Source organism: Sphingomonas sp. LM7 (assembly GCF_002002925.1).
Taxonomy (GTDB): Bacteria; Pseudomonadota; Alphaproteobacteria; order Sphingomonadales; family Sphingomonadaceae; genus Sphingomonas.
In genome coordinates this window covers 2,559,056-2,670,234 of sequence record NZ_CP019511.1, presented here as the reverse complement: position 1 = coordinate 2,670,234, position 111,179 = coordinate 2,559,056, and the positions used below count along the sequence as shown (strand labels likewise).

General features: G+C 67.0%; 107 protein-coding genes (2 of these 107 running past the window's edge). 54 read left to right on the top strand and 53 right to left on the bottom strand.

Translation table 11 applies throughout. The annotated features are described in order from the left end of the window. The 5 genes from BXU08_RS12145 to BXU08_RS12125 form a co-directional block, all read left to right on the top strand. Window positions 1-1,147: the 3' portion of a multidrug effflux MFS transporter gene (locus BXU08_RS12145; RefSeq protein ID WP_077510293.1), read on the top strand. The gene continues 89 nt to the left of window position 1, outside the view; 1,147 of the gene's 1,236 nt are visible here — the last part of the coding sequence; its start codon lies beyond the left edge, outside the window; the stop codon is at window positions 1,145-1,147. Window positions 1,148-1,224: 77 nt separating this feature from the next. Beyond that, the gene (locus BXU08_RS20065) at window positions 1,225-1,575 is read left to right on the top strand and encodes a DNA primase (protein WP_077510292.1); all 351 of its coding nucleotides are present in this window, start codon (window positions 1,225-1,227) and stop codon (window positions 1,573-1,575) included. Between the two features lie 505 nt (window positions 1,576-2,080). After that, window positions 2,081-2,185, top strand: coding sequence for a hypothetical protein (locus BXU08_RS20545; RefSeq protein ID WP_077512344.1), 105 nt, complete (start codon window positions 2,081-2,083; stop codon window positions 2,183-2,185). Window positions 2,186-2,392: 207 nt separating this feature from the next. After that, window positions 2,393-2,800 carry a biopolymer transporter ExbD gene (locus tag BXU08_RS12130; RefSeq protein ID WP_077510291.1) on the top strand — a complete coding sequence of 136 codons (408 nt, stop codon included), beginning with the start codon at window positions 2,393-2,395 and terminating at the stop codon, window positions 2,798-2,800. A gap of 53 nt (window positions 2,801-2,853) precedes the next feature. Next, window positions 2,854-3,702, top strand: coding sequence for an MliC family protein (locus BXU08_RS12125; protein ID WP_077510290.1), 849 nt, complete (start codon window positions 2,854-2,856; stop codon window positions 3,700-3,702). Here the strand turns inward: BXU08_RS12125 and BXU08_RS19600 are convergent. Beyond that, window positions 3,692-3,895 carry a hypothetical protein gene (locus tag BXU08_RS19600; RefSeq protein ID WP_150125522.1) on the bottom strand — a complete coding sequence of 68 codons (204 nt, stop codon included), beginning with the start codon at window positions 3,893-3,895 and terminating at the stop codon, window positions 3,692-3,694. The two genes, BXU08_RS12125 and BXU08_RS19600, sit on opposite strands and share 11 nt — an antisense overlap. A gap of 65 nt (window positions 3,896-3,960) precedes the next feature. On the opposite strand from BXU08_RS19600, the gene BXU08_RS12120 reads away from it, so the two are divergent. Continuing rightward, on the top strand, window positions 3,961-4,353 hold the full coding sequence (locus BXU08_RS12120; RefSeq protein ID WP_077510289.1) for a thioesterase family protein: 393 nt from the start codon (window positions 3,961-3,963) through the stop codon (window positions 4,351-4,353). 129 nt (window positions 4,354-4,482) lie between these two features. On the opposite strand, the gene ppc is transcribed toward BXU08_RS12120, so the two are convergent. Then, a complete protein-coding gene (gene ppc / locus BXU08_RS12115; protein WP_077510288.1) occupies window positions 4,483-7,155 on the bottom strand; it encodes a phosphoenolpyruvate carboxylase in 2,673 nt (890 codons plus the stop codon). Between the two features lie 167 nt (window positions 7,156-7,322). On the opposite strand from ppc, the gene BXU08_RS12110 reads away from it, so the two are divergent. Continuing rightward, window positions 7,323-8,174 carry an oxygenase MpaB family protein gene (locus tag BXU08_RS12110; RefSeq protein ID WP_077510287.1) on the top strand — a complete coding sequence of 284 codons (852 nt, stop codon included), beginning with the start codon at window positions 7,323-7,325 and terminating at the stop codon, window positions 8,172-8,174. 37 nt (window positions 8,175-8,211) lie between these two features. Here BXU08_RS12110 and BXU08_RS12105 read toward each other — a convergent pair whose 3' ends face one another. The 3 genes from BXU08_RS12105 to BXU08_RS12090 form a co-directional block, all read right to left on the bottom strand. Next, complete coding sequence (locus BXU08_RS12105; protein WP_077510286.1) at window positions 8,212-8,532, bottom strand: hypothetical protein; 321 nt, start codon at window positions 8,530-8,532, stop codon at window positions 8,212-8,214. A 289-nt stretch (window positions 8,533-8,821) separates the two neighbouring features. Beyond that, window positions 8,822-11,353, bottom strand: a complete 2,532-nt coding sequence (gyrB, locus tag BXU08_RS12095; RefSeq protein WP_077510285.1) for a DNA topoisomerase (ATP-hydrolyzing) subunit B — start codon at window positions 11,351-11,353, stop codon at window positions 8,822-8,824. 74 nt (window positions 11,354-11,427) lie between these two features. Further along, window positions 11,428-11,757, bottom strand: coding sequence for a helix-turn-helix transcriptional regulator (locus tag BXU08_RS12090; RefSeq protein WP_077512342.1), 330 nt, complete (start codon window positions 11,755-11,757; stop codon window positions 11,428-11,430). A 346-nt stretch (window positions 11,758-12,103) separates the two neighbouring features. Here BXU08_RS12090 and BXU08_RS12085 point away from each other — a divergent pair, with 346 nt between their 5' ends. Further along, the gene (locus tag BXU08_RS12085; protein WP_077510284.1) at window positions 12,104-12,391 is read left to right on the top strand and encodes a hypothetical protein; all 288 of its coding nucleotides are present in this window, start codon (window positions 12,104-12,106) and stop codon (window positions 12,389-12,391) included. 82 nt (window positions 12,392-12,473) lie between these two features. Here BXU08_RS12085 and BXU08_RS12080 read toward each other — a convergent pair whose 3' ends face one another. Both BXU08_RS12080 and recF read right to left on the bottom strand, forming a co-directional pair. Next, window positions 12,474-12,833 (bottom strand): hypothetical protein, encoded by a 360-nt coding sequence (locus BXU08_RS12080; protein WP_077512340.1) that lies wholly within the window; start codon window positions 12,831-12,833, stop codon window positions 12,474-12,476. Then, window positions 12,833-13,912 carry a DNA replication/repair protein RecF gene (gene recF / locus BXU08_RS12075; protein ID WP_077510283.1) on the bottom strand — a complete coding sequence of 360 codons (1,080 nt, stop codon included), beginning with the start codon at window positions 13,910-13,912 and terminating at the stop codon, window positions 12,833-12,835. Before recF ends, BXU08_RS12080 begins: the two co-directional genes overlap by 1 nt. Before the next feature lie 74 nt (window positions 13,913-13,986). Here recF and BXU08_RS12070 point away from each other — a divergent pair, with 74 nt between their 5' ends. Beyond that, a complete protein-coding gene (locus BXU08_RS12070) occupies window positions 13,987-14,787 on the top strand; it encodes a hypothetical protein (protein ID WP_150125521.1) in 801 nt (266 codons plus the stop codon). Further along, window positions 14,787-15,491 (top strand): hypothetical protein, encoded by a 705-nt coding sequence (locus BXU08_RS12065; RefSeq protein WP_077510281.1) that lies wholly within the window; start codon window positions 14,787-14,789, stop codon window positions 15,489-15,491. Before BXU08_RS12070 ends, BXU08_RS12065 begins: the two co-directional genes overlap by 1 nt. A 3-nt stretch (window positions 15,492-15,494) precedes the next feature. Here the strand turns inward: BXU08_RS12065 and BXU08_RS12060 are convergent, their stop codons facing one another. Beyond that, window positions 15,495-16,256, bottom strand: coding sequence for a Coq4 family protein (locus tag BXU08_RS12060; protein WP_077510280.1), 762 nt, complete (start codon window positions 16,254-16,256; stop codon window positions 15,495-15,497). Window positions 16,257-16,378: 122 nt separating this feature from the next. Here BXU08_RS12060 and BXU08_RS12055 point away from each other — a divergent pair, with 122 nt between their 5' ends. Next, window positions 16,379-16,723, top strand: coding sequence for a hypothetical protein (locus BXU08_RS12055; RefSeq protein WP_077510279.1), 345 nt, complete (start codon window positions 16,379-16,381; stop codon window positions 16,721-16,723). Between the two features lie 6 nt (window positions 16,724-16,729). Here BXU08_RS12055 and BXU08_RS20060 read toward each other — a convergent pair whose 3' ends face one another. The 4 genes from BXU08_RS20060 to BXU08_RS12040 form a co-directional block, all read right to left on the bottom strand. After that, a complete protein-coding gene (locus BXU08_RS20060; RefSeq protein ID WP_171982505.1) occupies window positions 16,730-16,891 on the bottom strand; it encodes a hypothetical protein in 162 nt (53 codons plus the stop codon). A gap of 96 nt (window positions 16,892-16,987) precedes the next feature. Then, window positions 16,988-18,100: a DNA polymerase III subunit beta gene (dnaN, locus tag BXU08_RS12050; protein ID WP_077510278.1), complete on the bottom strand. Its 1,113-nt coding sequence runs from the start codon at window positions 18,098-18,100 to the stop codon at window positions 16,988-16,990. Between the two features lie 131 nt (window positions 18,101-18,231). After that, window positions 18,232-18,843 carry an outer membrane protein gene (locus tag BXU08_RS12045; RefSeq protein WP_077510277.1) on the bottom strand — a complete coding sequence of 204 codons (612 nt, stop codon included), beginning with the start codon at window positions 18,841-18,843 and terminating at the stop codon, window positions 18,232-18,234. A gap of 161 nt (window positions 18,844-19,004) precedes the next feature. Then, window positions 19,005-19,658 (bottom strand): outer membrane protein, encoded by a 654-nt coding sequence (locus BXU08_RS12040; protein ID WP_077510276.1) that lies wholly within the window; start codon window positions 19,656-19,658, stop codon window positions 19,005-19,007. A gap of 305 nt (window positions 19,659-19,963) precedes the next feature. Between BXU08_RS12040 and BXU08_RS12035 the strand changes: the two genes are divergently transcribed. Continuing rightward, entirely contained in the window at window positions 19,964-20,614 is a 651-nt protein-coding gene (locus BXU08_RS12035; RefSeq protein ID WP_077510275.1) for a histidine phosphatase family protein, read from the top strand. Beyond that, window positions 20,611-21,072, top strand: a complete 462-nt coding sequence (locus tag BXU08_RS12030; RefSeq protein WP_077510274.1) for a hypothetical protein — start codon at window positions 20,611-20,613, stop codon at window positions 21,070-21,072. Before BXU08_RS12035 ends, BXU08_RS12030 begins: the two co-directional genes overlap by 4 nt. A gap of 146 nt (window positions 21,073-21,218) precedes the next feature. Here BXU08_RS12030 and BXU08_RS12025 read toward each other — a convergent pair whose 3' ends face one another. Next, a complete protein-coding gene (locus BXU08_RS12025; protein WP_077510273.1) occupies window positions 21,219-21,626 on the bottom strand; it encodes a DUF4168 domain-containing protein in 408 nt (135 codons plus the stop codon). Window positions 21,627-21,825: 199 nt separating this feature from the next. On the opposite strand from BXU08_RS12025, the gene rlmN reads away from it, so the two are divergent. After that, window positions 21,826-23,010, top strand: coding sequence for a 23S rRNA (adenine(2503)-C(2))-methyltransferase RlmN (gene rlmN / locus BXU08_RS12020; RefSeq protein ID WP_077512338.1), 1,185 nt, complete (start codon window positions 21,826-21,828; stop codon window positions 23,008-23,010). 31 nt (window positions 23,011-23,041) lie between these two features. Here rlmN and BXU08_RS12015 read toward each other — a convergent pair whose 3' ends face one another. Further along, on the bottom strand, window positions 23,042-23,653 hold the full coding sequence (locus BXU08_RS12015; protein WP_077512336.1) for a bifunctional 2-polyprenyl-6-hydroxyphenol methylase/3-demethylubiquinol 3-O-methyltransferase UbiG: 612 nt from the start codon (window positions 23,651-23,653) through the stop codon (window positions 23,042-23,044). Between the two features lie 100 nt (window positions 23,654-23,753). Between BXU08_RS12015 and BXU08_RS12010 the strand changes: the two genes are divergently transcribed. From BXU08_RS12010 to BXU08_RS11995, 4 genes are all read left to right on the top strand, one after another. After that, on the top strand, window positions 23,754-24,512 hold the full coding sequence (locus BXU08_RS12010; protein ID WP_150125520.1) for a sulfite exporter TauE/SafE family protein: 759 nt from the start codon (window positions 23,754-23,756) through the stop codon (window positions 24,510-24,512). A 14-nt stretch (window positions 24,513-24,526) separates the two neighbouring features. Further along, the gene (locus tag BXU08_RS12005) at window positions 24,527-25,231 is read left to right on the top strand and encodes a cytochrome b/b6 domain-containing protein (protein WP_077510272.1); all 705 of its coding nucleotides are present in this window, start codon (window positions 24,527-24,529) and stop codon (window positions 25,229-25,231) included. Next, entirely contained in the window at window positions 25,228-25,959 is a 732-nt protein-coding gene (locus BXU08_RS12000) for a molybdopterin-dependent oxidoreductase (RefSeq protein ID WP_077510271.1), read from the top strand. Before BXU08_RS12005 ends, BXU08_RS12000 begins: the two co-directional genes overlap by 4 nt. A gap of 81 nt (window positions 25,960-26,040) precedes the next feature. Then, entirely contained in the window at window positions 26,041-27,291 is a 1,251-nt protein-coding gene (locus BXU08_RS11995; RefSeq protein WP_077510270.1) for a cyclopropane-fatty-acyl-phospholipid synthase family protein, read from the top strand. A gap of 27 nt (window positions 27,292-27,318) precedes the next feature. Here BXU08_RS11995 and BXU08_RS11990 read toward each other — a convergent pair whose 3' ends face one another. Next, window positions 27,319-27,738 (bottom strand): DUF1801 domain-containing protein, encoded by a 420-nt coding sequence (locus BXU08_RS11990; RefSeq protein WP_077510269.1) that lies wholly within the window; start codon window positions 27,736-27,738, stop codon window positions 27,319-27,321. Between the two features lie 101 nt (window positions 27,739-27,839). Here BXU08_RS11990 and BXU08_RS11985 point away from each other — a divergent pair, with 101 nt between their 5' ends. Genes BXU08_RS11985 through BXU08_RS11970 form a run of 4 tightly spaced genes read left to right on the top strand, consistent with a single transcriptional unit; the run spans window position 27,840 to window position 34,070 of the window. Then, on the top strand, window positions 27,840-29,057 hold the full coding sequence (locus BXU08_RS11985) for an argininosuccinate synthase (RefSeq protein WP_077510268.1): 1,218 nt from the start codon (window positions 27,840-27,842) through the stop codon (window positions 29,055-29,057). 34 nt (window positions 29,058-29,091) lie between these two features. Then, a complete protein-coding gene (locus BXU08_RS11980; RefSeq protein ID WP_077510267.1) occupies window positions 29,092-30,825 on the top strand; it encodes a hypothetical protein in 1,734 nt (577 codons plus the stop codon). Further along, window positions 30,822-32,375 (top strand): hypothetical protein, encoded by a 1,554-nt coding sequence (locus tag BXU08_RS11975; RefSeq protein ID WP_077510266.1) that lies wholly within the window; start codon window positions 30,822-30,824, stop codon window positions 32,373-32,375. Before BXU08_RS11980 ends, BXU08_RS11975 begins: the two co-directional genes overlap by 4 nt. Window positions 32,376-32,384: 9 nt before the next feature. Continuing rightward, on the top strand, window positions 32,385-34,070 hold the full coding sequence (locus tag BXU08_RS11970) for a hypothetical protein (protein ID WP_253190356.1): 1,686 nt from the start codon (window positions 32,385-32,387) through the stop codon (window positions 34,068-34,070). Between the two features lie 164 nt (window positions 34,071-34,234). On the opposite strand, the gene BXU08_RS11965 is transcribed toward BXU08_RS11970, so the two are convergent. The 4 genes from BXU08_RS11965 to BXU08_RS11950 all read right to left on the bottom strand — a co-directional run bounded on the left by BXU08_RS11965 (window position 34,235) and on the right by BXU08_RS11950 (window position 38,883). Continuing rightward, on the bottom strand, window positions 34,235-35,374 hold the full coding sequence (locus tag BXU08_RS11965) for a GNAT family N-acetyltransferase (RefSeq protein ID WP_077510265.1): 1,140 nt from the start codon (window positions 35,372-35,374) through the stop codon (window positions 34,235-34,237). Window positions 35,375-35,594: 220 nt separating this feature from the next. Then, a complete protein-coding gene (locus BXU08_RS11960) occupies window positions 35,595-36,869 on the bottom strand; it encodes a mechanosensitive ion channel family protein (RefSeq protein WP_077510264.1) in 1,275 nt (424 codons plus the stop codon). Then, window positions 36,869-38,053: a cystathionine beta-lyase gene (metC, locus tag BXU08_RS11955; protein ID WP_077510263.1), complete on the bottom strand. Its 1,185-nt coding sequence runs from the start codon at window positions 38,051-38,053 to the stop codon at window positions 36,869-36,871. Before metC ends, BXU08_RS11960 begins: the two co-directional genes overlap by 1 nt. After that, entirely contained in the window at window positions 38,050-38,883 is an 834-nt protein-coding gene (locus BXU08_RS11950; RefSeq protein ID WP_077510262.1) for a sulfurtransferase, read from the bottom strand. Before BXU08_RS11950 ends, metC begins: the two co-directional genes overlap by 4 nt. A 75-nt stretch (window positions 38,884-38,958) precedes the next feature. Between BXU08_RS11950 and queF the strand changes: the two genes are divergently transcribed. From queF to BXU08_RS11935, 3 genes are all read left to right on the top strand, one after another. Continuing rightward, window positions 38,959-39,414 carry a preQ(1) synthase gene (gene queF / locus BXU08_RS11945; RefSeq protein ID WP_077510261.1) on the top strand — a complete coding sequence of 152 codons (456 nt, stop codon included), beginning with the start codon at window positions 38,959-38,961 and terminating at the stop codon, window positions 39,412-39,414. 140 nt (window positions 39,415-39,554) lie between these two features. After that, window positions 39,555-41,828 (top strand): glycosyltransferase family 4 protein, encoded by a 2,274-nt coding sequence (locus tag BXU08_RS11940; RefSeq protein WP_077510260.1) that lies wholly within the window; start codon window positions 39,555-39,557, stop codon window positions 41,826-41,828. A 38-nt stretch (window positions 41,829-41,866) separates the two neighbouring features. Further along, window positions 41,867-43,153, top strand: coding sequence for a glycoside hydrolase family 130 protein (locus BXU08_RS11935; protein ID WP_077510259.1), 1,287 nt, complete (start codon window positions 41,867-41,869; stop codon window positions 43,151-43,153). Here the strand turns inward: BXU08_RS11935 and BXU08_RS11930 are convergent, their stop codons facing one another. From BXU08_RS11930 to hflK, 6 genes are all read right to left on the bottom strand, one after another. Further along, the gene (locus BXU08_RS11930) at window positions 43,154-43,771 is read right to left on the bottom strand and encodes a hypothetical protein (RefSeq protein WP_077510258.1); all 618 of its coding nucleotides are present in this window, start codon (window positions 43,769-43,771) and stop codon (window positions 43,154-43,156) included. A 4-nt stretch (window positions 43,772-43,775) separates the two neighbouring features. Further along, window positions 43,776-45,803 carry an OPT family oligopeptide transporter gene (locus tag BXU08_RS11925; RefSeq protein ID WP_077510257.1) on the bottom strand — a complete coding sequence of 676 codons (2,028 nt, stop codon included), beginning with the start codon at window positions 45,801-45,803 and terminating at the stop codon, window positions 43,776-43,778. A 56-nt stretch (window positions 45,804-45,859) separates the two neighbouring features. After that, the gene (locus BXU08_RS11920; RefSeq protein ID WP_077510256.1) at window positions 45,860-47,470 is read right to left on the bottom strand and encodes a helicase HerA-like domain-containing protein; all 1,611 of its coding nucleotides are present in this window, start codon (window positions 47,468-47,470) and stop codon (window positions 45,860-45,862) included. Window positions 47,471-47,541: 71 nt separating this feature from the next. Beyond that, window positions 47,542-49,050 (bottom strand): Do family serine endopeptidase, encoded by a 1,509-nt coding sequence (locus tag BXU08_RS11915; RefSeq protein WP_077510255.1) that lies wholly within the window; start codon window positions 49,048-49,050, stop codon window positions 47,542-47,544. Window positions 49,051-49,144: 94 nt separating this feature from the next. Continuing rightward, the gene (gene hflC, locus BXU08_RS11910) at window positions 49,145-50,002 is read right to left on the bottom strand and encodes a protease modulator HflC (RefSeq protein WP_077510254.1); all 858 of its coding nucleotides are present in this window, start codon (window positions 50,000-50,002) and stop codon (window positions 49,145-49,147) included. After that, entirely contained in the window at window positions 49,999-51,138 is a 1,140-nt protein-coding gene (hflK, locus tag BXU08_RS11905) for a protease modulator HflK (RefSeq protein ID WP_077510253.1), read from the bottom strand. The genes hflC and hflK overlap by 4 nt, the downstream gene beginning before the upstream one ends. Before the next feature lie 71 nt (window positions 51,139-51,209). Between hflK and BXU08_RS11900 the strand changes: the two genes are divergently transcribed. Beyond that, window positions 51,210-52,175, top strand: coding sequence for an Mrp/NBP35 family ATP-binding protein (locus tag BXU08_RS11900; protein WP_077510252.1), 966 nt, complete (start codon window positions 51,210-51,212; stop codon window positions 52,173-52,175). A gap of 2 nt (window positions 52,176-52,177) precedes the next feature. Further along, complete coding sequence (locus BXU08_RS11895; RefSeq protein ID WP_077510251.1) at window positions 52,178-52,615, top strand: CoA-binding protein; 438 nt, start codon at window positions 52,178-52,180, stop codon at window positions 52,613-52,615. Window positions 52,616-52,655: 40 nt separating this feature from the next. On the opposite strand, the gene BXU08_RS11890 is transcribed toward BXU08_RS11895, so the two are convergent. The 4 genes from BXU08_RS11890 to BXU08_RS11875 all read right to left on the bottom strand — a co-directional run bounded on the left by BXU08_RS11890 (window position 52,656) and on the right by BXU08_RS11875 (window position 56,245). After that, window positions 52,656-53,777: an aminotransferase class V-fold PLP-dependent enzyme gene (locus BXU08_RS11890; protein ID WP_150125519.1), complete on the bottom strand. Its 1,122-nt coding sequence runs from the start codon at window positions 53,775-53,777 to the stop codon at window positions 52,656-52,658. After that, a complete protein-coding gene (locus BXU08_RS11885) occupies window positions 53,774-54,538 on the bottom strand; it encodes a tryptophan 2,3-dioxygenase (RefSeq protein ID WP_077510249.1) in 765 nt (254 codons plus the stop codon). The genes BXU08_RS11890 and BXU08_RS11885 overlap by 4 nt, the downstream gene beginning before the upstream one ends. A gap of 221 nt (window positions 54,539-54,759) precedes the next feature. Next, window positions 54,760-55,581, bottom strand: a complete 822-nt coding sequence (gene dapD, locus BXU08_RS11880; protein ID WP_077510248.1) for a 2,3,4,5-tetrahydropyridine-2,6-dicarboxylate N-succinyltransferase — start codon at window positions 55,579-55,581, stop codon at window positions 54,760-54,762. A 1-nt stretch (window position 55,582) separates the two neighbouring features. Then, window positions 55,583-56,245, bottom strand: a complete 663-nt coding sequence (locus BXU08_RS11875) for a pyrimidine 5'-nucleotidase (RefSeq protein WP_077510247.1) — start codon at window positions 56,243-56,245, stop codon at window positions 55,583-55,585. Between the two features lie 125 nt (window positions 56,246-56,370). Here BXU08_RS11875 and BXU08_RS11870 point away from each other — a divergent pair, with 125 nt between their 5' ends. Both BXU08_RS11870 and BXU08_RS11865 read left to right on the top strand, forming a co-directional pair. After that, entirely contained in the window at window positions 56,371-58,740 is a 2,370-nt protein-coding gene (locus BXU08_RS11870; protein ID WP_077510246.1) for a S8 family peptidase, read from the top strand. A 71-nt stretch (window positions 58,741-58,811) separates the two neighbouring features. Next, window positions 58,812-59,798, top strand: coding sequence for an LLM class flavin-dependent oxidoreductase (locus tag BXU08_RS11865; RefSeq protein ID WP_077510245.1), 987 nt, complete (start codon window positions 58,812-58,814; stop codon window positions 59,796-59,798). Window positions 59,799-59,916: 118 nt separating this feature from the next. On the opposite strand, the gene BXU08_RS11860 is transcribed toward BXU08_RS11865, so the two are convergent. From BXU08_RS11860 to BXU08_RS11845, 4 genes are all read right to left on the bottom strand, one after another. After that, on the bottom strand, window positions 59,917-60,465 hold the full coding sequence (locus BXU08_RS11860; RefSeq protein WP_077510244.1) for a hypothetical protein: 549 nt from the start codon (window positions 60,463-60,465) through the stop codon (window positions 59,917-59,919). Window positions 60,466-60,647: 182 nt separating this feature from the next. Beyond that, window positions 60,648-61,997, bottom strand: a complete 1,350-nt coding sequence (locus BXU08_RS11855) for a HAMP domain-containing sensor histidine kinase (RefSeq protein ID WP_077512332.1) — start codon at window positions 61,995-61,997, stop codon at window positions 60,648-60,650. Between the two features lie 106 nt (window positions 61,998-62,103). After that, window positions 62,104-62,772 carry a response regulator transcription factor gene (locus BXU08_RS11850; RefSeq protein ID WP_029937243.1) on the bottom strand — a complete coding sequence of 223 codons (669 nt, stop codon included), beginning with the start codon at window positions 62,770-62,772 and terminating at the stop codon, window positions 62,104-62,106. A gap of 36 nt (window positions 62,773-62,808) precedes the next feature. Further along, a complete protein-coding gene (locus BXU08_RS11845; RefSeq protein WP_077510243.1) occupies window positions 62,809-63,153 on the bottom strand; it encodes a hypothetical protein in 345 nt (114 codons plus the stop codon). Between the two features lie 73 nt (window positions 63,154-63,226). On the opposite strand from BXU08_RS11845, the gene BXU08_RS11840 reads away from it, so the two are divergent. Further along, window positions 63,227-65,005 carry an ABC-F family ATP-binding cassette domain-containing protein gene (locus BXU08_RS11840; RefSeq protein ID WP_077510242.1) on the top strand — a complete coding sequence of 593 codons (1,779 nt, stop codon included), beginning with the start codon at window positions 63,227-63,229 and terminating at the stop codon, window positions 65,003-65,005. A 352-nt stretch (window positions 65,006-65,357) separates the two neighbouring features. Here BXU08_RS11840 and BXU08_RS11835 read toward each other — a convergent pair whose 3' ends face one another. The 3 genes from BXU08_RS11835 to mutS all read right to left on the bottom strand — a co-directional run bounded on the left by BXU08_RS11835 (window position 65,358) and on the right by mutS (window position 69,964). Next, window positions 65,358-66,371, bottom strand: coding sequence for a sensor histidine kinase (locus BXU08_RS11835; protein ID WP_077510241.1), 1,014 nt, complete (start codon window positions 66,369-66,371; stop codon window positions 65,358-65,360). Between the two features lie 75 nt (window positions 66,372-66,446). Continuing rightward, on the bottom strand, window positions 66,447-67,256 hold the full coding sequence (locus tag BXU08_RS11830) for an ATP-binding protein (RefSeq protein WP_077510240.1): 810 nt from the start codon (window positions 67,254-67,256) through the stop codon (window positions 66,447-66,449). 125 nt (window positions 67,257-67,381) lie between these two features. Further along, window positions 67,382-69,964, bottom strand: a complete 2,583-nt coding sequence (gene mutS, locus BXU08_RS11825) for a DNA mismatch repair protein MutS (protein ID WP_077510239.1) — start codon at window positions 69,962-69,964, stop codon at window positions 67,382-67,384. 205 nt (window positions 69,965-70,169) lie between these two features. On the opposite strand from mutS, the gene BXU08_RS11820 reads away from it, so the two are divergent. Then, window positions 70,170-72,428, top strand: coding sequence for an NADP-dependent malic enzyme (locus tag BXU08_RS11820; RefSeq protein WP_077510238.1), 2,259 nt, complete (start codon window positions 70,170-70,172; stop codon window positions 72,426-72,428). Here the strand turns inward: BXU08_RS11820 and BXU08_RS11815 are convergent. The 3 genes from BXU08_RS11815 to BXU08_RS11805 all read right to left on the bottom strand — a co-directional run bounded on the left by BXU08_RS11815 (window position 72,425) and on the right by BXU08_RS11805 (window position 74,840). Beyond that, complete coding sequence (locus BXU08_RS11815; RefSeq protein WP_077510237.1) at window positions 72,425-72,787, bottom strand: hypothetical protein; 363 nt, start codon at window positions 72,785-72,787, stop codon at window positions 72,425-72,427. The two genes, BXU08_RS11820 and BXU08_RS11815, sit on opposite strands and share 4 nt — an antisense overlap. Further along, entirely contained in the window at window positions 72,784-73,572 is a 789-nt protein-coding gene (locus BXU08_RS11810) for an SDR family oxidoreductase (RefSeq protein WP_077510236.1), read from the bottom strand. Before BXU08_RS11810 ends, BXU08_RS11815 begins: the two co-directional genes overlap by 4 nt. 122 nt (window positions 73,573-73,694) lie before the next feature. Then, the gene (locus tag BXU08_RS11805; protein WP_077510235.1) at window positions 73,695-74,840 is read right to left on the bottom strand and encodes an acyl-CoA dehydrogenase family protein; all 1,146 of its coding nucleotides are present in this window, start codon (window positions 74,838-74,840) and stop codon (window positions 73,695-73,697) included. Between the two features lie 145 nt (window positions 74,841-74,985). On the opposite strand from BXU08_RS11805, the gene BXU08_RS11800 reads away from it, so the two are divergent. Beyond that, entirely contained in the window at window positions 74,986-76,443 is a 1,458-nt protein-coding gene (locus tag BXU08_RS11800) for an MFS transporter (RefSeq protein ID WP_253190355.1), read from the top strand. A 103-nt stretch (window positions 76,444-76,546) separates the two neighbouring features. Here BXU08_RS11800 and BXU08_RS20055 read toward each other — a convergent pair whose 3' ends face one another. Beyond that, window positions 76,547-76,702 (bottom strand): hypothetical protein, encoded by a 156-nt coding sequence (locus tag BXU08_RS20055; RefSeq protein WP_171982504.1) that lies wholly within the window; start codon window positions 76,700-76,702, stop codon window positions 76,547-76,549. A gap of 11 nt (window positions 76,703-76,713) precedes the next feature. Next, window positions 76,714-77,997 carry an isocitrate lyase gene (gene aceA, locus BXU08_RS11795; RefSeq protein WP_077510234.1) on the bottom strand — a complete coding sequence of 428 codons (1,284 nt, stop codon included), beginning with the start codon at window positions 77,995-77,997 and terminating at the stop codon, window positions 76,714-76,716. 193 nt (window positions 77,998-78,190) lie between these two features. Here aceA and BXU08_RS11790 point away from each other — a divergent pair, with 193 nt between their 5' ends. The 4 genes from BXU08_RS11790 to BXU08_RS11775 all read left to right on the top strand — a co-directional run bounded on the left by BXU08_RS11790 (window position 78,191) and on the right by BXU08_RS11775 (window position 82,123). Next, window positions 78,191-79,570, top strand: coding sequence for a short-chain fatty acyl-CoA regulator family protein (locus tag BXU08_RS11790; RefSeq protein ID WP_077510233.1), 1,380 nt, complete (start codon window positions 78,191-78,193; stop codon window positions 79,568-79,570). A gap of 160 nt (window positions 79,571-79,730) precedes the next feature. Continuing rightward, window positions 79,731-80,141: a DUF2147 domain-containing protein gene (locus tag BXU08_RS11785; RefSeq protein WP_077510232.1), complete on the top strand. Its 411-nt coding sequence runs from the start codon at window positions 79,731-79,733 to the stop codon at window positions 80,139-80,141. Between the two features lie 47 nt (window positions 80,142-80,188). Further along, window positions 80,189-81,490 (top strand): OmpP1/FadL family transporter, encoded by a 1,302-nt coding sequence (locus BXU08_RS11780; protein WP_077510231.1) that lies wholly within the window; start codon window positions 80,189-80,191, stop codon window positions 81,488-81,490. A gap of 138 nt (window positions 81,491-81,628) precedes the next feature. Then, window positions 81,629-82,123, top strand: coding sequence for a GAF domain-containing protein (locus tag BXU08_RS11775; RefSeq protein ID WP_171982503.1), 495 nt, complete (start codon window positions 81,629-81,631; stop codon window positions 82,121-82,123). Here BXU08_RS11775 and BXU08_RS11770 read toward each other — a convergent pair. Beyond that, the gene (locus BXU08_RS11770) at window positions 82,120-82,623 is read right to left on the bottom strand and encodes a rhodanese-like domain-containing protein (RefSeq protein WP_077512328.1); all 504 of its coding nucleotides are present in this window, start codon (window positions 82,621-82,623) and stop codon (window positions 82,120-82,122) included. The genes BXU08_RS11775 and BXU08_RS11770 overlap by 4 nt on opposite strands. A gap of 178 nt (window positions 82,624-82,801) precedes the next feature. On the opposite strand from BXU08_RS11770, the gene mtnP reads away from it, so the two are divergent. Beyond that, a complete protein-coding gene (gene mtnP, locus BXU08_RS11765) occupies window positions 82,802-83,668 on the top strand; it encodes an S-methyl-5'-thioadenosine phosphorylase (RefSeq protein ID WP_077510229.1) in 867 nt (288 codons plus the stop codon). Between the two features lie 71 nt (window positions 83,669-83,739). Then, a complete protein-coding gene (locus BXU08_RS11760; protein WP_253190354.1) occupies window positions 83,740-84,243 on the top strand; it encodes an FKBP-type peptidyl-prolyl cis-trans isomerase in 504 nt (167 codons plus the stop codon). 176 nt (window positions 84,244-84,419) lie between these two features. Here the strand turns inward: BXU08_RS11760 and acnA are convergent, their stop codons facing one another. Beyond that, window positions 84,420-87,089, bottom strand: a complete 2,670-nt coding sequence (acnA, locus tag BXU08_RS11755) for an aconitate hydratase AcnA (RefSeq protein WP_077510228.1) — start codon at window positions 87,087-87,089, stop codon at window positions 84,420-84,422. Between the two features lie 372 nt (window positions 87,090-87,461). Here acnA and BXU08_RS11750 point away from each other — a divergent pair, with 372 nt between their 5' ends. Then, entirely contained in the window at window positions 87,462-88,604 is a 1,143-nt protein-coding gene (locus BXU08_RS11750; RefSeq protein ID WP_077510227.1) for a VWA domain-containing protein, read from the top strand. Between the two features lie 83 nt (window positions 88,605-88,687). Here the strand turns inward: BXU08_RS11750 and BXU08_RS11745 are convergent, their stop codons facing one another. Beyond that, window positions 88,688-88,930 carry a DUF6894 family protein gene (locus tag BXU08_RS11745; RefSeq protein ID WP_077510226.1) on the bottom strand — a complete coding sequence of 81 codons (243 nt, stop codon included), beginning with the start codon at window positions 88,928-88,930 and terminating at the stop codon, window positions 88,688-88,690. 186 nt (window positions 88,931-89,116) lie between these two features. Here BXU08_RS11745 and BXU08_RS11740 point away from each other — a divergent pair, with 186 nt between their 5' ends. The 3 genes from BXU08_RS11740 (at window position 89,117) to BXU08_RS11730 (ending at window position 91,610) form a co-directional block, all read left to right on the top strand. Further along, complete coding sequence (locus BXU08_RS11740; protein ID WP_077510225.1) at window positions 89,117-89,947, top strand: hypothetical protein; 831 nt, start codon at window positions 89,117-89,119, stop codon at window positions 89,945-89,947. A gap of 29 nt (window positions 89,948-89,976) precedes the next feature. After that, window positions 89,977-91,014 carry a hypothetical protein gene (locus BXU08_RS11735; protein ID WP_077510224.1) on the top strand — a complete coding sequence of 346 codons (1,038 nt, stop codon included), beginning with the start codon at window positions 89,977-89,979 and terminating at the stop codon, window positions 91,012-91,014. Between the two features lie 65 nt (window positions 91,015-91,079). Then, complete coding sequence (locus BXU08_RS11730; protein WP_077510223.1) at window positions 91,080-91,610, top strand: superoxide dismutase family protein; 531 nt, start codon at window positions 91,080-91,082, stop codon at window positions 91,608-91,610. A gap of 201 nt (window positions 91,611-91,811) precedes the next feature. Here BXU08_RS11730 and BXU08_RS11725 read toward each other — a convergent pair whose 3' ends face one another. Together BXU08_RS11725 and BXU08_RS20540 are read right to left on the bottom strand one after the other, a co-directional pair. Beyond that, entirely contained in the window at window positions 91,812-92,864 is a 1,053-nt protein-coding gene (locus BXU08_RS11725) for a hypothetical protein (protein ID WP_077510222.1), read from the bottom strand. Window positions 92,865-93,046: 182 nt separating this feature from the next. Next, a complete protein-coding gene (locus tag BXU08_RS20540; protein ID WP_077512325.1) occupies window positions 93,047-93,181 on the bottom strand; it encodes a DUF559 domain-containing protein in 135 nt (44 codons plus the stop codon). Between the two features lie 77 nt (window positions 93,182-93,258). Between BXU08_RS20540 and BXU08_RS20050 the strand changes: the two genes are divergently transcribed. The 4 genes from BXU08_RS20050 to BXU08_RS11705 all read left to right on the top strand — a co-directional run bounded on the left by BXU08_RS20050 (window position 93,259) and on the right by BXU08_RS11705 (window position 97,446). After that, window positions 93,259-93,417 (top strand): hypothetical protein, encoded by a 159-nt coding sequence (locus BXU08_RS20050; protein ID WP_171982502.1) that lies wholly within the window; start codon window positions 93,259-93,261, stop codon window positions 93,415-93,417. Window positions 93,418-93,518: 101 nt separating this feature from the next. Beyond that, window positions 93,519-94,451, top strand: a complete 933-nt coding sequence (locus BXU08_RS11715; protein ID WP_216352871.1) for an ABC transporter ATP-binding protein — start codon at window positions 93,519-93,521, stop codon at window positions 94,449-94,451. Further along, window positions 94,444-95,292: an ABC transporter permease gene (locus BXU08_RS11710; protein ID WP_077510221.1), complete on the top strand. Its 849-nt coding sequence runs from the start codon at window positions 94,444-94,446 to the stop codon at window positions 95,290-95,292. Before BXU08_RS11715 ends, BXU08_RS11710 begins: the two co-directional genes overlap by 8 nt. A 93-nt stretch (window positions 95,293-95,385) precedes the next feature. Continuing rightward, a complete protein-coding gene (locus BXU08_RS11705) occupies window positions 95,386-97,446 on the top strand; it encodes a glycoside hydrolase 43 family protein (protein WP_077510220.1) in 2,061 nt (686 codons plus the stop codon). Here BXU08_RS11705 and BXU08_RS11700 read toward each other — a convergent pair whose 3' ends face one another. Continuing rightward, window positions 97,447-97,878 carry a hypothetical protein gene (locus tag BXU08_RS11700; RefSeq protein ID WP_077510219.1) on the bottom strand — a complete coding sequence of 144 codons (432 nt, stop codon included), beginning with the start codon at window positions 97,876-97,878 and terminating at the stop codon, window positions 97,447-97,449. A gap of 1 nt (window position 97,879) precedes the next feature. Beyond that, window positions 97,880-99,439 carry an MFS transporter gene (locus BXU08_RS11695; protein WP_077510218.1) on the bottom strand — a complete coding sequence of 520 codons (1,560 nt, stop codon included), beginning with the start codon at window positions 99,437-99,439 and terminating at the stop codon, window positions 97,880-97,882. Between the two features lie 111 nt (window positions 99,440-99,550). Here BXU08_RS11695 and BXU08_RS11690 point away from each other — a divergent pair, with 111 nt between their 5' ends. From BXU08_RS11690 to BXU08_RS11670, 5 genes are all read left to right on the top strand, one after another. Beyond that, window positions 99,551-100,015 carry a low molecular weight protein-tyrosine-phosphatase gene (locus BXU08_RS11690; RefSeq protein ID WP_077510217.1) on the top strand — a complete coding sequence of 155 codons (465 nt, stop codon included), beginning with the start codon at window positions 99,551-99,553 and terminating at the stop codon, window positions 100,013-100,015. Between the two features lie 79 nt (window positions 100,016-100,094). Next, window positions 100,095-100,334 (top strand): hypothetical protein, encoded by a 240-nt coding sequence (locus BXU08_RS11685; protein ID WP_077510216.1) that lies wholly within the window; start codon window positions 100,095-100,097, stop codon window positions 100,332-100,334. 630 nt (window positions 100,335-100,964) lie between these two features. Next, window positions 100,965-103,475: a TonB-dependent receptor domain-containing protein gene (locus tag BXU08_RS11680; protein ID WP_077510215.1), complete on the top strand. Its 2,511-nt coding sequence runs from the start codon at window positions 100,965-100,967 to the stop codon at window positions 103,473-103,475. A 129-nt stretch (window positions 103,476-103,604) separates the two neighbouring features. After that, window positions 103,605-105,449 (top strand): methyl-accepting chemotaxis protein, encoded by a 1,845-nt coding sequence (locus BXU08_RS11675; RefSeq protein WP_077510214.1) that lies wholly within the window; start codon window positions 103,605-103,607, stop codon window positions 105,447-105,449. A 97-nt stretch (window positions 105,450-105,546) separates the two neighbouring features. Then, on the top strand, window positions 105,547-106,581 hold the full coding sequence (locus BXU08_RS11670; RefSeq protein WP_077510213.1) for a DUF2332 domain-containing protein: 1,035 nt from the start codon (window positions 105,547-105,549) through the stop codon (window positions 106,579-106,581). A 76-nt stretch (window positions 106,582-106,657) separates the two neighbouring features. On the opposite strand, the gene BXU08_RS11665 is transcribed toward BXU08_RS11670, so the two are convergent. Both BXU08_RS11665 and thpR read right to left on the bottom strand, forming a co-directional pair. Next, window positions 106,658-107,008, bottom strand: a complete 351-nt coding sequence (locus tag BXU08_RS11665) for a DUF3060 domain-containing protein (protein ID WP_171982501.1) — start codon at window positions 107,006-107,008, stop codon at window positions 106,658-106,660. A 74-nt stretch (window positions 107,009-107,082) separates the two neighbouring features. Beyond that, window positions 107,083-107,619, bottom strand: a complete 537-nt coding sequence (gene thpR / locus BXU08_RS11660; protein ID WP_077510211.1) for an RNA 2',3'-cyclic phosphodiesterase — start codon at window positions 107,617-107,619, stop codon at window positions 107,083-107,085. 113 nt (window positions 107,620-107,732) lie between these two features. Between thpR and BXU08_RS11655 the strand changes: the two genes are divergently transcribed. From BXU08_RS11655 to BXU08_RS11645, 3 genes are all read left to right on the top strand, one after another. Then, window positions 107,733-108,485 (top strand): Bax inhibitor-1/YccA family protein, encoded by a 753-nt coding sequence (locus tag BXU08_RS11655; protein ID WP_077510210.1) that lies wholly within the window; start codon window positions 107,733-107,735, stop codon window positions 108,483-108,485. A gap of 137 nt (window positions 108,486-108,622) precedes the next feature. After that, window positions 108,623-108,991, top strand: coding sequence for a hypothetical protein (locus BXU08_RS11650; protein WP_077510209.1), 369 nt, complete (start codon window positions 108,623-108,625; stop codon window positions 108,989-108,991). 145 nt (window positions 108,992-109,136) lie between these two features. Continuing rightward, a complete protein-coding gene (locus BXU08_RS11645; RefSeq protein ID WP_077510208.1) occupies window positions 109,137-110,087 on the top strand; it encodes a cation diffusion facilitator family transporter in 951 nt (316 codons plus the stop codon). Window positions 110,088-110,100: 13 nt separating this feature from the next. Here BXU08_RS11645 and BXU08_RS20045 read toward each other — a convergent pair whose 3' ends face one another. The 3 genes from BXU08_RS20045 to BXU08_RS11635 form a co-directional block, all read right to left on the bottom strand. Then, window positions 110,101-110,247: a hypothetical protein gene (locus BXU08_RS20045; RefSeq protein WP_171982500.1), complete on the bottom strand. Its 147-nt coding sequence runs from the start codon at window positions 110,245-110,247 to the stop codon at window positions 110,101-110,103. Window positions 110,248-110,329: 82 nt separating this feature from the next. Beyond that, entirely contained in the window at window positions 110,330-110,527 is a 198-nt protein-coding gene (locus tag BXU08_RS11640; RefSeq protein WP_253190353.1) for a hypothetical protein, read from the bottom strand. A gap of 70 nt (window positions 110,528-110,597) precedes the next feature. Beyond that, window positions 110,598-111,179, bottom strand: partial view of an amidohydrolase gene (locus BXU08_RS11635; protein WP_077510207.1) — the end only. The gene runs 729 nt beyond the window's last position; only the last 582 of its 1,311 coding nucleotides appear in the window; the start codon falls outside the window, past its right edge — the gene reads right to left on this strand; it ends in the stop codon at window positions 110,598-110,600.

Sequence of the window (111,179 nt, the reverse complement as noted above, 5' to 3'; positions counted from 1 at the left end):
GCTGACTGCGCTGGGCATCGATTCGATGTTGCCGGCACTGCCCGCGATGGGCGACAGCCTGGGCGTTACCGAACCCAATCATCGCCAGTTCGTCATCACCGCGTTCCTGCTCGGGTTCGCATTCGCCCAGCTGATCTACGGGCCGTTGTCGGACCGGTTCGGGCGGCGGCCGGTGCTGATCGTCGCGCTCGTTTCCTATGTGCTCACCAGTGCCCTCGCGGCGATCTCGGGCAGCTTCGAGCTGCTGCTGGTCGCCCGTGCGGCGATGGGCGCCTCGGCCGCCGGCGCCCGGGTGGTGACGGTGGCGCTGGTGCGCGATTGCTTCGCCGGGCGGGCAATGGCGCGTGTGATGAGTTTAGCTTTCATCGTCTTCATGGCCGCGCCGATTTTCGCGCCTGCCTTCGGGCAAGGCGTGCTCGCTGTCGGCGGATCGTGGCGGATGATCTTCTGGGGCGTCGCGGCGGTTTCTGCGCTGGTGGTGGCGTGGTTCTGGCTGCGTATGCCCGAGACACTCGACATGGAGTCGCGCCAGAGCCTCCAGCCCAGCCGGATCATCGCCGATTACGGGCTGGTGCTCCGCGACCGTTGCGCCGTCGGCTACACCCTCGCGGCTGCCTTGCTCTCGGGCGGATTGTTCGGCTTCATCGGATCGGTGCAGCAGATCATGGAAGTCGTGTTCGGACGGCCCGAACTGCTCACCTTGGTGTTCGCCGCGGTGGCCAGCACGATGGCGATCGGCTCGTTCCTCAATTCGCGGATCGTGATGAAGATCGGCACGCGGCGGATCTCGCATACTGCGCTGTCGGCGCTGATCCTGTTCGCCGCGATCCATCTCGGCGTCGCCTTTGCCGGCTTCGAGAATCTGTGGACCTTCGCGATCCTCCAGGCGCTGATGATGGCGAGCTTCGGCCTGGCCACCTCGAACTTCTCGGCAATGGCGATGGAGCGGATGGGGGAGATCGCCGGCACCGCCTCGAGCCTGCAGGGCTTTGTCGCCACGTTGGGCGGGGCGCTGATCGGCGCGCAGATCGGCCAGTCGTTCGACGGCACCACTGTGCCGCTCTATGCGGGCTTCCTGCTGATGGGCGTACTGGCCATGGTCGCGGTCGCAGTCGCGGAGCGGGGCCGGCTTTTCCGCCCGAGCTGACGGAACGGAGTGGCCACGCTCTCCGTTCGCACATCGGACGGGGGATCTTTCGGCCCCCAGAGCGAAAAGGACAGGCGATGGGTGGTCATCAGGTTCCGGTACAGGGTCCCAACGACGACGGTTTCGATGACGAAGGCTATGACGAGAGCCAGCGCGCCGAAATCATCGAGGCGACCAACGATGCGCCCAGCGACGGCAACATCCTGACCGACATCCCCGTCGATCTGGGCGATGACGGCGACGACGATGATACCGACGAGCTCAACATGGTCGACGGCGAGATCGGCGAGGAAGACGACGACGCCGAGCAGGACGACGACGACCAGCGCGAGGACGAGATCCAGGCCGATCTCGATGACGAGGATGTCGACGACGAAGAGCTGGACGAGGAACTCGACGATGGCGACGAGGCCGCGCTCGAACCCTGACGCTTGACCGGGCCGCGGCCCGGACCCAGCATGGCGCTCTTCATTCGGGGAGGGCGCCATGTCGCGTGATGCGCGTTTCGATAGCTAGATCGCAGGCGGGGCGGCGTTCGCGCAGCCGATCCTCGCCTGGCTGCGCGAACGCGTCCACGCGGCCTGACCCGAGGTGGAATCGATCAATGGTCGATGCCGGCCTTCACCTACAAGAGGAAGCCGCTGGCCAACATGGCCGCATTCAAGGCGAATGCGACCTTCGGCTTCTGGGACCGCGTGGCGCTGGCGACCGGCAAGGAAGGCGCCGCGACGGGCCAATATGGCCGGGTCGGGAACCTCGACGATCTGCCCAACGCAGCGACGTTCGAGGCGCAGATCCGCGAGGCCGTGGCGCGGATCGACGCGGAAGTTAAGCCGGCGCGCGCCGCGGAGCCGCCCAAGCCCGAAGCCGACGTGCCGCCGAGGCGCTCGCCACTGATGCAAAGGCGGCTGCCGCCGCGAATATTGCGAATGGATCGCCGAGGCCAAGCGGCTGGAGACCAGGGCCAAGCGCGCCGCCGAAGCGGTGGAATGGATGCGCGACGGCAAGCGGCGCAATTGGAGATACGAGAGCTGCTGAGTTCCCGAAATCCTCCCTCGCGTGACGGGGTCGAGATCGCGAATTGATGAGGCGGTGCCACCATAAGCGGAGAGCGCGGCTAAACCTCCTCTGTCATGTTGCGCGTGACATCTCCCCCGCTGCGCGAGAGAGGATATGGCGAAGAATCTCTATTGCGCCTTTGATGGCGAGTGATACGTTGCATCATAACAATAGAGGAGAGGTGCCATGGTCAAGGCCGCGCGTGTCCCCGAGCCCGTTCCATTCAGCGCAATCAACGTCACGCCGTTCATCGACGTTATGCTGGTGCTACTGATCGTGATGATCCTCGGCATGCCGATGGCGACGCACAAGATTCCAATCGACTTGCCCTCGGGGCCGGGCCCCGTGACCGAAACGCGCCCACACCAGCTCGGCATCGATCGCGCCGGCACCTTGTTCTGGGACGGCCGCCGTATCGCCGATGCCGAGCTGCCGGGCCTGCTCGCCATGATGCAGGCCGACGCGGCGGCGGTGCTCCACATGAACACCGATCCCGATGCGCGCTACGATCGCTTCGACGGGGTGCTCGCCGTGGTCAAGCGCGCGGGCGTCAATCGGCTGGGCTTTGTCGGCAACCGTCCCCTCCCGGACTGAGGAACGGCGCGAAGGCGGGCGCGTTCGTCGCCCGCCTCCTGACAGGAAATCGCATGCGCCTGTATCTGCCGTTGCTTCTCACGCTGGCCGGCTGCTCGCCCCAGCCCAGTGAAAATGTCGCTGCCCCGACAAACGATGCCCCGACAAACGATCTTGCCGCGCTGCCATCCAAAAGAGCTGCGTCCGGCAAGGTGCCTGCGGCAACGCCCGCGCCCAACGGAATCGAAGACGGCCGGACCCCGGTCAGCGAAGCGCCGTTCGCCGAGGACAGCGCGCAGGGCGCAGCCGATGTCGTCCAGACCTATTATGCGCTGCTCGGCGAGCAGAAATACGGTCAGGCATATCGGCTGTGGGACGCGGGTGCGGCCGGGATGGACGCCCCAGCCTTTGCGGCGAGCTTCGATCGCTATTCGGAATACCACGCCACTATCGGTGTGCCCGGCCGAATCGATTCGGGCGCGGGCCAGCGCTATGTGAATGTGCCGGTGCGAGTTCAGGGCCGGCTCAAGCGGGGCGCACAGCCATTCGAGATGCGCGGTTCGGTGACGCTGCACCGCACTGCCGACATCGACGGCGCCACCGCCGAACAGCGCCGCTGGCGCATCCGCAGCACCGATATCAAGCCGCGCCCCGGCGAGGCTGCGCCCGCACCCCAGCCCAGCGAAGAAAATCGATCGATGGCGCGTTATCGCTGCATGGACGGTTCGCGGCTCGTCGCGCGCTTCGATCGAGACCGCGTCACCGTGTCGCGCGGCGGCAAGCAGATCGCGAGCTTGCGCGAGGAGCGTGTCGCATCGGGCATCCGTTACACGACCAAGGGCTATGAGTTGCGCGGCAAGGGCGACGACATGACCTTCACTGCGCCCGGCCTGCCACCTATCGCGTGCAGGATTATTCGCTGAGGAAGTTCTGGAGCATCGCCAGATCGGCGTCGCTGACGTTGGCGCCGGTGGCATCGACGAGAGTCGATTCCACTGCCTTGCCTTCCGAGTCGCCGAAGCCGATCGTCGTCACCGCAGTGAAGATCACGCCCGCGGCCCAGAACATGGCTGCCCAGCGGCTGCGGAAAAGGCGTGCCGGACGTAGCGGAACCATCGCATCCCTATAGAGGCCGCAAATGAAGGCTGCGCTTCCAGAGCTGGTTAAGTAAGATCGTGGGCATGACGCCCTATACCGCTACGATAACCGCCGGCCCCGAGGACATCGACATCCTCGGCCACGTCAACAATGCGGTGTGGGTGAAATGGATTCAGGATGTCGCAGTGGCGCACTGGCACGCGATCGCCGCGCCCGAGCATCACGAAGCCTATATCTGGGTGATAACGCGCCACGAGATCGACTATCGCTCCAGCGTCCTCGAAGGCGAGACGGTGACCGCTGAGACCTGGGTGGACGAGCCGCCCAAGGGTGCGCGGTTCAATCGCTACATGAAGTTCACCGGGGCCGATGGGAAGGTGCGAGTCGAGGCGAAGACGACCTGGGCGATATTGGATCGTGCGACTGGGCGGCTGGTGCGGGTGCCGGAGGACGTTGCGGCGCCGTTTCTGGCCTGACTTTAAGTCCTCCTAGCGAAGCGGCGGAGGGACCTGGTGGAGGGGCTCTCCGCGAGCGATGCCTTTGCGGAGATGCCCCCTCCGTCAGGCTTCGCCTGCCACCTCCCCCGCTTCGCAAGGATTTCGAGGTCAGCCGCTGTTGCGCAGAGCCGTTGCGATGGCGTTGATCGAGAGCAGGATGCCTTCGCCGATCCTGGCATCCTCTTCGCCGGCGCGGTGGCGTTTGAGCAGCTCGATCTGGAGCAGGTTGAGCGGCTCGATATAAGGAGTGCGCAGCCGGATCGAGGTTTCGAGCCCCGGATGCTTTTCGAGCAAACGGGTCTGGCGAGTCACCTGCAGCAATCCATCATGCGTCTGCTCCCAGCCATCGCGGATACGGCCGAAGATGCTGTCGCGCAGCGCCTTGTCCTCGACCAGTGCGGCATAATGTTGTGCAACGTCCATGTCGGACTTGGCGAGGACCATCTCCATATTGGCCAGCGTCGAGGCGAATAGCGGCCAGCCCGACGCCATTTCGCGCAGCAGGCCCTTGTCGGCGAAGGCGTCGATCGCCGCGCCCACGCCATACCAGCCTGGCAGCATCACGCGCGCCTGCGCCCAGCTGAACACCCAGGGGATCGCGCGCAGATCCTCGATCGCGTCCGATTTCTTGCGGCTGGCCGGGCGTGATCCGATCTTGAGCCCGGCGATCTCTGCGATCGGCGTCGCCTGGCGGAAGAAGGTGGTGAAGCCGTCGGTGCTGTAAACGAGCCCTCGATAGGCCTTGAACGCCGTATCCGAGAGCTCGTCCATCGCCGCGGCGAAGCGTTCGGCATCGGCGGGGGCGAGCTGCTCGGGCTCGAGGCTGGCGAGGAGCGTGGCCGAGGCCATCGCCTCGAGATTGGTCATCGCGCTGGCGCGGGTGCCGTATTTTGCCGCGATCACTTCGCCTTGTTCTGTGATGCGGATACGGCCCTGCACCGTGCCCGTCGGCTGGGCGAGGATCGCCGAGAAGCTCGACCCGCCGCCGCGCCCGACAGCGCCGCCGCGGCCGTGGAATAGCTGCATCGCAATATCGGCCTTTTCGAACACCGGCTTGAGCGCCGTCGAGCCGCGGCTGAGCTGCCAGGTCGAAGTCAGGTAGCCCCCGTCCTTGTTCGAGTCCGAATAGCCGATCATGACTTCCTGATGCCCGCGCTTCGCCGCGATCGCCGCGACTTCGGGCAGGCCGAGCCAGGCCTCCATGATCGCCGGCGCGCCTTCGAGATCGGCAATCGTCTCGAACAGCGGGATCGCCATGATGTGCGCCTGGGGATCCGCGCCGGGGATATAGAGCCCTGCTTCCTTGAGCAGCAGATGGACTTCGAGCAGGTCCGAGACCGACTGGGCCATCGAGACGATGTAATGGGTGATGCACTGGCGGCCGTATTTGCCGTGCGCATCGGCGGCGGCGCGGACAATCGCGAGCTCGGAGGCAGTTTCCTCCGAATAGTCGGCATAGGGGCTGGTGATCAGCCGCGGGCTTTCCAGCTCGATGCGGAGCAGCGCCACGCGCGCATCTTCATCGAGCGCGAGATAGTCGTCGCAGATCCCGGCGGCCTTGAGCAATTCGGCGACGACGCGCTCGTGGATCGCACTGTTCTGACGCATGTCGAGCGTGGCGAGGTGAAAACCGAAGGTCTCGACTGCGCGGATCAGCCGGCCGAGCGCGCCGCCGCTGGCGAGTGGGCCATCGCCTTCAGCTGCAAGCCCGCGGGCGATCGCGACGAGTTCCTCACGTAGCTCGCCCGGCTCGGCATAGGATTCGGCCTGGAGCGGCGCGGGCCGGGGTGCGCGCTTGCCGGTGAGCTTCTCATGGGTAGCGGACAGGCGCGCGTAGATGCCGGTGAGCGCGCGGCGATAGGGCTCGTCCTCGCGGCTCTTGCCGGTGTCGTGGCTGGCTTCGGCGAGCTTGATTACATCGTCGCTGACGGCGGTATGTTCGGTCGAGATCGACAGCTCGGCGCCGAGCGCGTGGACCGACTCCATATAGTAAGCGAGCACCGTTTCGGCCGAGCGGGCGAGCGCCAGCTTCATCGAGTCCGCGGTGACGAAGGGATTGCCGTCGCGGTCGCCGCCGATCCAGCTGCCGGCGCGCAGGAAGCTCGGCGCGCGTTCGCCCAGCGCGCGGTCCCAGCGGGCATAGAGCGCAGGCAGGACGGGGAGGAACACGTCGCGCAGATAGGAAAGCGCGGTCTCGACTTCGTCGGCGACGCCGAGCTTTTCGCGGCGCAGCACGCGGGTCTGCCATAGCAAGGCGATCTGGCGCAGAATCGCTTCCTCGACCTTGTCGCCGTCCTCGGTCTCCTCGACCCCGAGATCCTTCTGCGCCATCAATTCGGCGATCCGGTTCTTGTGGTCGATCATCGACTTGCGCCGCACTTCGGTCGGGTGCGCGGTCAGCACCGGCGCGACGAGGGCGTGATCGAGCAGCGCCATCACGGCATCATGGCCGATGCCATGTTCCTTGAGCCGCGCGAGCGCCGATGCCATGTCGGCATCCTGTTCGGTCTCGACGCCCTGCCGGTCCTCGGCGAGATTGGCGAGCATCGAGAACAGCATGAAGCCGCGGACGAAATCGAGCGTCTCGTCCAGGCTCAGCCGGTCGAGCCCCGAATCGATCGCGGCCGCGCCGGCGACACCGCGGTGCCGGTCGACCGACGTCGCGCGAATATATTCGATCCGCTTGAACAGCTCCTCGCCGCCATAGGCCCGGATCACGTCGCCGAGCAGGCGTCCCAAGAAGCGGATGTCGGGGTTGTTTGCGATCGCCAGGCTAGCCATGGCCGCGTTTGCTGCACTGCAAGAGGACGCGGGTCAATCCACGCGTTGTTGCATCGTCCCAACATCGACTTTTCGACGCGCAATTGGCGTTGATTTGTCTGCGTACGTGCCCGCGTCGCGATTGCTGGTGACTTGCAGTGCTGACGCGCGACCTTAGCTTGGTGCGCATGAACCCCACCACCCAGGCTGCCCGCGCGCTCAAGTCCGCCCTGATCGGGCAGGTTCGCGCGGTATTCAACGATCAGGCGCGGGGCGAAAAGCCGGTGGTGCGCAACCCGGACGGGCTGTTCGGACCGCATTCGGTGACGTGGCGCGTCCATGGCGACGTGACGACGATGATGGTCGGCGGCGTCGCGGCGTTGCTGCTCCAGATGCTCCACCCCGCGGTGCTGGCGGGGGTATGGGACCATTCGAGCTTTCGCGGCGACATGCTTGGCCGGCTGCGGCGCACTGCGCGGTTCATCGCCGTGACCGGCTATGCCTCGCGCGCCGAGGCCGAAGCGGCGATCGAGAAGGTGCGCGAGGTCCATAGGCGGGTGAAGGGTACGCTGCCCGACGGCACGCCCTATGTCGCCGACGATCCCAGGCTGCTTTCGTGGGTGCACGTGACGGAGGCGGTCAGCTTTCTCGACGCGTGGATGCGCTATGCCGAACCGGGCATGACGCTTGCCGACCAGGACCGCTATTTCGCCGAGTTCGCGATCATCGCCGAAGCGCTGGGCGCCGACCGCATCCCGCGCAGCCGCGCCGAGGCCGATGCGCTGATCGCCGAAATGCTCCCCGAGTTGCGCGTCGATGCCCGCACCCGCGAAGTCGCGCAGATCCTGCTGACCCAGCCCGCGCCGAGCCTGGCGGTGAAACCGTTCCAGGCTCTCACCTTCCAGGCCGCGATCGACTTGCTTCCCGAATGGGCGCGGCGGATGCATGGCCTGCGCAGCCCCGGCCTTGCAGCGCCCGCGGTGCGCGCGGGTACGCGCAGTATCGCGAGTACACTGCGTTGGGCGTTTCGATCAGGCTGAGGCGACGGCCTGCCGCCTCAGGGCGAACGGGTGCCGATTAGTGCGCCTTGTGGTGCGCCGCGTCGGCGGCGGTGATGACGCCATCCTTGTCGGTATCGAGCACGCCGAAGCGGACATGGGTCTGGCGGATCTGACGGGTGCGCTCCTCGCGCCGGGCCTCTTCGGTGCGGCTCGACGCGGCGAGCTGCTTGTCTAGGCGAGCGGCATATTCGCCGACATATTCATCCTTGGAAATCCCGCCGTCGCAATTGCCGTCCCAGGCGGCGATGAAGGCGTCGGCGGCATGCTGGGCACAAGCGGGCACCGCGGCGAAGCCGGCGACGAGGAGAGCGGCGGCGAGCAGGGCAGGATGGCGCATGGGATGTCCTTCCGGACTCAGGCGGCGTCGAAGGCGAGGGTGTAGGTATAGCTGCGATAGGGGGTCGCGGAACCGGTCGGTGCAGCGGTGCGGTGGCGCACCAGAACCAGATAAATGCCGGCATCCAGCGGGCGCAGCTTGAAGCCGCCCCGGGAATCCGAGCGGGTCTGTGCCGCGACTTTCTTGCCGTCGCAAGCGGTGCGCGATGACAGGGTTCGCGCGACCTAACTTGCTTGTCTCGATCGCCTTCTAGTTCGGCGCCGACCCCCTTTGCCAGAATCCCAAAGGATCAGACGTCGAGATTGGCGACGCTCAGCGCATTCTCCTGAATGAACTCCCGGCGCGGCTCGACCACGTCGCCCATCAGCTGGGTGAAGATCGCGTCGGCGACGTCGGCCTGGTCGACCTGCACCACCAGCATCGAGCGTGCCTGCGGATCGAGCGTGGTCTCCCAGAGCTGCTCGGCGTTCATTTCGCCGAGACCCTTGTAGCGCTGGATCGACAGGCCCTTGCGTCCCGCGGCGAGGATCGCGTCGAGCAGCTGGCTCGGGCGCGAGACCAGAGCCTGGCCCTTGCCGACGGTCACCGGCTCCTCGGTCTCTTCGCCTTCGAGCGCGGCCGCAGCCTCGATCTCGGTGGCGGGGATCGCCTTGGACGGCACCAGCTTGGACGGCGTCAGGTAGCTTGGCGCCTGCTCGCTCGCCAGCGTGTGGAGCTTGCGCGCCTCGGCGGAGATGAGGAACGCCGCCTCGACGATGTGGTGATCGGTCACCCCGCGCCAGCGTCGCTCGAAATGATAGCCGCCATCGTCGGTGACGCGCGCCGACCAGCGCGCTTCGACATCGGCGGCGTCGAGGCGGGTTACGCTCGACTTGAGGCTCTCCTCGCGCTGCTCGCGCGATGCTGCGGGATCGAGCCCGTTGCCGAGCGCCAGCGCCTCGATGATCATCGGATCGTAGCGGCGCGGCACATAGCGCATGAGGGTGCGCATGCGGCGGGCATGCTCGACCAGATCGCGCAGATCCTCGCCGCTGCGGCTGCCGCCCGTGGTCTCGAGCACGTTGCCGCCGACGCCGGCATCGACCAGATACTGATCGAGCGCGCTGTCATCCTTGAGATAGACTTCGCTGCGGCCCTTGCTCGCTTTGTAGAGCGGCGGCTGGGCGATGTAGAGGTGCCCCTTCTCGATGATCTCGGGCATCTGGCGATAGAAGAAGGTCAGCAGCAGCGTGCGGATATGCGCGCCATCGACGTCTGCGTCGGTCATGATGACGATCTTGTGGTAGCGCAGCTTCTCGACGTTGAAGTCGTCGCGGCCGATGCCGGTGCCCATCGCCTGGATCAGCGTGCCGATCTCGCGGCTGCCGAGCATGCGATCGAAGCGTGCGCGCTCGACGTTGAGGATCTTGCCGCGCAAGGGGAGGATCGCCTGGAAGTGGCGGTCGCGGCCCTGCTTGGCCGATCCGCCGGCCGAGTCACCCTCGACGAGGAACAGTTCGGACTTGGCGGGATCGCGCTCCTGGCAGTCGGCGAGCTTGCCGGGCAGCGACGCGATGTCCATCACGCCCTTGCGCCGGGTGAGCTCGCGCGCCTTCTTGGCGGCCTCGCGGGCGGCGGCGGCATCGATCACCTTCTGGATGATCGCGCGGGCCATTGCCGGGTTTTCTTCCAGCCACTCGGCCATCTTGTCCGCCATCAGGCTTTCGAGCGGCTGGCGGACTTCGCTGCTGACCAGCTTGTCCTTGGTCTGCGAGCTGAACTTGGGATCGGGCAGCTTGACCGAGACGATCGCGGTGAGGCCCTCGCGCATGTCGTCGCCGGTGAGGCTGACCTTCTCCTTCTTCAGCGCGCCGGACTTGTCGGCATAGCTGTTGATCGTGCGCGTCAGCGCGGCGCGGAACGCGGCGAGATGGGTGCCGCCGTCACGCTGCGGGATGTTGTTGGTGAAGCAGAGGACGTTTTCGTAATAGCTGTCGTTCCACTCGAGCGCGACGTCGATCGTCACGTCGTCGCGGGTGCCGGCGATCGCCACCGGATCGGGCATCAGCGGCGTCTTGTTGCGATCGAGATACTTCACGAACGCGGCGATGCCGCCTTCGTAATAAAGCTCGACTTCCTTGACTTCCTCATGCCGCGCATCGCGCAGGAACAGGCGGACGCCCGAGTTCAGGAATGCCAGCTCGCGATAGCGGTGCTCGAGCTTCTCGAAGTCATATTCGGTGATCTTGAACGTCGCCGGGCTGGCGAGGAAGGTGACGCGGGTGCCCTTCTTGCCTTCAGGCGCAGGCCCGAGGACCTTGAGCGGGGCGACGGCGTCGCCGAACGCGAAGCGCATGTAATGCTCCTCGCCATCGCGCCAGATGTTGAGATCGAGCCACTCGGAGAGCGCGTTGACCACCGAGACGCCGACCCCGTGCAGGCCGCCCGAGACCTTGTAGGCGTTGTCGTCCGACGTGTTCTCGAACTTACCGCCGGCATGGAGCTGGGTCATGATGACCTCGGCTGCCGAGACGCCTTCCTCGGAGTGGATGCCGGTGGGGATGCCGCGGCCGTTATCCTCGACGCTGACCGAACCGTCGGCGTTCAGCTGGATGATGATCTTGTCGCAATGGCCGGCCAGTGCCTCGTCGATCGCGTTGTCCGAAACCTCGAACACCATGTGGTGGAGGCCCGAACCGTCGTCGGTGTCGCCGATATACATGCCGGGGCGCTTGCGCACTGCGTCGAGGCCCTTGAGGACCTTGATCGAGTCGGCGCCATAGGCATTTGCGTTGGGGAGGTTTTCGGGGGTCTGATCGTCGGTATTTGCCATGCCCAGCATATAGGGTCGGCGCTCACGAAACGGAAGCAAAATGGCGTGGTGCGGGACAGGCCACGCAGGAGGCTCCATCGCGGTCACCCGATGCGCTCCGCGGTATCGAGCAGTGCGCGGAGACGCGCGGCCCTGGGGCTTTCGAACCGATGCCAGCGGCGCAGCCACAGCGCCGCTTCGGCGAGCGGATCGGTGTCGAGCCGGCAGTAGCGATGGCGGCCCCTGCGGCAGGCGTGGACCAGCCCTGCCGCTTCAAGCACGGCGAGGTGCTTGGCGGCGCCGGCCGCGCTCATCGCGAAGCCGCCGGTCAGCGCGCCGACCGGCTTCTCTCCTTCGGCGAGCCGGGCGAGCATCTCGCGGCGCGTCGGATCGGCGAGCGCGGCAAAGGTCGCGTCGACCCGATAGCCAACCATGAGGTTGGCCAATTCGACCGGCGCGGAGACTTCCAACCTTTTGGTTGGCTGGGGAAAGCAAGGATTTGCGCGGTTTCCGGGCCTTTGCGACGGTTGACCGCTTGTCGAAAGTGACGGATTCGCCCGTTTGCGCGCGGGATGGTCAACTGGCGCGGTTCGGGGAGGCGTTGGGTTGCTCATGCCTGAACGAAAGCAGAACAAATCCTACATTGCCAGCGGGTTTGAGTGGGAGGACAAATGGCGACTATCGGGTGGCTCGCAGTCCGACCGCTTCTGGCTCCGGTGGCGCCATTAGCTGCCGTTGCACCCGTTCCGCTCGGAGTTTATTCTTCACGCCGGAGGCGACATGGCAAACGAGTTTCTGATCGATGGAATGCTGTCAGGAACTGGTGTTCGCAACGCCGTCGACGGCGGCTACGTCGATCCGAAATCCCTCGGCCTGTCGGATCGTCTCGCAGACCGCATTGCTACGTGGCAGGCGCAATACGAAGAGGTGCACTTCGCTGGCTTCCCAAATCATCGCGTAGCCGAACTCGACAAGGAGGGTGAGGCGCTCGCGTCGATGGTCAGTGAAGAACTGAGCGGCGCATTGGTCGGCTATTTCTCCAACGGGTTCATGAAGCGCTTGGATTAGGTCCGCTCTCGGGCAAGGCAAGCCGTGAGACTAATGGCCGACTTTGGGGCGAAAGCTGCCGTTCGCGCGGACTGCGCCGTCTTCACTGATAGCGCAGCGTCTTCTCGAACCCCTCGTTCGCCTTGGTCATCTTCGCCAGCTTGCGCAGGTGGCCGCGGACGTGGCGTTCGAAGCGGGTGTCGTCGTAGATGCCCGTCGCCTGGTATTCGTCCTGGCCGATCAGTTCCTTGAGGCGCTTGGCGAGCGCGGCCTGGTCGTTGGTGCAGTCCGGGGCCTTGAGCGCGCGGCAGACCCATTCCTCGGCGGCCGCCTTGTCGTAATCGTCCTGCGCTTCATAGCCGCGCCGGTCCGCCGCGGCCTGATCGAGCCGGGCGGCTTCGAAGCGGCGTTCGAGCCATTTGCGGACCTGTTCGCCATCCCAGGGCTTTGGCGGTTGCGTCATCATTCTCTCCCGGCCCCGAGGTCGATCGTCCCGTGGGCCACCGTGTAGCGCGTCGCACCGCCGGGGACGGCGTCGAACAATTCGGGCTCGGTGCCGGTCATCCACACCTGGCCGCCACTGGCCAGCCGCTCGAACAATGCGGCGCGCCGGCCCGGATCGAGATGCGCGGCGACTTCGTCGAGGAGCAGGATGGGCGCGCGGCCGACGCGGTCGGCGACGAGTTCGGCATGGGCGAGGACGAGGCCGAGGAGCAGGGCCTTCTGCTCGCCGGTCGAGCAGAGATGCGCGGGCTGCTGCTTGCCGAGATGGGTGACCAGCAAGTCGCTGCGGTGCGGCCCTGCCAGCGTGCGGCCCGCGGCGCCGTCGCGGCGGCGGCCGTCGCGCAGTTCGCGGGCGAGCGCGTCGGCGTCGCCTTGCCATCCCTCGATCGCGAGGCCGGCGCGGGCGAATATGCCTTCGGGCTGGTGCGCGATCCGTTCGGCGAGGGCGTTCACGGTGTCGCGGCGTGCGGCGTCGATCGCCGCGCCATGCTCGGCCATGCGCGCTTCGAGTGCCGACAGCCATTCGGGGTCGGCGGGTGCCTCGTCGGCGAGCAGCCGGTTGCGCTGGCGCATCGCGGCTTCGTAGCGCGTTGCGTGATGGGCGTGGCCGGGCGCCAGCGCCAGCGTCAGCCGGTCGAGGAAGCGGCGGCGCTCGCCCGGACCCTCGACGAACAGCCGGTCCATCGCCGGCGTCAGCCACAGCACCGTCACCCATTCGGCCAGCGCGGTCGCCGCCGCCGCGGCGCCGTTGACGCGCACCAGCCGCCGCTCGGGTGCGTCGGGCTGGGTGCCGGTGCCGATGTCGACATCGCCCAATGCCGCCGCGACGCCGAAACCGCCGGCGGCGCCCTGGCGCGTCATCTCGGAAAGCGACGCGCGGCGCAGGCCGCGGCCGGGCGCGAGCAGCGATACCGCCTCAAGAAGGTTGGTCTTGCCCGCGCCATTCTCTCCGGTGAGCACGACGAATCCCGCCCCGGGCGCCAGCACGGCGTCGCGATGGTTGCGGAAATCGGTGAGGACAAGTCGCGTGACGGGCATTTGCGACTCTCCTCTAGCGCAGCCTCTTGCCGCCGGACAGCGCTTCGCCGATGAAGGCCGCAAAAGGAGACCTCATGATCCGTATCTGTATTGCCGCCGTCGCGGCGCTCGCTCTGGCTGCCTGTTCGAAGGCGCCCGAGGATGTCACTGCCCGCTACACGGTGGGCGGCGGCGCGGGGACGATCACCGTCCAGGCAGCGGGGAACGGCGATGCCCGGATCGATGCCGGCCAGCAGCAGTTCGTCCGCAAGGGCGGCACCGAATATCTCGTGCTGACCGACGCCAAGGGCAAGTTCGCCGCGAGCATCCCCGATTTCGTCGCGGTGATGGGCGAGATGATGAAGGATGGGGGGATCAAGCCGATGGGCACGCCGCCGCAGGGCGAATATGATCTCGCCAAGCAGGGCACCGAGACCGTCGCCGAAGTCCCCGGCGACGTGTGGAAGGTCAGCGCGAAGCAGGGCCCGGCGACCGAGAGCTTCGAAGCGGTGATCAGCAGCGATCCGGCCTATGCCAATATCGGCAAGGCGCTGGAGATGCAGACCAAGCTCGGCGCCGCGCAATCGCAGCAGATGCAGGGCGGCCGGGGCAATCTGGAGAAGCGCGTCGAGGAGATGCTGGGCAAGGGCATGGTGCTGCGCTTCGACACCGCGCTCAAGCTCGACAAGGTCGAGAAGGGGGCGATCGACGCCAAGGCCTTCGCGCTGCCCGCAGTGATCGACAAGGCGGCGCTCAAGGCCCGGCTGACTGCCGAGCGCGATCGTGCCCGCGCGGCGGCGGTCCCGCCGGTGCCGGCGCAGGGCGAGCCCAAGGGCGGCGCGCCCAAGGCTGCCGAACCCCAGGCCGCGCCGAGCCCGGCGGCGAAGGCGAAGTGATGCGTGCGGCGTCGGTTTTCGCCGCCATATTGGCGTTCGCGCCGCTGCCGGCGGCGGCCGACGTCACTGCGCGCTACGATCTCGGCAAGGAACAGCTCTCGGTCGAAGTCGATGATGGCGGTGACTATCGTGCCGAAGTCGCGGGCAAGTTCGCGCTGATGCGCCGCGGCGGCGTAGTCCATCTCGTCATCTATCGAGACGGCACGCCGCTCGTCGTCCCGCGGCAGGCGTTTCTCGACCTGGCCGAGACCAAGCTGGCCAAGGAGCGTGCAAAGCCGGGCGCCGCGCCGGTGCGCATCGCAGTGACCAAGGGCCCCGACGAGACGGTCGCCGGCCGCAAGGGCAGCCTGTGGACGCTGATGGCCCCGGAGTCGGGCGGAAAGGCGATCGAAGTCGTGCTGACCGGCGACGCGGACCTGGTGCCGGTCGGGGCCGTATTCGTCGAGGTGCTGGATACAGCCTTGCAGGCGTTTGACGGGATCGTCTCCCACACCGATTTTGCAGTCCGCGCGCGCGAAGTGCTCGCCAAGGGCACGCCGCTGCGCCTGAAAGTGATGGAGGAAGTGCGGCTTCGCGAAGTCAGCACCGCCGCGATCGATTCGGCGCGCTTCGTCCTGCCGGGACCGGTGATCGACGGGGCGGCGCTCGATGAGGCGATGTCGGCGCCAGCAGAACCGGCGACGCCGCTACCGCCGCTGCCCTGAGCCTCAGATCCCGGTGAGCCCCGCTTCGGCGAGGCTCGCCTGGGCGACGCGATACGCCTTGGGCGGCACGATGTTCAGCCGCTGCCGCGCGGCTTCGAGCGGTTCGGCGAGCAGCGCTTCATAATCCTCGCCGTGCAGCCAGCCGGCCTGCTTGCCGTGGCGATAGCCTTCGATCACCGCGCGGAAGAAGTCGCGCTTGCCGGTGATGCGGATGCTCTTGAGCGCCGCGCCGGCGGCGATGAACGCCCAGCCGAGCCCGCCGGTCTGCGCATAGGAAAAGGCGACGAGGCACGCTTCGCCGAGATGCTCGTCGGCCTTGTAGCCGGTGAGGACGTGCCAGAGATCGTGGATGTCGCGCTCGCGGCGGCCCATCCAGGCATAGGGATGCTCGACGGCAAAAGCCTCGGCGCCGATCGCGTTCATGCTGACTTCCTCGAGCCCCTTGGCCGAATAGCCGGTCGCGTCGAGAAAGGCGCGATAGGTGCCGCCGACGGTGCCCTCGGCGAACCCGTCGATCCAGCTGCGGTCGGAGAGGCGGTCGGCCAGTTCGAGCCGGCGATAGGCGAGCTTGCCGCCGCCCGGTACGGTGAGCAGCTTGCGATAGTTCTTCTGGGTGACGTCGCCGTTCAGCGCGCGCATGATGCGGAACACCTGCTCGGTGTCGTCGCCGTTCGACAGCAGCCGGCGCAGCGCTGAAAGCGCCGTGCCCCATTCGCGCTTCATCGGAACGCCGGGATTGAAAACTTCGGGTGCCTGGGTCGCCATGATCTATCCGCTCAATCTACTGACATAAGTGTAAATAGCAAAAGCTGCGCAAAAGTTCAATCCGGTCGGTTGCAACGAAAGCATCGGCCACCCGTTGCCAGAGCGAACAGGGAGAGACCGTAATGCGAAACTGGATCGCGCCCGCGATGATTGCGGGCTTGCTGCTTTCGGGATGCGGCCCGCAAACCCCCGAACAGGCGCAGATCGCCAATATCCAGAACGCCGCGGAGGCGCAGGCCGACGGAATCGAGTCCGCCTCGCAAAACCAGATCGCGCAGATCCGCGGCGAAGCCGATACTATCGCGCAGCAGGCCGAGATCGCCAACAGCTTCGACGCCGAGCGGCTGAAAACCCGTGCCGAGGCGCTGCGCAAGGAAGCGGCGATCGTCGAGCGTCATGCCGAAGCACAGGTCCGTGCGGTCCGCGATCGAGCCCGCGCCGATGTGAGCACGCTCAAGGCGCAATAGCCGCGGCTATTGCAGCAGCCGCTGCCTTTCATCGGCGCGGTGCGCGAAGATCGACGCCATTTCGAGATGCAGCGCGCGATCGCGGGCATTGGCCGCGCGCTCGGCCCGCTCGCGCTCTTCGCGCGCTCGGCGATTGTTGAAGGCTACCAGGGCTTCCAGTCCGTGCATGGCCGATCCCATACCAGAACGATCGGAAACAAAATCCTACGTATTGATGCGACTCGCGGAATTACGTGGATAAGTTGGGACTCAACCCGTCGTATTTCACACACGCATCGGCATCAGGACGTACAAAGCGGGCGAGCTGTCATTCTCGCGAATCAACGTAGGTGCCGCGGCGTCCGCCAGATGCACCTCGACCAGGTCGCCTTCGATCTGGCCGAGGATGTCCATCAGATAGCGGCTATTGAAGCCGATCTCGAACGGCATCGCGGCATAGTCGCCGGGGACCTCTTCGGCCGCCGCGCCGTTTTCCGGGCTTGTCACCGACAGGATGATCTTGTCGCGATCGAGCGCCATCTTGACTGCGCGGGTCTTCTCGGTGGCGATCGTCGAGACGCGATCGACACCCTGCATGAAGCTCTTCGGATCGATCTTGAGGATCTTGTCGTTCGCAGTCGGAATGACGCGGCTGTAATCGGGGAAGGTGCCGTCGATCAGCTTCGAGGTCAGGATCGCCTGGCCGAGATCGAAGCGGATCTTCGAGCCCGACAGCGAGACCCCGACCGAACCATCGACTTCGTCGAGCAGTTTCCGCAACTCGGCGATGCACTTACGCGGCACGATCACGTCGGGCATACCGTCGGCACCGTCGGGGCGCGCCACGGTGACGCGGGCGAGGCGGTGGCCGTCGGTGGCGGCGGCGCGCAGCAGCGGCTGGGCGTCGTCGGTGACGTGGAGGAAGATGCCGTTCAGGTAGTAGCGCGTCTCTTCGGTGGAGATCGCGAAGCGGGTCTTGTCGATGATCTGCTTGAGCGTTTCGGCAGGGAGCTCGAACGTGGTCGGCAGCTCGCCCTCGGCGATCATCGGGAAATCGTCGCGCGGCAGCGTCGACAGGGTGAACTTGGCGCGGCCGGCATTGACCGTGATCCGGCCCTCGGCGGCGGCGAGCTCGACCTGCGAGCCTTCCGGCAGTTTGCGCACGATGTCGAACAAGGTGTGCGCCGAGACGGTGATCGCGCCGGGCTGATCGACTGCGGCGGCGATCGTCTCGTCGATCTGCAAGTCGAGATCGGTCGCCATCAGCCGCATCGTGCCGCCGGCCTGCGCCTCGATCAGCACGTTCGAGAGGATGGGGATGGTGTTGCGCCGCTCGACCACGGACTGGACGTGGCTGAGGCCCCTCAACAGAGTTGCGCGTTCGATCGTCGCCTTCATCACTCAAAACCCCCGGTGCCGCGCACGAATCCGGGCGCTGGCGAATTGGCTCGTCCATAATCTCTAACGGCAAAAAGGGCCGGGGCAAGCGCCCCGACCCTGTCATGCACAGCAAAATGGCGCAGTATGGCTCAGAAGCGGAAGCCGAGGCCCGCCACCACCTGGCTGCGATCCATGTCGATGTCGTAGCCGTCGATGTCGCCATAATGCGAATACCGATATTCCAGGCGTCCGAAAAAGCCGCCGGGCGTGCGGTATTCCAGCCCCGCGCCGACGCGGAAACCGTCGGAATTCGCCGAATCCTCGGTGATCACGGCGCCGGCAACACCGGGTTCGTACGTCGTCTCGACCCGCGCATCGGTATAGCCGCCCTTGGCATAGGCAAGGAACTGGGGCGTGAAGGCATAGCCTGCGCGCAGGCCGACATAAATGTCGTGGTCGGCCTCGATACGGAAATTGTCGGTCGGCACGATCACCGCGCCGCTGCTTGCCGAGGCGCTGGAGCCGGTGAACTCGGCTTCGGCGCCCAGCACCAGGCCGCCGGTGTCATAATCATATCCGATGGCACCGCCCCAGACCACGCCGTCGGTCGAATCCTCGCGGATCCCGGTCGATCCGTTGCTGAAATTGTCCCATCCGACCACGCCTTCGACATGGACGCCGGTGAAGCTGCCGTCCTGCGCCTGGGCGGGCATGGCGGTTACAGCGGCCAGAAAGGGGGCGGCCATCGACGCGATACGCATGCGAACTCCTCTGCTTCGGCCGGGCTGCATGCCGGCGGATCAAGGGGTCGCATGGCTGGTTGGAGGCCGGAATCGGGTGAAACCCCGAACGAGGCGCAGATGCGAAGAAGGCCGGAGTCCCTTAGGACCCCGGCCTTCCTTTCGCCTGGAGGCGGCGCCGCTTAGAAGCGGAAGCCGACGCCCGCGACGATCTGGTGACGATCGGTATCGACGTCGAACGTGTCGGTCACCGTGCCATTGGCGAACTGGAAGTCCGCATTGGTGTAGTTCGAGTAGCGATACTCGATCTTGGCATAGGTGTTGCTGCCGATTGACTTCTCGACACCGGCACCGACGCGCCAGCCGTCGAGCTGGAAGTTCTCGTCGAGCGTGGTGGTGCCGTTGTCGGCGGTCACGTTGAGGCGGGCATTGGTGTAGCCGCCCTTTGCATAGACCAGCGTGCCCGGTGCGGCTTCGAAGCCGAGGCGTGCGCCGACATAGATGTCACGGCCGGCCTTGACGCGGCCATAGCCGAAGAAATTGGGATCGCTGCTGTCGGTGGTGACCTTGGCGGTCGAGCCGCTCAGTTCGCCTTCGATGCCGAGCACTGCGCCGCCAAGCGGGATGTCATAGCCCGCCTCTACGCCGTACAGCGCGCCTTCGATGCTCTGGTCGTCGCCATTGATGCGCGAATCCTCGCTGTCGCCCGGACGGACGATGTCGAGACCGCCGATCACGCCGACACGGAAACCACCGGGGGCCGAATCCTGCGCAAAGGCGGGGACGGCGAGCGCCGACGAGGCGGCGAGGGCGGCGACGAAAACAAGCTTACGCATAACTACTCCTTGGGTATCGGCCCGCTTGTTCGAGCGAGCCGGGGCTTAACTAGGGATGCGAGTCGGCAGTTGCATGAACCTCAGATAAACAGTGGAAAGCGTGGTATTTGAGCAACACGGGGGTTGAACTTCGCATCTCGCGCACCACCGTTTCAGAAACGGATGTGAACCCGGTTTCGGATGATGATGCCGGTGTGCTGATGCCGTAAGGCACCTGTTCGTTGCCTGAACGAAACGAGGCAGAATTTGGGCGCGCCCGAATTCGGCCATTGCCTTTGCCGTGCGCAGGCGCTGATGAAGGGGCCATGCCAGCTTCCCACCGAAAGGGCCGCGACTTCATCGCCCGCCACGGCGAGACCGTGTTCAACACCGCGCGCCGGATGCAGGGCGATCATCCACACACGCCGCTCACCCGCGCGGGCTTCGCCCAGGCCGACGCAATGGGCGCGGCGCTGCGTCAAATCCTGGGTCCCAAGCCCAAGCTGACCTTGTGGTCGTCCAGCGCGGGCAGGGCGCTGCAGACGCTGGCGATCATCGCCGAGCATCTCGAGCTCGACTGGCACCAGGCGCGGACCGACGATCGCCTGGTCGAGATCGGCATGGGGGCGTGGAGCGGCCGCTATTATGCCGAGCTGCACGACGAGATCGGGTCGTTCCTCGATCTCGAGCACGGGCTCTACACCCGTCCGCCCGAAGGCGGCGAATGGTATGACGCGATCGCCGCGCGCGTTTCGGGGTGGCTCGGCGATACCGATGACGATCCCGGCGACCGGCTGGTGATCATGCACGGCATGTCGAGCCGCATCCTGCGCGGCGTGATGACCGGCGCCGACGTGATGCCGCAATTCGACGCGCCGGTGGCGCCCGATCTGCCGCAAGGCTCGATCGTGCGGATCGAACATGGCATCGAGCAGATCGTCCATCGCGGCAGCGGCCGCGGCGCGGCGCCGGCATGATCGCGCTTGCGCTGCTGCTGGCGATGCTGCCGCGCGACGCGCTGGGGGTTTATGGCAGCTGGGGTGCGTTTCGCGATCCCTCGCCGCTGCGCTGCTTCGCGATCGCGCGGCCGGTCGAGCGCGGCCGCAGCCAGCCTTTCGCCAGCATCGCGAGCTGGCCGGGGCAGGGGGTTCGCAACCAGCTGCACATCCGGCTCAGCCGGGCGCGCTCGCCCAATGCGCGGGTGACGCTGTCGATCGGAGAGCGCCGGTTCGACCTGCGCGCCGGCGATGCCGATGCCTGGGCGCCCGACGCGCGCACCGACGCCGCGGTGGTCGCCGCGATCCGCGACGGCCGCAGCATGAGCGTGGAGACGGTGGCGACCAACGGCGCCGCCTTTGCCGACAGCTATGCGCTCAAGGGCGCGGCGACGGCGATCGATGCCGCGGCGTTGGGCTGTGCGGGGCGCACCGCCTAGGCCCGCTCGCCGGGAAAGTCCTGGTCGAGGGGAGGTCTATCGCAGCCGGGCGAGCTGTTCCCCAAGTCGCTAGAGGCCACCCGGGGGAGTTGGCAGGCAAGATCCCGAGGCCGGGCGGCGATCGCACCGCCGCCCGTGGACCTGGCTTATTGTGCCGGAGCGGCCGGGGCCTGCTTGGCAGCGGCGTCCTGGATGCGCTTGTTGAGCGCGGTGTCCGCCTGCATCGCCTGGGCGATTTCGTTGAAGCGCGCGGGCGGCAGGCCGGTGGCGGAGATCGCTTCGACCATCTTGGCGTTCTTGTCAGCATCGGGAACGGTCGCGTCCGAGCGGACCTTGGCAGCGGCTACCGCGGCGGTGGCGAATTGCGAGACTTCGGCGTCGCTCACCAGCGCGGCGGCAGTGCCCGAGCCGGTGGTGCCGGTCTGGGCCGACGGATCGGTCGCCGGAGCGGCCGTGGTCGGCGGTGCGGGGCTGGTGGTCTGGGCGTCCTGCGCAAAGGCTGCGGGGGCGGCGAGCAGTGCCGCGGTGATCAGCATCGAATTGCGAAACTTCATGTGTCACTCCAGTTGTTACGCCCCTGTTGAACGCAAGCTGGTCGGGCAGGGGTCCAAGTGGCAACCCGTTCCGCGGTGCAGCGTTCGATTCGCGGGATAGGGATACCGAAATCGCCGCGACCCGCTGGCGGAGCGGGGAGTGGAAAAGCTGCACGAAATCGACTACATGGCGCGCATGCAGACAGAGTCGGCCGCCCTCATGCCCATTCCGGGGCACATCGATCCCGTGCCCGTTCCGCGCGATTTCAAGCCGCGCGCCGATGGCCGCATCGACTTGCTCGGGCTCTCCAAGCTCGATCTGCGGATGGCGCTGGAGACCGCGCAGCTCGAGCCCAAGCAGGCCAAGCTGCGCGCCAAGCAGATCTTCCACTGGATGTACAACCGCGGCGTCACCGAATTTTCGCTGATGACCGACATCTCGAAGACGATGCAGCCCTGGCTCGAACAGCGCTTCGTGATCTCGCGCCCCGAAGTCGTCGAGGCGCAGGTCTCTACCGACGGCACGCGGAAGTGGTTGCTGCGTTCGGACGACGGCCAGGACTACGAGATGGTCTTCATCCCCGATGCGGACCGCGGCACGCTTTGCGTGTCCAGCCAAGTCGGCTGCACGCTCAATTGCCGCTTCTGCCACACCGGCACGATGCGGCTGGTGCGCAACCTGACGCCGGCCGAGATCGTCGGGCAGGTGATGCTCGCGCGCGACGGCCTGGGCGAATGGCCGAGCCAGCCCGAGGGGCGCATGCTCACCAATATCGTGATGATGGGGATGGGCGAGCCGCTCTACAATTTTGACAATGTCCGTGATGCGCTGAAGCTGGTGATGGACGGCGACGGCCTTGCGCTGTCGAAGCGCCGGATCACGCTGAGCACGTCGGGCGTGGTGCCGATGATGGCGCGTGCGGGCGAGGAGATCGGGGTGAACCTTGCGGTATCGCTCCATGCGGTGACCAAGGAAGTGCGCGACGAGATCGTGCCCCTGAACCGGAAGTACGGGATCGAGGAGCTGCTCCAGGCCTGTGCCGACTATCCCGGCGCCAACAATGCCCGGCGGATCACCTTCGAATATGTGATGCTCAAGGACAAGAACGACAGCGACGCCGATGCGCGCGAGCTGGTCCGGCTGATCCAGAAGTACAAGCTGCCCGCCAAGGTGAACCTGATCCCGTTCAACCCCTGGCCCGGTGCGCCGTACGAATGCTCGGACCCCGAGCGGATCCGCGCCTTTTCGACCATCATCTTCGAGGCGGGGTATTCGGCCCCGGTGCGCACGCCGCGCGGCCGCGACATCGACGCCGCCTGCGGCCAGCTCAAGACCGCGTCGGAGAAGAAGAGCCGCGCCGAGCTCGACCGGCAGGCCGAAGAGAAGCAGGCCGCGCTGGGCTGAGCGCCTTTCGAACGAACGCGCTCCCGTCTGCTCAGGGCGAACGGAGCGAGCTCTTGGTCAGTACCAGCCACGTCCAGCGAACACCGTCCGCGCGGCTTTCGGCATGCACTGCCTCCGCTTCGGCTCGGTGCGTCAGGTCGAAGCCCGCCGCTTGCGCCAGGTCGATCGTTGCTTCGGGCGGTGCGGGGAAGGTGCCCGGTGCATCCGGACCGTGGCGGAGCGACAGGATCAGCCGACCGGCGGGCGCTGTGACTTGCGCCAGCACCGGCATGGCGCGGGCGCGATCGGTGGTGTCGAGATGGTGCCAGACGGCGCACAGCATGACGAGATCGAACGGTCCATGCGGCGGCAGCTTGGCGAGATCGGGAAGCGTATCGTCGAGCCATGCGATCCGGTCGCCGTGGAGCGCGATGCCGGCCTCGCGCAATTCGCGTACCGGCTCGACTGCCAGCACGGTGTGTCCCTGCCCGGCGAACCACGCCGCGTCGCGGCCGGTGCCGGCGCCGATATCAACGATCCGGGCGGGCTTGCGCGGGAGGAAATCGCGCACCGACGCGTAGATCTGCTCGGGCGGGAGCGCGTCATAGCCGGCGATCATTTCCGGGGTCGCCGCTGCGGCATAATCTGCCAGCACGTCGTTCATCGGCGCGTCTCCGGGCATGGAATGAAGCGCTGTTCTGCCCTTTCCTGCGGCGGAAAAACAAGTACGGCGCTTCGACAAGCTCAGCGCGAACGGATTTAGGTTGGATCTCTTCTCGATAGCACTGGCCGCCGGCGCCGGCATCGTCGGCGGCGCGATGAATGCGTTGGCCGGGGGCGGGACTTTTGCGACCTTGCCCGTGCTGATCGCGCTGGGGCTGCCCGCCAACATCGCCAATGCCAGTTCGAACGTCGCGCTGCTCCCCGGCGCAGGGACGAGCGCCTGGGCCTATCGCGACGAACTGGCCCCGGTCGCCGGCATGTCGGTCAAGCTGCTGGCGGCGATCACTTTCGTCTTCGGGCTGGTCGGCAGCCTCTTGCTGGTGCTGACGCCAACCGAGACGTTCGACATCCTCATCCCCTGGCTGCTGCTGTTTGCCTTCGTGGTGATGGTGTTCGGCAAGCACGCGGCCGACTGGCTGCATGCCCGCGTTACGATCGGGCGGCGGACGTTGCTCGTCACCCAGGCGTTTCTGGGCATCTATGGCGGTTATTTCGGCGGCGGCGTCGGGCTGATCACCACGGCGGTCTATGGCCTGCTCGCCAATATCCGCCCGCGCGAGCTGTTCGCGATCCGCACGCTGATGCTCGCGGTCGCCAACTTCGCCGCGGCGTTCATCTTCATCGGCTTCGCGATGGTGTGGTGGTGGGCGTGCCTGCCGATGCTGCTCGGATCGATCCTGGGCGGGTGGCTCGGCGCGGTGATCGGCAAGAAGCTGTCACCCGCTATGGTGCGCGGCTGGACGCTGCTCGTCACCGGCGCGACGACGCTCGTCTTCTTCGTGCGCGCGTACGGCGGATAGGCTAAAGGGCGGGAATGGATGCTCCGCCAAAGCCCCGCACGGTCTATCGGCACCGGCTGTTCACCCGCCTCTGGCACTGGGTCAACGCGCTTGCGATCCTGGTGCTGATTCCCAGCGGGCTGATGATATTCAACGCACATCCGCGGCTCTATTGGGGGCATTACGGCGCCAATTTCGATCCGGCCTGGCTCGAGCTGCCGCGCTTTCCCGGCTGGGCGACGATCCCGAGCCATTACAGCCTGGCCGGCGCGCGCCACTGGCATCTGTTCTTCGCGCTGGTGCTCGGTTTCGGGCTGCTGGCGTACATGATCGTCGGGCTGCTGAACCGGCATTTCCAGCGCGACCTGCGCATTCGCCGCGGCGAGCTGGCGCCGCGTGCGCTGTTGTCCGACTTAAAGGCACATCTCGCGCTGCGCTTCCACGATGCCGAGGATCCGCGCGCGTACAATATCTTCCAGAAGCTCAGCTATGCCGGCGTCGTCTTGGGGCTGATTCCGCTGCTGATCGTCTCGGGGCTCGCGATCTCGCCGGGGATGTGGCCGTGGCTCGCCGACCTGTTCGGCGGGCGCCAGTCGGCGCGCTCGGTCCATTTCATTGCGATGGCGGGCATGACGGTCTTCCTTGTCGTCCACCTGGCGCTGGTGATCCTCGCCGGGCCGCTCAACGAAGTGCGCGCAATGATCACCGGCCGGTGGCGCGTGCCGGAGGACGACGCGTGATCACCCGCCGCACCCTGATCGTCGGCACTGGCGCGATACTCCTTGCTGGCTGCGATTCGCTCACCGACAACCCCGCCTTGCTCAGCGCCGAGGATGCGCACCGCTTCCTCCAGCGTTCGATCACCGGCCGCGCCGCGCTCGCGCGTGAATTCCGCGCCGAGCAGCGCAGCCCGATCTTCCGGGTCAACGGCACCGCCAACCCGAACACGCCGGAATATAATGCGCTCGCGGCCAACCGCTTCGCCGACTGGCGGCTGCGCGTCGACGGGCTGGTCGCGCGGCCGCTCGATCTCAGCCTCGCGCAGATCCAGGCGCTGCCGCAGCGCGCACAGATCACCCGGCACGATTGCGTCGAGGGATGGAGCGCGGTCGGCAAATGGCAGGGGCCGCGGCTCGAGACTATCCTGCAGCTCGCCGGCATCCGCGACACCGCGCGCTACATCGTCTTCCACTGCGCCGATCGCTTCGGCAGCCAGCCCTATTACGAGTCGATCGACCTGGTCGATGCCTTCCACCCACAGACCATTCTCGCATGGGCGATGAACGACGCATATCTGTCGGTCGGCCATGGCGCGCCGGTCCGCCTCCGCGTCGAGCGCCAGCTTGGCTACAAGCACGCCAAATATGTCATGCGAGTCGAAGCGGTGGCGAGCCTTGCCGCGATCGGGTCGGGCAAGGGCGGCTATTGGGAAGATTCCAACGCCTATGAATGGTACGCCGGAATTTAACCGGACATATTTTCCCGATTGCAGAACGTCGTTACGTTCCTAGTTAAGAGGCGGGTGGGGCTGTTTGCGTAGGACGGTCTGATGGCGTTGATCGATCGCTTTTTCGCGCGCGCGGTGGAGCGCGGCGAACTCACCGTGATCCATGCGGACGGCACGCGCCGCAGCTTCGGCGCACCGGATTCGCAGCTGCGGCCGGTGACGATCCGCTTCGGCGCGGGCGCCGCCGCGGCGATCCTGCGCGATCCCAGCCTGGGCGCAGCGGAAGCCTATATGAACGGCCGGCTGACGATCGAGCAGGGCGACATCCTCGACCTGCTGATGCTGATGACCGGCAACAATCGCTGGGAAGACGCGACTGCCGCGCTGGATCCGACGCCGTTCCGCCGCTTCCTCAATGGCGTGGCGCACCGGATCGGCCGCTACAACATGGCCCAGAAAGCGAAGCGCAACGTCGCGCATCATTATGATCTGTCGCGGCGGCTGTACGATCTCTTCCTCGATGCCGACCGGCAATATAGCTGCGCTTATTATACTGATCCGGGCGACGTGCTGGAGCAGGCGCAGCTCGACAAGAAGGCGCACATCGTCGCCAAATTGGCGATTCAGCCGGGGATGCGCGTGCTCGACATCGGCTGTGGCTGGGGCGGGATGGCGCTCTACATCCACGAGAAGACCGGTGCCGAAGTGGTGGGTGTCACGCTTTCGGAGGAGCAGCTCAAGATCGCGCGCGAACGCGCCGCCGAACGCGGCGTCCATGGCAAGGTCCGCTTCGAGCTGATCGATTATCGGCAGGTCACCGGGCAGTTCGATCGCATCGTCTCGGTCGGCATGTTCGAGCATGTCGGCACACCGCAATACCGCACCTTCTTTCGGAAAGTTCGCGAGCTGCTGACGCCCGAAGGCGTGATGCTGCTCCACACGATCGGCCGCGCCGGCGCGCCGGGGGTGACCGACGCGTTCACGCTCAAATACATCTTTCCCGGCGGCTATATCCCGGCGCTGTCGGAGATCGCACAGGGCTATGAGGGGCTGCGCATGTTTCCGACCGACGTGGAGGTGCTACGGCTCCACTTCGCCTATACACTCAAGGCCTGGTACGATCGCACCGTTGCCGCGAAGGACGAGATCGTCGCACTTTATGACGAGCGCTTCTTCCGGATGTGGACCTTCTATCTGGCCGGCTCGTACGTCGCGTTCGTCCATGGCGGGCTGGTCAATTACCAGCTCCAGCTATCGCGTTCGCGGACGGCGCTGCCGATCACGCGGGATTATATGGTCGAGGCGGAGGCGGCATTGCGCGAAGCCGATGCGCCGGCGCGGTTGTTTGCTTAAACCTTTTCGTAAGCAGGAGCACGGACGTCAGCGTGAATAGCGGGTGTCCATCGATGCAAGCTGGTCGCGGAGCAGTTCCTCGAGGACGCCGATGTCCACATCGGCGAGCGTCTTGATGTAGAGGCACGACTTGCCGGTCTTGTGCTTGCCGAGCCGCGCCAGCTGTGCGTCCTGCTCGGGCGAGCCGTTGAGCACATAGAGCACCAGCTCGGCTTTGCGCGGGCTGAACCCCAGCCGGCACATCTCGCCTTCGTGGCCGCTGTCGTAGCGATAGTGATAGCTGCCGAAGCCGATGATCGTCGGCCCCCACATCGCCGGGACCTCGCCGCTCACCCGCGCCATCAGCGCGGCGACCGTCTTCGCGTCGGCGCGGCGGACCGGATCGGGAACCGCCTCGATGAAGTCATCGACGCTGATCTGGGTCGCCTTGGTTTTCAGCTCGGCCATCGCGCTCCTCCGCCGACTCGGCATACCATAGTTGCGCCGCGAGAGCAGGGACCCTAGAGCGCCCCCGGTTTTCCCGCACATATTCCGGAGTCGCCTGCCCCATGTCCGACAAGATCAACCGCGTCGTTCTCGCTTATTCGGGCGGGCTGGACACGAGCGTGATCCTGAAGTGGCTCCAGCAGGAATATCAGTGCGAGGTGGTGACCTTCACTGCCGATCTCGGCCAGGGCGAGGAATTGGAACCCGCGCGGCGCAAGGCCGAGATGGCCGGGGTCAAGCCCGAGCATATCTTCATCGAGGATGTCCGCGAGGAGTTCGTGCGTGACTTCGTGTTCCCGATGATGCGCGCCAATGCGATGTACGAAGGGCTCTATCTGCTCGGCACGTCGATCGCGCGGCCGCTGATCGCCAAGCGCCAGATCGAGATCGCCAAGATGGTCAATGCCGACGCGGTCAGCCACGGCGCCACCGGCAAAGGCAATGACCAGGTCCGCTTCGAGCTGGGCTATTACGCGCTCAATCCCGATATCAAGGTCATCGCGCCGTGGCGCGAATGGGATCTGACCAGCCGCACGCGGCTGATCGAGTTCGCCGAGCAGCACCAGATCCCTGTCGCCAAGGACAAGCGCGGCGAGGCACCGTTCTCGACCGACGCGAACCTTCTCCACACTTCGTCCGAGGGCAAGGTGCTCGAGGATCCGTGGGACGAGGTTCCCGATTACGTCTATTCGCGCACGGTCAATCCCGAGGACGCACCCGACGCGCCCGAGACGATCACGGTGGATTTCGAGCGCGGCGACGGCATCGCGCTCAATGGCGAGGCGATGTCGCCCGCGACGCTGCTGACCGCGCTCAACGAGCTTGGCCGCAAGCACGGCATCGGCCGGCTCGATCTGGTCGAGAACCGCTTCGTGGGCATGAAGTCGCGCGGCATGTACGAGACGCCGGGCGGCACCATCTATCATCTCGCCCATCGCGGGATCGAGCAGATCACCCTCGACCGCGGCGCCGCGCATCTCAAGGACGAGCTGATGCCGCGTTATGCCGAGCTGATCTACAACGGCTTCTGGTTCGCGCCCGAGCGCGAGATGCTTCAGGCCGCGATCGACCACAGCCAGGAAAAGGTGACCGGCACCGTCCGGCTCAAGCTCTACAAGGGCAATGTCATCGTCACCGGTCGCAAGTCGCCGCACAGCCTGTACAGCGAGAAGGTCGTGACCTTCGAGGACGATCAGGGCGCGTACGACCAGCGCGACGCCGCGGGCTTCATCAAGCTCAACGCGCTGCGCTTGCGACTGCTCGGCCGGCGCGACGGCTAACGCCGCCTTAACCATGCAAGGCTAGGCCGGTCTTATGCCCGAAAAGGTGCAGGACCGGTATTGGGGCGACCTTGGCGTCGCTCTGCTCCTCGCGGGGCTGCTGACGCTCGCCTGGAGCGTGCAGGGCTGGGCCAATCTCTCGACGCTGCGGTTGCCTGACACCGACGATGTCGTGCGCCTCCAGCAGATTCGCGACTGGCTTAGCGGGCAGGACTTCGGCGACCTCGCGCAGCATCGGCTGGGGGCAGTGCCCGGCCTGGAGATGCACTGGTCGCGGCTTCCCGACCTCGTGCCGGCCGGGCTGATCTACATCCTCTCGCCGTTGCTCGGCGCGCATGCCGCCGAACTGGCGGCAGTGATCCTCTGGCCGGCATCGCTGTTCGCTGCGGCGCTTGCGCTCGTCGCCGGGATCGCCCGTGCGCTCGGCGTATCCGCACCGCTCGCGGCGCTGGTCGCGGCGCTCGCCTATCCCGCGACCACCTTGTTCGTGCCTGGGCGGATCGATCATCACGGGCTGCAGATGGTGTTGCTGCTCGTTACCGCGCGTGTCGCGATAGGGGGGCGCTCGCTCGCCGCGGGTGCCGCTGGTGGCGTCGCCACCGCCGCCTCGCTCGCTATCGGTATTGAGACTGCGCCGCTGCTCGCCGTCGGGGGGGCGGTGGTCGTGATCCGCTGGGCGATCGACGGGCGTGAGGGGCAGGGACGCCTTGCCGGATATGCCGTGGGGCTGGTCCTCGCGCTTGCCGCCGCGTCGGTCGCGTTGCGCACCAGCGGCTGGGGCTGGCCGGGCTGCGACGGCTTTACCGCCGAATTGTGGCGCGCAGCCCAGTTCGCCGCGCTGGCACCGCTGGCGCTGGCGATACTGGGCTTCGCGGCACCTTCGGTTCGCGTGCGATCGATCGCTACGGCGATCGTTGGCGTTGCCGCCGCGTCAGGCGCGCTGGCGCTCTCGCCCGGCTGCCTGCAGCCCTATGGCCAGGTCGATCCGCTGCTGGCCGAGCTGTGGCTCGCCAACGTCGCCGAGGCGCAGCCGCTGGTCGGCGCGCCGCTCAGCCATGCGATCGGCTATGCCGGGCTGATGCTCGCCGGGCTCGCCGCCGGCGCCTGGGTCTGGCGCCGCACCCGCGATTCTCGCTGGTTGGCGCTGCTTGCGCTCCAGCTGACCGCGCTGGGGCTGACGCTGGTCCAGCTGCGAGGCGCCTATGCCGGCGCCTTGCTCGCCCCACCGGCGCTCGCGGCGCTGATCGTCGCGGCGCGCACCAGGGGCGTGCTTGCGCTCATTCCCGCGTGGCTGGTTTCCGCAGGGCTGCTCTATCCGATCGCTGGCGCCGCGCTCGCACCGCGAGGGCCCGCCGCGCCATCCGGCGCCGACTGCACCGGGCCTGCGGCGCTCGGGCGCCTCGCCGCGTTGCCGCCCGGTACGCTGATGGCGCCGATCGACATGGGCGCGTTTGCCCTCGGTGCGACGCCGCACCGCGTCATCGCCGCACCCTATCATCGCGGCGATGCCGGCAACCAGGCGATGTTGCGCTTCTTCCTCGGCCCGGTCGCAAATGCCCCCATGCTCGCGCGCGAATGGAAGATCGATTATGTCGCGCTCTGTCCCGGCGACTTCGACATGCTCGGTGCGCAGGCTGCCGAAGCGGCGCGGCTGAGCGGCGCGCTGCGTCGCGGCACCCCGCCGGCCTGGCTGCGCCAGATTTCTCCCCCGGGCGAGGCACCGGTCGTGTTCGCCGTCGAACGCGTGAACGGGGAGCCCCGGCTTTGAACCGTGCCGAAACCGCTTGGTGGGAGACGCGCACCTTCGTGGTCGCGGCAATTCTGCTGTCGATGGTTCCGCTGCTGGTTCCCGCGATCCCGCCGCTCACCGATCTGCCCGGCCATATGGGCCGCTATCGCGTGATGCTGGGCACCGACGCGGCGACCTTGTCCCAATGGTATGAATTCCACTGGGGCATTGCCGGCAATCTAGGCGTCGATCTGCTCGTCGCGGGGCTCGCGCCGCTGCTCGGGCTCGAGATCGCGGTCAAGCTGGTCATCCTCGCGATCGCCGGGCTTACCGCCAGCGGCATAATGTGGATCTCGCGCGAGGCGCACGGCCGGATCCAGCCATGGGTGCTGTTTGCGTTGCCGCTGGTGTTCAATTACTCCTTCCTGTTCGGCTTCGTGAATCACGCGCTGTCGATGGCGCTTGCGCTCAATGCCTTCGCCTTTTGGCTGCGGCTGGGCCGGCAGAACCGGATCTGGCTTCGCGCCGCATTGTTCGTGCCACTTTCCGCACTGATCTGGCTGGCGCATGTCGTCGGCTGGGGGGTGCTGGGCATCCTGGCATTCGGCGCCGAGCTGGCGCGCGCGCGCCGGCAGGGGCGCAGCTGGCCGGCCACTCCCGTCGCCGCGGGCGTCGCCTGCCTGCCGCTCGCGCTGCCGATGGTGCTGCTGCTCGTCTGGCGATCCGGCGAAGGCGCCGGCGCCACCGGGCGTTTCTTCGAGGTCCGGCTCAAGCTCGGTTTCCTCGCGATGGCGCTGCGCGATCGCTGGGCCCCCTTCGACATCGCCTCGGTCGCGCTGATCGCGATCATCCTCTACCGGGCGGTGCGCGATCGGCGAGTCGAGCACGCCCCGCCCATCGCAGCGGCCGCGCTGCTGTTGCTCGCGGCGTTCGCCCTGTTGCCGTTCATTCTGTTCGGCTCGGCCTTCGCCGACATGCGGATCGCGCCGTTCATGCTGATCCTCGCCCTGCTGACCTTCCGGACGGGCGAGGCGTTCCCCGCGCGCGAGCGGGCGACGCTGGCGCTGATCGGGCTCGCCTTCTTCGCGGCGCGAACCGCGGGCACCACCATCGGCTTCTGGATGGTCGATCGCGAGTGGAACCGGCATTTGCAGGCGCTCGACCATATTCCTCGCGGGGCGCGGCTGGTGACCTTTGTCGGTTCGAGATGCATCGATACCTGGGCGCACCCGCGCGAGAGCCACCTGTCGGCGCTGGCACTCGTGCGCCGCTCGGCCTTTTCCAACGATCAATGGCTCCTCGCCGGCAGCACGCCGATCACCGTGATCGCGCCGGGTCTGGGCAAATATGCCACCGATCCCTCGCAGCTGGTCCTGCTCGAACCCTGTCCGATACCGTCGGACTTCATGACCATGAACGACGCGCTGGCGGGGCTGCCGCGCGACCGCTTCGACTATGTCTGGCTGATCAATCCGCCGGCCCATGATCCGCGCCTGACGGCCGGAATGCAGGCGCTGTGGCGCAATGAGACCGATATCCTCTACCGAATCGACAACCGCCGCTTGTCTGAGGCTCGCGCTACGCACTAAAGCGGCGCGATGGACAGGGGCGAAAGGCTGCATTGGTGGCAGACACGATGGTTCGTGGCGTTGGCCACGTTCCTCGCGATCGTGCCGTTGCTGTGGCCCGAGATTCCGCCGCTGGTCGACTTGCCGGGCCATATGGGCCGCTACCGGGTCCAGCTGGTCTATGAGCAGTTCCCGCACCTCCACGAATGGTACAACTTCAACTGGAGCCTGATGGGCAATCTCGGGGTCGACCTGCTGGTCATCCCGCTGTCCAAACTCTTCGGGCTCGAGTTGGCGGTCAAGCTGATCGTCATCGCGATCCCCGCGACCACCGTTGCCGGGCTGCTGATGATCGCGCGCGAAGTGCATGGCCGCATCCCGGCCACGGCGCTGTTCGCGCTGCCGCTGGCCTATGCCTTCCCGTTCCATTTCGGCTTCGTCAATTTCGCGCTGTCGATGGGGCTGGCGCTGCTCGGCTTCGGCTGGTGGCTGCGGCTCGCGCGGCTGGGCAAGTTCCAGTTCCGCAGCCTGGTGTTCCTGCCGATCTCGGTGCTGATCTGGATCACCCATACGTTCGGCTGGGGCGTGCTCGGCGTGCTCGCCTTCTCGGCCGAGCTGATCCGCCAGCACGATCTGCGGCGCGGGCAGGGGTTCGTCCAGGCTTGGCTGCTGCCCTGGTTCCACGCGGGCATCCAGTGCCTGGTGCTGGCGCCGCCGGTGATCCTGATGCTGGCATGGCGCAGCGGCGGCCATGTCACGGGGCAGACTGCGGACTGGTTCAACTGGCGCGCCAAGATGCTGTGGATCACCCAGGTGTTCCGCGACCGCTGGCAGCTGTTCGACATCGCCTCGGTCGGCGTGCTGTTCCTGCTGCTGTTCAAGGCGATCCGCGACCCGAATCTGCAGTATTCGCGCAATCTGGGCCTGTCGTTCCTGTTCCTCGCGGCGGTATATGTGCTGCTGCCGCGGATCGTGTTCGGCTCTGCCTATGCCGATATGCGGCTGGTGCCGTTCCTGATCGCGATCGGGATCCTCGCGATCCGGCCCAAGCCCGGGCTGTCGATGCGCGGCGCGACGGTGGTCGCGGCGCTCGGCATGGCGTTCTTCGGCGCGCGAATGGCGGCGACGACGTGGAGCTTCTATCTCTACGACAAATCCTATGACCGCGAATTGAAGGCGCTCGAGCATCTTCCCGAAGGCGCGCGGCTGGTCAGCTTCGTCGGCGAGACCTGCTACAACGAGTGGAAGATGACGCGCCTCCAGCACGTCCCCGCCCTCGCGCTGGAGCGCCGGCTCGCCTACACCAACGATCAATGGTCGATGCCCGGGGCGCAGCTGCTCACCGTGCGCTATGCCGCGGCGAAGCGCTTCGCGCATGATCCGTCGCAGATCGTCACCGACACGCAGTGCCCGCGCGAATGGTGGCGGCCGGTGCCCTGGGCACTGACGCGCTTCCCGCGCGATGCATTCGACTATGTCTGGCTGATCCGCCCGCCCGAATTCCCCGCGAAGTTCCTCCAGGGGCTGGTGCCGGTCTATGTCGACGATCACAGCAACAGCGGGCTGTATCGCGTCGATCACAATGTGCCCGCGCCGGTGATCCGCCCGGGCGAGCTGCCGCTGCCGAAATGGGAGCGCGACCTGATCCTCAGCGACGGGCGCCAGTTCAACAGCAACCTGCCCGAACCGGAGGCGTCGCCTTCGCCTTTGCCGTAATCAGGTTCACGCGAAGGCGCGAAGACGCCAAGAGCAGGCAGTTTCGCGCGGAGGCGCGGAGGGCGCAAAGATGGTTCCCGCGAGTTTGTTACCGCCGCTGCCGCGGGAAACAGCTCGCTGCGCCCGCACCCCCCCCCGACCCCTCCCTTGCAGGGAGGGGAGATTTAGCCCTCGCGCTTGAACGGCATCATCTCGCCCAGCCATTCCTGCTCGCGCGCCACTGCCTCGCGCTCGCGGTGGAGGAAGTCGGCCACGGCGCGGCGGAAGCCGGGGTCGGGGATGTAGTGCGCCGACCAGGTCGTCACCGGGGCATAGCCGCGTGCCAGCTTGTGTTCGCCCTGCGCGCCTGCCTCGACCCGCGCCAGCCCGCGCGCGATCGCAGCATCGATCGCCTGATAATAGCAGAGCTCGAAATGGAGGAACGGCACCTCCTCGACCGCACCCCAATAGCGCCCGTACAGCGCGTCCTCGCCGATCAGGTTGAGCGCGCCGGCGATCGGCACGCCGTCGCGCTCGGCGAGGATCAGCAGCACCTTGTCGGCCATTTCCCGGCCCAGCAGCGTGAAGAAGCCGCGCGTCAGATAGGGCTGTCCCCATTTGCGCGAGCCGGTGTCCTGATAGAATTGCCAGAACGCGTCCCAATGCGCCTCGCCGATCTCGGCGCCGGTCAGGTGCCGGACGGTCAGCCCGTCCAGCGCCGCCGCGCGCTCCTTGCGGATCGCCTTGCGCTTGCGGCTGGACAGCGCGGCGAGGAACGCGTCGAACCCGGCATAGCCGTGGTTCTGCCAGTGGAACTGCGTGCCTGCGCGGATCAGCCAGCCCGCCGCCTCGAACCAGGGCAGCTGCGCGTCGTCGACAAAGGTGGCGTGCGCGGAGGAAAGGCCATTCTGGTCGGTCACTGCCTCGATCGCGGCGATCAGCGCGGGGGCGAGGCTGTCGTCGCGGACCAGCAGGCGCGGTCCGGGCACGGGGGTGAACGGCACTGCGACCTGCAGTTTGGGATAATAGCTTCCGCCAGCATGTTCCCAGGCATCGGCCCAGCCATGGTCGAAGACATATTCGCCCTGGCTGTGCGCCTTTACATAGGCCGGGGCGATTCCCGCTACGCGCCCGTCGGCGCCGTCGATCACGATCGGCAGCGGTTGCCAGCCGGCGCGCGCGGTCGCCGAACCCGAGCGTTCGAGGATCGACAGAAAGGCATTGCCGACGAACGGATTGGCGGTGCCTGCGCAGGCGTCCCACTCGGCCGAAGGGATCGAGGCGACGCCATCGGCGATACGAGCGGTAATCGGCTGCGAACTCACGCGCTCAAGATAGGGGCGAACCGCGGCGAGGGGGAGGGGGAAGTCGCAATCGCAATCGCAATCGCTCCTTCCTTGCTTGCAGGGGGGCTTGGGGTGGGTGCGGATCTGCGCGCTCAGAAAAGATTCTCGACCGGCCCGGCAAAACAGCCGCCGCCGAGGCATCGAGCCTCGCCTGCGGCCAAACCCACCCCCGTCCCTCCCTTGCAGGGAGGGGCGGAAGCTACGCCTCGCTGCGCCCGGGCCATTCGCGCACCCGGACCTCGCGCACCGGATAGGGGATCAGGATGTCGTGTTCCTTGAACAGCAGCCACAGCCGGTTGAGCACGTCGCTGCGGACATTGCCGACGCCGCTCTCGGGATCGCTGATCCAGGCAAGGATCTCATGATCGACGCCCTTTTCGCCGAACGCCATCAGCCAGACATTGGTCCTGGGATTGTTGAGTACGCGCGGGCTTTCCTCGGCGGCGCGCAGCATCAGCGCCTGAGCGAGCTTCAAATCGCAGTCATAGGCGACGGTCACCGGGATGCGGACGCGGACGTTGCGGTCGGTGTACGACCAGTTCTCCACTTCCTGGGTCATCAGGTTTTCGTTGGGGATCAGATGCTCCTTGCCGTCGCGGGTGATCACCGAGACGGCGCGCACGCCGATCTTGTTCACCCAGCCGAAGCTGTCGCCCACCACGATCACGTCGCCCGGCTTGATCGACCGGTCCATCAGCAGGATGATCCCGGCGATCAGATTGCCGATCGTCTTTTGCAGCCCGAAGCCGACCGCCAGGCCGAACGCGCCCGAGAACACCGCAAAGGCAGTCAAGTCGATCTCGAGCAGGTCAACGCCGATGAAGAAGGCGAGCACGACCACGGCGATCGCCGCCAGCTTCTGGACGAGCAGCTTTTGCGTCGGATCGAACCCGCGGGCGCTGGCGATCGAATGCGCGAGGACGCGGTTCGCCAGCCGGACGCCCGCAAACAGCAGCAGCACGGTGATGCCGATGGTCAGCGCCGAGAGCAGCGACAGGCGGCGCTGGCCGATCTGGATGCCGACGCGGTCGAGCGTGGTCTCGACCACCGCGAAGCCGCCGATCGCATGGCTGAGCACGATGGTGAAGGCGAGCGCGGCGAGCGCCCAGGCGGCCCAGCGCGGCAGGTTGAGCGCGCGCAGCACGGTGGACGCCAGCATCGCCACGGCGAATCCTTCGGCGAGACCGGTCACCAGCGCGCCGAGTGCCATCCATGGCCAGCTCGCCGCGAGGATGGCGAGCAGGATCGCCGCGCTCGTCCAGCGGATGACCGCGCAGACCCGCAGGTGGAAGGTCGCCGGGTTGCCGCTGAAATGCTCGGCCCAGGCGGCGGCGATCCGCGTGCCGAGGTGGCGGCCGGCGAGCCAGCCCAGGACGAGCGCCAGTGCGGCCAGTCCGCCGGCGATCGCCGCTTCGGAAAGCTCGGCGGCACCCGGCAGGTTATGTCCCGCCAGCCAGGCGCCGAGCCGCTCCATCAGCCGCGCGCCGCCGTGAAGCGGGCGAGCCCGGCGTCGAGGTCGGCGATCAGATCGTCGGCATCTTCGAGCCCGATCTGGAGCCGGACCACCGGCCCCTCGGCCTGCCAGGGAGTCGCGGTGCGATAGCGCTGCGGATCGACCGGGATCGCCAGGCTCTCGAACCCGCCCCAGCTATAGCCGATGCCGAAATGCGCCAGACCATCGATCAGCGCCGCGCGCCCCTGTTCCGATCCGCCGTTCAGCACGAACGAGAACAAGCCCGAAGCGCCGCGGAAATCACGGACGAAGATGTCGTGGCCGGGGCAATCGGGTAGCGCCGGGTGCAGCACCCGCGCGACTTCGGGTCGGGTCTTGAGCCATTGCGCGATCCTGAGCGCCGAGCGGCCATGCTGGTCGAGGCGCACCGCCATCGTGCGCAGGCCCCGCGCACCGAGCCAGGCGTCGTCCGGGCTGGCATTCTGGCCGAGCTGGTAGGTCATGGCGCGCAGCCGCTCATACTGCCCCTCGGCGGCGGTCACCGAGCCGAGCATCACGTCCGAATGGCCGACGATGTACTTGGTGCAGGCGAGGATCGAATAGTCGATGCCGAGGGGAATCGCGGGCAACAGCAGCGGCGTCGCCCAGGTATTGTCGAGCAGGGTGGTGATGCCGCGCGCCTTGGCGACGGCGACGATCGCGGGAATATCCTGGACTTCGAAGGTGAGGCTGCCCGGGCTTTCGAGAAGGATCGCCCGGGTGCGATCGGTGCACAGCCCGGCGATGTCCGCGCCGATCAGCGGATCGTAGAAGATCGTGGTGACGCCGATCCGCTTGAGCAGCCCGTTGGCGAAGCTGCGCGTCGGATCATAGGCGCTGTCGGGCATCAGCAGCTCGTCGCCGGGTTCGAGCACGGCGAGCAAGGCGCTGACCACCGCGGCGACGCCCGAGGGGTAGAGCAGGGTGCCCTCGGCGCCCGGTTCCAGCGCGGTCAGCGCGTCGGCGAGCGACCATTGGGTCGGCGTGCCGCGGCGGCCGTAGAACAGCTTGTGATGCGTGTCGGCGGCGCCGCGCGCGCGCAGCTCGGCGACCGAATCATAGAGGATCGTCGAGGCGCGCCACACCGGCGGATTGACGATGCCCTGGGTCCATTCGGGCCGGCGGCCGGCCTGGACAACCTTGGTCGCGTCCTTTTCGTCGCTCATGCCGGGCCCAGTGCCTTGGGGGTTGCGGGCGAGGCGCCCCATTGCGACCAGCTGCCGTCATAGACCGGCACGTCGCGGCCGAGCAGATGCGCGGCGAAGGCGATCACCGATGCAGTGATGCCCGATCCGCAGGTGGCGACCAGCGGCTTGTCCAGGTCGATCCCCACCGCTTCGAATTCGGCGCGGAGCGCGTCGGGCTGCTTCCAGGTCCCGTCGCTCTCGAAGAAGCGGCCATAGGGGATGTTGGTCGAACCCGGGATGTGGCCGGGCGCGCATTCGGTGCGCGGATCGGGTTCGGCGCCGGTGAAGCGGGCGGCCGAGCGGGCATCGACGATCTGCTCGTCGGTCGCCTGCATCTCGGCGAGGCTGCGCACCTGGGTGCGCGGCATGCCGGCTTCGAAGCGGGTGGGGGCGGGGGCGTGCGTATCCTGCTCGATGGGCCGGCCTTCGGCCTTCCATTTGGCGATCCCGCCGTCGAGCAGCGACGCTTCGACCCCGAACCGGCCGAGCACCCACCAGGCGCGGCACGACGTGTGGTGCGGGCTGTCGTCGTAGAGGATGACGCGGCTGTCCGCGGTTATGCCCAGCGCCGCCATCCGCGCCTCGAACAGGTCGCGCGGCGGCAGCATCGACGGCAGCGGATCCGCAGCATCCACCAGCGTGTCGAGATCGAGCAGCAGCGCGCCGGGGACATGCCCCGCGGCGTAGTCGGCCCTCGGCTCCTGTTTTGCGGAGCCGGGGAGGGTGGAAGTGTAGGTGGCGTCGAGCACCACCAGGCCGTCCGAGCCCAGTGCGCGTGCCAGAAATTCGGTCGTTACGAGTGCGTCCATCGTTGCGGTCCTAGAAGGATGCAAAGCGCTCCGCAAACGCCTTGGCCCGTTGCCGGTGCTGCCAGGCGACCCTAAATGGCGGCGATGGAAGCCAAGCATCTCGGACAGACCTCCGTCCTTCCCGCAATGCCGGAAGAAGCGGAGCTCGACTATGTCCCCAATCCGCGCCCCGACAGCCGCTACATGATCCGGTTCGCCGCGCCCGAATTCACGTCGCTCTGCCCGATCACCGGCCAGCCCGATTTCGCGCATCTGGTGATCGACTATGTCCCCGGCGAGACGATCGTCGAATCGAAGTCGCTCAAGCTGTTCCTCGGCGCCTTCCGCAACCACGGCGCGTTCCATGAGGATTGCACCGTCGGCATCGGCGAGCGGCTGTTCGCGGAAATGAAGCCGATATGGCTGCGAATCGGCGGCTATTGGTATCCGCGCGGCGGCATCCCGATCGACGTGTTCTGGCAGTCCGGCGAGCCCCCCGCGGGTGTCTGGATTCCGGGACAGGACGTGCCCGGATACCGCGGCCGAGGCTGAACGCCAGATTTATAACTCGGTTCGTCGGATTCAATCATGTTGCATTGCAACAAGAATGAAACCATATTGCTTTGCGAGAGTTGGGAGACAGGTATCGGGCGTGTTGAGCTTGGTTTAGGTTGCACTGCGAAGGAAAAGGAATGGCGCCGTTCATGCTTGCCTCGGGGATCAATCATCTCGCGCTCATCGGCAACTTCCTCCCGCGTAAATGCGGTATCGCGACCTATACGACCGATACCTATAACGCGCTCCGCCAGCGCTATCCGGATCTTCGCGTCGACGTGTATGCGATGGACGATCATCCGGGCCGGTACGACTATCCCGCCGCGGTAACCGCCGCGATCCCGCAGAACGATCGCGCCGCCTATCTCGATACCGCCCGTGCGATCGAAGCCAGCGGCGCGCAGGCGCTGTGGGTCCAGCACGAATATGGCATCTATGGCGGCCCGGCCGGCGAATTCCTGATCGCGCTGCTCGATCGCTTGTCGATCCCCGTCATCACCACGCTGCACACCGTGCTGGAGCGGCCGAGCGCCGACGAGCGCCGCGTGATGGAAGCATTGCTGCGCCGTTCGTCGCGCATCATCGTGATGGCCGAGAAGGGCCGCGACATCCTGAAGCGCGTCCACGGCGCCGACGACAAGAGCATCGTGATGATCCCGCACGGCGTTCCCGAGCGCGCATTCGCCGATCCGGACAGCATGAAGGCGGCATTCGGCTGGCAAGGCCGCGAAGTCGTGCTGACCTTTGGCCTGCTTGCGCCGAACAAGGGCATCGAGACGCTGATCTCCGCGCTGCCGCAGGTCGTCGCGAACCATCCGCAGGCACTGTATGTCGTGCTGGGCGCGACGCATCCCAATCTCGTCGCGCACGAAGGCGAAGTCTATCGCGACCGGCTGAAGGCGCTGGCCGCCGAGAAGGGCGTCGCCGAGCATGTCCAGTTCATCGACGCGTTCGTCGAGCATGACGAGCTGATCGATTATCTGCAGGCGGCCGACCTCTACGTCACGCCGTACAGCAACCCGGCCCAGATCACTTCGGGGACGCTGTCCTACGCCGTCGGCGTCGGCAAGCCGGTGATCTCGACGCCCTATGTCCACGCCACCGAAATCCTGGCCGACGATCACGGCGTGCTGGTCGATTTCGGCGACAGCGCCGGCTTCGCGCGCGAGATCGACCGGCTGCTGACCGACACGCAGGAGCGCGTGGCACTGTCGCAGCGCGCCTATGCCCGCGGTCGCACGATGATCTGGCCGCGCCTCGCGGAGAACGCGCTGGGCGAGCTCAACGCGATCATCGCCACCGCGCCGCGCCGCTTCGGCAAGGCGCCTGCCGAGCTCGCGTCGCTCAAGCCGAACCTCGCCGCAGTCGAGCGGATGAGCGATTCGACCGGCATGCTCCAGCATTCGATCTATTCGGTTCCCGATCGCCGCCATGGCTATTGCATCGACGACAATGCCCGCGCGCTGATCCTGATGTCCAAGATCGACGGCATCGACGAGACGCTGCGCGACAAGTGGACGACGATCTTCGGCGGCTTCGTCCAATATGCGTGGAATCCCGATCAGCGCCGGTTCCGCAACTTCATGAATTTCGATCGCACCTGGTGCGAGGATGTCGGTTCGGAGGATTCGAACGGCCGCGCGATCTGGGCGCTGGGCGTCACCGCGCGCGACGCGCGGGCGCAGAAGCACCGCGACTGGGCGTCGGTATTGTTCGACGACACCGCGTCGATCGCGCTCGAGCTCGAAGCACCGCGCAGCCACGCCTTTGCGATGCTGGGCGCCGCGGCGATGATCGAGGCGCATCCGGGCCACGCGCTGTCGCGCACGATCCTGACGCGCTTCGGCGAAGAGCTGATCGTGCTGCTCAACGAAGCGCGCCGGCCGGAATGGCAATGGTTCGAAATCGTCCTCGCCTATGACAATGCCCGGCTTCCCGAGGCGCTGCTGCGCGCGGGCAAGGTGCTCGGCCGGCAGGACTTCATCGAAGTCGGGCTGGAGACGCTCGACTGGATCGTCGGGCGCCAGACCTCGCCCGAGGGGCGTTTCCGCGCCGTCGGCAGCGAAAGCTTCGGCCGGCCCTATGCCGAGCCGCTGCAGTTCGACCAGCAGCCGCTGGAGGCACAGGCGACCGTCGATGCGTGCGTCGCCGCCTATGAAGTGACGTCGGACAAGCGCTGGTACGAAGAAGCGATGCGCGCCTATCGCTGGTATCTGGGTGCCAACGACCTCGAACTGCCGCTGGCGACGGCGCAGGACGGCGGCTGTTTCGACGGGCTGATGCCAACCGGTTTGAACCGGAATCAGGGCGCCGAGTCGATTCTGGCACTCCAATTGGCGAATTGCGCCATTTCCGTACTTTCAAAGCCCGCCGAAAACGTGGCAAGCACCCCGCGCACCGCCGTCGCGTGAACCCTTCGCGCCGGCTCTCGGGACGGTACGGGGAACGCATGCAGGAATTGTTCAATCACACGCTGCGGCTTCGCGCAGATCCCTCCCGCGTGGTGGTGCGTCCGTTCCACATCGCCTGGGCGCATAACGGCTCGGGACCGAGCCGGTCCGAGCGCATCGTCGGCGAAGTGCTGGCGATGTCGCCGGGCGAGGCGAGCGCCCAGCTGGAGATCGTCCTCAAGGATTTCGAGGCGCGCCATTGGCAGACGCGCCGCGTGTTCATGACGCGCTACGACGAGATCGAGGAAATGCTCAAGCTGGACGGCAGCGCGATCGGCGACGAGAAGCGCCAGCTGCTCGGCGCCTATTTCTGCCACGAATACAGCTATGCCGCCGCCGCGCTGATGAACCCCAGCGCGGTGCCGCATTACGACCAGACCGGCATGCCCAAGGGCAGCATGCGCATCCTGATGTCGCTGCGGGCAGTGGGCGAGGGGCATATCTCCTCGGTGTCGTTCCGCGAAGGCATCATCACCGACAAGAACGAGCTGTCGCTCGCACCCGAGCCTCCCTTCGCCACTGCCGCCGATGCGCGCGAGGAGGACGAGGACAAGATGCCCGAGGGGCCGGTGACGGTCTATCGCCATCGCGATTCGACGCTGTCGGGCACGGTGATCTTCCCGATCACCAAAGCGCAGTCGAACGGGCTCGAGGATCTGCGGATCTGCCATTTCACGCATGACGACGGCAGCGAGGAATGGATCGGCACCTACACCGCCTATAACGGATCGGTGATCCAGTCCGAGCTGATGCGGACGCGCGACTGGCGCGCGATCGACCTGGTGCCGATGACCGGCGGCGCGTCGCGTAACAAGGGCATGGCGCTGTTCCCGCGCAAGATCGACGGCAAGTACATGATGCTCGGCCGGCAGGACGGCGAGAACATCTTTCTCCACACGTCCGACGACATCACCCATTGGGAAGGCGGCGAGCTGCTGATCAAGCCGCAATATCCTTGGGAGCTCGTCCAGATGGGCAATTGCGGCCCGCCGATCGAAGTCGATGACGGCTGGCTGGTGCTGACCCATGGCGTCGGCGCGATGCGCAAATATTCGATCGGTGCGGCGCTGCTCGACAAGAACGACCCGACCAAGGTGCTGGCGCGCTCGAAGGAGCCGCTGCTCGCCGCGGCGGACCAGGATCGCGAGGGCTATGTGCCCAACGTCGTCTATACCTGCGGCGCGATCCGCCATGGCGACAAGCTGTTCATCCCCTATGGCGTGGCCGACAGCTCGGTGGCGTTCGCCTTCGTGCCGATCACGGCGCTGCTGGAGCAGATGGGGTGATCAGTCGGTAGTCGAGGCTGCGAGTGCGATCAGCCGGCCGCGGCCGGGCTGGTGGATGGTGAAGAGGAATGCGCCCCACCATTCCATGCCGGCGTTGAACCACGGCGAAACCTCGCCAAGCCTCGGGCTGGTCCAATCCAGAATCCGGTGCGGCGCGCCAGGCGGCAGGAGGAAATCCAGGATGTCGTCGAACAACGACTGGATCTCGCTTGGGCGCGCGTCGAGACTATAGGGCGGGGAGGCGAAGGCGCGGGCGAACTGGCCACCCGCGCCCGGGTCGGGAAAGCCGTACCCGCCCGAGCGGATCGCGACGCCATCCAGCGTCGCGAGCGGCGGATCCACGAGCCTGCGGCCGTCGGCAGTTTCCCATGTGCCGCGTTTCACCATCTTCCGGCTTTCGGCCGCGCAATGCTCGCCGAGGAACTCGGCCTCGGTGATCTGGCATGCCCCGATCGCGCGGAGCGTCCCGCTATTCAGATTGCCGTCAAGCAACACGCGGATCGCTTCGATGGCGTCGACATCGCCCTCGCGGGCTCCATCGAACGCGGCGAAGGTGAAGGCGCCGCCCACCTTCCGGTAACGGCTGAAGGCGGGTGGCAGCTTCTCGATCCGTCGCATCGGCTCACCGATAGGTCGCGATGTCCTGATCGACCGGGGGTTCGCCGACCGGGGGTACGCTGCGCACCATTTTCCGGGTGAGCGCGTAGATCAGCGCGACCAGCCCGAAAAACAGCAACGGTGCGACCCATAGCGCCACGGTCTCGAAGCTCTCGCCCATGATCGCGAGCGGCGCATCGTTGGGCGGGATCGGCGAATTGCGGTTGGCCCAGGCGAGTACGCCGGCAAAGGCGACGCCGAACAGGCTCTCGCCGACGATCAGCCCGGTGGCGGCGAGCACGCCCATCCGCTCGGCAAACTCGGGGTTGACGCTGCGCTTCGCCCAGCGATTGTAGAGATGGCCGATCACTGCGCCGACCGGGATCAGCAAGGTGAGCGCCATCGGCAGATAGATGCCCATGCCCACCGCGAGCGGGGGCAGGCGCATCTTGCCCGCGCGGCCGAGCAGTTCGTCGATGACGATCACGCCGACGCCGATCGCGGCGCCGAGCCCGATCAGGCCCCAGTCGATGTCGCCGCCGAGCACGCCCTTGGCGATCGACGAGATCAGTGCGGCCTGTGGCGCGGACAGCGCATTGGGTCCGGCGCCGGGCATGCCGACAAAGCCCAATGTGTCCTTGAGCAAGTCGAGCACCAGCGGGATCGCCAGGCTGCCGAACACCACGCCCATGATCAGCGCGACCTGCTGCTTCCATGGCGTCGCGCCGACGAGCTGGCCGGTCTTGAGGTCCTGGAGGTTGTCGTTCGAGATCGTCGCGATCGAGAAGATGATCGCGGTGGTGAACAGCGCATAGGCGATCAGCGCGTTGGTGCGCGTCGGATCGGCCTCGTGCCCGAAGATCAGCACGAGCAGCAGCGACGCGCCGAGCACCGCGAGGATGCCGACGCCCGAGACCGGCGAGTTCGACGCGCCGATCAGACCGGCCATATAGCCGCACACCGCCGCGATCAGTACGCCGACGACGAGGATGTAGAGCAGCGAGCCGCCGATCACTGCCAGCGGATAATCATGCACTGGCCCACCGGCCGAGAAGCTCCACAGCAGCCAGGCGATCGGCACCAAGGTCAGGACCGTGACCAGGCCGACCACGCCGATCGGCAAGTCGCGCTCGGTGAGTGCCAGTGCCTCGCCGCCGGCGCGCGCGCGCGATGCCGCCAGTGCCGAGCGCAGGCCCGCGATGATCGGTCCGATGATCTTGAGCAGCGACCAGATCGCCGCGACGCCGATCGTGCCCGCGCCGATGAAGCGGACCTGCCCGCGGAAGGTGCCGCCGACCAGTGCGTCGATGCCGGCGGAGACGTCGCCGGTGGACGCGAAATACGGAACGAGCACGGTCCATGAGATGATCATACCGAAGAACATCGCCGCGCCGACCGAGATGCCGACGAGATGACCGACGCCGATCAGCAGCATCGACCAGCTGGTCGAGAAGCCCGAGGCGGTGCCGCCGATCGCGAAGTTCTTGCCCGCTTCCTCGGCGACCAGCTTCATCTTGGCGAGCAGGGCGAAGCCGCCGGAGAAGAGCGAACCGAGCATCAGCACGCGCAGCCCATGGGCGTTTTCCATGTCGCCTGCGCGGCTGTTCGAGCCGACCTTGAGCACCTCGGCGGCGGCGACGCCCTCGGGATAGGGAAGGGTAGAGCCGGTCACCAGCGCGCGGCGGAGCGGCACCGAGAACATCACGCCGAGCACGCCGCCGGTGACGCACACCGCGACGGTGGTCCAATAGGGGAAGCCCGACCACCAGCCGACCATGATCAGCCCCGGCAGCACGAAGACGATCGCCGCCAGCGTGCCCGCGGCGCTGGCGATCGTCTGGACGATGTTGTTCTCGAGGATCGAGCTGCCGCGGAAGAAGCGCAGGATCGCCATCGATACGACCGCGGCGGGGATCGACGTGGCGAAGGTCAGCCCGACCTTGAGCCCGGCATAGACGTTCGCCGCTGTGAACAGCAGCGTGATCGCCGCCCCCAGCAAGACGCCGCGAAGCGTGAGTTCGAGCGGCGCGCGGGCCGCGGCGTCGGTCGCCAAGTGCTGATCTCCCCCAAATCCGGATCAAGGTAACAGGAGAGACTATGGCGCGCTTGTCAGCCTCTGAACAGCCCGCCCAGCACGCCGCGCACCAGCTGCGCGCCGAGGCTGGTCGAGCGGCGCCCCCGGCCGCCGAAGATCTCGCGGCCGACTTCGTTGGCGACCTGACGGCCGAGCGACGACGAGGCGGAGCGGGCGGCCGACGTCGCCACCTTGGCCCAGGGCGACGTGGCGGTCGCCTGCGCGCGCTGGGTGGCGAGGCGGGTGCGCTCGGCTTCCTTGGCGATGCGGGCATGCTCCTTGGCCTGCGCGGCGGCCGCCTTGTCGGCTGCAGTCTCGGCCTGGGCTTCGGCGGCGGCGGCGACGGCTTCGTCGGCCTTGGCGGCGAGCATTTCTTCGGCGGATTCGCGATCGATCGCGATGTCATATTTGTCGCCGACCGCATCGGTGGTGATCAGCACGGCGCGTTCGCCCGGGGTCAGCGGACCCACCCGGGTGCCAGGTGCGCGGATCAGCGCGCGCTCGACCGGCGAGGGCGATCCGTCTTCCTGGAGCACCGACACCAACGCCTCGCCGACCTTGAGTTCGGTGATCGCCGTCGCGACATCGACGTCGGGATTGGCGCGGAAGGTCTCGGCGGCGGACCGCACCGCCTTGGCATCCTTTGGCGTGAAGGCGCGGAGTGCGTGCTGGACGCGGTTGCCGAGCTGGCCGGCGACATCTTCGGGGATGTCGATCGGGTTCTGCGTGACGAAGTAGACGCCGACGCCCTTGGAGCGGATCAGCCGGACGACCTGCTCGATCTTGTCGAGCAGGGCCTTGGGCGCATCGTCGAACAGCAGATGCGCTTCGTCGAAGAAGAAGACGAGCACCGGCTTGTCGGGATCGCCGATTTCGGGGAGCGTCTCGAACAGCTCGGAGAGCATCCACAGCAGGAAGCTGCCATAGAGCCGCGGGCTCGCCATCAGCTTGTCGGCGGCGAGGATGTTGACCACGCCGCGGCCGCGATCATCGGTGCGGAGGAACTCGCTGATCTCGAGCGCCGGCTCGCCGAAGAAATGCTCGGCGCCCTGGGTGCGCAGCTGGAGCAGCTGGCGCTGGATCGTGCCGACGCTGGCCCTGGTGATGTTGCCGAACTTGGTCGAGAGCTCGCTCGCGCGCTCGGCGCAATGGGCGAGCATCGCCTGGAGGTCGTCGAGATCGAGCAGCAGCAGCCCTTCCTCGTCGGCGACGTGGAACGCGACATTGAGAACGCCTTCCTGCGTGTCGTTGAGGTCGAGCAGCCTGGCGAGGAGCAGCGGGCCCATCTCCGAAACCGTGGCGCGGATCGGGTGGCCCTGCTCGCCGAACAGGTCCCAGAGCTGCACCGGCAATTCGCCATAGCGCCACGCGGTGTCGCCGATCTCCTGCGCGCGCTTCGCGAAGATGTCGTGCGTCTTCGCGGTCGGCGAGCCGGCCATGCCGAGGCCGGACAGATCGCCCTTCACGTCGGAGACGAATACCGGCACGCCCGCGGCGGAAAAGCCCTCGGCCAGCACCTGCAGCGTGACGGTCTTGCCGGTGCCGGTCGCGCCGGCGATCAGCCCGTGGCGATTGGCGCGGCGCAGGACCAGCTCCTGCCGCTCGCTGCCAGCGGCGCCCACGAAAATGCCCGTCTCTCCCGCCATCACCGAACTCCTGTTTCAGAAGCCGGTTCTAGGGGAGAAACGGGCATTGGTCAGCCCGATAAGGCTATCGTTCAGTTCGGAATCTGCACCGACACATAGCGGCCCTGCCCACGGCGCTGGACGAATAGCAGCACCTGCTTGCCGCCGCTGCTCTTGGTCTGGGCAACGATTCGGGCGAGGTCGGCTGCGGTGCGCACCGGAGTGCGATTGGCAGTGGTGATCAGGTCGCCGCGGGTTAGCCCCTTGCCGGCCGCGTCGCTGTTGGCATCGGCGCCGAGCACCACCACGCCCTGGGCAGTGGCGTCGGCACCGATCTGGCGCGCGATCTGCGGGGTGAGCGGCGTGACGGCGATGCCGAGCGAGGCAGCGCCCATCGTCTCGCTGTCCTGCGGATTGCTGTCATTGTCCTCGAGATCGAACTGCTGCTGGGCGAGTTCCTCGTCGGGCGGACGCGTCCCGATGGTGAGCGTCACCGTCTGGCGCTTGCCGTCGCGGACCAGCTCGACTGGAATGCGCGTGCCCGGCGGCACATTGGCGACCAGATAGCTCAGCGTCTGATCCGGCGTGACGTCCTTGTTGTTGATCCGGACGATCACGTCGCCTTGGCGGATGCCGGCCTTTTCGGCGGCCTGGCCCGGCTCGACGCGCGCGACGATCGTGCCGTTACCCTTGGGCACGCCGAACGAATCGGCGAGGTCGGCAGTCAGATCCTGCATCTGGATGCCCAGATAGCCGCGCTGGATCGTCTGGCCCTTCATCAGGCGATCGAGGATCGGCTTGGCCTCGGTTGACGGAATGGCGAAGCCGATGCCGACATTGCCGCCGGTCGGCGACAGGATCTGCGAGTTGATCCCGATGACGTTGCCGCTGAGATCGAACAGCGGGCCGCCCGAATTGCCGCGGTTGATCGAGGCGTCGGTCTGGATGAAGCGGTCGAATGCGCCGCCCACGGTGGAGCGATGCAGTGCCGAGACGATGCCAGCGGTCACCGATCCGCCCAGCCCGAACGGGCTGCCGATCGCGACGACCCAGTCGCCGACCCGCGCCTGGTTCGAATCGCCGAGGCGGACAAAGGGAAGGCCGGTGGCTTCGATCTTGAGAACCGCGAGATCCGACGACGCATCGCGGCCGATCAGGCGCGCCTTATATTCCTTGCGATCGTTCAGCGTGACGGTGATCGTCTCGACCACCGCGCCGCGGGTACCCGCAGTGACGACGTGGTTGTTGGTCACGACATAGCCGTCAGCCGAGATCAGAAAGCCCGAGCCGAGCGATTCGGCCTGGCGAGTGACCGGGCCGCCGCCGCCCTGGCCGCGGCCGAACATCTCGAACGGCGTGCCCTGGAACGGATTCTGCTGCTGGACGGTGATGCGCTGCGTGGTCGAGATGTTGACCACGGCCGGCTGGAGCTTTGCGACCATGTCCGCAAAGCTCATCGGCGCGCCACCGCGTGGGGCGGCGGCCTGGATCGCGCCCGGCTCGTTCTGCGCGGTCTGCGCGCCGGCGGGCTGGTTCAGCGTCAGGGCAGTGGCGGCGCCACCAAGGGCAAGGGCAGTGGTAAGAGCGTAGACGTAACGCACGTGGGCGAATCCTCTCAAAGGACGAGTAAGCGTTCAGGCGCGATAGTTGCGCCCGGTTGCTGAACGCTGATTGAATATGAACGAAGCTGCAGCCTCATCGTTGCCCCATGAACTCGCGCAGGTAGCTGTTCTGCGGCGAGAGGATGACCGAGGTCTCGCCCTTGCCCTCGCCCTGCGCCAGGAAGGTCGTCCGGTACGACTGCATCGCGCGGTAGAAATCGTAGAAGGCGGGATCCTTGTTGAACGCCTGCGCATAGACCTGTGCGGCTTGCGCCTGCGCCGTGGCGCGGATGATCTGCGCTTCCTTGAGGCCCTGTGCCTTGATCGTCGCGGCTTCCTGCCGGCGCGCAGTTGCCATGCGGTTGAGCGCGCTCTCTAGCGGCGAGCCGGTCGGCAGCTCGGTCTGCTTGATGCGGACATCGACGATCTCGACGCCGTACTGGCTGGCGAGACGCTGCAGCGAGTTCTGGATATTGTCCATCACTTCGCCGCGCTCGGGGCTGAGCAGGATCGCCGAGGTACGCTTGCCGAGTTCGTTGCGCAGCGACGAGCCGAACAGGGGCTGGAGCTGATCGCGGACGCGCTCTTCCGAGCCGACGGTCACCACCATCTTGAGCGGATCGACGACGCGGAAGCGGGCATAGGCATCGACTTCGAGCCGCAGCTGATCGGTCGACAGCACCGGCTGGTTGGGCAGGTCGATGTCGAGCACGCGCTTGTCGACCCAGACGATGCGATCGATGAACGGGATGCGGAAGATCGGGCCCGCCTGGGTCCGGCCATATTGCTCGTTCGGCTTGTACGCGTTGATCGTGCGATAGGGCTGTTCGAGCCGCAGGATCACTACCTGCTTGCTCTCGGGAACGATCGCGACGGTGCTCATCAGCACCACCAGTGCGAGGATCACGATCATCGCGATCCCGATCGGGCTGCGGAACCAGCTGGCGGTCATCGTGCTGCTCCCGTCGAGGCGCGGGGCTGGGGCGAGGGCTCAGCCGCCGGGGTGCCGCCGCCGCGAATCGCAGGCAGCGGGAGATAGGGCGTCACGCCGGGGGCTTCGACGATCGTCTTGTTGGTGCGCGACAGGATCTGCTCCATCGTCTCGTAATAGATGCGGCGGCGCGTCACTTCGGGCGCCATTTTGTACTGCTCGTAGATCTTGTCGAACTCGGCCGCCTCGCCCTGTGCCGCGGCGAGAACCTGCTGGGCATAGGCATTGGCGTTGTTCTTGTTGGCCTGCGCCTCCTGCTGCGCGGCGGTGACTTGTTTGAAGTCCTCATCCACGGCCTGCGGGGCGGCCGCCTTCTGGATCGCCACGCCCTGGATGCGGATGCCCGAATTATAGGAGTCGAGGATCTGCTGGATGGTCGCCTGGACCTGCGCCTCGATCCGCGAACGGCCCTGGCCGATCGCGTCGTTGAGGCTGGTGGTAGCTACGACCGCGCGCATCGCGCTCTCGGCAGTAGCGCGGACGGTGTCCTCGGGCTTGGCGATCTGGAACCTGTAATCGACCGCGCTGCGGATGTCCCAACGCACCGAATAGGCCAGATCGACGATGTTCTGGTCGCCGGTGAGCATCAGATTCTCGCCGCCGGTCGGGAAATTCTCGGTGCGGATGTTGGCGACGTCGATGACATCGACCAGCTGGAGCGGCGCGGGAAGCGTGATCCGCACGCCGGGCGTCAGCGTCGACGAATAGCTGCCCAGGGTAGTGACGAGGCCGCGTTCGCGCGGGCCGATCGGGTGGATGCTGGTATAGAGCACCCAGACGAGCAGCAGGCCGCCGATAACCATCGACCACAGCCGGGTGCCGCTGGGCAGGCCGGGAACGCCCGGGCCGCCACCGCCGCCACGGGCGCGGCGAAGCAATTCGTCGAGGCTGGTCGCGCCGGGACGCGGGCGCTTGCCGTCGGGCGGGAAGGACCAGGGATTGCGCGGGCCACCGCCGCCCCCGTTACCGCCGCCATTGCCGGAACCGCCGCCCCCGTTACCGGAACCGCCGCTTCCGCCGCCACTGCCCCACGGACTCTTGGGAGCTTCGTTCTTGAAGATGCCGGCCAGTCCGCGCCAGCCCGATAGGTTCACCATGCCTGTCTTTATAAGGATGCATACGCGGATTTACAGTGGCAGCCGCCGATTGTGCGCCTATCTGGCGCGTAATGAATGATGTCCAGAGCTTGAAAGCGGCGCTCGCGCCGATCGCGGCGGGCCGCGCCAGTGCCCGAATCGAGGACGGCAAGGCCAGCATCGTGCTCGACGTAACCGGGCTGGGCGAGGCCGCGCGCGCCGAGCTGGAGGCCGATGTCCGGCGCGTCGCGCAGGCCGTGCCGGGGGTGACCGAAGTGCGGGTTTTGCTCACCAGCGAACGGCGCACGCGACGGCTGATCGCCGTGGCGAGCGGCAAGGGCGGGGTGGGCAAATCGACCGTCGCGGCCAATATCGCGATCGCGCTGGCGCGGCGCGGGCGGCGCGTGGGGCTGGTCGATGCCGATATATACGGGCCGTCGCAGACTCGGTTGCTCGGCGTCGACGGCATCCGCCCCGAAGCGCGCGAGAAGACACTGATCCCGGTGCAGACCAAGTTCGGCGTGCCGCTTCTGTCGATGGGCGGGCTGGTGCCCGAGGGGCAGGCGATCGCGTGGCGCGGATCGATGGCGGGCGGTGCGCTCGGCCAGATGGTCGATGCCGATTGGGGCGATGCCGAAGTGCTGATCCTCGATCTGCCGCCCGGCACCGGCGACTTGCAGCTGACCATGGTCCAGAAACACAAGCCCGCCGGGGCGATCATCGTCTCGACGCCGCAGGACCTGGCGCTGATCGACGCCACCCGCGCGATCGACTTGTTCAACAAGGTCAACGTCCCGATCGTCGGGGTGATCGAGAACATGTCGGGCTATGCCTGCCCGCATTGCGGCGAGGTCTCGGACCCGTTCGGCAGCGGCGGCGCCGAGGCGGCGGCGGGCAAGATGGGATTGCCCTTCCTTGGGCGGATACCGCTGGAACTGGCGATCCGCACGGCTTCGGACGCCGGCGATCCGCCCGCCGCGGGGAACGGCCCGCAGGCGGAGACGTTCGCTTTGCTGGCGGCGCGGCTGGATGATTGGCTCGCCGCAAACGGAGGCTGACCATGCCGCTGACGCGCGACGAGGACATCAAGCAGTTGCTGGAAGAGACGCGGACGATCGCGATGATCGGCGCGTCGGACCGGCCCGACCGGCCGAGCTATGGCGTGATGGCGTATCTCCAGAGCCGCGGCTATCGCGTGATCCCGGTAAACCCGCAGATCACCGGCGAGCACATCCACGGCGAATTCGTCTTCCGCGAGCTGAGCCAGATCGGTGAGCCGATCGACATGGTCGATATCTTCCGCCGATCGATCGCGGCGGGCGAAGCGGTGGACGAGGCGATCGCGGCGGGCGCCAAATCGGTTTGGCTGCAGATCGGGGTGATCAACGAAGAGGCTGCGGCGCGGGCGGAGGCGGCGGGGCTGAAGGTGGTGATGGACCGGTGCCCGAAGATCGACATTCCGCGGCTGGGGGTGGCGCGGGTAGGCGGCGCGCCTTAGCAGGGGCCCTGCCTCGACACGCTCTGGACGAACGGTTCGTTCACGGCGTCGCTGACAGCTGCTTAAGCGCCCAGATCAGTCCGTCGAGATCGCGCGTATCCTGGTATAGCCCGAACCCGATCCGCAGCACGTCGCCGCGCACATCGGTGATCACGTCCTGCGCCTCGAGCTGCGCCTTCCACCGCGCCGCTTCCGGCGAGCGCAGCGCCAGAAAACGCGCCGGCGATCCCGGATTGAGCAGTTCGGCGTCGATCGGCAGGTCCGCCAGCAACGCGTCCCGCAGGCCGCCCGCATGCGCAGCGATATCGGCGGCGGTCAGCCCCTCCTGCCGCAGCATGTCGCGCACCGCGACGAAGCGGTAGATGCCCGAAGGATCGAACGTTGCCCCCAGGAAACGCCGCGCATCGGGGGCATAGCCGATGCTGCCGGGCGGCAGCGACAGATCGTCGAACTCGGCATACCAGCCGGTGATCTCGGGCCGCGGGCCGAAGCCGGGCGGGGCGTGGAGGAACGCGCAGCCTTCGCCTGCCATCGCGTATTTATAGCCGCCCGCGAGGTAGAATACCCGGTCGGCCACGGCGGAGAGGTCGGTCTCCATAGCCATAAAACCGTGGTAGCCGTCGATCACCACCCACGGCCCCTCGGGCCGCGCCAGCGCGGCGAGCTTGTCGATCCCGTCGAAGACATGCCCGGTGCCGAACTGGACGTGGCTGACGAAGATCAGGTCATGCGTGCCGCTCCGCGCGGCTTCGACCAGCGAATCGAGCGGCACGCGGTCCACGATCGCACTGCCCGCTTCCTCCCAGCGGAGGCTCTGGCGGCGGAAGCTATGGAATTCGCCGTCGCTGGTCAGGATGCGCAGCGGGCGCCGCGGCAGCGCCGAGACGACGCGCAGCAGCAATTCGTGAGTGTTGGGCGCGAAGACGATGCTGGACGGATCGGGCAGCCCAAGCTCGGCGGCGACATGGTGCTGCGCGGCGGGCCAGATCTCGCCCATCACCCGCTCCCATTTGCGGTCGGCGAGGCGCACCCCGTCCTCCCACGCGGCGAGCTGGCCGACATAGGACGCGTCGGGCCAGAGATGATGGCTGTGCGCGGCGAAGTGGAGCCGTTCGGGCGCCGCGGCGATCGCGCGCTGGAACAGATGCTTGTAGCTGGTCACAGCTGGGTGCGGAGCGACCAGAGCTCCGGAAAGGCGCGCTTGACCAGGGTCGATTCGAGATAGGGCACGCCCGCGGTGCCGCCGGTGCCCGATTTCATCCCGATGACGCGGCTGACGGTGAGGACATGCTTGTGGCGCCAGGTGGCGAGCGCATCGTCGATATCGACCAGCTTCTCGGCGAGCTGGTACAGTTCCCAGTTCGCGCTGGTGTCGCGATAGACTTCGGCCCAGGCATCCTCGACCGCCTTGCTGGGTACGTAAGGCTGGCTCCAGTCACGCTCCAGCGCCTCGGCCGGCACGTCGAAGCCGGCGCGGGCGAGCGCGGCATTGGCTTCGTCCCACAGGCTCGGAGCGGCGGCGAATTCGACAGTCAGCGGTCCGGGCACGCCGCCGCCGCGCAGCCCCAGCATGGTCTCGACTGCGCGGAACTGGTCCGACTGGAAACCCGAACTGGTGCCGAGCACTTCGCGGAAGCGGGTATAGTCGGACGGGGTCATCGTCGCGAGCACATCCCAGCTCAGCGTCATCACCGCCTGGATGCGGCTGACTCGGGCGAGCGACTTGTACGCCTCGACCGGCTTGTCGGCACGCACCAGCGCCAGCGCCGAGCGGACCTCGACGATCATCTGCTTGAGCCAGAGTTCCTTGGTCTGGTGGATGATGATGAACAGCAGCTCGTCATCGCGATCCGAGAGCGGATGCTGCGACGCCAGCAACGTGTCGAGCGCGAGATAGCGCCCATAGGTCATGGGTTCGGTCATGCCTTCCTCTATGCCATACCGGCATCCCGGCGAAAGCCGGATGACGGTATGGCTTCCAATGTAGGATTTGATCTGGAAGGACCGTTGCGCGCGCTCTTTGAATCCGTTGAAAATCTCCAACAGAATTGCGCATCATAATTGCGTGAGGGCGTAACTTTATTCCCGGTTCACCGTGAAAATAGTGAAAGTTGGCCAGGTCACGGCGCGGAAACGCCGCCGAATCAGTCCCTCAAAAGTTCGTTGATCCCGGTTTTCGAGCGCGTCTGCGCGTCGACCGTCTTGACGATCACTGCGCAATACAGCCCGGGCTTGCCCGCCTCGCCCGGTACCGTGCCCGGCACCACCACCGAATAGGGCGGCACATGCCCGCGATGCACTTCGCCGGTCGCGCGGTCGATGATCTTGGTCGAGGCGCCGAGATAGACGCCCATCGACAGCACCGCGCCTTCGCCGACGCGGACGCCCTCGGCCACTTCGGCGCGCGCGCCGATGAACGCGCCGTCGCCGATGATCACCGGATCGGCCTGGAGTGGCTCGAGCACGCCGCCGATGCCGACGCCGCCGGAGAGATGCACGTTCTTGCCGATCTGCGCGCAGCTGCCCACGGTCGACCAGGTATCGACCATGGTGCCTTCGCCGACATAGGCGCCGATATTGACGAAGCTGGGCATCAGCACCGCGCCCCTGGCGACATGCGCGCCATGGCGGACGATCGAGCCGGGTACTGCGCGGAAGCCCGCCTCGCGGAAGTCGGTCTCGCCCCAATTGGCGAACTTGCTCGGCACCTTGTCGAACCAGTTGGCGCCGCCGGGGCCCTCGACCACGACATTGTCGTTGAGGCGGAAGCTGAGGAGGACTGCCTTCTTCAGCCACTGATTGACTTGCCAGCCGCCGTCCGCGGTCGGCTGGGCGACGCGCGCAGTGCCGCGATCGAGCTGGTTCAGCGCTTCGGCGACTGCCTCGCGCACCGCGCCCTTGGTTTCCAGGCCGAGATTGGCCCGGTCTTCCCAGGCGGCGTCGATCGTCGATGCGAGGTCGGTCACGTCAGTCCTCCAAAATTTCGTGCAGCCAGTGGCCGAGGTCGGTCACGGTATAGTCGATGAAGCTGCGGTCTGCGTCGGGCGTCTGTTCCGATCCATTGTCGATCCAGACCGTGGTCATTCCGATCGCCTTGGCGGGCTTCAGATTGCGCGCCATGTCTTCGACGAACAGCGATTCCCCTGGATCGAGGCCATAGGCGTCGCACAGCCCGCGATAGGCCGACGGATCGGGCTTGGGGCGGTATTCGGTGGCGTGGATGTCGTGGATCGCCTCGAACGTATCGGTCAGCCCGAGCCGGTCGAGCACCTTGCCGGCATAGGGCGCGTCGCCATTGGTGAAGACCAGTTTCCGACCCGGCAGCCGCGCCAGTGCCTCGATCAGCGCCTCGTTGCGCTCCAGCACGCTCATATCGACGTCATGGACGTCGGCGAGATAATGCGCGGGATCCACGCCATGCTCGGCAATCAGCCCCGACAGCGTCGTGCCATGGGCATGGAAATAGCCCTTCTGGATGCGATGCGCCTCTTCCGGATCGCAATTGAGCAGGGTGCGGACATATTCGCCGATCCGCGCATCGATCATCGCGAACAGGTTCGCGCTCACCGGATAGAGCGTGTTGTCGAGGTCGAAGACCCAGTTGCGGATATGGCGGAGCTCGGGAAGCATCGGACCGGGGCTCTACGGAGTGGACGCCGGTGCTGCAAGGCGGCAGGGTGGATCAGAGTTAACGCTCGGTAAAGGCTGCATAATCTATCTGCGCCGCCGGGCATGGCCCAACAAGGATCAGCGATATGCGAGCGGTTTTCCACGCGCGATTGATGCACGGCGTCGCGATCGGCAGCTTGCTGGGGCTCGCCGCATGCGGCGGCGGGGGCGGCAGCAGCCGGCCTGCGCCGATCCCGGCACCCGTCCCGGCCCCGGCGCCCGCCCCCACGCCGACTCCGGTTCCTACGCCCACGCCCGTGCCGACTCCGGCACCGACGCCCATGGCGAATTACGACACTGCCGAATATCGGGCGACCGCGGGCGCGATCTCGATGAACGCGCTCACCGCGTACAATCATGGCGGCACCGGCGCGGGCGTCCGCGTCGGCGTGATCGACAGCGGCATCGACTTGCAGAGCGCCGAGTTCGGCGATTGCTCGGGCGGCATCGGAACCGGAAGCTGCCGCATTGCCGGCACGTCGATCGCCGCGGCAGGCAATGGCAGCATCGACGATGAAGGCGGGCACGGCACCGCGGTTGCCTTCACCATCGCCGGCCGTCGCAACGATGCCGGCACGCACGGCGTCGCCTTCGACGCGCAGCTGATCGTCGCGCGCGCCGACACGCCGGGCAGCTGCGCCGATACGAGCGAAGACGGCGGCTGCAGCTTTGGCGATAGCGCCATCGCCGCGGGTCTCGACGCGGCGCGGATTGGCGGCGCGCGCGTGGTGAACATCTCGCTCGGCGGCGATCCGCCCAATGCCCGGCTGCTCCGCGCGATCAGCGACGCGACCGCGGCGGGGATCGTCATCGTCATCTCGGCGGGCAACGACGGCGAAAAGGCCGAGGGCGTCAATCCCGATCCGTTTGCTGGCGGCGCAGCGGCGAGCGCCGGCGCGCGCGGTCTCGTCATCATCGCCGGATCGGTCGGCACCGGCGACCAGATTTCCAGCTTCAGCAACCGCGCCGGGACGGGGGCCAACACCTTCCTTGCCGCGCTGGGTGAGCGCGTGCGGGCGCCGGACGAGAACAACGCGCCGCTGTTGTGGTCGGGCACGTCCTTCTCGGCGCCGCAGATCGCCGGCGCAGTGGCGTTGCTCGCACAAGCCTTTCCCAACCTTACCGGCGCGCAGATCGTCCAGCTGCTCTACGCCACGGCGCGCGATGTCGGCGCACCGGGGACGGACCCGGTCTATGGCCGCGGCGTGCTCGATCTGACGCGTGCCTTCCAGCCGGTCGGCACGACGTCGCTGGCCGGATCGACCGGGGTGGTTTCGACCGGCGTCAACGGCGCGCTGTCGGCGCCGATGGGCGATGCGCGGCAAGGCGCGCTCGGTGCGGTGGTGCTCGATTCGTTCGATCGGGCCTTTGCGACCGAACTGGCGCGCACGATCGTTCGCCAGGGCCCGGCGCGGCGACTGCCGGCGCTGATGGCGACGCAGCAGCGCAGCTTCTCGGTAGGCATGCGCGACCTGAGCGTCGCAGTGTCGCTGGTGCCGACGCGCGATTCGATCCGGATCGAGCGGCTCGGGATCGGCACCCGCGATGCGGGCGTCGCGCGGATGCTCGCCGCGACGGTGAGCGGCCGGCTGGGCAGCAAGGCGCAGTTCGCGATCGGTGCATCGGAGAGCGGCAACACGCTCACCGCGCGCCTGGCCGGACGCGACGAGCCCGCCTTCCTCGTCGCGCGCGATCCGCTGCACAGCGCGGGATTCGATGTCGATGTGACTGGTTCGATGGCGGTGCGCCAGTCGCTCGGGCACTGGGGCGTCAGCCTGGCGCAGGAGCAGGGGCAGGTGCTCAGCCGGCGCGATACCCAGTTTGCGGCGCTCCGCTGGGAGGCGCAGCGATCGGGCTATTGGCGTACCACGCTGGGGCTCGACCGCAGCCTGGGAGATTTGCGGATCGGCGTGTCGCTGACCAGGCTGAGCGAGCGCGACACCGTGCTCGGTGCGAGGTTCAGCGGCGGCCTCGGCGCGGCGCGGGCCGACAGCGATTTCGTCGATCTGGGGATGCGCTACGAGATGGGCGAGGGCTGGTCGCTCGGCGGCTCGATGCGCCAGGGCCGGACTAGTGCCAAGCTGCGCAGCGGCGTCGAAGGCGGCGGCACGATCCGCACCAATGCCTTTGCGGCGGATATCGGCAAGGACGGGATCTTCGCGCGCGCCGATAGCTTCGGCTTGCGCATCGCCCAGCCGCTGCGCGTCGCGCAGGGCGGGATCGGCATCGCGCTCCCGGCGGACTGGGATTATTCGACCATGGCGGTAAGCGCGTGGGATCGGGGCTTCCTCAATCTCGCGCCCGAGGGTCGGGAAGTCGATTACGAGCTGCGCTACAGCTGGCCGCTGGTGGGCGGCACGCTGAGCAGCAACCTGTTCCTTCGCCGGAATCCCGGAAACTACGCGTCGCTTGCCAGCGACAAGGGTGGCGCAGTGCGGCTGACCCTGGGGTTCTGAGAAACGCCTTTGCCGGCTGAAAGCAAAGCTTCGGGTGGCGCGTGGGGCATGCGCCACCCATCTTCCCGGGCATGACTGCTTATTCGCTGCTAGACCTCGTTCCCATCGTTCAGGGCGGGAACGCCGCCCAGGCGCTCGCCAACGCCGCCGATCTCGCGCGGCACGCCGAGACGCTGGGCTTCACGCGCTATTGGGTTGCCGAGCATCACGGCATGGAAGGCATTGCCAGTGCCGCCACGGCAGTGGTGATCGGCCATGTTGGCGCCGCGACGTCGACAATCCGCGTCGGCGCAGGCGGGATCATGCTGCCCAATCACTCGCCGCTGCAGGTGGCCGAGCAATTCGGAACGCTCGACGCGCTGTTTCCCGGACGCGTCGATCTGGGGCTGGGCCGCGCCCCCGGATCGGACCAGCGCGTGTCGGCCGCGATCCGCCGGGGGATGGGCGGCGACGGAAACGAGTTCCCCCAGGATGTGGTCGAGCTGCAGAGCTATTTCGCCGATGACGGGCGCACCGGGATCCGCGCGACGCCGGGCGCGGGCGCCGACGTCGCGTTGTGGATTCTCGGATCGAGCCTGTTCGGCGCGCAATTGGCGGCGGCGCTGGGACTGCCCTATGCCTTCGCCTCGCATTTCGCGCCCGGGCTGCTCGACGAGGCGATCGACGTCTATCGCCGCAATTTCCGGCCCTCGGCGGCGCTGGCCAGGCCGCATCTGATGCTGGGCTTCAACGTCTTCGGCGCCGACAGCGACGACGAGGCGGAATATCTCGCCAGTTCGCAGCAACAGGCGTTCGTCGCGATCCGCACCGGGCGCGGCATCCAGCTGCCGCCGCCGGTGCACGGCTATCGCGAGACGCTCGGGGCGCAGGGCAATGCCATGCTCGGGCAAGTGCTGTCGGCGAGCGCGATCGGCGGGCCGGAGACGGTGCGTTCGCAGATCGCGGCGTTCGTGGCGCGGACGGGCGCGGACGAGCTGATGCTGACCAGCGCTATGTTCGATCATGACGCACGCAGGAAGAGCCTGACGATCGCCGCGGAGGCGATGCGCTCGCTTTAGGCCGGAAGCCGCTTCCTGCGAACAGCCCGAAGGCAGCGGGACCCCGGCTCAGGGCCGGGGTGACGAGGGGAAGCAGGAAGCCTCACCTATCCCCCGCCGCGCGCGCGATATTGCTCGTTCAAGCCAGCGAATCGAGGACCAGCCCGGTCGCCGTGCTCTTCTGGCTTGCGGCACCATAGCCGGTTGCGCTCGTCTCGCTGGCACGCAGCCGTTCGAGGAATGCTTCCAGCGCTTCGAGCTTGGTGGCGGCGGCATCGCTCACCGTGCTGGTGTCGTCGGTATCCTCCGATGCCTTTTCGGCGGGGCGCGCGGGCGGTGGGCCGCCGGGTCCGCCGGGTCCACCGGGACCGCCCGGGCCCTTGTCCTGGTCATCGGATCCTTCGGCGAAGAAGCTCTGCAGCTCGCTCGCCTGGTCGTCGGTGAGGGCGCCGCTCTCGACCTGCTGCTGGATCAGCCCGTCGATGCGGCTCTTCATGTCGCCGCTGGGCTTGCTGCCGCTGGCGCGTTCGGCCGCGAGGCTCGAATCGATGGCATCGAGCGCAGTGCCGAGCGCGGCCTTGTCGGTCGAAGATATCGTCCCCGTCGAGACCGCCGCCGAGATGCGCTGGTCCATTTGCGTGCGCGGCGACTGCATCGCGCCCGCGGTCATCGAATTGATCGTGCTCATACTCACTTCCTTGATGCAGACCCCCGCGGGGCAGGCTAGCAGGAAATGTATAAGCAACTGTAAATGCGTCGGTATCTAGCGCGCACCGCGGAGTCGGGTGCGCGATGCGACTATCGACGATGCCGCTATCGCCGTCGCTCGTCGCACGCAGATTTCAATTTGTTGCAGTCGGCGAAACGCAGTCAGTCGGCCGCCGGCAGCCGCAGCCGTACGAGCAGTCCGCCCAGATCCTCGCTCTCCTCGAGGCTGACCGTACCGTCATAGATTTCCGCCACGTCGCGGACGATCGCGAGGCCCAGCCCGGTGCCGGGCTTGCCGCTGTCTAGCCGGACGCCGCGATCGAAGATGCGGATGCGGTCGGCCTCGGGGATGCCGCGACCGTCGTCCTCGACCATGATCTCGACGAAGCCGGCCTGGACGCCGGCGGTGACGAAGACGCTGCCGCCGCCATATTTGGCGGCGTTCTCGACAAGGTTGCCGAGCAGGTCGTCGAGGTCCTGGCGCTCGATATGCGCGATCAGGTCCTTCTGCCCGTCCACGTCGATGCGGACATTGGGGTAGAGCCGGGCCACCGCGCGCTCGACGGCCTCGATCGACGGCCAGACCTGCGCGCGGCTATGGGCGCTGCCGCGGCGGCCGACGGCGCGGGCGCGGGCGAGGTGATGGTCGATCTGGCGGCGCATTGTCCGCGCCTCGCGGATCACGGTGGGGGCGAGGTCGTCCTGGCCCGCGGCGGCGGCGTTCATGATCACGCTGAGCGGCGTCTTGAGCGCGTGGGCGAGGTTGCCGGCATGGCGCCGCGCCTCCTCGGCCTGGCGGTCGTTATGCTCGACCAGCGCGTTGAGTTCCTCGACCATCGGCGCGATCTCGGCGGGCATGCGGTCCTCGATGCGCTTGGCCTTGCCGGCACGCAGCCGGGCGATCTCCTTGCGCACTTTCCGGAGCGGCAGCAGTCCATACCAGGTCTGCAGCCCGACCATGACAATCAGTCCGAGCCCGAGCAGCACGAAGCTGCGTACCAGGGTCCGCCGCAGGGTGGCGATCTGCGCGTCGAGGCCGTCGCGGCTCTGCGCGACCTGGAACTTCCAGCGGATCGGCGAGCCGGGCAGCGTGAGATCGCGCTCGGCGACGCGCAGCATCTGGTTGTTGGGATCATTGGGGTCGCGATCGGCGCGCGGGGTCCTGTCGACGAATTCGTCGCTGTCGTAGATGTGCAGCTCGCGATCGTCGTGGCGCTGGTTGACGCGCAGCTTGCGGTCCCACAGCGACCGCGACGGGAAGGGTTCGAAGCCCTTGCCGCTGATCTGCCAGTAGGCGCCCGAGCCGGGTTCGAGAAAGCGCTGGTCGGCAAGCTCGCGGTTGAGCACCACTTCGCCGCCCGGGCCCAGTTCGGCCGAGACGATCATCGAGGTCAGCAGATAATCGAGCTGCTCGTCGAAATTGCGCGTGATCGCAGTGGTCAGCACCCGATCGAGCGCGACCCCACCGCCGACGAGCAGCACGAAGATCCACGCGCTGGCGATCAGGATCATCCGCCGGCTCACCGAGCCGGTGGCGCGGGCATAATGCCGCGGCTGGGGCTCGGGGGCCGCGTCGTCGCTCACGGCGGACGGGACGCTGTCCCCGGGCGTGTCCATCTCAGGCGTCCGCAGGTTCCTCGAGGCTGTAGCCCAGGCCCCGGATGGTGGTGATCACATCGGCACCCAGCTTCTTGCGAATGCGCGTGACGAAAACCTCGATCGTGTTCGAATCGCGATCGAAATCCTGATCGTAGATATGCTCGATCAGCTCGGTGCGGCTGACCACCTTGCCCTTGTGGTGGAGCAGATAGCTGAGCAGCTTATATTCCTGCGCAGTGAGCTTGACCGGCTCGCCGGCCTTGGTGACCTTGCCGCTGCGCGTGTCGAGGCGGATGTCGCCGGCGATCAGCTCTGCGGACGCATTGCCCGAGGCGCGGCGGATCAGCGCGCGGAGGCGGGCGATCAGCTCCTCGGTCTGGAAAGGCTTGGCGACATAATCGTCGGCGCCGGCATCGAGCCCGGCGACCTTGTCCGACCAGCTGTCGCGCGCGGTGAGCACGAGCACCGGAGTGGTCTTGCCTTCCTTGCGCCAGCGATCGAGCACGGTCAGCCCGTCGATCTCGGGGAGGCCAAGATCGAGGATCACGGCATCATATTGTTCGGTGGAGCCGAGGAAATGCCCTTCCTCGCCATCAGTGGCGAGATCGACTGCATAGCCAGCGCCTTCGAGCGCGTTGCGAAGCTGCTGTCCGAGATTGGGTTCGTCCTCGACGATGAGAAGTCGCATGCTTTTATCCCTGTGCCCTAGCGCGTTCGTTCGCGCTCAATTGCCGGTGCGCCGAATGATGTTGCCCGTCCGCCCGTCCGCATCCACCCAGATCACCGATCCATTGCGCAGGAACTTGAGCGTGTAAATGTCCGTCGAGGGATCGTAATCGAATCCGAGATATTGCGCGCCGGGCATGCGGGGAACCACGCGGCGCTCGATCTCGCGCACGGGCAGGTTCTGCCCCTTCAGCCGGCGCTGGCTGGCGGCTTCCTGGTTGCTGTCCTGCCCTTCGTGAAGCGCGCGCGCGTCGGCGCTCCCGACAGGCGAGAGGGCTGCCAGGCACGCGCATAAAACAGGCTTAACCAGCATCTTCATTCGCATGGCATAGGGGTCGGCCATTGAATAGCCCCTGAACGCGCCGGTCAGCTCCGCGCAACTTGCGGCGCGCGCCTTGGCCCCCTAGGTGGCCGCCATGGCTGCACCTGTACTTGCATATGAGGGCCTCGGACTGGTCCAGGGCTCCGGCTGGCTGTTCCGCGAGCTTAACCTCTATATCGGCGAACGCGACCGGCTGGCGCTGATCGGGCGCAACGGGGCGGGCAAGTCGACGTTGCTGCGCCTGATCGCGGGCCGCGTAGATCCCGACGAGGGCCGGCGTACGATCGTGCCGGGCACGCATGTCGTGCTGCTCGAACAGGATCCGCAGGTCGCGGGTTTCGGAACCCTGCTCGATTTCGTGCTGGCCGGGGACGATGCCCCCGAGCGCTACGAAGCCGAAGCGATTGCAGGTCAGCTCGGCATCGATCTGGGGCGTGACGCAGCGACCGCTTCGGGCGGCGAGCGCCGCCGCGCCGCGATCGCGCGCGCGCTGGCGCAGAATCCCGACGTGCTGCTGATGGACGAGCCGACCAACCATCTCGACATTGCCGCGATCGACTGGCTGGAAAGCTGGCTCAGCCGCTATAACGGCGCGTTTATCGCAATCAGCCACGACCGTACCTTCCTGACCCGGCTGACCAAACAGACGCTGTGGCTGGATCGCGGAGCGATCCGCCGCGCCGAGATCGGGTTCGGCGGGTTCGAGGCGTGGACCGAGACCGTCTATGCCGAGGAAGAACGCAACGCCCAGCGGCTCGATGCCAAGCTCAAGATAGAGGAGCATTGGCTGCTGCGTGGAGTGACCGGCCGGCGCCGGCGCAACATGGGCCGGCTCGCCAAATTGAAGGACATGCGCGCGGAGCGTGCCGCGATGATGGGGCCGCAGGGCGCCGCCAAGCTGCAGATCGGCAGCGACGACGCGCAGACCAAGGTGGTGATCGACGTCAAGGGCGTGACCAAGCGCTTCGGCGAGCGCACGATCATCAAGGACCTGACGCTGCGAGTCACCAAGGGCGACCGGATCGGCGTGGTCGGCGCCAACGGCGCGGGCAAGACCACGCTGCTCAAGCTGTTGACTGGCGAACTGGCTCCGGACGAGGGCAGCGTGCGGCTGGCCAAGACGATCGACCGGGTGATCATCGACCAGCAGCGCAGCCTGATGGACCCGGCCAAGACGGTGCGCGACGTGCTGACCCAGGGCGGCGAGTGGATCGAAGTGCTCGGCGTCAAGAAGCACATCCACGGCTATCTCAAGGAGTTCCTGTTCGAGCCCGGCCTTGCCGATGCGAGGATCGGCACGCTTTCGGGCGGCGAACGCTCGCGGCTGTTGCTGGCGCGCGAGTTTGCCCGGCCGTCGAACCTGCTGGTGCTCGACGAGCCGACCAACGATCTCGATCTCGAAACGCTCGACCTGCTCCAGGAAGTCATCGCCGATTACGAAGGCACCGTGCTGATCGTCAGCCACGATCGCGACTTTCTCGACCGCACCGTGACGGTGACGCTGGGGCTGGACGGCAGCGGCAAGGTCGATGTCGTGGCGGGTGGCTATGCTGATTGGGCAGCGCGCCGGACCCCGCGCGCCGAGCCGAAAAAGGCGGCGGCCAAGGCGGTCGCGGCCGAGGCGCCCAAGCCCAAGGCGACCAAGCTCAGCTACAAGGACCAGCGCGACTATGATCTGCTGCCCCAGCGGATCGAGGAGATCGAGGCGCAGATCGCGCGCGACGAGGCGGCGATGGCCGACCCCGACCTCTATACGCGCGATCCGGGCAAGTTCGCGAAGCTGAGCGACGGCATCGGCAAGCTGCGCGAGGAGAAAGACGCGGCTGAAATGCGCTGGCTCGAGCTGGCCGAACAGGTCGACGCGCTGGGCTAGGTCTCGACACTAAGGGGTCGACTCGATTGGAAGCCCTGGTTGGTCGACGCTAGGGCTGTCGCGGTGGGGCGCATTGCGAACGCAAAGGTCACACCAGGGTCACACTGTCGCGCATGTTCCAGCGGCGGCGGGGCCGTGCGGAAAATCAAAGGTTGCACCAACGCGCGTTCGCGTTCCGGCCGGGATCGAGGCTGTCAAAGAGCGAGGGCCAGGTGGCCCGAGCGTCGATCCCAGCAAGCGAAATCCTACATTTCAAGCCGGTTGTCAGGCCGCATCTAGACACCCCCGCGGCGGGGAAACGGCATCCCATTGCCGATCGAATCCAACCGGGTGAAGACTCTGGCGCAGGGGGTCAGGCCGCCAGATCCACCGTCACCACGGTGCCGTCGCTTCCGCTTTCGACGAGCATCGTCCCGCGCGCCTGGCGCACGAAGCCGTCGATCAGCCGCTGGCCGAGCCCGCCCGGCCGGCCCGTTGCGCGCGTCTCTGCGCTCATGCCCATCCCGTTGTCGGCGACGATCAGCCGCCAGCCCGGCGGGTGTGCCGCGAAGCGTACCGAGATCGTGCCGCCCTCGCGCCCCTTGAACGCGTGCTTGGCGGCATTGGTGACGAGTTCGTTGACGACCAGCCCGATCGACACCGCCCGGTCGCGCGGGATCGCGGCATGGTCCGAGCCGCATTCGATCGTGATCGCGCCGCGCAGGAACAGCGCGTCCGCCAGCGCAGTACATAGCTCGTGGAGATAGCTCGCCATATCGACCGTTCCGGGGGTGGCCGCGCCGCGATAGAGGTGGCGGTGCGCGCGCGCGATACTCTCCACGCGGGCGAGTGCGCTGGTCAGCGCGTCGGCCGTCTCGCCTTCGCCGGCGCGCCGCCGCTGCATGTCGAGCAGGGCCGCGACCAGCGTGAAGTTGTTCTTCACGCGATGGTCGAACTCTTCGAGGAACAGCTCACGCTCCGCAATCTGGCGGTCGCGCTCCTGAGTCGCGCGGTGGACGGAACGGCGGAACATCTCGGCGAGCGCCACGGTGATCGCGGCGGCGATGATCACCGATCCCACCGTGACCGCCTGGGCCGACGTCTCGAAGTGGAAGCTGTTCTTGACCGGATAGAGATAATACCAGCCGAACAGGATCGAGACAGTGCTCGCGGTCGCGCCGGCAAGCCAGCGCGCGAAGAGAGTCGCGATCATCGCGGCGGGGAACAGCAGGGGAAATACCGCGGCCCCCGGCACCAGCGTATCGAGCAGGAAGCGGACCAGCGCGGCGCAGGCGGTGGCGAGCAGGCCGACGGCGACCGAGGTTGCCCAGCGCGGCACCCATGGTGCCAGCCGGTCCGGCAGATCCAGTTCGCCGAGACGCCCCATAGTTTCGGAATGAGCCGGATGCAGGGGTGACAAGTCAAGTAGTCGCAATGGCGCAGTTGATCCAAATCAACATTTTCACAGCGACTTGCCCGACCGCCCCGCCAGATCGACGACATACTGCCAGGCGACGCGTCCCGAGCGGCTGCCGCGGCGCGTTGCCCAGTTGATCGCCTCGGCAGAGTCGAATTCGAGGCCATGCGCCTCGGCATAGCCGCGGACGATGTCGACATAGGTGTCCTGATCGATCGCGTGGAAGCCGAGGCTCAGCCCGAAACGGTCGGCGAGCGCGAGGCTGTCATCGACCGAATCGCGCGGATTGATCGCGCTGGCCTGTTCGGCGATGTCGCGCGGGATCAGGTGGCGGCGGTTCGACGTGACGATCAGCCGGGTGTTCGCCGGCCGCGCCTCGGCACCGCCTTCGAGCAGCGAGCGCAGCGCGCGGGCATCGCCGGCAGCGTCGAAGCCGAGATCGTCGAGGAACAGGACGAAGGGCCGGTCGGCGGCGGCGAGCAGCGCGAACAATTCGGGCAGCGCGTCGAGATGCTGGGTGACTGCCTCGACGAGTGCGAGGTTGCCGCCTTTGGCCTGCACCGCCGCGACGGCGCTCTTGACCAGCGCCGACTTGCCGGTGCCGCGGGCGCCCCAGAGCAGCACGTCCTGTGCGGCGTTGCCGCTGGCGAGCCTTTGGAGGTTGGCGAGCAGCGCGTCGCGCTGGGGCTCCATGCCACGGAGCATCGCCAGCGGGAGCGGCGCAAAGGCACGGGCTGCGGCGAGATTGTGCCCGCGCCAGACATAGGCGGGGTGCGCGAGCGGGTCGGCTGCGGGTGCCGGGGGCTGCGCGAGGCGTTCGAGCGCGTCGGCGATACGGGCGAGGGGATCGGTCATCGGGCGGGGCTATACCTGAAAATCCTCCCTGGCGAAGCGGGGGGGCTTCTCAGTGAGCGATGTCTTTGCGGCTACGCCCCCTCCGTCGCCTTCGGCGCCACCTCCCCCGCTGCGCGAGGGAGGAATTAGTTTACGTCGGCCGCCAAGCCTTTGAGGCGGTACAGCGTTTCCAGCGCGTCGCGCGGGCTGAGCGCATCGATGTCGATCGCTTCCAGTTCGGTGCGGAGGGCATCGACCTTTTCCTCCTCGGCCTCCGCGGCGGCAGCGAACAGCGGCAGATCGTCGAGCCCCGCGGCGATGCCGCCGGTCCTGGCGCGGCCGGCTTCGAGCTTGTCGAGCACTGCCTTGGCGCGCTTGATCGTCAGCGGCGGCAGGCCGGCGAGCCGCGCCACGGCGAGGCCGTAGCTGCGGTCGGCGGGGCCATCGGCGACTTCGTGGAGCAGGACGAGCTCGCCCTTCCACTCGCGCGCGCGGACATTGTGGAGCGACAGCGCCTCGCAGCGCTCGGCGAGGCGCGTGAGTTCGTGATAATGCGTCGCGAACAGGCAGCGGCAGCGATTGTCCTCGTGGATTGCCTCGACCACTGCCCAGGCGATGGCGAGCCCGTCATAAGTCGAGGTGCCGCGCCCGACTTCGTCGAGGATGACGAAGCTGCGCGGAGTGGCCTGGGCAAGGATCGCGGCGGTCTCGACCATCTCGACCATGAAGGTCGATCGGCCGCGTGCGAGATTGTCCGAGGCGCCGACGCGGCTGAACAGCCGGTCGACCAGTCCGAGCGTCGCGGAGGTTGCGGGGACATAGCTGCCCGCCTGGGCAAGCACGGCGATCAGCGCGTTCTGGCGGAGGAACGTCGATTTGCCGCCCATGTTCGGGCCGGTTACCAGCCAGAGCCGCGACTCTTCGGAGAGCTTGCAGTCGTTGGCGACGAAGCGTCCGCCGGTGCGCGCGACCGCGTCCTCGACCACCGGGTGGCGGCCGCCGGCGATTTCGAAACAGGCATGGTCGACCAGGGCCGGACGCGCCCAGCCGCCTTCGGCGGCGCGTTCGGCCAGCGCGGCAGCAACGTCGATCCGGGCGAGCGCGTCGGCAGTCGCGGCGATGCTCTCGCGGCGTTCGAGTGCCTGGCCGGTCAGCTCTTCGAGATGCGACGCTTCGGCGGTGAGCGCGTGGGCGCCCGCCTGGGTTACCTTGAGCGCGACTTCGTGGAGGTCGGGGGCGTTGAAGCGGACGACGCCGGCGAGCGTCTGGCGATGGGTGAAGCCGCTGGTCGGCGCCATCAGCGGATCGGCGGCGCGCGCGGGCACTTCGATATGATAGCCGAGCACGCCGTTGTGACGGATCTTGAGCGTGCCGATGCCGGTGCGGCTGCGATACTCGGCTTCGAGCGCGGCGATGGCGCGGCGGCCACCGGCGCCGGCGTCGCGCAGGTCGTCGAGCGCGGCGTCATAGCCCTCGGCGACATAGCCGCCATGCGATGCGTCGATCGGCGGCTCGGGGACCAGCGCGCGGGCGAGCAGATCGATCAGCGCGCCATGTCCGCGGAGCTGGGGGATCAGCTCGCCGAGCAGGGGCGGCGGGGTGCCGATCGCGTCGAGCCGCTCGCCCAGCCGCCACGCGCCGTCGAGCCCGTCGCGCAACTGGCCGAGATCGCGCGGAGAGCCGCGGCCTGCCGCAAGTCGCCCGAGCGCGCGGCCGATATCGGGAAGCGCCCGCAACGCGCCGCGGACCATGTCGCGCAAGCCCGATTCGTCATGGAAGCGCTGAACGAGATCGAGCCGCGCCTCGACGGCGCTGCGGTCCATCAACGGCGCGGCGATGTCCTGCCCGAGCAGACGCGCGCCGGCGCCGGTGGCGGTGCGATCGACCGAATCAAGCAGGCTGCCCTTACGCGCGCCCGATTGGCTGACGCAGAGTTCGAGGCTTTCGCGAGTCGCGGCGTCGATCGCCATCGCCGCGTCAGTGCGGCTGAGCCGAGGCGGGCGCAGGAAGGGCAGCGACCCCTTGGCAGTGTGGTCGAGATAGGCGACCAGCCCCCCCGCCGCGGCGAGCGCCGCGCGCGAAAAGCTGCCGAAGCCGTCGAGCGTCGCCACGCCGAACAGCCGCTTGAGCCGCGCTTCGCCCTCGGCGCTGTCGAAATCGGCCCTGGGCCGGGTGGCGGTGGCGAGATCGGGAAACGCAGTGGCATCGCCGACGATCGTCTCGGCTGGGCTCAGGCGCGCAATCTCGGCGCCGACGCGATCGGCATCGGTCTCGATCACTTCGAAGCGCCCGGTGGAAATGTCGGCACAGGCGATGGCGACGCCGGTCGCGGCCTCGCCGATCGCGACGCACCAGTTCGCGCTGCGGCTGTCTAGCAGCGCCTCCTCGGTCAGCGTCCCTGCGGTCACCACGCGGATGATCGCGCGGTTGACCAGCGCCTTGGAGCCCATCCGCGCCTTGGCCTGCTCGGCGGTCTCGGTCTGCTCGGCGATGGCGACGCGGTGGCCCGCCTTGATCAGCCGGGCGAGATAGCCGTCCATCGCGTGCACCGGCACGCCGCACATCGGGATGCGCTCGCCCTCATGCTCGCCGCGCGCAGTGAGCGCGATGTCGAGGCAGGCGCTGGCGATTTTCGCATCGTCGAAGAACAGTTCGAAGAAGTCGCCCATGCGATAAAACAGCAGGCAATCCTCGGCCTCGGCCTTGAGGGCGAGATATTGCGCCATCATTGGAGTAGGAGCTGCGGAGGACATGCGCGTTTCGGGTTAGCCGAACCGTTCCGACGATCAACACTGCGCCGCCGATTTCCTGGGGACAAACACCCCGCCGCCGACGCAAAGTTCATGATAGCGCTATCATTTAATACGAAACCAATGCCGGACGTGTTGCGGCTCCCGGATGCCGCTCCTAAAGGATTGGTGTAGGGAGAGACGAATGTCTGAAGAATCGAACGTCCAGTTTTCGGAGCGCGAGGCGCTGCTGTACCACTCCGAGGGACGGCCGGGGAAAATCGAGATCATCGCTTCGAAGCCGATGGCGACGCAGCGCGACCTTGCGCTGGCCTATTCGCCCGGCGTCGCGGTGCCCGTCCGCGCGATCGCCGAGGATCCTTCGCTTGCCTATGACTATACTGCCAAGGGCAATCTGGTCGCGGTGATCTCGAACGGCACGGCGATCCTGGGCCTCGGCAATCTCGGCGCGCTGGCTTCCAAGCCGGTGATGGAAGGCAAGTCGGTGCTGTTCAAGCGCTTCGCCGACGTCGATTCGATCGACATCGAGCTCAAGACCGAGGACGTCGACCGCTTCATCGACGCCGTCGAGCTGATGGAGCCGACCTTCGGCGGCATCAACCTGGAGGACATCAAGTCCCCCGAATGTTTCGTGATCGAGCAGACGCTGCGCGAACGCATGAACATCCCGGTGTTCCATGACGACCAGCATGGCACCGCGATCATCGCCGCCGCGGGGCTGATCAACGCGCTCCACCTTACCGGGCGCGAGTTCAAGACCACCAAGGTGGTGATGCTCGGCGCCGGCGCTGCGGCGATCGCCTGTGCCGAACTGATCAAGGCGATGGGGCTGCCGCACGACAACCTGCTGATGCTCGACCTGACCGGCGTGATCTATCAAGGCCGGCAGGAGAGCATGAACCAGTGGAAGTCGGCGCACGCCGTCGTCACCGAGAAACGGACGCTCGCCGACGCGCTCGACGGCGCCGACGTGTTCGTGGGCCTCGCCTCGGCCAATTCGCTCTCGCCCGATCTGCTCAAGACGATGGCGCCCAATCCGATCGTGTTCGCGATGGCCAATCCCGATCCCGAGATCAGCCCGCCGATCGCCAAGGCGGCGCGCCCCGATGCGATCATCGCCACCGGGCGCTCGGACTATCCGAACCAGGTCAACAACGTGCTTGGCTTCCCCTTCATCTTCCGCGGTGCGCTCGACGTCCGCGCGACGACGATCAACGACGCGATGAAGATCGCCGCCGCCCGCGCGCTCGCCGAGCTCGCCCGCCAGCAGGTTCCGGAAGAAGTCGCCGCGGCCTATGGCACGCAGCACAGCTTCGGGCCGGACTATATCATCCCCGCGCCGTTCGATCCGCGGCTGATGGAGCTCATCCCCGCGGCGGTGGCGCAGGCAGCGATGGATTCGGGCGTGGCGACCAAGCCGATCGTCGACATGGCGGCGTACCGCCAGTCGCTCCGCGCGCGGCTCAACCCGACCACGTCGGTGCTCAGCCTCGCCTATGAAGGCGCGCGCGCCAATCCGAAGCGGGTGATCTTCGCCGAGGGCGAGGAGGAAGTCGTGCTGCGCGCGGCGATCGCGTTCAAGGAAGGCGGTTACGGGACCCCGGTGCTGGTCGGGCGCGAATCGGTGCATGAGCGGCTGCAGAAGCTCGGCGCGAACCCCGACGATTTCGAGCTGCACAACAGCGTCAATTCGCCGCTGGTGCCGCGGATGGTCGAGTTCCTTTACGGGCGGCTCCAGCGCCGCGGCTATCTGCGCCGCGACATCGAGCGGATCGTCAATCGCGACCGCAACATCTTCGGCGCGCTGCTGCTACAACTGGGCGAGGCCGATGCGATGATCACCGGCGTCACGCGGACCTATGCCGAGACGATGCGCCAGATCAAACGCGTGATTGATTACGAGGAAGGCCGCACTGCGTTCGGCATCCACGTGCTGGTCGGTCAGTCGCATACCGTGTTCATCGCTGACACCACGGTCAACGAGCGCCCGAATGCCGAGGAGCTCGCAGCGATCGCAGAGGGCACCGCGCAGGTCGCGCGCCGCATGGGCCATGAGCCGCGCGTCGCGTTCCTCAGCTATTCTAACTTCGGCAATCCCGAAGGCCGCTGGCTCGACAATGTCCGTGGCGCGATCAAGCTGCTCGACGAGCGCTCGGTCGAATTCGAATATGAAGGCGAGATGTCGCCCGACGTCGCGCTCAACCCGCGCCAGATGGCGAAATACCCGTTCGCGCGGCTTTCGGGTCCCGCGAACGTGCTGATCATGCCGGGGCTGCAGTCGGCCAACATCTCGGCCAAGCTGCTGCGCGAGCTGGGCGGCGATTCGACGATCGGCCCGATGCTGATCGGCATGGAGAAGCCGGTTCAGATCGCCCCGATGACGGCGACGGCGAGCGAGCTGGTGACGCTGGCGGTGTTGGCTGCGGGAGGGATCGCGCGCTAGGGTCGCCGCTGGCCCCGGAGCCTCTCGCCCCGACGCCGACGGCGGGCAGCATCGGCGCTCTCGGTGTCGGCATATTCAGGCGGCAGGGCATATTTGCCCACGCGGTCGTAATACTGTTCGCCGCTGCGCACGATGAGAACGCGTGCGACGTGCCAAGCGCGGGCCAGCGTATAGACGAACCATGCGATCGCTGCGATCGCCACCACGCCGCCCGCGAGGAGGCCGAGTATCGATCCGCGGGTCGCCAGGAACCACGCGAAGCCCAGCGTGAAGAGCGGCAGGTACACCGACCAAGGTCGCATGTTTTTCGCCAGGTCACGGTCGATCGCGCGCCGGATGGGCCGGTGCTTGCCGCTCATCCGTCGATGCTGCTGCCCAGCGAAGCATTGACCAGCCCGCCGTCGACCGTGATCGTCTCGCCGATCACATAGTCGCCGGCGCGGCTGGCGAGGTAGATCGCGGCGCCGGCCATGTCTTCGTCGTAACCGATGCGTTTGGCCGGGATCGATTTCGAGACGGCGTCGCCGTGATCGCGCGCGGCTTTGTTCATGTCGCTGGCGAAGGCGCCCGGGGCGATCGAAGTGACGTTGATGTGATCGCGCACCAGCCGCGCCGCCATGCGCTTGGTCAGATAAATCAGCGCCGATTTGGAGGCGTGATAGCTGTACGTTTCCCACTGGTTGAGCCGCTGGCCGTCGATCGAGGTGATGTTGATGACCTTGGCCGGACGCTCCGCCGAGCCGCCCGCCTTGAGCAAGCCGTGCAGCGCCTGCGTCAGGAAGAAGGGGGATTTGACGTTGAGGTCCATCACCTTGTCCCAGCCCTGTTCGGGGAAAGTCTCGAACGGCTCGCCCCATGCCGCGCCGGCATTGTTGACGAGGATGTCGAGGCCGGGCTCGCGGGCAGCGAGGTCGGCGGCCAGCGCGCGGCAGCCTTCGACGGTGGAGATGTCGTGCGGCAGCGCGATGCACTTGTCGCCGAGCGCCGCGGCGGTTTCCTCGCACGCCTCGGCCTTGCGCGACGAGACATAGACCTTGGCGCCTTGGGAGATGAATCCCTCGGCGATCATCCGTCCGATGCCGCGTGAGCCGCCGGTGACAAGTGCGACGCGGCCATCGAGGCGGAACAGGCTGTTGGTGTCCATATTCTTCTTCCTTCTGCTCCCCTTCCGCTTGCGGGAGGGGTCGGGGGAGGGCGCGCGATAATTGAGGCAGCGGGGAAGAGGACGGCCCTCCCCCTAGCCCCTTCCGCGAGCGGAAGGGGACTCTATTCGCCGCGCTTCAGCGTTTCGCGCGCGATGATCAGTTGCTGGATCTGGCTGGTGCCTTCGTAGATCCGGAACAGCCGGACGTCGCGGTAGAGCCGCTCGATGCCATAATCGGCGATATAGCCCGCGCCGCCGAAGATCTGCACTGCGCGATCGGCGACGCGGCCGACCATCTCGCTGGCGAAATATTTGGTCGCGGCGGCTTCCATCGTGGTGTTGTCGCCGGCGTCCTTCTTCGCTGCCGTCTCGAGCATCAGCGCACGCGCGGCCATCGCCTCTGTCTTGGAGTCGGCGATGAGCGCCTGGATGAGCTGGTGCTCGGCGATCGGCTTGCCGAACTGTTTCCGGTCGCTGGCATAGGCGACGCAATCGGCGATCAGCCGCTCAGCGACTCCGACGCACACCGCCGAGATGTGCAGCCGGCCGCGATCGAGCACCTGCATCGCGATCTTGAACCCCTGCCCCTCCTCGCCGAGCCGGTTGGCGGCGGGGACGGGGGTATCGTCGAACACCACGTCGGCAACGCGTGCGCCCTTCTGGCCCATCTTCTTCTCGGGCTCGCCAATCGACAGGCCGGGCAAGTCTCGCGGCACGAGGAACGCCGAGACGCCGCGGCCGCCGGGTTCGTCCCCGGTACGCGCCATCACCGTGAACAGCTGCGCCTTGTCGGCATTGGTGATGAAGCGCTTGGTGCCGCTCAGGCGATAGACGTCGCCGTCACGGACCGCGCGAGTCTTCACTGCGCCGCTGTCCGAGCCGACATCGGGCTCGGTCAGCGCGAAGCTGGTGATCACGTCGCCGCTGGCGATCCGCGGCAGCCACTGCGCTTTTTGCTGTGGCGTGCCGGCCATCACCAGGCCCTGGCTGCCGATCCCGACGTTGGTGCCGAACGTCGAACGGAAGGCGGGGGTGGTGCGGCCGAGCTCGATCGCGACCTTGCATTCCTCGAGCATCGTCAGGCCGAGCCCGCCATATTCCTCGGCGATCGACAGGCCGAACAGGCCGAGTGCCTTCATTTCCTCGATCACTGCATCGGGGATGGCATCGGCCGCCTCTACATCACCTTCGAGCGGGCGCAGCCTTTCGCTGACGAAGCGGCGGATCGTATCGATCAGCGTGTCGAAAATCTCCGGGTCGAGCGCCATCGGGGAACCGTTCCTGTTGTTCGAAGGCGCCAGCTATAGCCGGCTGTCTGCATCTCGCAAGCCATACCCGATCTTCCAATACGCATGATTGACGCATCGCGCATGCCGCCTATGCTGGTCCGGAACAGCGTGAGAGGGCTCGATCATGGCTGCGAACCAGACCCCCGTCCGCCGCGTGCGCCAGTCGACGATGCTCGCGTATGGGTTCGGCGCGGTTGCGTACGGGGTGAAGGACTTCTGCTTCTCCACCTTCCTGCTGCTGTTCTACAATCAGGTGCTCGGACTTCCCTCCGCACAGGTCGGCTTCGCGATCATGTGTGCGTTGCTGCTCGATGCGTTCATCGACCCGGCGATCGGATTCCTCTCGGACCGGACGCGCGGGTGGTGGGGGCGGCGGCATCCGTGGATGTATGCCTCCGCCGCGCCGATCGCATTGGGCTGGCTGCTGCTGTGGAATCCGCCGGCCTGGTCGCATCAGGCGATGCTGGTGTGGGTGTTCGCCAGCGCGGTGCTCGTTCGCACGGCGGTGTCGGCCTATGAGGTGCCGTCGCAAGCACTAAGCCCCGAGCTTTCGGCCGATTATGACGAGCGGACGCGGATCATGGCGTATCGCTATCTGTTCGGCTGGGCCGGCGGGATGGCGATGCTGATGGCGTCCTATGGTTATTTCCTCGCCGACGGGCTGCTCGACCGGCGCGGCTATGTCGGGTTCGCGACGGCGGGCGCGGTGGCGATGTTCGTCGCGATCCTCGTCTCGGCGCTCGGTACCCACCGCGAGATCAGCCGCCTGCCGAGACCCGAGATCGCGCGCCAGTCGCTTGGCCAGAATTTCCGCGAGCTGCGCGAGAGCGTGCGCAACCGCGCCTTCCTGATCCTGATGGCGGCGGGAATCTGTTATTATTCGGCGCAGGGGGTCAGCTATGCGCTGTCCAATTATCTCTATGCGCATGTCTGGGGGTTTCGCGGTGCGGACTTCCAATGGCTCGGGCTGACCCTGCTGCTCGGAGTGATCGGCGCGTTCGTGATTGCGCCGCGGGTCGCCCGGCGTACCGGCAAGCCGGTGGCGGCGATGGGGTTCATGATCGCTGCGGCGGTGCTGCTCACTGCGCCGCTTTGGCTGCGGCTCGCCGGACTGTTCCCGCCGGCCGGAAGCCCGTGGCTGATGCCGCTGCTGCTCTCCTTCTTCACGGTCAACGCGACGTGCGCAGTCTCCTCGACGATCCTCGGCGCGTCGATGATGGCAGATGTCGTCGAGCATTCGGAGGACGAGACAGGGCGACGGTCCGAGGGGGTGTTCTTCGCGGGCGCCTTCTTCGTCCAGAAATGCACCAGCGGGCTCGGCATCTTCGTCGCCGGCGTGATCCTGACGATTGCCGGTTTCCCCGAGGCGGCGAAGCCGGGAAGCGTGTCGGTCGAAACGGTGGACCGGCTGACCATCCTTTTCGCCGCGCTGTACATGTCGCTCGGCTTCGCCGCGGCATTCTTCTACCGGCGCTTCCCGTTCGGCAAGGATGAGCATCTCGCCCGGGTCGACCGGCTGGCTGGCAGCGGTGCTCCCAGGGGTGCTCCGGCGAAGGCGGGAGTGCTGGAGGGCGAAGGCTGACGGCTGCCAGGCTCCGGCCTTCGCCCGAGCGCATTGAACGCGGAAATGCCCGCCGGGTGCTTAGCCCCGGCGAGCATCCTTTCCTCCCCAGGAAAGTCTGGCCTCAGGCGACGCGGCCGAGGCGGTGATAGAGATTGGCGTATTTGGTCGATTCCGGCTCGTCCTTGATCTTGTGGAGATGGGTGCCGACGGCCTCGCGGATCAGGCGAAAATCCTCAGTCGAGAAGACGGCGCGGCTGCGCTGGGGTTCTCCGGTCATTGTTGCTCCTTTCAGGCAGCTTGCTGGTTGAACTGGGCGGCTTCGGTGCTCTCGGCGAGCGCAGTGGTCGAGCTCTCGCCGGCGGCCACGGCCTGGGCGATCGCGTCGAAATAGCCGGTGCCGACTTCGCGCTGGTGGCGGGTCGCGGTGTAGCCATCGGCCTCGGCGGCGAACTCGGCCTGCTGGAGCTCCGAATAGGCGGCCATGCCGCGATCTCTGTAGCCGCGCGCCAGCTCGAACATGCCGTAGTTGAGCTGGTGGAAGCCGGCGAGGGTGACGAACTGGAACTTGTATCCCATCGCGCCGATCTCGCGCTGGAAGCGGGCGATGTCGTCGCGGTCGAGATTCTTCTCCCAGTTGAAGCTCGGCGAGCAGTTGTACGCCAGCATCTTGTTCGGGTGTTCGCGCTGGATCGCTTCGGCGAAGCGGCGTGCGTCGTCGAGATTGGGCTTCGAGGTCTCCCACCACAGCAGGTCGGCATGGCTGGCGAAGGCGAGCCCGCGCTTGATGCAGTGATCGACGCCGGTGCCCTCCTTCAGCCGGAAGAACCCTTCGGCGGTGCGCTCGCCGGTGAGGAATTCATGGTCGCGTTCATCGACATCGGAGGTGATCAGCTTCGCGCTCTCTGCATCGGTGCGCGCGCAGATCACTGTCGGCACGCCGGAGACGTCGGCGGCGAGACGGGCGCTGTCGAGGTTGCGGATATGCGCCTGGGTAGGGATCAGCACCTTGCCGCCAAGGTGCCCGCACTTCTTTTCCGAGGCGAGCTGGTCCTCGTAATGCACGCCTGCGGCGCCGGCGGCGATATAGGCCTTCATGATCTCGAAGCAGTTGAGCGGGCCGCCGAAGCCGGCCTCGGCATCGGCGATGATCGGCGCGAACCAGTCGCGGGTCGCGCCGCCTTCCATATGCTCGATCTGGTCGGCACGCTGGAGCGTGGCGTTGATCTTGCGGGCCAGCTCGGGACCCGCATTGGCCGGGTAGAGCGACTGGTCGGGGTACATCTGCCCGGCGGTGTTGGCGTCGGCGGCGACCTGCCAGCCGGAGAGATAGATCGCCTTGAGCCCGGCGCGGACCATCTGCATCGCCTGGTTACCCGAGAGCGCGCCGAGGGCGTGGATATAGTCCTCCGACTTGAGCAGCTCCCACAGCTTGAGCGCGCCGCGGCGGGCGATGGTGTGCTCGATCGGCAGCGAGCCGCGCAGCCGCTCGACATCCTCGGGTGAATAAGGACGGACGATACCGGCGAAGCGGCCGGCAGGGGCGGGGACGAGATCGTCGAAAGCGATCGGCATGTCATTTCCTTGACAGAGTTCAGTGTCGGAGGACGATATGCTTGACGAACTTGACTCGAAGCGAGGGTTTTGAGCGGGTTTGCGGGTTGATTGGTTGCCTGACAGCAGAATAGATTTGTAGATATGTAAATATATTTACAGAATGCAATGCGACTTGGCGTACGGACATATCAAGAACAAGGCATGTAGGAAAATGGCAGATCAAAAGCTGTTCGCCGGGCACGCGATCCGCCGTCTTCGCCGCCAGCTCGGATTGAGCCAGGTAGCGATGGCCGAGGCGCTGGAAGTGAGCGCGAGCTATCTCAATCTCGTCGAGCGCAACCAGCGGCCGATCTCCGCGACGGTGATGCTCCGGCTGGCCCAGACCTATGACTTCGATCCGCGCAAGCTCGCGGCGAGCGAACCGGGCGGAGGCGCGGAGGCACTGCGGCGGCGGCTCGCCGACCCGCTGTTCGCCGATCTGGAGGTCGACCGGCACCAGCTCGAGGAGTGGCTGGCGGGCGCGCCCGGCGGCGCCGAAGCCTTTGCGCGTGCCTATGATCGGCTCGGCGGCGGCACCGTAGATGTCGCCGAGCCCGACGATGCCGGGCGGCAGGTCCGACGCGAGATCGAGCGCTGGCGCAATTATTTCGCCGATCTCGACGCCAAGGCCGAGGCGCTGGCCGACGAGCTGCGCATCGCAGCGGGCGACCTCTACGGCGCGATGGCCGAGCGGCTGCGGGTCAAGCATCAGCTCGCGGTGCGCATCCTGCCTGCGGATGTGATGCCCGATCGGATGAAGCGGCTCGATCTCCATGCGCGGCAGGTCCAGCTTTCCGAGATGCTCGATGCGCCTGCCCGAAGCTTCGCGCTCGCCGAGCGGCTGGCCGAGGAGGCGCGGGCGGAGATCGACGCGCTGGTCAAGGGCGCCGCGCTCGATCGCACTGCTGAGCGGCTCTATCGCCGCCACCTCGTCGCCTATTTCGCCGCAGCGGTGATGATGCCCTATGCCCGCTTCCTGCGCGCATGCGAGGCGAGCGGCTATGCCATCGAGCTGCTCCAGCGGCGGTTCGGCGCGAGCTTCAGCCAGGTCGCGCACCGGCTGACCACGCTCCAGCGCGTCGGCGCGCGCGGGCTGCCGTTCTTCCTGCTGCGAGTCGACCGGGCCGGGCAGATTTCGAAGCGCTATGCCGGCGGAAGCGGCTCGCCGCTGGTTGAAGGGCCGGGAATCTGTCCGCTGTGGAATATTTTCGAGGCCTTTGCCCGGCCCGATGAGACGCTGGTCCAGCTGCTTGAACTCGAGGACGGCAGCCGCTGGTTTACGGTTGCCCAGTCAGTGCGACCGCAGGGTGCGCGGAGCGGCGGGGTGCCTGCGCGCTTCGCGATCGGGCTGGGCATGGCGGCGAGCGAGGCACGCGGGCTTGCCGTAACGTCGGGTCATGACCTTGCCGGCCGCGCGATGCCTATCGGGCTGGGTTGCCGCGCCTGTACGCGGCCCGATTGCCCGCAGCGTTCGGCGCCGCCGGCGGGGCGCGCGATGCTGGTCAACGAGCGCGAAAGCGGCGTGACTCCGTTCGGCTTTGCGGGCGACTGAGCCGGTCCGGGCGCAACTTTCCGGACACATTGCGACATATTGCGGTCGGTTTTCCTTGGAACCAGCGCGCTTCCTCGCGGTTGCGTGTTCAGGCACGCGCCGTCGGGTCGCTTCATGAGCCACTGCCGGTCAATCGGCAGGGCGTGTCGAGAGGATGTGTATGTTGCTTACCCTCATAGGGCTGTCGGCTGCGATGGCCGCTCCCCAGAATGCCGATGCCGTAGTCGGCCGCTGGCGCACGGAGACGCGCGGCGGGATCGTCGAGATCCAGCGCTGCGGCGCGTCGATCTGCGGACGCGTGCTCACGTCGGATCTGCTGCGGACCAACCCCAATCTGAAGGACGCGAAGAACGCCAATGCGGCGCTGCGCAACCGCCCGCTGCGCGGCCTCCAGATCCTCGGCGGTTTCAGCGTGAGCGGCAATGGCTGGACCGGCGGCAAGATCTACAATGCCGAGGACGGCAAGACCTACAGCGCCGACGTGACGCCGTCGGGCGCCGACCAGCTCAAGCTTCGCGGCTGCGTGTTCAAGCCGTTCTGCAAGACCCAGACGTGGACGCGCATCCGCTGAGGCGGCGCCACGATTGCATTTCAGTATCTGCGTACAAGGACAGCACAATGTCGCATCTCAAGCTTTCGCTCGTCGGCGCAACCGCGCTGATGGGGTCGTTCGGTTTTGCCGCCTCGGCCAGTGCCCAGGCATTCTACCTTCAGGAGCAGTCGGCGCGCGCATCGGGCCGCGCCTTTTCGGGCGAAGTCGCCGATACCGGTGCGGCGTCGCTGTGGTGGAACCCGGCCGCCATCGCCGGCATGACCGAAGGCGAGGCGGTGCTCAATGCGACGCTGATCGTGCCGCGCGGCGAAGTCGCCGATACCGGCACGCTGATCCGCCGCCCGGGCGGAACTTTCGCGCCGGTGGGCGGCGACGCAGTCACGCGCAATCCGATCAACAAGGGCGTGCTGCCTTCGGGCGCCGTCGCAATCCCGCTGGGCGACCGCGTGGCAATCGGCCTTGCGATCACCTCGCCGTACAGCTTCACCACCGACTATCCCGAGACGAGCTGGGCGCGGTACAGCGCGCTCAAGACCGAGCTGCGCACGATCGACATCCAGCCTTCGGTGGCGGTGGCGGTGACCGACTGGCTGCGCGTCGGCGCGGCGCTCAATGTCGAATATACCGATGCCAGCCTCGCCAATGCGCTGCCCAACGTCCTCGCGACGCTCCCTGACGGCAAGCAGGAGCTGAAGGGCGATGGCTGGGACATGGGCTGGAGCGCGGGCTTCCAGATGCACAACGACGTCGTCACCGTCGGCGCCAGCTACAAGTCGGCGATCGAGCACAAGCTCAAGGGCGAGCTCGAAGTGAGCGGGCTGGTCGGGCCGCTCGCCGGATCGAACCTGTCGCTGTCGGACGTCGAGGCGCGCTTCTACACGCCGGCGCAGGTTATCGTCGGCGCGCGCTTCCGGTTGAGCGACCGCTTCACGCTCAACGGGCAGGCGGTGCATTATGGCTGGAGCAAGTTCGACGCGATCCGGCTGGGCGCGCCGCTGAACACGGCGATCCCCGAAAACTACCGCGACAGCTGGAGCCTTGCCGGCGGATTCGACTATGCCGCATCGTCGAAGCTGACCGTGCGTGCCGGCGTCCAGCGGACACAGACCCCCACGCGCGATACCGAGCGCGACGCCCGCGTCCCCGATGCCGATCGCTGGAATTACGGCGTTGGCGCGTCGTACCAGATGACCCCGGGCTTCACGCTGGATGCCGGCGCCAACTACGTCACCTTCTCCGATGCGCCGATCGACCGGGTGACTGCGGCCTATCCCGGCACTGCGGCGCAGACGCCGATCCTGACGTCGGGCGAATTGCGCGATGCCAGCGCGCTGGTGTTCTCGCTGGGCGGGCGGCTTCGCTTCTGAAGAAGGACGCGTGCCCGTCACCGCAACTTGAAACGATGTGGCGGCGGGCACGTTTTACTTCGTAGGCAGTGCGTTACGCGCGCTTAGGACTTTGCCGGTAACACTGCTGCAGGATCCGAAATTCGAGGCATTTCCAGCGTGTTGTCCTTTCTCAAGCCGAACAAGCCAGCCGATGAGAGCGCGCGCCAGGCCGCCGTCGATCGCTATGGCGTGGCGTCGAAGAAATCGCGTTCCGCAGATGGAATCGTCGCCGAGGCGGCGCAACTGTTCGACGCCAAGTTCGGCATCGCGACGATCATCGATCGCGAGCGGATGGTGGTCGCGGCGCGGTATCGCAGCGACCTCGAGGAAGTCGATCGCGCGATCTCGTTCTGCGGGCATGCGATCCTCAATCCGCACAATGTGATGGTGATCTTCAACGCGAGCATCGACCGGCGCTTCGCAGGGAATCCGCTGGTGCGCGGTAGCCCGAACATCGCCTTTTACGTCGGCGCGCCGCTGATCGCGCCATGTGGGACGGTGCTCGGCGCGCTCTGTGCGATCGACAATCTGCCGCGCGCGCAGTTGCTGCCCCAGGCGCGGTCGAAGCTGCAGGCGCTGGCCGGCCGCGTGACCACCGAGTTGCTCAACTAGGCTGGGCGGGCGGCGTCTGCTTTGGCAGTCCAGCCGACCGCCGGATCGTTGAAATCCACGATGTCGCGCAGCTCCCAGACATTGGCATAGCCATAGCCGACAAGGTTGATGAACGTCTGGATGTTGAGCGCGAGCGCGGCGTTCTTGAGCGGCACCGGGGCGCCGTGGTTCGAGAAATTGTTGTTGCAGTAGATCAGGATCGGGCGGTCGCGGTTCGGGCCGATGACTTGCGCCAGTGCCTCGGCAGTGAAGTCGGTGAGCGGCAAATTGACTGCGCCGGCGAGGTGACCTTCGGCGAACTTGTCCGCCGAGCGGGCGTCGAGGACCAGCGTGGCACGCTCCGTCGCCTTTGCCTTGAACGCCGCGAAACCTAGCAGCCGCTTTGCGCGGAGCGTGCGGACGTCGCCGGTCAGCGTGACAAAGCCGGCATAGTCGATCTGTGGATTGGGTGCGGGATCGTCGGGGACCGCGAGCATCAGGGCGAGTGCAGCGAGCAGCATCGGGCGGACTCCATCGATCGTCGGCGTAGCGATCGCCGATCGCGGCTGCACGCGCGATGAACGCGTTGGCGCGGGTGGCTGGCGGCGCTATCACCACGCGACGTCCAGCGTCGTGGAACGGACTCGGGCTGCTGCTCTATTTCGCCCGGGCGCGGAGCAATGTGGGCAAGGGAGCGATATGAGCGGCTGGACGATCGGGATCATCGGCGGTTCGGGGCTGTACGACGTCGAGGGAGTCGAGGGCGGAGAGTGGGTCGAGACGGCGAGCCCATGGGGGCAGCCCTCCGATGCGTGCTTCGTCGGGCGCGTCGGCCATGTCCGCGTGGTATTCCTGCCGCGGCATGGGCGGGGGCATCGGATCAGCCCGTCGGAGCTCAATGCGCGCGCTAATATCGATGTGCTCAAGCGGCTGGGCGTCACCGACGTGCTTGCGATCTCGTCGGTCGGCAGTCTGGTCGAGGATCGGCCGCCGGGAAGCTTCACCATCGCCGACCAGTTCATCGATCGCACAAAGGAGCGGCCGTCGAGCTTCTTCGGGACGGGCATGGTCGCGCATGTCTCGATGGCCGACCCCGTGTGTCCGCGGCTTTCGGCGCTGGCGGCCGAGGCGGCGCGGGCGGCGGACGCAGAGACGCATGTCGGCGGCACCTATCTGGCGATGGAAGGGCCGCAATTTTCGAGCCGCGCGGAGAGTCATCTCTATCGCAGCTGGGGCTGCCAGATCATCGGCATGACCGCGATGCCCGAGGCCAAGCTCGCGCGCGAGGCGGAGCTGCCCTATGCGCTGGTGGGCATGGTCACCGACTATGATTGCTGGCGCGAAGGCGAGGACGCAGTCGATGTCGCGCAGGTGATCGCCCGGCTCTCCGACAATGCCGCAAAGGCGCGGCGACTGGTGACGCACTTGCTGCGCAGCCTGCCCGAGGAGCGGCCGGCGTCGCCGATCGATACCTGCCTCGATACCGCGCTGATCACGGCGCCCTCGGCGCGCGATCCCGCGCTGCTGGCGAAGCTCGATGCAGTGGCGGGCAGGGCGCTCGGGTAAGCGCTCTGTTCAACCGGCGCCGTGTTTCGCTAAGGGCGTCTCCAGATGAATTCGGCACAGGAGTGATTGCCTTGAAGAAAGCGTATCTGATCGGGCTGGGCGTGGCCGCGCTGGCCGCGGCGACCGCCGCGGCGGCTCTCCAGACCGGCGGGCAGGCCACGGCGCCGGACATTTCGCAGGACGCCGCCTGGCACAACAAGCAGATGCTGGCGCTCGCGCAGTTGAAGACGAGCGACGGCTGGCAGTCGCTGCCGGGCAATCTGCGCTGGCGTCGGATCAAGGGCGACGGGCGCGGCAAGCACCCGACCGTGCAGGACGTGGTCAAGATCCATTATGCCGGCACGCTGGTCGACGGGACCGAGTTTGACAGCTCCTATTCGCGCGGCGAACCGGCGACTTTCCCGCTCGGCGCGCTGATCCCGGCCTGGCAGGTGGCGGTGCCGATGATGGGCGTGGGCGACACGATCGAAATCGCGACTCCGTCCGACCTTGCCTATGGCCCGGAGAGCAAGGGGCCGATCCCGGGCGGCGCGACCCTGTTGTTCAAGATCGAGTTGCTGGGGATCGGGGAGTAAACTCCCCTTTCGCGTGCGGGAGGGGTTAGGGAAGGGGATTGCCGCTCGCGGCGAACGCTTCATTCTCCCCCTCCCCCGACCCCTCCCGCAAGCGGAAGGGGAGCGCATATGGAAAGCGGGCAAGAAAAAGGGCCGCGGTGGAGATCCACCGCGGCCCTTTTTGTTTGTTCGGAAGCTTATGCGGCGAGGTTGCGCAGCACGTACTGCAGGATGCCGCCGTTGAGGAAATATTCCAGCTCGTTGACCGTATCGATGCGGCAGCGGGTCTGGAAGGTCTCGGTCTTGCCGTCCTTGCGGGTGAGCGTAACTTCGACGTCCTGGCGCGGACGCAGGCTGGCGACGCCGGTGATCGTGAAGGTCTCCGAACCGTCGAGGCGGAGCGTCTGGCGCGTCACCCCTTCGGCGAACTGGAGCGGGACGACGCCCATGCCGACCAGGTTCGAGCGGTGGATGCGCTCGAAGCTCTCCGTGATCACGGCGCGCACGCCGAGCAGGTTGGTGCCCTTGGCCGCCCAGTCGCGCGACGAGCCGGTGCCATATTCCTTGCCGGCGACGATCACCAGCGGGGTGCCATCGGCCTTGTGGCGCATCGCGGCGTCGTAGATCGGCATGACCTGATCGTGATATTTGGTCATGCCGCCTTCGATGCCGGGGACCATTTCGTTCTTGATGCGAATGTTGGCGAAGGTGCCGCGAACCATGACTTCGTCGTTGCCGCGGCGCGCGCCGTAGCTGTTGAAGTCCTTGCGCGCGACCTGATGGTCCTGGAGGAACTTGCCCGCGGGGCTGTCCGCCTTGATCGAACCGGCCGGCGAAATATGGTCGGTGGTGATCGAATCTCCGAGGATTGCCAAGGGCTTGGCATCGATGATGTCCTGCACCGGGGCGGGAGTCATCGTCAGGCCTTCGAAGTAGGGCGGGTTGTGGATATAAGTGCTGCTGACCGGCCAGGCATAGGTGGCCGAGCCGGCTACGGTGATGCCCTGCCAGTGGCTGTCGCCGAGGTACACGTTCGAATATCGGGTACGGAACATCTCGTCGTCGATGTTGGCGGCGATCAGCCCGGCGACTTCCGCATTCGAGGGCCAGATGTCCTTGAGGAAGACGGGGCCGTTGGTGCCCTCGCCGATCGGCGTCTCGTACATGTCCTCGGTTACCGTGCCCTTGAGCGCATAGGCGACGACCAGCGGCGGCGAGGCGAGGAAGTTGGCGCGCACGTCGGGCGACACGCGGCCCTCGAAATTGCGGTTGCCCGAGAGGACCGAGGCCGCGACGATGTCGTTGCCGTTGATCGCCGCAGAAATCGGCTCGGCGAGCGGGCCCGAATTGCCGATGCAGGTGGTGCAGCCATAGCCGACGAGGTTGAACCCGATCGCGTCGAGATCCTCGCTGAGCCCCGCCTTGTTGAGATAGTCGGTCACGACCTGCGAGCCCGGCGCCAGCGACGTCTTGACCCACGGCTTGCGCGTCAGGCCGAGCGCGCGTGCCTTGCGCGCCACCAGGCCCGCGGCGATCAGCACCGAGGGGTTCGAGGTGTTGGTGCACGAAGTGATCGCGGCGATCACGACGTCGCCGTCGCCGATATCGTGCTCGGCGCCTTCGACTGCGACGCGCTCGGCGCGGTCCTTGTGATAGACCTTCTGCAGATCGGCGTTGAACACTTCGTCGACCACGTCGAGGCTCACCCGGTCCTGCGGACGCTTGGGGCCGGCGAGCGACGGGCGGACGCAGCTCATGTCGAGCTCGAGCGCGTCGGTGAAGATCGGCTCGGGGCTGTCGACATCGTGCCACATGCCCTGTGCCTTGGCATAGGCTTCGACCAGCGCGATCGTATCGTCCGGACGGCCGGTGAGACGCATGTAATCCATGGTCTTCTCGTCGATCGGGAAGAAGCCGCAGGTCGCGCCGTACTCGGGCGCCATGTTGGCGATCGTCGCGCGATCGGCCAGCGTCATCGCGTGGAGGCCGGGGCCGTAGAATTCGACGAAGCGGCCGACCACGCCCTTGGCGCGCAGCATCTGGGTGACGGTGAGCACCAGATCGGTGGCGGTGATGCCCTCGCCCAGCGCGCCGGTCAGCTTGAAGCCGACGACTTCGGGGATGAGCATCGACACCGGCTGGCCGAGCATCGCGGCCTCGGCCTCGATCCCGCCGACGCCCCAGCCGAGCACGCCGAGGCCATTGACCATCGTGGTGTGGCTGTCGGTGCCGACAAGCGTGTCGGGATAGGCGACGATCGAGCCGTCGGGCGCGGCCGACGACCAGATCGACTGCGAGATATATTCCAGATTGACCTGGTGGCAGATGCCGGTGCCAGGGGGAACGACCTGGAAATTGTCGAGCGCCTTCGAACCCCATTTGAGGAACTCGTAGCGCTCCGAATTGCGCTCATACTCGAGCTCGACATTCTGGCCGAACGACTGCGGGGTGCCGAACTCGTCGACCATCACCGAGTGATCGATGACGAGATGGACGGGGACCTGCGGATTGATCTTGGCCGCGTCGCCGCCCAGCTTGGTGATGGCGTCGCGCATCGCGGCGAGATCGACCACGCACGGCACGCCGGTGAAGTCCTGCATCAGCACGCGGGCGGGGCGATACTGGATCTCGCGGTTCGAGCGCGCGTCCTTCTGCCAGTCGACCAGCGCCTGGGCATCGTCCTTGGTGACGGTCTTGCCGTCCTCGAAGCGCAGCATGTTCTCGAGCAGCACCTTCATCGAGAAGGGCAGGCGGCTGATGTCGCCGAGCTTCTTCGCGGCCTTGGGCAGCGAATAGAAGCTGTAGCTCTTCTCACCGACGGTGAGGGTATCGCGGGTGCCGAGCGTATCGTTGCCGATGGCGGTCATGGGGCGCGGGGTCCTTTCTTTGTCCGGCCCGGGCGCTCGGGGGACGCTATCCTTTATAGGACCGCGCGGGCGCGCCGGAGAGTGCTGCGAATGCGAAGATTCGTGGCGGGCCTTAGCAAGGGGGGGAGGGGAGGGGAAGGGGAGGCAGGTAGGGGGAGTGGGGCGGAGTGGGCATATTGCAGATTTTGGGCCGATGGCGGACGACCGCTGTTGGTCGGCAGCCCGCAAAAGGCTGACGGTCCGCTGCCGCGGGCCTGGTCGAAACGCAATGCCAGCCGGGCGCGGACGCTTTGTTTGCGCGCTCATCCGGCTTGCTCCTGCAGCCTGTGACGGCATTTTGGCGGATCGGCGGTCTGATGCTAGACTTCGCTCATGGACGTCGCTCGTAGCTGCATTCCCGGTCTCCTGGCGCTGGCCATCTGTGGATGCGGCGGTTCCAAAAATGAAACCAGCGACGACGCGTCGGCGCCGCTGAGCAACGTAAGCGCGGACGAGGTCGTACAGGCGCGCGCCTATGTCGGCCAGTTCACCACCGAGAACCCCGAACGCTGCTTCGAAGAAGTCAGGCTGAATCAGCCAGAGCTGGAACGGCGTGCGAGCGATGGAATCGGGCCCCGCATTCCGCCGGTTCGCGTCGTTGTCGCGATCGACGGCTCCGGCTCGATGGCGGGTCGGATCGGCGGACAGACCAAACTCGATCTCGCCCGCGAGGCTGCCACGCGCTTCGTCGACGGCCTGCCGTCGTCCGTGGAGGCCTCGCTACTCGTCTTCGGGCAGCAGGGAGACAACAGCGAGGCGGGCAAGGCCAAGTCCTGCGCGGGCGTCGACCTTCTTGCCCATATGTCAAATGATCGCGCGGCGCTCGGTGCCGCAGTCTCCAGGGTTCGGGCGGTGGGCTGGACGCCGCTCGCCGCCGGCCTCGCAAGGGCCGAGACGCTGCTGGCCCGCTCTTCGACCGAAGGAGAACAGGTTATTTATGTCGTCTCCGACGGCGAGGAAACCTGCGGAGGCGATCCGGTGGCGACTGCGCGACGGATCAACAGCGGCAAGACTCTTGCGATCGTCAATATCATCGGTTTCGGCCTGCCATCGAGCGAAGCGGCGGTGCTGAAGGCTGTCTCCGATTCCGGCGGCGGCAGTTTCGTCAACGTCAACAGCCGCGCCGATTATGACCGGACGCTCGGGCAGGTGCGCGAATCCAACCGCCAGGCTGGTAATGCCGTGCGCCAGAGCAATGCCACCTCGGGTAACGCAGTGCGTACCTCAAACGCGTTCAGCAGCGCCGCCGTCTGCATCAGCAACATAATCAGCGGCGAAAGCGTCCGGATGAGCAATGACCTGTCCGTAAGGGCCGTTCGGGGCGAGGCTCTGCCATTTGATCGCACTGCCCTAGCGCTGCTGAAGGAGCGACACGAGGCATTGAAGGTTGGGCTGAAACGCTATCAAGCGCGGTTGCAGGGCAGCGAATCTCGTGCGCGCGACACGATCGATGCAGCCGCCGATGCGGTCCGCTAGGCCGACGCGGAAAACGACTTGATGTTCGGACGCTGTGGCCGAGTGCCCGGAGCGCTGGCCGGATTTCACATCGCTAAATCGGCCTAGCTGATCTGCCGCGCGATATCCGCGAGCAATATCCGCGCGACCGGGTGGTGGCGTTCGTCTTCGATCTCGAGTGTGCCGCGGAGCGGGGCGGGGGCGCGGCGGCGGTGGTTGTGGATCAGCGAGCGGGCGCGGCCCTGGCCCTCGGCGAGCGCGGCGGCGAGGCTTGGGAATTCGCGGGGGGTGTCGTCGCGGCGGGGGGCGCTTCCCTGGGTGCGCAGCTGGAAGAAGAACTGGGGCATGGAGCGTCAAATGCGCAGCGCCCCGGCGGGTTGCGCGGGATAATCTGGATCAGTGCGAATTTAGCGGCCGGACGGCGCGACGCGGTCGGGACTGCGTTAAATGCTGCCGTGGTGTTCCTATTTGGTTCTTTCAATGTAGGAAATGATGCGATATCTGGTTGGTTGGGCTTTGCTGGGGAACTTCGTATGTCTGACCTGCCTTCGCCGTCGCTTTTGACTTTGCCGCATTGGACGCTGCGCACCGCGGCGAAGCCATATGCGCGGTGGAGCGCCGACACCGACCAGGCCTTTCTGCTCGCGCTGCGGCTGACCGGGCAGGTGCGCGCCGCGGCTGCGGCGATCGGGCGGTCGATCTCCTCGGCGTATCAAAGGCGGCAGCGCGATGCGGATTTCGCGGCGCGATGGGACCTGGTAGTCGACGAGCAGCAGGCGGCGTGGATCGTGGCGCAGCACAAGGCCGCGCAGGCGCTGGAGGATGTGCCGCTCGGCGATCATCGCGTGCGCCGCGACGGCTGGAGCGAAGCGCGGCGCAAACTGTTCCTGCGCGCCCTATCCGAGACCGGATCGGTGCGCGATGCCTGCGCGCGGGCGCGGATCTCGTCGACCGCGGCTTATACGCTGCGGAGAAAATGCGCGCGGTTCGCGACGGATTGGGCGGCGGCGCTCGATACCCAGGCCGTGACGGTCGAGCAGGTGGCGTTCGAGCGCGCAGTGCTCGGCTGGGAGGAGCCGATCGTGCAGAGCGGGCAAATAGTCGGGCAGCGCTGGCGTTTCTCCGAGACGCTGCTGCGGGCGCTGTTCCAGCAGGCCCAGCGGGCGGAGGCGTCGGCGCAGCCGGGCCGCCGCGGGACGACGTTCGTCAAGCCGATGCCGACGCGCGAGGAGACCAATGCCGCGCTGGCCAAGGCGATCGCGGCGGCGGAGAAGCGGATGCTGGCCGAGGCGGCGCTGGAGCAGGCGGGCGGGGCGGAGCGCTGGCGCGATGCGGAGGAGGCGTTGTCGCCACCCGACGGCTGACCTAGGCTCGACGGGGCGAGGGGGAGCCGATGCTGATTTTGGAACTGGCGGGAGTGGCTCTGCTGCTGGGCGCGGGCGTGGCGCAGGCACAGGAGCTGCCGCCCGCGGCGCCGACGCCCGTGCCCGAATGCCGGCGCGTGGGCGAGGCGGACTTTTTGCGGATCGATCCGGGGGCGGCGGCCTTGCTTGGCGAGATCGGGCTCGACCGGACGGCAGTGTTCGACCGGATGGCGGAGACGTCGATCCCCGAGACGATGGGCTGCTGGGCGATGCCGGTGGGCAATTTCGACAGCCAGCTGGTGTCGGTGGGGATGAGCCAGTGGAACTACGGCACCGGCAGCCTGCAACCGGTGCTCAAGGCGTGGAAGAAGGCGCTGGGGAGCCGGTTCGGGCGGACGCGCAGGGCGCTGGCGCCGGTCTATGGCAAGCTGCTGTTTTCGCGGGACTGCCTGAAGGTGCCGGTGAAGGACAAGTGCCGGCGGGGGATATTGGCGGCGCATGGGCCCGACGGGAAGCTCGGGCCGGTGATGCTGGCCGAGCTGACGGCGGTGTTCGAGAGCGACGCGATGCTCCAGGTGCAGACCGATGCCTATGTCGCGCTGCTGCTGGAGGTGCGGGCGGACCTGTTGCGGGTGTTCGCCGGGCAGAAGATCACGATGCGCAAGGTGCGCTGGGCGATCGACACCAAGGTGCAGCAGGGGTTTTTCCCGGTCGACGAGGATCTGGTGCGGCTAAGGGCCAAGCTGGCGGCGATGCCCGAGGACGAGCGCTGGGAGCGGCTGCGCGCGGTGTTCGACTGGTATGCCGCGCTCGGCCGGAGCATCGACCAGGACGGGGTGGGGCGCGACTGGGCGTGGAACGTCGCGCAGTGGCGGTGCATGATCGACAAGGGAATGGTCGATCCCGAGCAATATGAGATGCTCCACCTGACCTTTTTGCGCAGCCGGACCGCGGTGGGGAATAGCGGGCGGTGGCAGGCGCTGACCTTCTCGCGGCGGGGCAAGATCGTGCTCGGCATCGGCAGCGTGAGCGGGAAGCGCGACGGGGATTGCCTGGGAAGCGGCTGACCCCCCTTGGAACCGGCGCGGCGCCGGTCCATTAGAAGGCACGAGCAAGCAGGGAGTTCGCGGGAATGAAGGTCGTGGCGATGGTGGCGGTTGCAGCCGCAGTGGCAGTGAGCGGGTGCGCGACTCCCGAGCAGAATGCGCGCTACATGGCGGGCAAGTACCGCGCGCAGGCGGACATCATGAACCCCGCGGGCGAGAAGATCGGCACCGCGATCGCCGAGGAAGTCGACGGTGCGATCCGCGTGATGGTCGAGGCGGGCAAGCTGCCGCAGGGGCCGCACGGGACGCATATCCACACCGTCGGCAAGTGCGAGGCGCCGGACTATGCCAGCGCGGGCGGGCACTGGAACCCGACCAGCCACCAGCATGGCAAGGAGAATCCGGCGGGTCCCCATGCCGGCGACATGCCCAATCTGGACATCGACGCCGACGGGCGCGACCGCACGATCTTCACGCTGCCGGGCGGCACCTATGCCGGGCTGCTCGACGAGGACGGCGCGGCGATCGTGATCCACGCCAATGCCGACGACTACAAGACCGACCCGTCGGGCAATTCGGGCGGGCGGATCGCGTGCGGGGTGTTCCAGGCGATGTGACCGGGACGGCGCCGGTCAGCGATAGACCGGCGTCACCACGGTGATCGGTGCGGCGAACTGGCCGACCGGGTTGGACGTGCAATTGGCGGGCGCCTTGCCCAGCGGCGATTGCTCCATGCACCAGATTGCGCCGGACGCGGCCGGCGGTTTTCTTGCGCATCCCCGCCTTGTAGCTCGGCGGATTTAAGCAAGCGTTTCGCGCTATCGGACGTTGATCGTCAGTGTCTTGTCGCCGCGCGCGCTGGACGAGATCGGGCGGGTTTTGCCGAGCATCGCGACGACCTTGTCGGGTGCGGGAAGCTTGTCGAACGCCGGGAAGACATAGGATGTCGCTAGATCCTGGAGCGTCACTGCATAGCCGGGACTGCCGCCATCCAGCTTAAGCTCGGGATAGACGCTGATCGTGCGGCCGGCGTCGCCCAGCGCGATGAGATAGCCTTCGCCGCCGGCGAGCGCGCGATAGGCCGTGGCCATCTTGCCCGGCGCCCCTTCGCGACAGAAGCCCGACGGGCCCGGGCCTGCGGCCTTCTCGACCTCCGGATTGCGCGCGGCGCTCGCCAGCGCCGCACCGAACAGCGCCATGGTCATGTCGGGCTTCTTGGGCTTGGCCTTTTTCGAGAAGTTGAGCGCAGTGGTACACGGCGCGATCGGCGCGGCGGCGGGGGCCTGCGCCGCCGCGGTAGCCGGAGCCGGCCAGCCGAGCCCGGCAACGGCTTCCACCAGTTTGGCGTCGAGCGCGGCAGGGTCGAGCTGAGTCGAGCTCAGCCGCAGCGCCACCAGCCACTCGCCGAGCGGGAGCAGCGCCGCGCCGGTCGCCTTGAACGGCCCCTTGCCCGGAACATAGACGCGCCGCAGCGCACCGGCGGCCGTGGCGTGCGGTGGAGCGAATGCGATCGGCGCGCCGTGCGGCACGGAATCGCCGAAGGCGTCGCGGCCCAGGACGTGCGTCTCGATCCGATCGAACCACATCGGCACGGCCTGCACCGCGGGACGAAAGATATAGAGCGTCAAATGGAGCGTCTGCGGATCGCCGAACTGGACCGACACGTCGATCTCGCCGGTGGTGGCGTCGGTGATGGCGGTGCGCGGCATGCCGGCAAGCGCCTGTGGAACGATCAGGCCGGTGGCGGCGTGCTGCCATTTCTTGCCCGCCGGCACGTCGATCGTGCGGCTCTGCTGCGCCTGTGCGATGCACGGTGCCGCGAGCATCGCCGCTGCCAGTGCAAGGCTTGCGTGCCGGATATGGTTTGCCATGCTCTGATCTCCCCCGGGGCGATCATGTCGCGGCGGTGGTGGGCGCGCAAGGGCGTCCGATCCCGGGGTCCGGATGGCGGTCTCCCCCGTGGGTAAAAACGGGCGCCAGCGATACCGTGGCCGCCCCGCACTCCCTGGCGGGAGGAGATGGGGGTGGGTGCCGTCGAGGCACTTGGCGGCGCCTACAGAATAAACTGGGCAGCGCCATCTGGACTGGCGAGCACGTCGGAATTCCACAACCGGATTACTCGCCAGCCTTGAGGCGTGAGGTAGACCGTGCGCCGCGCATCCGCTTCCCCCTCCCTTGCAGGGAATATTGTTGGAGCCTGGGTCGTTCACAACGCATTCGTATTGCGGGCGTGCTTGATCGGCGCGGATCGTGCATAGGCGCCTTATGATTGCACATCAGCGCTGGACCCAGTCCCACATCACCGAGCTGCGGAGCCGCCTGGAGCTTGGCGCTTCGGTGGACGATATCGCCGAGACGCTGGGGCGGCCGCTGGAGAATGTCCGCGCGATGATGTCGCGGCTGCGCTTGCGCGTTCGCGTCTAACCCGGCTTCGGCCGGCCTAACTTCGTCCTTTGGCGCCGCGGTGGCTTGCGCTGGGGCGCGCCGCGCGACACACCATGCCCAGGCCGCCAGGGGGGGAATGGATGGAGCAGATGCGCGGGGGCGGGGAACCGGTCCTTGAGATCGCCGGGCTGGGCAAGACCTATGGCCGGCGCGGCGGCGGCGTGCGCGCCGTCCAGGACGTGTCGCTCACCGTGCGCGCGGGCGAGGTCTATGGCTTTCTGGGCGCCAATGGCGCGGGGAAGAGCACGACGATCCGGATGCTGCTGGGGCTGATCACGCCGAGCGCGGGGACGATCCGGATGTTCGGACGCGACCTGCGGCACGGCCAGCCGGTGCGGCGGGTAGGGTCGCTGGTCGATGGCGGGGCATTTTATCCGTTCCTGTCCGGGCGGCGGAACCTCGACGTACTGGCGCGGACGCAGGGGCTGGACGGCACCGGCATCGATGCGCTGCTGGCGCAGGTCGGGCTGGAGCGCGACGGCCACCGCAAGGTGAAGGGCTATTCCACCGGCATGCGGCAGCGGCTGGGCGTCGCCGCCGCGCTGCTCAACGATCCCGACCTCGTCATCCTCGACGAGCCTGCCAACGGCCTCGACGCGGCGGGCATCCAGGAGATGCGCGCGCTGATCCGCCGGCTGACCGCCGAGCATGGCAAGAGCGTGTTCCTGTCGAGCCATCTGCTCAACGAAGTGCAGCAGGTCTGCGATCGCGTGGCGATCATCGACCGCGGCGTGCTGATCCGCGAAGCATCGGTGGCGGACCTGCTCCAGACCGAAGCGAGCCTGCGCATCGTCGCGACGCCGCTGGAAGCCGCGCGCGCGGCGCTGGCGGAGCGCTGGCCGTGCGAAATCGACGGCACCGCGCTGGTGGTGCGCGCCGAACAGGCGCAGGCGCCCGAGATATTGCGTCGGCTGGTGGAGGCCCGGATCGACGTGTTCAGCCTGGCGCCGTCGCAGCGCACGCTGGAGGAAGCGTTCCTGGCGATCACCCAGTCGGAGACGGCCGATGCGTAACGTGATCTCGGCGGAATGGACCAAGCTGCTGCCGCACAAGGGCACCTGGATGCTGGTGTGGCTGTATCCGATCGGGCTGGCGGCGATCCTGCTCCTGATGTTCTTCGTCGCGCTGGCGACCGGCAATGCCGGCGCGCCGATGATCGCGTCGCGCTGGATCGAGCAGACCGCGCTGATCTGGTACACGCCGACGAGCGGGTTCGGCCGCTATCTGATCGCCGGCTATTTCGCGATCGTGTTCGCCGGGGAATATGGCTGGAACACCTGGAAGCTGGTGGTGCCGCATTGCGCGCGATGGAAGCTGATCGCGGCCAAATATGCCGTGACGCTGGGGCTGCTCTATCTGGCCTGGCTGGCGGCCGCGGTGATCGCGCTGGTCATGGCGGGGGTGCAGGCGGCCGCGCTGGGCGTCCCGGTGCCTTCGGGGGTGACCGCAGCCGCGCTGGTGGAGGGGCATCTGGCGATCGTCGCGCAGGGGATCGTGCCGCTGCTGCTGACCGCAGCCTATGCGAGCTTTGCGGCGGTGCTGACGCGATCGACGCTGGCGGCGCTGATCATCTCGATCGTGCTGATCACGATCGACGAAGTGTTCGCCAAGCTGATGCCGGTGCTCAGTGCTTGGGGAATGGACTGGATGGCGGTCCTGTTCCGGGTGGTGCCGAGCTATCACCTCGAGAATCTGATGAGCTGGATGCGCGACGGCGCCGGGTTCCAGGTGCCGCTCGCCAGCGGGACGGTGGTCGCCTATTCGCAAACGGTGTCGCTGCTCGTGCTGGCGGCGTGGATCGTCGGGCTGGTGGCGCTGGTGTTCGCGGCATTCCGGCGGCAGGACCTCAACTGAGGCGCGCGGCGTAGATCGAATTAGTCGGACAATTCCTTGACACGCTCCCGGACCGCGCAATAGCCCGTCCGCAACGATAAGGCGGAGGGGATAATGGCTCGGATGTCGCGGCTGTTGGTGGCGATGATGCTGGGGGCTGCGGCGTTGCCCATAGCGGCGGCGGCGCAGGTGCCGGGCAAGACCTGGACTGCCGACAATGGCGACGGGACCTTCACCAATCCGCTGTTCTATGACGAGTTTTCCGACCCCGACATGATCCGGGTGGGCGAGGATTACTACCTCACCGGCACCACCAACCACAGCCAGCCCGGGCTGCCGATCCTCCATTCGCGCGATCTGGTGAACTGGACGCTGCTCGGCTACGCCTTCGACCGAATGGACCTGGGTCCAGACATGCGGCTCGAGGGCGGCAAGAGCATGTACGGCCAGGGGATCTGGGCGCCGAGCTTCCGCTACCACAACGGCATCTTCTACATTTTCTCCAACGTCAACGGCCACACGACGCAGGTCTTCCGCGCGACCAATCCGGCGGGGCCGTGGACGCGGACGCCGATGAAGCGCTCGCTCCACGATCTCGGCGTGCTCTTCGACGACGACGGCAAGGTCTATGTGGTGTGGGGCTATCGCGAAGTGCGGATGGCGCAGCTGAATGCGGCGCTCGACGATGTGGTGCCGGGCAGCGAGCGAGTGATCATCAAGGCCGAGCAGGGGATGGGCGAGGGGGCGCATCTCTACAAGGTCGACGGGCGCTATTACATCTCCAGCGCGTGGTTCTCGGGACGGATGCGGATGCCGATGGCGCGCGCCGACAAGCCCTATGGCCCGTATGAAGTGAACCACGCGATCAGCCTCGACGAAGGCTGGGGGAGCGAGGAGGGATACCGCCACCGCGGCGAGCCCAGGCCGCCGTTCGACATCGCCCCGCCGACCACCGCGCTGGGGCGCAACGTGCTGCACCAGGGCGGGATCGTCCAGACGCCGCAGGGCGAATGGTGGGGCTTCTCGATGACCGACTATAATTCGCTGGGGCGGCTTACCGGGCTGTCGCCGGTGACGTGGAAGGACGGCTGGCCCTATTTCGGGCTGCCGGGCAATCTGGGGCGGACGCCGCGGACCTGGGTCAAGCCGGCGACGGGCGTGGTGCAGAAGCCGTTCGCGCCCTATGTGCGCGACGATGGCTTTGCCGGGCCGGCGCTGGGGCGGGTGTGGCAGTGGAACCATGTGCCGGATGACGCGAAGTGGTCGCTCAAGGAGCGGCGCGGGTATCTGCGGCTGCATACGCTGCCTGCCGTCGATCTGATGACTGCGCGCAATTCGCTGACCCAGCGGGCGATCGGGCCGCAATCCTCGCCGGTGACTTTGCTCGAGACCACGGGTCTGCGCGACGGCGATACCGCCGGGCTGGCGCTGTTCGGGCTGCCGTGGCGGACGCTGGGCGTAACGCAGGCGGGCGGCAAGCAGGCGATCGAGTTTCGCGACCAGCGCGACGGCAAGGTGGTGCGGGTGCCGTTTGCGGAGGGCAGGGTCTGGCTGCGCGCGCAATGCGACTGGCTGACCGAGAAGGCGCGGTTCGAATATAGCCTCGACGGGCGCAAATTTACGCCGATCGGCGAGCCGTTCGTGATGGCGTTCCAGCTCAAGACCTTCCAGGGCATCCGCTATGCGCTGTTCGCGTATAATCAGACCGGGCGGGCGGGCGGCCATGCCGATTTCGACAGCTTCGCGGTGGACCAGCCCAATGCGAAGGGACTGATGCATCCGATCCCCCTGGGCAAGACGGTGACGCTGGTGTTGCACGGGAGCAAGCTGGCGCTGGCCGAGCATGAGACGTCGATCGTCGCGCGGGCGGGCGGCGACGCGGCGCGGTTCCGGGTGATCGACAAGGGGCTGGGGCGCGTGGCGCTGGCGCTGGGCGGCGGGCATCTCTCGATCAACGCGAGCGGCGACGCGTGGGTGAAGCCGGGCGACGCGGGGATGGCCGAGACCTTTGCGTGGATGGAGACGATTTATGGCGAGCCGATGCTGATGTCGCTCGCCACGCAGCGCTATCTCATGGTGGATTCGAGCGGGCAGGTCTCGGCGACCAGCCCCGGCGCGCGGGCGGACCGGGCGGACCATGCGCGGTTCGTGGTGACGGAGGTAGGCGGGCGCTGATCAGCAGGGGCCATGCCAGAACACGCCCGGATAGGGTTCGGAATAGCATCCCGGGAGCATGCCGAGTTCGTCCTTGCGTTCGACGATCTCGTACCCCCACCCGCCATCGAAGAACGGTACGGTGGTGATGGTGACCGCTCGTCTATCGACGACGACGAACTCCGGTTCCAGGCTTGCGATAGCGGTCGGCCAGTCGCGTTTGGGCACGATCGTCCAGCCCCGGACCGGATCGATCGGGTAGGTTGCCGCAAGCTGCCGCGATTCGGCTTTGACCGCGCGTAGCGTCGAGACCTGGTAGGTCGGGCCCAGGCAGCTGTTGACCAGCAGGAATGCCGCGAGGATTGCGAAAATTCCGAAGCGTATCCTCCTAGCGTGGCGCGCGGGAGGCGTTCGCGCGGGAGGCGTATCGGCGGAGGAGATGCTCCCGGTCATCTCACAGCGGCTCACCCGCGGCTTTCGCCCGCGCCTCGCGCGATGCCTCGGCCGCCGGGACCAGCCGCAGCGCGGCGATCGCGGCGCCTACCGCCAGCGGCAGCGTCACCAGCAGCGAGAGGATGCCGGTGGAGAGGCTGCCGGTCAGGTCGGCGACCCGGCCGGCGAGATAGGGGCCGAGCGCGAGGCCGATCAGCGTGGTGCCGATGAAGAAGGCGGCGGTAGCGGTGCCGCGCATGCGGGGGAGGACGAGGTCCTGCGTCGCGGCGGCGGCGGCACCCAGCGCGCAGCTGGCGAAGACCTGGGTGATCGGCAGCATCGCGTAGAACAACGACTTGTCGGTGGTGGTGAAGGCGATGACCATCGGCGCGATCGGCGCGAGGCTGCCGAACAGGATCACCATGATCCGGCCCGAGGCATAGCGGCGGCGGAGGCGATCGGCGGCGATTCCGCCCAGCGTTACGCCGAGGAACCCGCCGAGGATCGCCGGGCCGCCGATCCACAGCCCCGCCTCGCGGCTGGTGACGCCGAAGACCTGCGCGGCATAGCTCGGCGCGAGGCCGGCGACGGCATAGGCGAGGAAGGCGTTGAGGCCATAGGCGAGCACCACTGCGATAAAGGCGGGCGTGCCGATGATCAGGCTGAAGGTCGGCGCGTCGCGGTGGCGCAGCGCGGCCGACCAGCTGTAGACGGCATAGACGCCGATCCCCACGGCGAGCCATTGCGGCAGCGGCTCGCCGAGACGGAGCAGCGCGTAGACCGCCGCGGCGACCAGCGCGAGCACGACGAGGTTGCGGAACAACGCAGTCGCACCATTGCGCGCGGCACCGATCAGGGTGAGCGGCGGGATGATCGTCAGCAGGTCTTCGAGGAAGCTCTTGAACGGCGTGGGGTGCGGCGGGGCGCGCAACCCTTCGGACTGGCCGCGCATCGGCTCGCGCAGAGTCAGCACCCACAGCGCGAGGACGAGCCCGGGCAGGCCGACCGCCATGAACGCCGCCTGCCAGCCGACCAGTCCAAACGGCGGGTTGACGGGATAGGCCGCGTTCCACCAGTCGACGATCGCGCCGCCGAGATAGAGCGAGAAGCCGCCGCCGAAATAGATGCCGGCCGAATAGATGGCGAGCGCGGTGGCGCGCTGGCGGCGGGGGAACCAGTCCGAGATCAGCGAATAGGCCGAGGGGCTCGCCGTCGCCTCGCCGACCCCGACGCCGATCCGCGCGGCGGCGAGCTGGAGGCCGTTGCGCGACAGGCCCGACACCGCAGTCATCGTCGACCACAGCGCGAGCCCGATCGACATCAGCCGGACGCGGTGCCAGCTGTCCGCCAGCCGGCCGAGCGGGATGCCGAACAGCGCATAGAACACCCCGAACGCCGTGCCGTAGAGAAAGCCGATATCGGCATGGCTGAGCCCGAGGTCGCGGCGGATGTGCGGGGCGAGGATCGTCAGGATCTGGCGGTCGATGAAGTTGAGCGCATAGACCAGAAACAGCACCACCAGCACGTACCAGGCGTAAGGGCCGGCCTTGCGATCGGCCACGGCCGCGCTTGAACTCGCCATCCATTCCCTCCCTGTCCCGCCTGCCCTAAGGTCGGCGCGGGCCGCGCTGATGCGAGACCTCGTAAACCGAGGCTAGCAGACCATACCGTATTTACGAAATAGGGGATTTTCGTGCGCCCGCCGTCCATATTGTTCGTGTGTCTTGGTAACATTTGTCGCTCGCCGCTGGCCGAGGCGGCGTTTCGGGAGGCGGCGCGCCGCGAGGGGCTGGCGGCACATGCGGAGTCGGCTGCGACCGGCGAGTGGCAGGTCGGCAACGCGCCCGACCCGCGCAGCCAGGCCGTGGCGCTGGCGCACGGCATCGACATCTCGGGCAAGCGCGCGCGGCGGGTGCGCGGAGCGGACTTCACCAGCTTCGACCATATCCTCGCGCTCGATCCGCAGAACCTGCTCGACCTCCATGCGATGGCGCCGGGGCGCAGCACCGCGCGGATCGGGCTGCTGATGGACCAGGTGCCGGGATGCGCCGGGCAATCGGTCCGCGATCCCTATTATGGCGACGCGGCCGATTTCGATGCGGTTTGGAAGCAAGTGACGCGCGCGGCCGACGCGCTGGTGGCGACGCTGAAGGAATAAGCGCACGCCCGGCATTGGTCCTTGCCTGCCGACGGCTTTGCTGCGAGGCGGCGCGGCCTCGTGTTGGTTTGGAGTTGGCATGAAGAAGGTTCTGCAGGTGCTGTGCGTCGTCCTGATCGCAGCGACCCTGATGTTTGGCATGCGCTGGTATCGCTATGTCACCAGCGCCGAGACTCCCTATGACGAAGTCGGCATCACGCTGAACGGCTATATGCCGGGCCCGCTGCGCAGCTGGGGCTGCCACAAGCTCCAGGAACGCTTCCCCGGCCAGCTGCCGCCTTATGGTTGCGCGGCGGCGGATGGGCGTAGCTGGGCCTGACGATTTAGGCGGGCGAACAGGGCTTGCCTGCTATCGCGGCGGAGTGGTCGTCGTTAGCAGGTTCGGCCGGATCACTGTTAGTGTCCGACCGCTCGGATCCTCCCCGCTAGGGGGGAGGATCATACGGGACAGCTAACCATCAATCTCGGCGGTCCTCAATCGACCGGTGCGGCGCAGGGGCCGGTCGGGCTGGGGCCCGGCGCGGGGGTGCAGGACGGCGCCGGGCCGCGCTCGCGGGAGCGGTGGCGCGGTGCGTCGGCGGCGGAATAGGCTAACAGCCGCGCGAGGCGGCGTAACGAAGACATAGGTGCGACCCTCCCCGGATTCTTCATCTCGGTAAGGGTCGCAATCCCTGTCATGGCTAAGCCGTTCCGAACAATCGAGGTTAACCGGGACGAGACGTGTTTCGCGGCGATCGCCCAACGGTTCGTCGTGCGGGTGCCTCGTTTCGCCAGAACATGGTTAGCGCCTCCTTCTCCATAGCTCCGGAAAATTGCGGAGGGCTTTGCCGCGTCGCGAGGAGGCGGCGGCGCGCTTCGCCTTGATTTTGCGACAAAACTGTTACCGCTCGCACCGGCACCTACGGGAACCTCCTATAACGGAGCAGCACATTCCTATTGGGAGCTTAGAATGAAACGGGGTTATCTCTTCCTGGCTGCTGCGCCGCTCGCGCTCGCAGCGCCGGCCTATGCCAACACGGTCTCGAACACGGCGAACGCGCCGAAGGTCGAAGCCGATGCAAAGGCCGACGCACCTGCGCAGGACGCAAAGAAGCAGGAAGAAGTCTTCTCGACCGGCGTCGCCAAGGGCCGCGACCGCCTGGACAGCGCCACGTCGACCAGCGCATTGCGCGCCAGCGAGATCGACAAGATCGGTGCGCGCTCGATTTCCGAAATCCTCCGCGACATCCCCGGCATCCGCTCGGAAGCAGCGACCGGTGAGGGCAGCGCCAACATCACGATCCGCGGCCTGCCGATCGCATCGACCGGCGCCAAGTTCCTGCAGCTGCAGGAAGACGGCCTGCCGATCTTCGAATTCGGCGACATCGCCTTCGCGACTGCCGACACGTTCCTGCGTGCCGACCTGAACCTGGCGGCCGTCGAAGCGATCCGCGGCGGATCGGCCTCGACCTTCGCGTCGAACTCGCCCGGCGGCATCGTCAACTTCATCTCGAAGACCGGCGACGTCGAAGGCGGCTCGGTCCAGCTCTCGACCGGCCTCGACTATGGCATGCGCCGCGTCGATTTCGACTATGGCGCCAAGCTCAGCCCGACGCTGCGCTTCCATGTCGGCGGCTTCTGGCGAGACGGCGAAGGCCCGCGCGCAACCGGCTTCAACTCGACCCGCGGCGGCCAGATCAAGGTCAACGTCACCAAGGAATTCGACGGCGGCTATATCCGTATCTACGGCAAGTATCTCAACGACATCACCCCGGCATATGACATCACCGCGCTGGGCGTGAGCGGCACCAACGACAAGCCGGTCTACAAGAACATCGCCAATTACGACGTGCGCCACGACACGCTGTTCTCGCGCAACTTCCAGAGCCTGCTGACGCTGGACGGCAACAACCAGCCGGTGCTCGACGACATGACCGCGGGCCAGCATCCGATCGTCAAGTCGATCGGCGTCGAGAGCAAGTTCGAAATCGGCGGCTTCGACGTCACCGAGCGCTTCCGCTACGCCGGCATGTCCAACCATTACATGGGCATCTATTACACGCAGTTCGTCCCCGCCGCGGCGATGGCCGGTGCGTTCGGCGCCCCGGGCGGCTCGCTGCGCTTCGCCAGCGGCCCGAATGCCGGCACGACGATCACCGCCCCGGCCTCGCTCAACGGCAACGGCCTCGGCGCGCTGATGATGATCGCCGACACCGACCTCAACGACCTGAGCAACGTCACCAACGACATCCGCGCCAGCCGCGTGTGGAACGTCGGCGGCAACGACCTGACCACGACCTTCGGCCTGTACAGCTCGCACCAGACCATCGATTCCGACTGGAACTGGGCGACCGTGCTGAGCGGCGTCGCCAGCAACGGCGACAGCCAGCTGCTCGACGTCGTCACCTCGACCGGCGTCAAGGTCACCCAGGACGGCACGCTGCGCTATGGCTCGCCGACCAACCCGGCGCAGTTCAACCGCGGCTACAAGCTCGGCTACACGACCAACGCGCCGTTCGCGTCGGTCAACCTCAAGATCGGCGGCGTCTCGATCGGCGGTTCGCTCCGCTATGACTTCGGCAAGGCGAGCGGCAACGTGCTCGGCTATGACCTGGGTGGCGGCCGCGTCGGCACTGCGCCGCTGGACATCAACCGCGACGGCGTGATCGCAGTCCCCGAGATGCAGGTCGCGGTGCTTCCGCTCACCCGTCCGGCCCCGGTCGACTATACCTATGGCTATCTGAGCTACTCGGCCGGCGTGAACTGGCGCATCGCGGAGCCGCTCGCAGTGTTCGCGCGCTACAGCCGCGGCGGCCGTGCGAACGCCGACCGGATCAACTTCGGTCCGTTCATCAGCACGACCGACGGCAGCCTGGTCGACAAGGACGCGGCAGTCGACGTGGTGCACCAGGCCGAGGCGGGCGTTAAGTACCGCAACGACAACCTGACCGTGAACGTCACGGGCTTCTGGGCCAAGGCCGAGGACACCAACCTCGACTCGACCACCGGCCTGCCGATCGTGCGCGACTACAAGGCGATGGGCGCCGAGTTCGAAGGCAGCTACCGGATGGGCATCTTCAGCCTGACCGCCGGCGCGACCTACACGGACGCGGAGATCACGCACGACGTGCTCACCCCGGCGAACAACGGCAACGTGCCGCAGCACCAGGCAAAGCTGATCTTCCAGGCGACGCCGCAGATCACCACCGACAAGTTCAGCGTCGGCGCGGTCATCATCGGCACCACCGGCAGCTTCGCCACCGCGGCGAACACGCTGAAGGTTCCGGGCTACACGACGACCAACGCGTTCGTGCAGTTCCGTCCGCTCGATCGGGTGACGCTGGCAGTCAACGCCGCCAACCTGTTCGACGTGCTCGCGATCACTGCGATCGACGACGCAGTGATCCCGGCAGTCGGCGTGGCGCGTGCTCACGTCCTCAACGGTCGTACGATCTCGGCTTCGGTTCGCTTCGACTTCTAATCCGGCTCGGGCCCGGGCCGCTCTTCGGAGCGGTCCGGGCCCTTTCCGGCTGCGGCAAGCCGCCCATCGGGGGCGGCGTAACACTTTGCGGCGGCGACGGCCGCCATCTGGCTGAAGGCTAGGAAAAACATGTTCAAGGCTATGAAAATACCCAAGAAGCTGGGCCTGTCGTTCCTGACGATCTGCGCGACTGCAGCGATCGTGATGGGGGTGTTCTTCACCAGCATCACGTCGATCCGCAGCTCGACCGACCAAAGCAACCTCAGCCAGTCGATCCACGCCAAGACGCAGGCGCTGGAAACCTCGCTGCTGCGCCAGAACAGCCAGTTCCGCGGGTTCCTGGTGACGGCAGACGAGACCTATCTCAAATCGTATGACGAGGGTCGCGACGATTACGACAAGACCTCGACCGAGCTCGAGGAGATCCTGGTCGATCCGGTGCAGGAAGCCGCCTTGCTCAAGTCGCGCGAGGAAACCCTCAAGTGGCGCAAGGAATGGGGCGACCGGCTGATCGCCAAGGTCAAGGCAGGCCAGCAGGAAGCCGCCGAGGCCGATGTGCGCGCCGCCGGCAAGGCCGTGCTGACCAGCGCCGCGGTGCTGCCGCTGCGCGAGATCAAGGACGCCCAGACCAAGCTGATCGAGGATAATGGCGCGAGCCAGCAGACCGCGATCAAGACCGCGCTGATGGTGCTCGCGATCGGCGCGCTGGCGCTGATCGGCATCGCCATCACCCTCGCGGTGATGCTGACCGGCCTGATCGCCCGTCCGATTTCGGGGCTGACCCGCAGCATGGCCGATCTGGCCGCAGGCAAGAACGACATCGCCGTGCCCGACACCGATCGCGGCGACGAGCTGGGCGACATGGCCCGCGCGGTGCTGGTGTTCCGCGACGCCGCAGTCGCCAAGCATGCCGCCGAAGCCGCCAGTGCGCGCGCCGAGGCCGAGCAGAAGATGGTCGTCGAGACGGTGTCGTCGCAGCTCTCCGAGCTCGCCAACGGCAACCTCACGGCGCAGATCACCCGCGACTTCCCGGGCGATTATGCCGCGGTGAAGACCAACTTCAACGCCGCAGTGGGCGAGCTTCGCAACCTGATCGGCACGGTGATGGAAAGCGCGATCTCGATCCGCTCGGGCTCGGGCGAGATCGCCCAGGCCTCCGAGGATCTGGCGCGCCGTACCGAAGCCAATGCCGCGAGCCTGGAGGAAACTTCGGCAGCGGTGACGCAGATGGACGGCCGCCTCAAGGCGACGGCCGCTTCGGCCGGCCGCACCGTCGAGCGTGCCGACGGCGCCATCGCCACAGTCTCGGGCGGCCGTGCGGTCGCCGACGAAGCGGTCCAGGCGATGAGCCGGGTTGCCGACGGTGCCAAGGGCATCGACAGCGTCATCGAGGGTCTCGACAAGATCGCGTTCCAGACGCGGGTTCTCGCGATGAACGCCGCGGTCGAAGCCGGCCGTGCGGGTGAAGCGGGCCGCGGGTTCGCGGTCGTCGCCGATCTCGTCTCGGCGCTCGCGATGCGCTCGGAAGAGGAAGCGGCGCGTGCTCGCGACCAGCTGACTTCGACGCAGAGCGACATCGTCGCTGCGGTGGAGATGGTTCAGAAGGTCGACAGCGCACTCGCCAATATCTCGGGCGATGTGGGCGAAGTCCATGCGCTGCTCGGCGAGATGGCCAGCGACAACCAGGCCCAGTCGACTGCGATCACCGAGATCAGCATCGCGATCGGGACGATGGACCAGTCGACTCAGCAGAATGCCGCGATGGTCGAAGAGACCTCGGCCGCTGCGCGCAACCTGAGCAGCGAAGTCGCTGCACTGAGCGAGCAGGCGTCGCGGTTCAACGTCGGCAATGGCGGCGCGCCGCGGGTGAGCAAGACCCAGGCGCGCTTCGAGGGTCCGGTCAAGCCGCTCCCCGCCGCCGCAGTCGGCGCGCTGAAGCGGACCAACGGCGGCGACGACTGGGCGTCGTTCTGAGCAGGTGCCGAGCCGCCGCTTCGCGTTCGGAGCGGCGGCCCGAAGCTCGATTTCGCGTGATTTTTCGTCGGACCGCGCATCCGGCGACCGGAGGAATATGACCGACAATCTTGCGGCCCGGGGCGAATTCACGCGCCAGGCGGATATCGCGCGCGCACTCGGCTCGCCTTTCGTCGCCTCGGTGCTCGAAGCCGGCGAGCGGCACATCCGCCGCGCCCCGCGCACCGCCGCATTGATCGAGACCTGGCCGGGGGATCCCTCGGCAGCGGCACTGGCGATGCGCTTCAACGCCGCGATCCATGCGCTGGCGCGGCGCGGGCGGCCGCTGCGGCTCGAAACGCTCTACAAGCGCCAGCATGACGATTTCGACGGGGCGATCGGCGCGGCGCTCGACGCCGAGGACGATTTCATCGCGCACTGGATGCGCCAGCCGACCCAGACCAACGAAGTCAATCGCGCCGCGGCGATCCTCTCCGCGCTGATGGTGGCGAACGAGCGCTTCGGCCTGCCGTTCGAACTGCTCGAACTGGGGTCGAGCGCCGGGCTCAACCTCAACCTGGCACGCTATGGCTATGATCTGGGCGGGGTGCCGGCGGGCACGCTGGGCTCGACGGTGCAGATCGCGCCGACCTGGCACGGCGCGCCGCCGCCCGAAGCGGCGGTGGACGTGCTGGCGGCGCTCGGCGTCGATCTCCATCCGCTCGACGTGGCGGACGAGGCGACGCGCGACCGGCTGCTGTCGTTCGTCTTCGCCGATCAGCCCGCGCGCGCCGAGCGGCTGCAGAACGCGATCGCGCTGGCGCAGCGCCATCCGCCGCGGATCGCGCGCGCGGATGCGGTGTCATGGCTGGCCGAGCAGCTGGCTTTGCCGCAGGACGCCGGACGCTGCCGCGCAGTGTTCCACTCGATGGTGCTGCAATATCTGAGCGATGACGACCGCAAGGCCGCGACCGACCTGATCGCCGCGGCCGGCGCGCGCGCCACGCCCAAGCGGCCGCTGGCGTGGGTCAGCTTCGAATGGACGGCGAACCGCAGCGAGGTCCAGCTGTGGCTGACCTGCTGGCCAAGCGGTGAAGCGCGGCACCTCGCCACCTGTCATCCCTATGGCGCGTGGATCGACTGGCACGGGTGACGCCCGCGCGATCTGATCCCGCTTCTTTCCGACGCGAGAAGGCCGGGATGACGAAGGAGGAAGTGAAGTCTGCAGCCTAGCGCTGGCGGGAGATGCGGTTGCCGGCGCCGGTGACGCTCAGGCGCGGCTTTGCGGTGCCCGGCGCGCGCCAGCGGATTTCATTGTCGGCGCCTACCACCTGGATTCGCGAGGCTTGGGCGAGATCGACGGTGATGCGATTGCCCGCGCCGGTGACGGTCAGGCTGGTGCATGCGCCGGTGATCGTCAGGATGTTGCTCGCGCCTTCGATCGTGGCGGCAGCGCCGTCGCAATCGAGTTCCGACTCCTCGCCGGCGCCGGTGAACTCGGCTTGCGCCTGGGCCGGCATCGCGACGAAGAACGCAGCCGGGACCGCGCCTAGCACCATCACATTTCGAAAATTCCGCATCCTCATCCTTTCGCTCGTTACGCAGCCGCAAGGGTACGCGTGGCCGGAAAAGAGGTTCCCTAAATCGGCCTTCCTCACCCTCGCAGCGGATAGCGCTCTACGGCTTCGTAGACCGCGCCCTGGCTGCCCAGCGTGCTTTCGAACAGCAGGAAGTGATCGAGCGTGAAGAGCGCGCCGGCGAGGCCGGCATGGGTTTCGAGGAAGCGATCGGTGGGGCCGGCAGAAGCGTTCATCCGGGCGAGGGTGATGTGCGGCAGATATGCCCGGCCCTCGGGCGCGAGACCGCAGCGGACCAGCGCCTGATCGACCTTCTTGTGGAGCCCGGCGAGTGCGTCGTGCGGGCGCAGCCCGGCCCAGAGCGCATTGGGGCGGCCGCGGCTGTCGAACTGGCCGACGCCGTCGAGCGCGACGTCGATCGGCGGATAGTGGATATTGGACAGCGCGATCGCGACATCCTCGGCAAGCGGGCGTTCGACTTCGCCGATGAAGCGCAGCGTGGTGTGGAGCTGGGCATCGTCCTGCCAGCGGGCGCCGGTGACCCCGCCCATCAGCGCGAGAAGGCGCTCGCGGACCGCGCGCGGGGGACGAAGGCCGACGAACAGGCGGTGCATGGCGCGGGGTTTAACCGCGATCCCGCGGCCCGCCCACCGGTTTTGCTTGAAAAGGACCGGTTCAGGAACGATATTCAGCGCATCCGGCACACGGCCGGGCAAAGGAGTTTACAATGGCGAATTGGTCTGACCCCCGGACTGGCGCGGCCTATGCGGCGACCGACGTACGCGCCGACGCGTATGACGCGGGTCTCCGGGCCTATATGCTGTCGGTCTACAACTACATGCTCTCGGGCGTGCTGCTCACTGCGATCATTTCGATGGTGGTCGGCAATTCGAGCCTGATCGAGCTGATCGTGCAGCAGAATGCGAACGGCGGCTATTCGCCGACGATGCTGGGCTGGATCGTCACGCTGTCGCCGCTGGCGATCGTGTTCGCGATGAGCTTTGGCCAGGAGCGCATGTCGGAAGGCACGCTCAAGACGCTGTTCTTCGTCTATGCCGGGCTGATGGGCGCGTCGCTCTCGACGATCTTCATGGCCTATACCGCCACGTCGATCGCGGGCGTGTTCTTCGCCACCGCGGCGGGCTTCGCCGGCCTCAGCCTCTATGGCTACACCACCAAGAAGGACCTGTCGGGCTTCGGCACCTTCCTGATCATGGGCCTGATCGGCCTGATCGTGGCGTCGATCGTCAACCTGTTCCTCCAGTCGGGCACGATGGGCCTGGTGATCAGCGCGATCGGCGTGCTGATCTTCGCCGGCCTGACCGCCTATGACACGCAGAAGATCAAGAGCATCTATGCGCACGTCGCCGGCACGGAGATGCAGGGCAAGGTCGCGATCATGGGGGCGCTGAACCTCTATCTCGACTTCATCAACATGTTCCTGTTCCTGCTGCGCCTGTTCGGCAGCTCGCGCGACTAAGTCCGCGGCACAGCGAACCCAAGATACGGCCCGGCGGCACTCCCGCCGGGCCGTTTTTGTGTGCGGTATGTTTCCGAGCGCGGAACGCGAATCGCACGGCGGTCGTTTCAGTCAGGCAACGCTCAGGAGAGTGAATCATGAATGCGAACGCGATCGACCCGGCGATGGACAGGATGTCGGTGGCACCGGGACCCGACGATGCAGAAGCGGGCAGCAATGTCGCCAACGAGCGCCCCGCGCCCGTCGGCTCGGCGGATGCCGGCACCGACAAGTCCATCGTAGAGCGGCTGGAACGCAATCCCGAGAGCAAGGAGGCGCGGCTGGACCGCGCGCTCGATGAATCGATGGATGCGTCGGATCCGCCCGCTTCGACCCAGCCGGTGCACAACCATGCGCCGCCCGAAAGCTCGGGCTATGACGCCAAGGCCGAGGAAAAGCTGGCCGCAGGGCCGGCCGGCACCAAGGGTATCATCGGCAAGGTGATGCACAAGCTCGGGCTGGACTGAGGCACTTTCTCCTCCCGATAGAGGGGGAGCGCCCGAGGCGTCGGAAGGGCCTTTTCCACGAACCTATTGCTCGCGGAGAGGCCCCTCCGTCGGCTTCGCTGCCACCTCCCCCGGTTCCCGGGGAAGGATTTTTGGGAGCTCGTTGATGGCTGCGTCTCCCGCGTCGGGCTGGCGCGCCAATATCGTTCTTTATGCCGCGCTGGCGGCCAATCTCGGGATCGCCGTCGCCAAGTTCGTGGCGGCGGCGATCACCGGTTCGTCGTCGATGCTCACCGAAGGCGTGCACAGCCTCGTCGACAGCGGCAACCAGGGGCTGCTGCTCTATGGTCAGCATCGCGCCAAGCAGCCGCCCGACGCCGAACATCCGTTCGGCTATGGCCGCGAACTTTACTTCTGGGCGTTCGTCGTCGCGATCCTGATCTTCGGGCTGGGCGCGGGCGTCTCGATCTATGAGGGCTGGAAGCACGTCGCCGCGCCCGAGCCGCTACATAATCCGCTGGTCAATTACATCGTGCTGGCAGTCGCCGTGGCGCTGGAAGGGACGAGCTGGGGCATAGCGCTCAAGGAGTTCGCCGCAGCCAAGGGCGAGATGGGCTGGTGGGCGGCAGTGCGCGAGTCGAAGGATCCCGCGGCGTTCATCGTGTTGTTCGAGGATTCGGCGGCGCTTGCCGGGCTTTTCGTTGCCGGCATCGGCATATGGGCGAGCCATCACTGGGGCGATCCGCGGATCGACGGGGTGGCGTCGATCGCGATCGGCTGCATCCTCGCCGCAGTGGCGATCCTGCTGGCGCGCGAAGCCAAGGGGCTGCTGATCGGCGAGCGCGCCAATCCGCAGGTGGTCGCCTGCGTGTGGACGATCCTCGACCGCGAGCCGCGAATCATGCGGGTCAATCATGTCCGTACGATCCATACCGGCCCCGACCGGGTGTTCGTCGCAGTCAGCGCCGATTTCGACGATGCGCTGACGATGGGCGAGGGCGAGGCGCTGATCGAGCGCATCGAGCAGGAGCTCAAGGCGGCGCTGCCAATGCTGTCGTCCATCTATATCCGCCCGGAAAAGGCCGAGGATGCCCCGGCGATCGCCGCAGTGGGCTGAAGCGCGGCGGCGGCTAGCGGAAGCGCGGACCCTCGGCGACCATGCGTTCGTAGCGTTCGGCCATGACGAGATGCGCGTGGCGCGCCACCGGATGTTGCTGGCGTTGCGCGGCTTCGCGCTCGCGGTGTGCGCGTTTCTGGAAATAGGCCGACTCGGGCAAGTAGTTTTCCATCGCAGTCCAAGAGTGCCACAGCTCTTGCGCGGTACAAGCGAATAGTAGGTACGACGCCGTACCGATCGACCTAGATGGTTTTCACATGTCCTTCTTCGGGACGGCTGGCGCGCAGTCCCGATGCGGCATCGGCTTCGTCGATTGCGCGCAGCAAGTCTTCGAACTTGCCGTCGTCGGATACCGGAAAGCAGCGACTAAAGCCACTTCCGAGTCTTTCCAGGTCACGGTTGGTCAATAACCCAACCGCCACGATATGCTCCTGCGCCAATGCCCAAACTCCGGCAAACTCATGTTGCTCTAACGTGAATTAGCCGCGTTTGTGCCAATGGCCGGCAGATTTAGCGCTTCAATATGTCGAGCGCCGCCGCGGTCATCGCTTCGGTGGCGGTGCCGATCACCGCTTCGGCCTCGGGCGCCCAGAACGGACTGTGGAGCGAAGGAAGCGCCGCCTTGCCCGCCTGCGCGGCGTCCCATTTCGCCCTGGGCACGCCGCCGACCCAGAAGATCATGCTCTGGATCGACTTGTCCGCAAGGTAGAAGCGGCCAAAGTCCTCGCCGCCCATCACGGCGGGAGTCTCGACGACGCGATCCTTGCCGAAGCGGCTGGTCCAGAGCGTGTTGAGGCGGCCGGTGAGCGGCTCGGTGTTGAAGGTCGAGGGCGTGCCTTCGTTGCGGACGGTGACGACGGGCATGCGGTCCTCGGGGACGCCTGCGGCGATCGCTTCGCCCTTGGCGATCCGCGCGATGCCGTCGAGCAGGATCTTGCGGACCTCGGGGGTGTAGCTGCGCACGGTGAGCAGCAAGGTCGCTTCCTTGCCGATGATATTGTGGGTGGTGCCGCCCTGGAAACTGCCGACGGTGACGACGGCGGCGTCCTGCGGGTCGATCTCGCGGCTGACCAAGGTCTGGAGCGTGCTGAC

What these genes read in the sequence shown, in the direction of transcription:
- BXU08_RS11940 (WP_077510260.1), top strand. Translation starts at nt 39,555, where the DNA reads ATGGCGCCGTTCATGCTTGCCTCGGGGATCAATCATCTCGCGCTCATC.
- BXU08_RS11865 (WP_077510245.1), top strand. Translation starts at nt 58,812, where the DNA reads ATGACTGCTTATTCGCTGCTAGACCTCGTTCCCATCGTTCAGGGCGGG.
- BXU08_RS11845 (WP_077510243.1), bottom strand. Translation starts at nt 63,153, where the DNA reads ATGGCCGACCCCTATGCCATGCGAATGAAGATGCTGGTTAAGCCTGTT.
- BXU08_RS11805 (WP_077510235.1), bottom strand. Translation starts at nt 74,840, where the DNA reads ATGGCGCTCGACCCGGAGATTTTCGACACGCTGATCGATACGATCCGC.
- mtnP (WP_077510229.1), top strand. Translation starts at nt 82,802, where the DNA reads ATGAGCGGCTGGACGATCGGGATCATCGGCGGTTCGGGGCTGTACGAC.
- BXU08_RS11770 (WP_077512328.1), bottom strand. Translation starts at nt 82,623, where the DNA reads ATGCTGCTCGCTGCACTCGCCCTGATGCTCGCGGTCCCCGACGATCCC.
- BXU08_RS11710 (WP_077510221.1), top strand. Translation starts at nt 94,444, where the DNA reads ATGCGTAACGTGATCTCGGCGGAATGGACCAAGCTGCTGCCGCACAAG.
- BXU08_RS11990 (WP_077510269.1), bottom strand. Translation starts at nt 27,738, where the DNA reads ATGGCCGAGCTGAAAACCAAGGCGACCCAGATCAGCGTCGATGACTTC.
- aceA (WP_077510234.1), bottom strand. Translation starts at nt 77,997, where the DNA reads ATGCCGATCGCTTTCGACGATCTCGTCCCCGCCCCTGCCGGCCGCTTC.
- BXU08_RS12130 (WP_077510291.1), top strand. Translation starts at nt 2,393, where the DNA reads ATGGTCAAGGCCGCGCGTGTCCCCGAGCCCGTTCCATTCAGCGCAATC.
- BXU08_RS11835 (WP_077510241.1), bottom strand. Translation starts at nt 66,371, where the DNA reads ATGGGGCGTCTCGGCGAACTGGATCTGCCGGACCGGCTGGCACCATGG.
- BXU08_RS11735 (WP_077510224.1), top strand. Translation starts at nt 89,977, where the DNA reads ATGCTGATTTTGGAACTGGCGGGAGTGGCTCTGCTGCTGGGCGCGGGC.
- BXU08_RS12125 (WP_077510290.1), top strand. Translation starts at nt 2,854, where the DNA reads ATGCGCCTGTATCTGCCGTTGCTTCTCACGCTGGCCGGCTGCTCGCCC.
- gyrB (WP_077510285.1), bottom strand. Translation starts at nt 11,353, where the DNA reads ATGCTGGGCATGGCAAATACCGACGATCAGACCCCCGAAAACCTCCCC.
- BXU08_RS11790 (WP_077510233.1), top strand. Translation starts at nt 78,191, where the DNA reads ATGGCAGATCAAAAGCTGTTCGCCGGGCACGCGATCCGCCGTCTTCGC.
- BXU08_RS12030 (WP_077510274.1), top strand. Translation starts at nt 20,611, where the DNA reads ATGATCGCGCTTGCGCTGCTGCTGGCGATGCTGCCGCGCGACGCGCTG.
- BXU08_RS11900 (WP_077510252.1), top strand. Translation starts at nt 51,210, where the DNA reads ATGAATGATGTCCAGAGCTTGAAAGCGGCGCTCGCGCCGATCGCGGCG.
- BXU08_RS11810 (WP_077510236.1), bottom strand. Translation starts at nt 73,572, where the DNA reads ATGGACACCAACAGCCTGTTCCGCCTCGATGGCCGCGTCGCACTTGTC.
- BXU08_RS11815 (WP_077510237.1), bottom strand. Translation starts at nt 72,787, where the DNA reads ATGAGCGGCAAGCACCGGCCCATCCGGCGCGCGATCGACCGTGACCTG.
- BXU08_RS11750 (WP_077510227.1), top strand. Translation starts at nt 87,462, where the DNA reads ATGGACGTCGCTCGTAGCTGCATTCCCGGTCTCCTGGCGCTGGCCATC.
- BXU08_RS12040 (WP_077510276.1), bottom strand. Translation starts at nt 19,658, where the DNA reads ATGCGTAAGCTTGTTTTCGTCGCCGCCCTCGCCGCCTCGTCGGCGCTC.
- BXU08_RS11980 (WP_077510267.1), top strand. Translation starts at nt 29,092, where the DNA reads ATGCCCGAAAAGGTGCAGGACCGGTATTGGGGCGACCTTGGCGTCGCT.
- BXU08_RS11960 (WP_077510264.1), bottom strand. Translation starts at nt 36,869, where the DNA reads ATGGAGCGGCTCGGCGCCTGGCTGGCGGGACATAACCTGCCGGGTGCC.
- BXU08_RS20060 (WP_171982505.1), bottom strand. Translation starts at nt 16,891, where the DNA reads ATGCACGGACTGGAAGCCCTGGTAGCCTTCAACAATCGCCGAGCGCGC.
- BXU08_RS12015 (WP_077512336.1), bottom strand. Translation starts at nt 23,653, where the DNA reads ATGAACGACGTGCTGGCAGATTATGCCGCAGCGGCGACCCCGGAAATG.
- BXU08_RS11655 (WP_077510210.1), top strand. Translation starts at nt 107,733, where the DNA reads ATGGCGAATTGGTCTGACCCCCGGACTGGCGCGGCCTATGCGGCGACC.
- BXU08_RS12045 (WP_077510277.1), bottom strand. Translation starts at nt 18,843, where the DNA reads ATGCGTATCGCGTCGATGGCCGCCCCCTTTCTGGCCGCTGTAACCGCC.
- BXU08_RS11695 (WP_077510218.1), bottom strand. Translation starts at nt 99,439, where the DNA reads ATGGCGAGTTCAAGCGCGGCCGTGGCCGATCGCAAGGCCGGCCCTTAC.
- BXU08_RS11970 (WP_253190356.1), top strand. Translation starts at nt 32,385, where the DNA reads ATGGACAGGGGCGAAAGGCTGCATTGGTGGCAGACACGATGGTTCGTG.
- metC (WP_077510263.1), bottom strand. Translation starts at nt 38,053, where the DNA reads ATGAGCGACGAAAAGGACGCGACCAAGGTTGTCCAGGCCGGCCGCCGG.
- BXU08_RS12035 (WP_077510275.1), top strand. Translation starts at nt 19,964, where the DNA reads ATGCCAGCTTCCCACCGAAAGGGCCGCGACTTCATCGCCCGCCACGGC.
- BXU08_RS11715 (WP_216352871.1), top strand. Translation starts at nt 93,519, where the DNA reads ATGGAGCAGATGCGCGGGGGCGGGGAACCGGTCCTTGAGATCGCCGGG.
- BXU08_RS11665 (WP_171982501.1), bottom strand. Translation starts at nt 107,008, where the DNA reads ATGCGGAATTTTCGAAATGTGATGGTGCTAGGCGCGGTCCCGGCTGCG.
- BXU08_RS11740 (WP_077510225.1), top strand. Translation starts at nt 89,117, where the DNA reads ATGTCTGACCTGCCTTCGCCGTCGCTTTTGACTTTGCCGCATTGGACG.
- BXU08_RS12055 (WP_077510279.1), top strand. Translation starts at nt 16,379, where the DNA reads ATGCGAAACTGGATCGCGCCCGCGATGATTGCGGGCTTGCTGCTTTCG.
- BXU08_RS11675 (WP_077510214.1), top strand. Translation starts at nt 103,605, where the DNA reads ATGTTCAAGGCTATGAAAATACCCAAGAAGCTGGGCCTGTCGTTCCTG.
- BXU08_RS12105 (WP_077510286.1), bottom strand. Translation starts at nt 8,532, where the DNA reads ATGCGCCATCCTGCCCTGCTCGCCGCCGCTCTCCTCGTCGCCGGCTTC.
- acnA (WP_077510228.1), bottom strand. Translation starts at nt 87,089, where the DNA reads ATGACCGCCATCGGCAACGATACGCTCGGCACCCGCGATACCCTCACC.
- BXU08_RS20055 (WP_171982504.1), bottom strand. Translation starts at nt 76,702, where the DNA reads ATGACCGGAGAACCCCAGCGCAGCCGCGCCGTCTTCTCGACTGAGGAT.
- BXU08_RS11860 (WP_077510244.1), bottom strand. Translation starts at nt 60,465, where the DNA reads ATGAGCACGATCAATTCGATGACCGCGGGCGCGATGCAGTCGCCGCGC.
- BXU08_RS11725 (WP_077510222.1), bottom strand. Translation starts at nt 92,864, where the DNA reads ATGGCAAACCATATCCGGCACGCAAGCCTTGCACTGGCAGCGGCGATG.
- BXU08_RS11855 (WP_077512332.1), bottom strand. Translation starts at nt 61,997, where the DNA reads ATGATCCTGATCGCCAGCGCGTGGATCTTCGTGCTGCTCGTCGGCGGT.
- BXU08_RS12025 (WP_077510273.1), bottom strand. Translation starts at nt 21,626, where the DNA reads ATGAAGTTTCGCAATTCGATGCTGATCACCGCGGCACTGCTCGCCGCC.
- BXU08_RS11895 (WP_077510251.1), top strand. Translation starts at nt 52,178, where the DNA reads ATGCCGCTGACGCGCGACGAGGACATCAAGCAGTTGCTGGAAGAGACG.
- BXU08_RS12060 (WP_077510280.1), bottom strand. Translation starts at nt 16,256, where the DNA reads ATGGCGACCCAGGCACCCGAAGTTTTCAATCCCGGCGTTCCGATGAAG.
- BXU08_RS11785 (WP_077510232.1), top strand. Translation starts at nt 79,731, where the DNA reads ATGTTGCTTACCCTCATAGGGCTGTCGGCTGCGATGGCCGCTCCCCAG.
- BXU08_RS12090 (WP_077512342.1), bottom strand. Translation starts at nt 11,757, where the DNA reads ATGGTTGGCTATCGGGTCGACGCGACCTTTGCCGCGCTCGCCGATCCG.
- BXU08_RS12005 (WP_077510272.1), top strand. Translation starts at nt 24,527, where the DNA reads ATGGATGCTCCGCCAAAGCCCCGCACGGTCTATCGGCACCGGCTGTTC.
- BXU08_RS11830 (WP_077510240.1), bottom strand. Translation starts at nt 67,256, where the DNA reads ATGACCGATCCCCTCGCCCGTATCGCCGACGCGCTCGAACGCCTCGCG.
- rlmN (WP_077512338.1), top strand. Translation starts at nt 21,826, where the DNA reads ATGCCCATTCCGGGGCACATCGATCCCGTGCCCGTTCCGCGCGATTTC.
- BXU08_RS11985 (WP_077510268.1), top strand. Translation starts at nt 27,840, where the DNA reads ATGTCCGACAAGATCAACCGCGTCGTTCTCGCTTATTCGGGCGGGCTG.
- BXU08_RS11685 (WP_077510216.1), top strand. Translation starts at nt 100,095, where the DNA reads ATGAAGAAGGTTCTGCAGGTGCTGTGCGTCGTCCTGATCGCAGCGACC.
- BXU08_RS11870 (WP_077510246.1), top strand. Translation starts at nt 56,371, where the DNA reads ATGCGAGCGGTTTTCCACGCGCGATTGATGCACGGCGTCGCGATCGGC.
- BXU08_RS12085 (WP_077510284.1), top strand. Translation starts at nt 12,104, where the DNA reads ATGGCAAACGAGTTTCTGATCGATGGAATGCTGTCAGGAACTGGTGTT.
- thpR (WP_077510211.1), bottom strand. Translation starts at nt 107,619, where the DNA reads ATGCACCGCCTGTTCGTCGGCCTTCGTCCCCCGCGCGCGGTCCGCGAG.
- queF (WP_077510261.1), top strand. Translation starts at nt 38,959, where the DNA reads ATGGCGGCGATGGAAGCCAAGCATCTCGGACAGACCTCCGTCCTTCCC.
- BXU08_RS11920 (WP_077510256.1), bottom strand. Translation starts at nt 47,470, where the DNA reads ATGGCGGGAGAGACGGGCATTTTCGTGGGCGCCGCTGGCAGCGAGCGG.
- BXU08_RS11935 (WP_077510259.1), top strand. Translation starts at nt 41,867, where the DNA reads ATGCAGGAATTGTTCAATCACACGCTGCGGCTTCGCGCAGATCCCTCC.
- BXU08_RS11650 (WP_077510209.1), top strand. Translation starts at nt 108,623, where the DNA reads ATGAATGCGAACGCGATCGACCCGGCGATGGACAGGATGTCGGTGGCA.
- ppc (WP_077510288.1), bottom strand. Translation starts at nt 7,155, where the DNA reads ATGGCTAGCCTGGCGATCGCAAACAACCCCGACATCCGCTTCTTGGGA.
- BXU08_RS12110 (WP_077510287.1), top strand. Translation starts at nt 7,323, where the DNA reads ATGAACCCCACCACCCAGGCTGCCCGCGCGCTCAAGTCCGCCCTGATC.
- BXU08_RS12070 (WP_150125521.1), top strand. Translation starts at nt 13,987, where the DNA reads ATGATCCGTATCTGTATTGCCGCCGTCGCGGCGCTCGCTCTGGCTGCC.
- recF (WP_077510283.1), bottom strand. Translation starts at nt 13,912, where the DNA reads ATGCCCGTCACGCGACTTGTCCTCACCGATTTCCGCAACCATCGCGAC.
- BXU08_RS11780 (WP_077510231.1), top strand. Translation starts at nt 80,189, where the DNA reads ATGTCGCATCTCAAGCTTTCGCTCGTCGGCGCAACCGCGCTGATGGGG.
- BXU08_RS19600 (WP_150125522.1), bottom strand. Translation starts at nt 3,895, where the DNA reads ATGGTTCCGCTACGTCCGGCACGCCTTTTCCGCAGCCGCTGGGCAGCC.
- BXU08_RS11820 (WP_077510238.1), top strand. Translation starts at nt 70,170, where the DNA reads ATGTCTGAAGAATCGAACGTCCAGTTTTCGGAGCGCGAGGCGCTGCTG.
- BXU08_RS11670 (WP_077510213.1), top strand. Translation starts at nt 105,547, where the DNA reads ATGACCGACAATCTTGCGGCCCGGGGCGAATTCACGCGCCAGGCGGAT.
- BXU08_RS11885 (WP_077510249.1), bottom strand. Translation starts at nt 54,538, where the DNA reads ATGACCGAACCCATGACCTATGGGCGCTATCTCGCGCTCGACACGTTG.
- BXU08_RS11930 (WP_077510258.1), bottom strand. Translation starts at nt 43,771, where the DNA reads ATGCGACGGATCGAGAAGCTGCCACCCGCCTTCAGCCGTTACCGGAAG.
- hflK (WP_077510253.1), bottom strand. Translation starts at nt 51,138, where the DNA reads ATGGTGAACCTATCGGGCTGGCGCGGACTGGCCGGCATCTTCAAGAAC.
- BXU08_RS12065 (WP_077510281.1), top strand. Translation starts at nt 14,787, where the DNA reads ATGCGTGCGGCGTCGGTTTTCGCCGCCATATTGGCGTTCGCGCCGCTG.
- BXU08_RS11840 (WP_077510242.1), top strand. Translation starts at nt 63,227, where the DNA reads ATGGCTGCACCTGTACTTGCATATGAGGGCCTCGGACTGGTCCAGGGC.
- hflC (WP_077510254.1), bottom strand. Translation starts at nt 50,002, where the DNA reads ATGACCGCCAGCTGGTTCCGCAGCCCGATCGGGATCGCGATGATCGTG.
- BXU08_RS11680 (WP_077510215.1), top strand. Translation starts at nt 100,965, where the DNA reads ATGAAACGGGGTTATCTCTTCCTGGCTGCTGCGCCGCTCGCGCTCGCA.
- BXU08_RS11745 (WP_077510226.1), bottom strand. Translation starts at nt 88,930, where the DNA reads ATGCCCCAGTTCTTCTTCCAGCTGCGCACCCAGGGAAGCGCCCCCCGC.
- BXU08_RS20065 (WP_077510292.1), top strand. Translation starts at nt 1,225, where the DNA reads ATGGGTGGTCATCAGGTTCCGGTACAGGGTCCCAACGACGACGGTTTC.
- BXU08_RS12120 (WP_077510289.1), top strand. Translation starts at nt 3,961, where the DNA reads ATGACGCCCTATACCGCTACGATAACCGCCGGCCCCGAGGACATCGAC.
- BXU08_RS11950 (WP_077510262.1), bottom strand. Translation starts at nt 38,883, where the DNA reads ATGGACGCACTCGTAACGACCGAATTTCTGGCACGCGCACTGGGCTCG.
- BXU08_RS11875 (WP_077510247.1), bottom strand. Translation starts at nt 56,245, where the DNA reads ATGCTTCCCGAGCTCCGCCATATCCGCAACTGGGTCTTCGACCTCGAC.
- BXU08_RS11705 (WP_077510220.1), top strand. Translation starts at nt 95,386, where the DNA reads ATGGCTCGGATGTCGCGGCTGTTGGTGGCGATGATGCTGGGGGCTGCG.
- BXU08_RS11730 (WP_077510223.1), top strand. Translation starts at nt 91,080, where the DNA reads ATGAAGGTCGTGGCGATGGTGGCGGTTGCAGCCGCAGTGGCAGTGAGC.
- BXU08_RS11700 (WP_077510219.1), bottom strand. Translation starts at nt 97,878, where the DNA reads ATGACCGGGAGCATCTCCTCCGCCGATACGCCTCCCGCGCGAACGCCT.
- BXU08_RS11995 (WP_077510270.1), top strand. Translation starts at nt 26,041, where the DNA reads ATGGCGTTGATCGATCGCTTTTTCGCGCGCGCGGTGGAGCGCGGCGAA.
- BXU08_RS11800 (WP_253190355.1), top strand. Translation starts at nt 74,986, where the DNA reads ATGGCTGCGAACCAGACCCCCGTCCGCCGCGTGCGCCAGTCGACGATG.
- mutS (WP_077510239.1), bottom strand. Translation starts at nt 69,964, where the DNA reads ATGATGGCGCAATATCTCGCCCTCAAGGCCGAGGCCGAGGATTGCCTG.
- BXU08_RS20050 (WP_171982502.1), top strand. Translation starts at nt 93,259, where the DNA reads ATGATTGCACATCAGCGCTGGACCCAGTCCCACATCACCGAGCTGCGG.
- BXU08_RS11850 (WP_029937243.1), bottom strand. Translation starts at nt 62,772, where the DNA reads ATGCGACTTCTCATCGTCGAGGACGAACCCAATCTCGGACAGCAGCTT.
- dnaN (WP_077510278.1), bottom strand. Translation starts at nt 18,100, where the DNA reads ATGAAGGCGACGATCGAACGCGCAACTCTGTTGAGGGGCCTCAGCCAC.
- BXU08_RS12080 (WP_077512340.1), bottom strand. Translation starts at nt 12,833, where the DNA reads ATGACGCAACCGCCAAAGCCCTGGGATGGCGAACAGGTCCGCAAATGG.
- BXU08_RS11645 (WP_077510208.1), top strand. Translation starts at nt 109,137, where the DNA reads ATGGCTGCGTCTCCCGCGTCGGGCTGGCGCGCCAATATCGTTCTTTAT.